Annotated in this window: 98 protein-coding genes (2 of these 98 cut by a window edge); 50 read left to right on the forward strand and 48 right to left on the reverse strand. The window is 29.1% G+C overall.

From position 1 onward, the window contains the following. Positions 1-20: the final stretch of a single-stranded DNA-binding protein gene (locus I1A51_RS15195; RefSeq protein ID WP_196895415.1), read on the forward strand. 316 nt of this gene lie to the left of the window's left edge; only the last 20 of its 336 coding nucleotides appear in the window; its start codon lies beyond the left edge, outside the window; it ends in the stop codon at positions 18-20. Positions 21-77: 57 nt separating this feature from the next. Here the strand turns inward: I1A51_RS15195 and I1A51_RS15200 are convergent, their stop codons facing one another. The 3 genes from I1A51_RS15200 to panC are packed head-to-tail and all read right to left on the reverse strand — an operon-like array spanning position 78 to position 2,296. Next, positions 78-1,067 carry a lysylphosphatidylglycerol synthase transmembrane domain-containing protein gene (locus tag I1A51_RS15200; RefSeq protein WP_196895417.1) on the reverse strand — a complete coding sequence of 330 codons (990 nt, stop codon included), beginning with the start codon at positions 1,065-1,067 and terminating at the stop codon, positions 78-80. A gap of 1 nt (position 1,068) precedes the next feature. After that, positions 1,069-1,419 (reverse strand): aspartate 1-decarboxylase, encoded by a 351-nt coding sequence (gene panD, locus I1A51_RS15205; protein ID WP_196895419.1) that lies wholly within the window; start codon positions 1,417-1,419, stop codon positions 1,069-1,071. Between the two features lie 34 nt (positions 1,420-1,453). Beyond that, positions 1,454-2,296, reverse strand: coding sequence for a pantoate--beta-alanine ligase (gene panC, locus I1A51_RS15210; RefSeq protein WP_196895421.1), 843 nt, complete (start codon positions 2,294-2,296; stop codon positions 1,454-1,456). A 110-nt stretch (positions 2,297-2,406) separates the two neighbouring features. Between panC and I1A51_RS15215 the strand changes: the two genes are divergently transcribed. From I1A51_RS15215 to glmS, 3 genes are all read left to right on the forward strand, one after another. Then, on the forward strand, positions 2,407-3,219 hold the full coding sequence (locus I1A51_RS15215) for a glycogen/starch synthase (protein WP_196895422.1): 813 nt from the start codon (positions 2,407-2,409) through the stop codon (positions 3,217-3,219). Between the two features lie 157 nt (positions 3,220-3,376). After that, complete coding sequence (locus tag I1A51_RS15220; protein ID WP_196895424.1) at positions 3,377-4,858, forward strand: DUF4270 domain-containing protein; 1,482 nt, start codon at positions 3,377-3,379, stop codon at positions 4,856-4,858. A 6-nt stretch (positions 4,859-4,864) separates the two neighbouring features. Then, complete coding sequence (gene glmS, locus I1A51_RS15225) at positions 4,865-6,721, forward strand: glutamine--fructose-6-phosphate transaminase (isomerizing) (protein WP_196895426.1); 1,857 nt, start codon at positions 4,865-4,867, stop codon at positions 6,719-6,721. Positions 6,722-6,772: 51 nt separating this feature from the next. Here the strand turns inward: glmS and mutS are convergent, their stop codons facing one another. Together mutS and I1A51_RS15235 are read right to left on the reverse strand one after the other, a co-directional pair. Then, the gene (gene mutS / locus I1A51_RS15230) at positions 6,773-9,349 is read right to left on the reverse strand and encodes a DNA mismatch repair protein MutS (RefSeq protein ID WP_196895651.1); all 2,577 of its coding nucleotides are present in this window, start codon (positions 9,347-9,349) and stop codon (positions 6,773-6,775) included. 345 nt (positions 9,350-9,694) lie between these two features. Continuing rightward, positions 9,695-10,690: an NAD(P)H-dependent glycerol-3-phosphate dehydrogenase gene (locus I1A51_RS15235; RefSeq protein WP_196895428.1), complete on the reverse strand. Its 996-nt coding sequence runs from the start codon at positions 10,688-10,690 to the stop codon at positions 9,695-9,697. Between the two features lie 132 nt (positions 10,691-10,822). Between I1A51_RS15235 and I1A51_RS15240 the strand changes: the two genes are divergently transcribed. The 3 genes from I1A51_RS15240 (at position 10,823) to I1A51_RS15250 (ending at position 13,263) form a co-directional block, all read left to right on the forward strand. Beyond that, positions 10,823-12,277, forward strand: a complete 1,455-nt coding sequence (locus I1A51_RS15240; protein WP_196895430.1) for an oligosaccharide flippase family protein — start codon at positions 10,823-10,825, stop codon at positions 12,275-12,277. A 3-nt stretch (positions 12,278-12,280) separates the two neighbouring features. Beyond that, positions 12,281-12,712 (forward strand): dUTP diphosphatase, encoded by a 432-nt coding sequence (dut, locus tag I1A51_RS15245; protein ID WP_196895432.1) that lies wholly within the window; start codon positions 12,281-12,283, stop codon positions 12,710-12,712. A gap of 104 nt (positions 12,713-12,816) precedes the next feature. Next, positions 12,817-13,263 carry a lipocalin-like domain-containing protein gene (locus tag I1A51_RS15250; protein WP_196895434.1) on the forward strand — a complete coding sequence of 149 codons (447 nt, stop codon included), beginning with the start codon at positions 12,817-12,819 and terminating at the stop codon, positions 13,261-13,263. Between the two features lie 59 nt (positions 13,264-13,322). Here I1A51_RS15250 and I1A51_RS15255 read toward each other — a convergent pair whose 3' ends face one another. Genes I1A51_RS15255 through I1A51_RS15265 form a run of 3 tightly spaced genes read right to left on the reverse strand, consistent with a single transcriptional unit; the run spans position 13,323 to position 17,324 of the window. Further along, complete coding sequence (locus tag I1A51_RS15255) at positions 13,323-15,854, reverse strand: FecR domain-containing protein (RefSeq protein WP_196895436.1); 2,532 nt, start codon at positions 15,852-15,854, stop codon at positions 13,323-13,325. A 3-nt stretch (positions 15,855-15,857) separates the two neighbouring features. Then, positions 15,858-16,763 carry a FecR family protein gene (locus I1A51_RS15260; protein ID WP_196895438.1) on the reverse strand — a complete coding sequence of 302 codons (906 nt, stop codon included), beginning with the start codon at positions 16,761-16,763 and terminating at the stop codon, positions 15,858-15,860. A gap of 42 nt (positions 16,764-16,805) precedes the next feature. Beyond that, a complete protein-coding gene (locus I1A51_RS15265) occupies positions 16,806-17,324 on the reverse strand; it encodes an RNA polymerase sigma factor (protein ID WP_196895440.1) in 519 nt (172 codons plus the stop codon). 141 nt (positions 17,325-17,465) lie between these two features. Here I1A51_RS15265 and I1A51_RS15270 point away from each other — a divergent pair, with 141 nt between their 5' ends. Beyond that, positions 17,466-18,638 carry a hypothetical protein gene (locus I1A51_RS15270; RefSeq protein ID WP_196895441.1) on the forward strand — a complete coding sequence of 391 codons (1,173 nt, stop codon included), beginning with the start codon at positions 17,466-17,468 and terminating at the stop codon, positions 18,636-18,638. Positions 18,639-18,695: 57 nt separating this feature from the next. On the opposite strand, the gene I1A51_RS15275 is transcribed toward I1A51_RS15270, so the two are convergent. From I1A51_RS15275 to I1A51_RS15295, 5 genes are all read right to left on the reverse strand, one after another. Continuing rightward, a complete protein-coding gene (locus tag I1A51_RS15275) occupies positions 18,696-23,612 on the reverse strand; it encodes a cobaltochelatase subunit CobN (protein WP_196895443.1) in 4,917 nt (1,638 codons plus the stop codon). 206 nt (positions 23,613-23,818) lie between these two features. Then, positions 23,819-24,142, reverse strand: a complete 324-nt coding sequence (locus I1A51_RS15280) for a DUF2149 domain-containing protein (protein ID WP_196895445.1) — start codon at positions 24,140-24,142, stop codon at positions 23,819-23,821. Between the two features lies 1 nt (position 24,143). Further along, positions 24,144-24,737, reverse strand: coding sequence for a MotA/TolQ/ExbB proton channel family protein (locus I1A51_RS15285; RefSeq protein ID WP_196895447.1), 594 nt, complete (start codon positions 24,735-24,737; stop codon positions 24,144-24,146). Positions 24,738-24,749: 12 nt separating this feature from the next. Then, positions 24,750-25,454 (reverse strand): hypothetical protein, encoded by a 705-nt coding sequence (locus tag I1A51_RS15290; protein WP_196895449.1) that lies wholly within the window; start codon positions 25,452-25,454, stop codon positions 24,750-24,752. A gap of 174 nt (positions 25,455-25,628) precedes the next feature. Continuing rightward, positions 25,629-26,618, reverse strand: coding sequence for an aspartate-semialdehyde dehydrogenase (locus tag I1A51_RS15295; RefSeq protein ID WP_196895457.1), 990 nt, complete (start codon positions 26,616-26,618; stop codon positions 25,629-25,631). A 280-nt stretch (positions 26,619-26,898) separates the two neighbouring features. Here I1A51_RS15295 and I1A51_RS15300 point away from each other — a divergent pair, with 280 nt between their 5' ends. Then, entirely contained in the window at positions 26,899-28,473 is a 1,575-nt protein-coding gene (locus I1A51_RS15300) for an FMN-binding glutamate synthase family protein (protein WP_196895459.1), read from the forward strand. A 113-nt stretch (positions 28,474-28,586) separates the two neighbouring features. After that, positions 28,587-30,269 carry a glutamine--tRNA ligase/YqeY domain fusion protein gene (locus I1A51_RS15305; RefSeq protein ID WP_196895461.1) on the forward strand — a complete coding sequence of 561 codons (1,683 nt, stop codon included), beginning with the start codon at positions 28,587-28,589 and terminating at the stop codon, positions 30,267-30,269. 120 nt (positions 30,270-30,389) lie between these two features. On the opposite strand, the gene tatA is transcribed toward I1A51_RS15305, so the two are convergent. The 3 genes from tatA to rnr form a co-directional block, all read right to left on the reverse strand. Beyond that, on the reverse strand, positions 30,390-30,599 hold the full coding sequence (tatA, locus tag I1A51_RS15310; RefSeq protein ID WP_196895463.1) for a twin-arginine translocase TatA/TatE family subunit: 210 nt from the start codon (positions 30,597-30,599) through the stop codon (positions 30,390-30,392). A 69-nt stretch (positions 30,600-30,668) separates the two neighbouring features. Then, on the reverse strand, positions 30,669-31,409 hold the full coding sequence (locus I1A51_RS15315) for a head GIN domain-containing protein (RefSeq protein ID WP_196895465.1): 741 nt from the start codon (positions 31,407-31,409) through the stop codon (positions 30,669-30,671). Positions 31,410-31,608: 199 nt separating this feature from the next. Then, entirely contained in the window at positions 31,609-33,759 is a 2,151-nt protein-coding gene (gene rnr / locus I1A51_RS15320; protein ID WP_196895467.1) for a ribonuclease R, read from the reverse strand. Positions 33,760-34,520: 761 nt separating this feature from the next. On the opposite strand from rnr, the gene rpiB reads away from it, so the two are divergent. From rpiB to I1A51_RS15375, 11 genes are all read left to right on the forward strand, one after another. Next, the gene (gene rpiB / locus I1A51_RS15325) at positions 34,521-34,952 is read left to right on the forward strand and encodes a ribose 5-phosphate isomerase B (RefSeq protein WP_196895468.1); all 432 of its coding nucleotides are present in this window, start codon (positions 34,521-34,523) and stop codon (positions 34,950-34,952) included. Then, positions 34,952-35,398 (forward strand): GNAT family N-acetyltransferase, encoded by a 447-nt coding sequence (locus I1A51_RS15330; RefSeq protein WP_196895469.1) that lies wholly within the window; start codon positions 34,952-34,954, stop codon positions 35,396-35,398. Before rpiB ends, I1A51_RS15330 begins: the two co-directional genes overlap by 1 nt. A 439-nt stretch (positions 35,399-35,837) precedes the next feature. Further along, the gene (locus tag I1A51_RS15335; RefSeq protein WP_196895470.1) at positions 35,838-36,854 is read left to right on the forward strand and encodes a sugar phosphate nucleotidyltransferase; all 1,017 of its coding nucleotides are present in this window, start codon (positions 35,838-35,840) and stop codon (positions 36,852-36,854) included. Between the two features lie 9 nt (positions 36,855-36,863). Beyond that, positions 36,864-37,784, forward strand: coding sequence for a tetratricopeptide repeat protein (locus I1A51_RS15340; RefSeq protein WP_196895471.1), 921 nt, complete (start codon positions 36,864-36,866; stop codon positions 37,782-37,784). A 15-nt stretch (positions 37,785-37,799) separates the two neighbouring features. Continuing rightward, positions 37,800-38,582 carry a DUF4292 domain-containing protein gene (locus tag I1A51_RS15345; RefSeq protein WP_231374053.1) on the forward strand — a complete coding sequence of 261 codons (783 nt, stop codon included), beginning with the start codon at positions 37,800-37,802 and terminating at the stop codon, positions 38,580-38,582. Continuing rightward, on the forward strand, positions 38,582-39,883 hold the full coding sequence (locus tag I1A51_RS15350; protein WP_196895472.1) for a murein hydrolase activator EnvC family protein: 1,302 nt from the start codon (positions 38,582-38,584) through the stop codon (positions 39,881-39,883). The genes I1A51_RS15345 and I1A51_RS15350 overlap by 1 nt, the downstream gene beginning before the upstream one ends. A 38-nt stretch (positions 39,884-39,921) precedes the next feature. Beyond that, positions 39,922-40,590, forward strand: coding sequence for a 16S rRNA (cytidine(1402)-2'-O)-methyltransferase (gene rsmI / locus I1A51_RS15355; protein ID WP_196895655.1), 669 nt, complete (start codon positions 39,922-39,924; stop codon positions 40,588-40,590). A 183-nt stretch (positions 40,591-40,773) separates the two neighbouring features. After that, a complete protein-coding gene (locus I1A51_RS15360) occupies positions 40,774-42,186 on the forward strand; it encodes a type III PLP-dependent enzyme domain-containing protein (RefSeq protein WP_196895474.1) in 1,413 nt (470 codons plus the stop codon). Beyond that, the gene (gene speB / locus I1A51_RS15365) at positions 42,183-43,037 is read left to right on the forward strand and encodes an agmatinase (RefSeq protein ID WP_196895476.1); all 855 of its coding nucleotides are present in this window, start codon (positions 42,183-42,185) and stop codon (positions 43,035-43,037) included. The genes I1A51_RS15360 and speB overlap by 4 nt, the downstream gene beginning before the upstream one ends. Further along, entirely contained in the window at positions 43,027-44,004 is a 978-nt protein-coding gene (locus I1A51_RS15370; RefSeq protein ID WP_196895477.1) for a deoxyhypusine synthase family protein, read from the forward strand. The genes speB and I1A51_RS15370 overlap by 11 nt, the downstream gene beginning before the upstream one ends. Before the next feature lie 190 nt (positions 44,005-44,194). Beyond that, positions 44,195-44,695: a YdeI/OmpD-associated family protein gene (locus tag I1A51_RS15375; RefSeq protein ID WP_196895478.1), complete on the forward strand. Its 501-nt coding sequence runs from the start codon at positions 44,195-44,197 to the stop codon at positions 44,693-44,695. A gap of 51 nt (positions 44,696-44,746) precedes the next feature. Here the strand turns inward: I1A51_RS15375 and I1A51_RS15380 are convergent, their stop codons facing one another. Further along, on the reverse strand, positions 44,747-45,592 hold the full coding sequence (locus tag I1A51_RS15380) for a hypothetical protein (RefSeq protein ID WP_196895479.1): 846 nt from the start codon (positions 45,590-45,592) through the stop codon (positions 44,747-44,749). Between the two features lie 196 nt (positions 45,593-45,788). On the opposite strand from I1A51_RS15380, the gene I1A51_RS15385 reads away from it, so the two are divergent. The 4 genes from I1A51_RS15385 (at position 45,789) to I1A51_RS15400 (ending at position 52,994) form a co-directional block, all read left to right on the forward strand. After that, a complete protein-coding gene (locus I1A51_RS15385) occupies positions 45,789-49,205 on the forward strand; it encodes a DUF4175 family protein (protein ID WP_196895480.1) in 3,417 nt (1,138 codons plus the stop codon). A 6-nt stretch (positions 49,206-49,211) separates the two neighbouring features. Beyond that, a complete protein-coding gene (gene ybeY, locus I1A51_RS15390) occupies positions 49,212-49,619 on the forward strand; it encodes an rRNA maturation RNase YbeY (RefSeq protein WP_196895482.1) in 408 nt (135 codons plus the stop codon). 98 nt (positions 49,620-49,717) lie between these two features. Beyond that, positions 49,718-51,595 (forward strand): tRNA uridine-5-carboxymethylaminomethyl(34) synthesis enzyme MnmG, encoded by a 1,878-nt coding sequence (mnmG, locus tag I1A51_RS15395; RefSeq protein ID WP_196895483.1) that lies wholly within the window; start codon positions 49,718-49,720, stop codon positions 51,593-51,595. Positions 51,596-52,091: 496 nt separating this feature from the next. Continuing rightward, positions 52,092-52,994 carry a class I SAM-dependent methyltransferase gene (locus tag I1A51_RS15400; protein WP_196895484.1) on the forward strand — a complete coding sequence of 301 codons (903 nt, stop codon included), beginning with the start codon at positions 52,092-52,094 and terminating at the stop codon, positions 52,992-52,994. A gap of 237 nt (positions 52,995-53,231) precedes the next feature. Here the strand turns inward: I1A51_RS15400 and I1A51_RS15405 are convergent, their stop codons facing one another. Both I1A51_RS15405 and I1A51_RS15410 read right to left on the reverse strand, forming a co-directional pair. After that, positions 53,232-53,630, reverse strand: coding sequence for a DoxX family membrane protein (locus tag I1A51_RS15405; RefSeq protein WP_196895486.1), 399 nt, complete (start codon positions 53,628-53,630; stop codon positions 53,232-53,234). 2 nt (positions 53,631-53,632) lie between these two features. Continuing rightward, complete coding sequence (locus I1A51_RS15410) at positions 53,633-54,772, reverse strand: DNA polymerase III subunit (RefSeq protein WP_196895488.1); 1,140 nt, start codon at positions 54,770-54,772, stop codon at positions 53,633-53,635. A gap of 82 nt (positions 54,773-54,854) precedes the next feature. On the opposite strand from I1A51_RS15410, the gene I1A51_RS15415 reads away from it, so the two are divergent. Then, the gene (locus I1A51_RS15415; protein ID WP_196895490.1) at positions 54,855-56,042 is read left to right on the forward strand and encodes a phosphoglycerate kinase; all 1,188 of its coding nucleotides are present in this window, start codon (positions 54,855-54,857) and stop codon (positions 56,040-56,042) included. 60 nt (positions 56,043-56,102) lie between these two features. Here the strand turns inward: I1A51_RS15415 and I1A51_RS15420 are convergent, their stop codons facing one another. After that, positions 56,103-56,270: a hypothetical protein gene (locus I1A51_RS15420; RefSeq protein WP_196895492.1), complete on the reverse strand. Its 168-nt coding sequence runs from the start codon at positions 56,268-56,270 to the stop codon at positions 56,103-56,105. 169 nt (positions 56,271-56,439) lie between these two features. Here I1A51_RS15420 and I1A51_RS15425 point away from each other — a divergent pair, with 169 nt between their 5' ends. Further along, a complete protein-coding gene (locus tag I1A51_RS15425; RefSeq protein WP_196895494.1) occupies positions 56,440-57,732 on the forward strand; it encodes an aminopeptidase P family protein in 1,293 nt (430 codons plus the stop codon). 90 nt (positions 57,733-57,822) lie between these two features. Then, positions 57,823-58,296: a regulatory protein RecX gene (locus I1A51_RS15430; protein ID WP_196895496.1), complete on the forward strand. Its 474-nt coding sequence runs from the start codon at positions 57,823-57,825 to the stop codon at positions 58,294-58,296. A gap of 22 nt (positions 58,297-58,318) precedes the next feature. On the opposite strand, the gene I1A51_RS15435 is transcribed toward I1A51_RS15430, so the two are convergent. From I1A51_RS15435 to I1A51_RS15475, 9 genes are all read right to left on the reverse strand, one after another. Then, entirely contained in the window at positions 58,319-58,747 is a 429-nt protein-coding gene (locus tag I1A51_RS15435) for an RrF2 family transcriptional regulator (RefSeq protein WP_196895498.1), read from the reverse strand. Positions 58,748-58,808: 61 nt separating this feature from the next. Beyond that, positions 58,809-59,930: a hypothetical protein gene (locus I1A51_RS15440; RefSeq protein ID WP_196895500.1), complete on the reverse strand. Its 1,122-nt coding sequence runs from the start codon at positions 59,928-59,930 to the stop codon at positions 58,809-58,811. 212 nt (positions 59,931-60,142) lie between these two features. Next, a complete protein-coding gene (gene ric / locus I1A51_RS15445; protein ID WP_196895502.1) occupies positions 60,143-60,865 on the reverse strand; it encodes an iron-sulfur cluster repair di-iron protein in 723 nt (240 codons plus the stop codon). Positions 60,866-60,984: 119 nt separating this feature from the next. Then, on the reverse strand, positions 60,985-64,125 hold the full coding sequence (locus I1A51_RS15450; RefSeq protein WP_196895510.1) for a thioester reductase domain-containing protein: 3,141 nt from the start codon (positions 64,123-64,125) through the stop codon (positions 60,985-60,987). A gap of 6 nt (positions 64,126-64,131) precedes the next feature. Then, positions 64,132-64,938: an SDR family NAD(P)-dependent oxidoreductase gene (locus I1A51_RS15455; protein WP_196895512.1), complete on the reverse strand. Its 807-nt coding sequence runs from the start codon at positions 64,936-64,938 to the stop codon at positions 64,132-64,134. Further along, positions 64,935-66,299, reverse strand: coding sequence for an FAD-binding protein (locus tag I1A51_RS15460; RefSeq protein WP_196895514.1), 1,365 nt, complete (start codon positions 66,297-66,299; stop codon positions 64,935-64,937). Before I1A51_RS15460 ends, I1A51_RS15455 begins: the two co-directional genes overlap by 4 nt. Then, complete coding sequence (gene acpS / locus I1A51_RS15465) at positions 66,292-66,687, reverse strand: holo-ACP synthase (protein WP_196895516.1); 396 nt, start codon at positions 66,685-66,687, stop codon at positions 66,292-66,294. Before acpS ends, I1A51_RS15460 begins: the two co-directional genes overlap by 8 nt. Positions 66,688-66,831: 144 nt before the next feature. After that, entirely contained in the window at positions 66,832-68,370 is a 1,539-nt protein-coding gene (locus I1A51_RS15470) for a peptide MFS transporter (RefSeq protein WP_196895518.1), read from the reverse strand. A 157-nt stretch (positions 68,371-68,527) separates the two neighbouring features. Further along, positions 68,528-69,640: a hypothetical protein gene (locus tag I1A51_RS15475; RefSeq protein ID WP_196895520.1), complete on the reverse strand. Its 1,113-nt coding sequence runs from the start codon at positions 69,638-69,640 to the stop codon at positions 68,528-68,530. A 116-nt stretch (positions 69,641-69,756) separates the two neighbouring features. Here I1A51_RS15475 and I1A51_RS15480 point away from each other — a divergent pair, with 116 nt between their 5' ends. The 9 genes from I1A51_RS15480 (at position 69,757) to trhA (ending at position 80,904) form a co-directional block, all read left to right on the forward strand. Further along, complete coding sequence (locus I1A51_RS15480) at positions 69,757-70,788, forward strand: aldo/keto reductase (protein ID WP_196895522.1); 1,032 nt, start codon at positions 69,757-69,759, stop codon at positions 70,786-70,788. 356 nt (positions 70,789-71,144) lie between these two features. Next, positions 71,145-72,152 (forward strand): AAA family ATPase, encoded by a 1,008-nt coding sequence (locus tag I1A51_RS15485; RefSeq protein WP_196895524.1) that lies wholly within the window; start codon positions 71,145-71,147, stop codon positions 72,150-72,152. 72 nt (positions 72,153-72,224) lie between these two features. Then, positions 72,225-73,094, forward strand: a complete 870-nt coding sequence (locus tag I1A51_RS15490) for a DUF58 domain-containing protein (RefSeq protein ID WP_196895526.1) — start codon at positions 72,225-72,227, stop codon at positions 73,092-73,094. Between the two features lie 1,612 nt (positions 73,095-74,706). Continuing rightward, positions 74,707-75,708 (forward strand): vWA domain-containing protein, encoded by a 1,002-nt coding sequence (locus I1A51_RS15495; protein ID WP_196895657.1) that lies wholly within the window; start codon positions 74,707-74,709, stop codon positions 75,706-75,708. Positions 75,709-75,710: 2 nt separating this feature from the next. Then, the gene (locus I1A51_RS15500; RefSeq protein WP_196895528.1) at positions 75,711-76,745 is read left to right on the forward strand and encodes a VWA domain-containing protein; all 1,035 of its coding nucleotides are present in this window, start codon (positions 75,711-75,713) and stop codon (positions 76,743-76,745) included. Further along, positions 76,735-77,601, forward strand: a complete 867-nt coding sequence (locus I1A51_RS15505; protein ID WP_196895530.1) for a tetratricopeptide repeat protein — start codon at positions 76,735-76,737, stop codon at positions 77,599-77,601. Before I1A51_RS15500 ends, I1A51_RS15505 begins: the two co-directional genes overlap by 11 nt. 5 nt (positions 77,602-77,606) lie before the next feature. Beyond that, on the forward strand, positions 77,607-79,370 hold the full coding sequence (locus I1A51_RS15510; protein WP_196895532.1) for a BatD family protein: 1,764 nt from the start codon (positions 77,607-77,609) through the stop codon (positions 79,368-79,370). A gap of 3 nt (positions 79,371-79,373) precedes the next feature. After that, a complete protein-coding gene (locus I1A51_RS15515; RefSeq protein WP_196895534.1) occupies positions 79,374-80,132 on the forward strand; it encodes a tetratricopeptide repeat protein in 759 nt (252 codons plus the stop codon). Positions 80,133-80,262: 130 nt separating this feature from the next. Continuing rightward, positions 80,263-80,904, forward strand: a complete 642-nt coding sequence (gene trhA / locus I1A51_RS15520) for a PAQR family membrane homeostasis protein TrhA (protein WP_196895536.1) — start codon at positions 80,263-80,265, stop codon at positions 80,902-80,904. Positions 80,905-81,003: 99 nt separating this feature from the next. Here the strand turns inward: trhA and dinB are convergent, their stop codons facing one another. Then, positions 81,004-82,089: a DNA polymerase IV gene (gene dinB, locus I1A51_RS15525; protein WP_196895544.1), complete on the reverse strand. Its 1,086-nt coding sequence runs from the start codon at positions 82,087-82,089 to the stop codon at positions 81,004-81,006. A 595-nt stretch (positions 82,090-82,684) separates the two neighbouring features. Between dinB and I1A51_RS15530 the strand changes: the two genes are divergently transcribed. From I1A51_RS15530 to I1A51_RS15545, 4 genes are all read left to right on the forward strand, one after another. Next, positions 82,685-83,380, forward strand: a complete 696-nt coding sequence (locus I1A51_RS15530; protein ID WP_196895546.1) for a hypothetical protein — start codon at positions 82,685-82,687, stop codon at positions 83,378-83,380. Positions 83,381-83,396: 16 nt separating this feature from the next. Then, positions 83,397-85,196: a chloride channel protein gene (locus tag I1A51_RS15535; protein WP_196895548.1), complete on the forward strand. Its 1,800-nt coding sequence runs from the start codon at positions 83,397-83,399 to the stop codon at positions 85,194-85,196. Between the two features lie 11 nt (positions 85,197-85,207). Beyond that, a complete protein-coding gene (locus I1A51_RS15540; RefSeq protein ID WP_196895550.1) occupies positions 85,208-85,471 on the forward strand; it encodes a hypothetical protein in 264 nt (87 codons plus the stop codon). A gap of 63 nt (positions 85,472-85,534) precedes the next feature. Beyond that, positions 85,535-85,729, forward strand: a complete 195-nt coding sequence (locus tag I1A51_RS15545) for a cold-shock protein (protein ID WP_196895552.1) — start codon at positions 85,535-85,537, stop codon at positions 85,727-85,729. Between the two features lie 136 nt (positions 85,730-85,865). On the opposite strand, the gene I1A51_RS15550 is transcribed toward I1A51_RS15545, so the two are convergent. The 6 genes from I1A51_RS15550 to I1A51_RS15575 all read right to left on the reverse strand — a co-directional run bounded on the left by I1A51_RS15550 (position 85,866) and on the right by I1A51_RS15575 (position 91,269). Beyond that, on the reverse strand, positions 85,866-86,606 hold the full coding sequence (locus I1A51_RS15550; RefSeq protein WP_196895554.1) for a succinate dehydrogenase/fumarate reductase iron-sulfur subunit: 741 nt from the start codon (positions 86,604-86,606) through the stop codon (positions 85,866-85,868). A gap of 7 nt (positions 86,607-86,613) precedes the next feature. Next, positions 86,614-88,620 (reverse strand): fumarate reductase/succinate dehydrogenase flavoprotein subunit, encoded by a 2,007-nt coding sequence (locus I1A51_RS15555; protein WP_196895556.1) that lies wholly within the window; start codon positions 88,618-88,620, stop codon positions 86,614-86,616. 12 nt (positions 88,621-88,632) lie between these two features. Continuing rightward, complete coding sequence (locus I1A51_RS15560; RefSeq protein WP_196895558.1) at positions 88,633-89,289, reverse strand: succinate dehydrogenase cytochrome b subunit; 657 nt, start codon at positions 89,287-89,289, stop codon at positions 88,633-88,635. A 229-nt stretch (positions 89,290-89,518) separates the two neighbouring features. Next, the gene (locus tag I1A51_RS15565) at positions 89,519-90,214 is read right to left on the reverse strand and encodes a hypothetical protein (protein WP_196895560.1); all 696 of its coding nucleotides are present in this window, start codon (positions 90,212-90,214) and stop codon (positions 89,519-89,521) included. A gap of 7 nt (positions 90,215-90,221) precedes the next feature. Then, positions 90,222-90,935 carry a hypothetical protein gene (locus I1A51_RS15570; RefSeq protein WP_196895562.1) on the reverse strand — a complete coding sequence of 238 codons (714 nt, stop codon included), beginning with the start codon at positions 90,933-90,935 and terminating at the stop codon, positions 90,222-90,224. 1 nt (position 90,936) lies between these two features. Continuing rightward, the gene (locus I1A51_RS15575) at positions 90,937-91,269 is read right to left on the reverse strand and encodes a PadR family transcriptional regulator (RefSeq protein WP_196895564.1); all 333 of its coding nucleotides are present in this window, start codon (positions 91,267-91,269) and stop codon (positions 90,937-90,939) included. 127 nt (positions 91,270-91,396) lie between these two features. Between I1A51_RS15575 and trpS the strand changes: the two genes are divergently transcribed. Then, the gene (gene trpS / locus I1A51_RS15580) at positions 91,397-92,365 is read left to right on the forward strand and encodes a tryptophan--tRNA ligase (RefSeq protein WP_196895566.1); all 969 of its coding nucleotides are present in this window, start codon (positions 91,397-91,399) and stop codon (positions 92,363-92,365) included. A 76-nt stretch (positions 92,366-92,441) separates the two neighbouring features. On the opposite strand, the gene I1A51_RS15585 is transcribed toward trpS, so the two are convergent. Genes I1A51_RS15585 through I1A51_RS15610 form a run of 6 tightly spaced genes read right to left on the reverse strand, consistent with a single transcriptional unit; the run spans position 92,442 to position 96,691 of the window. Further along, a complete protein-coding gene (locus I1A51_RS15585; RefSeq protein ID WP_196895568.1) occupies positions 92,442-92,894 on the reverse strand; it encodes a 6-pyruvoyl trahydropterin synthase family protein in 453 nt (150 codons plus the stop codon). A 2-nt stretch (positions 92,895-92,896) separates the two neighbouring features. Beyond that, a complete protein-coding gene (locus I1A51_RS15590) occupies positions 92,897-93,082 on the reverse strand; it encodes a hypothetical protein (RefSeq protein ID WP_196895570.1) in 186 nt (61 codons plus the stop codon). Between the two features lie 3 nt (positions 93,083-93,085). Next, complete coding sequence (locus I1A51_RS15595) at positions 93,086-93,841, reverse strand: enoyl-CoA hydratase/isomerase family protein (RefSeq protein ID WP_196895572.1); 756 nt, start codon at positions 93,839-93,841, stop codon at positions 93,086-93,088. Next, the gene (locus I1A51_RS15600; protein ID WP_196895574.1) at positions 93,838-95,184 is read right to left on the reverse strand and encodes an MATE family efflux transporter; all 1,347 of its coding nucleotides are present in this window, start codon (positions 95,182-95,184) and stop codon (positions 93,838-93,840) included. Before I1A51_RS15600 ends, I1A51_RS15595 begins: the two co-directional genes overlap by 4 nt. A gap of 23 nt (positions 95,185-95,207) precedes the next feature. Next, positions 95,208-95,666, reverse strand: a complete 459-nt coding sequence (locus I1A51_RS15605; RefSeq protein WP_196895576.1) for an HAD domain-containing protein — start codon at positions 95,664-95,666, stop codon at positions 95,208-95,210. 11 nt (positions 95,667-95,677) lie between these two features. Then, positions 95,678-96,691 carry an NAD-dependent epimerase/dehydratase family protein gene (locus tag I1A51_RS15610; RefSeq protein WP_196895579.1) on the reverse strand — a complete coding sequence of 338 codons (1,014 nt, stop codon included), beginning with the start codon at positions 96,689-96,691 and terminating at the stop codon, positions 95,678-95,680. 268 nt (positions 96,692-96,959) lie between these two features. On the opposite strand from I1A51_RS15610, the gene tyrS reads away from it, so the two are divergent. From tyrS to I1A51_RS15640, 6 genes are all read left to right on the forward strand, one after another. Next, entirely contained in the window at positions 96,960-98,252 is a 1,293-nt protein-coding gene (gene tyrS / locus I1A51_RS15615) for a tyrosine--tRNA ligase (protein WP_196895581.1), read from the forward strand. Between the two features lie 112 nt (positions 98,253-98,364). Next, a complete protein-coding gene (locus I1A51_RS15620) occupies positions 98,365-99,765 on the forward strand; it encodes an OmpA family protein (protein ID WP_196895583.1) in 1,401 nt (466 codons plus the stop codon). Between the two features lie 176 nt (positions 99,766-99,941). Continuing rightward, positions 99,942-100,595: a hypothetical protein gene (locus I1A51_RS15625; protein WP_196895585.1), complete on the forward strand. Its 654-nt coding sequence runs from the start codon at positions 99,942-99,944 to the stop codon at positions 100,593-100,595. A 123-nt stretch (positions 100,596-100,718) separates the two neighbouring features. Continuing rightward, complete coding sequence (locus tag I1A51_RS15630) at positions 100,719-102,407, forward strand: DUF6909 family protein (protein ID WP_196895587.1); 1,689 nt, start codon at positions 100,719-100,721, stop codon at positions 102,405-102,407. 139 nt (positions 102,408-102,546) lie between these two features. Next, entirely contained in the window at positions 102,547-103,275 is a 729-nt protein-coding gene (locus tag I1A51_RS15635) for a lysophospholipid acyltransferase family protein (protein ID WP_196895589.1), read from the forward strand. Positions 103,276-103,410: 135 nt separating this feature from the next. Next, a complete protein-coding gene (locus tag I1A51_RS15640; RefSeq protein ID WP_196895591.1) occupies positions 103,411-103,842 on the forward strand; it encodes a hypothetical protein in 432 nt (143 codons plus the stop codon). Positions 103,843-103,886: 44 nt separating this feature from the next. On the opposite strand, the gene I1A51_RS15645 is transcribed toward I1A51_RS15640, so the two are convergent. The 4 genes from I1A51_RS15645 to porZ form a co-directional block, all read right to left on the reverse strand. Continuing rightward, positions 103,887-104,801, reverse strand: a complete 915-nt coding sequence (locus I1A51_RS15645; protein WP_196895593.1) for a DUF6263 family protein — start codon at positions 104,799-104,801, stop codon at positions 103,887-103,889. 129 nt (positions 104,802-104,930) lie between these two features. After that, entirely contained in the window at positions 104,931-107,399 is a 2,469-nt protein-coding gene (locus I1A51_RS15650) for a TonB-dependent receptor plug domain-containing protein (RefSeq protein ID WP_196895595.1), read from the reverse strand. Further along, positions 107,396-108,112, reverse strand: coding sequence for a DNA repair protein RecO (gene recO / locus I1A51_RS15655; protein WP_196895597.1), 717 nt, complete (start codon positions 108,110-108,112; stop codon positions 107,396-107,398). The genes I1A51_RS15650 and recO overlap by 4 nt, the downstream gene beginning before the upstream one ends. Positions 108,113-108,116: 4 nt before the next feature. Continuing rightward, a complete protein-coding gene (gene porZ / locus I1A51_RS15660) occupies positions 108,117-110,399 on the reverse strand; it encodes a type IX secretion system anionic LPS delivery protein PorZ (protein WP_196895599.1) in 2,283 nt (760 codons plus the stop codon). Positions 110,400-110,486: 87 nt separating this feature from the next. Here porZ and I1A51_RS15665 point away from each other — a divergent pair, with 87 nt between their 5' ends. Further along, complete coding sequence (locus I1A51_RS15665) at positions 110,487-110,963, forward strand: CYTH domain-containing protein (RefSeq protein WP_196895601.1); 477 nt, start codon at positions 110,487-110,489, stop codon at positions 110,961-110,963. Positions 110,964-111,011: 48 nt separating this feature from the next. Here I1A51_RS15665 and I1A51_RS15670 read toward each other — a convergent pair whose 3' ends face one another. Then, positions 111,012-112,322 (reverse strand): MDR family MFS transporter, encoded by a 1,311-nt coding sequence (locus tag I1A51_RS15670; protein WP_231374055.1) that lies wholly within the window; start codon positions 112,320-112,322, stop codon positions 111,012-111,014. 554 nt (positions 112,323-112,876) lie between these two features. Between I1A51_RS15670 and I1A51_RS15675 the strand changes: the two genes are divergently transcribed. Continuing rightward, complete coding sequence (locus I1A51_RS15675; protein ID WP_196895603.1) at positions 112,877-113,812, forward strand: hypothetical protein; 936 nt, start codon at positions 112,877-112,879, stop codon at positions 113,810-113,812. An 82-nt stretch (positions 113,813-113,894) separates the two neighbouring features. On the opposite strand, the gene I1A51_RS15680 is transcribed toward I1A51_RS15675, so the two are convergent. After that, positions 113,895-115,343, reverse strand: partial view of a T9SS type A sorting domain-containing protein gene (locus tag I1A51_RS15680; RefSeq protein ID WP_196895605.1) — the 3' portion only. Its footprint extends 1,362 nt past the window's final position; only the last 1,449 of its 2,811 coding nucleotides appear in the window; its start codon lies beyond the right edge, outside the window — the gene reads right to left on this strand; it ends in the stop codon at positions 113,895-113,897.

Genomic DNA, 115,343 nt, shown 5'->3' on the forward strand with positions numbered 1-115,343 from the left:
TAATGCTAGGAAAAAAGTAAAAGAAAAAAGCACATTACTTCCCCAGTAATGTGCTTTTCATATTTAAATATATTTTTTTAAGCTTCAGAAACTTGTACTTCTTTATTTCGATTATAAATAGGTAAGAAAATAAAAGCTAAAGCTCCTAAAATAAGAATCATCACTGTTTGAGCCGTCCACATAATCCATCCGAAAGCAACTCCTGAAACTTCAGCAATTCCGTATAAAGCAAATGCCTTACTAACACCATAAGGATAAGTTCCAATTCCTCCATTAGTTATTGCAATACTAATTGCTCCGGCAACAAATCCTACGATAATTGTTCCTAAAGATAGATCAGATGTTTCTGGGATTGCAAAAGTTACAACATAAAACATTGCAACATACATCACCCAAATAAACACTGTATGAAAGATAAAAGCCCATTTTTTCTCCATTGAAAAAATACTTTTTACACCTTCTATTAAACCAGAAACAAAACCACGAATTTTTACAATTACCTTATTACTAGATTTTTTCAAGAATTTAAATCCAAAATAAGCAAATGCAATTATTGCTATAATAATACCTCCAAGTTGAATAGGATTTTTTGGAGCAGCTTTAGAAATTAAATTGAAAAAATAGTCATATTGTAATGCAAATGCGATAAAAATAATTAATAAAAGCATTAAAACATCTGCAACTCTTTCAGCTACAATTGTTCCAAATCCTTTTTCAAAAGGAACTCCTTCATATTTAGTTAAAGTTGTTGCTCTACCAATTTCACCAGACCTTGGAATTGCTAAATTTAGCAAATAAGTTACTGCAACTGCCATAAAACTATTCAAGAATTTTGGGCGATAACCAAGTGGATCTAAAAGAAATTGCCAACGATAAGCACGAGAAAGGTGGCTTAAAGCTCCAAAAACGATGGAAAGTAAAACCCACCAATAATTTGCATGTCGAAAACTATCTTTTACCTTTTCTAGTTCCGTCTCGTTTAGTCCAGAAAAAACATACCAGACCAAAAAAACTCCCAATAAAATTGGGAGTGATAATGTGATTATTTTTTTAAGTTTTGTGTTCAAATTATGTTAATGTATTATCGTTTTCATTCGGGAAAATTAATGTAGGCTTAAAGTTTTTAGCCTCTTCAAAATCCATTATTCCGTATGAAATAATGATAATAATATCTCCTTTTGCAACTTTTCTAGCCGCAGGTCCATTCAGTGTAATTTCTCCACTTTTTCTTGGTCCTGGGATTGCATAAGTTTCTAAACGTTCTCCATTATTGATATTTACGATCTGAACTTTTTCCCCTTCAATGATGTTTGAAGCGTCCATTAAGTCTTGATCAATTGTAATGCTACCGATATACTGTAAATCGGCACCTGTTACTTTTACTCTATGAATTTTCGATTTTACTACTTCTATTTGCATGGCGCAAAAATAATTATTTTGTTTGAAATAGCTTCTATGTCAAGCTAATATTATCTATTAATCTAATTTCTCCGGCGAAAACTGCGATAAACGCTCTATATTTAACGTTTTCATTTATAGTTTTCATTTCTTTTAAGTTTTCTTCATCAGCAATGATGAAATATTCTAACTCTAATTCTGGTTGATTTTCAAATTGTTCGGTAACCCATTTACAAATTCCATTCCCTTTTTCATTGATAAAAAGCGATTTAGCTTCTAATAAAACTTTATGAATAAATGGAGAGGCTTCTCTTTGTTCTTGCGTTAATCTCATGTTTCTAGAGCTCATTGCCAGACCGTCTGATTCTCTAAAAATCGAACAACCAATAACATTGACTGGTAAGTTATTTTTTACCACCATCTTCTTGATGATTTGTAGTTGTTGGAAGTCTTTTTCGCCAAAATAAGCATTTGTAGGACGAACGATTTCGAAAAGTTTTTTAACAACCGTTCCAACACCATCAAAATGTCCAGGTCTAAATTTTCCTTCCATCTCTTTTTCTAAACCATCAAATTCGAAATTCTCAGAATTTACATTTTCGTCATAAATTTCTTCAACTGAAGGAATAAAAACAACATCACAATTTGCTTCTTCAAGCATTTTTAAATCTGCGTCAATTGTCTTTGGATAATTTGTTAAATCGCTTGCATTATTAAATTGTGTAGGATTTACAAAAATACTAACTACCACAATTTCATTCTCTTGCTTTGCTTTTTTAACTAATGAAATATGCCCTTGGTGTAAAGCTCCCATTGTAGGCACGAACCCTATATTTTTCTTAGAAATAGCAGGTTGTAAATGTTCTTTTAATTCACTCTTTGTTTTGAACACTAACATAATACTTCTGTTAATTATGATTAAGCAAATGCAAACTTAATCTATTTAAAATCAATTTCTACATAAAATTTTGTAATTTTGCAGAATCTTTAATTATTTTAGTTCAATTTATGAAAGATAAAAGAGTTTTATTTGTTTCTTCGGAAGTTACACCTTATTTACCAGAAAATGAAATGTCATTAACCTCATTTGAAGCAGCAAAAGCTGTGCATCATAAAGGAGGTCAAACAAGAATTTTTATGCCTCGCTTTGGAGTAATCAATGAGCGCAGACATCAATTGCACGAAGTTATTCGTTTATCAGGGATGAACTTAGTGATCAATGACATGGATATGCCATTAATTATCAAAGTAGCATCAATTCCAAAGGAAAGAATGCAGGTATATTTTATTGATAATGATGAATATTTCAAGAGAAAAGCTACATTTACGGATGAAGACGGAAATTTATTTCCGGACAATGATGAAAGAGCCATCTTTTTCGCAAAAGGTGTAGTTGAAACAGTTAAAAAACTTAATTGGGCGCCAGACATTATTCATGTTCATGGTTGGATGGCTGCAATGTTACCTGTTTATTTGAAAGAGTATTATGCCAATGATCCTTTATTTGAAAACAGTAAGATTGTTACATCATTATATGATAACGCATTCGAAGGAACTTTAGACAATGAGTTCATCAATAAAGTGAAGTTTGATCAAATTTCTGATGAAAATGCAGCGATTTTAGAAACTCCTTCTTATGAGAATGTCATGAAAAACGCAATTAACAATTCAGATGCAGTTTTAATTGCAAATGAAAATGTTTCTCCAGATTTAAAAGATTTTGCTAAAAATTCTGATAAGCCAGTATTAGAATATAACGAAGAGCAAGATTTTAAAGAAACTTACTTATCATTTTATAACGAAAAGGTTTTAGACAATTAAAAGAAAGTTATTGATATCTTTTGATTTACATTATGTTAATATTCTTTTAAATTAGACACAGTGTACTAGATTACTAAAAAATAAGTTTATATACTTGTGACTAATAAATCGAAATTTATTATAACTATACATTATTTAATTAAAATAAGAAACATTAATGACTATTAGAGTTGCAAAATATATAAGCTTATTATTATTACTATCAGGAATAATAGTTTCATGTGATAAAGAATTAGAAAATTCAGGAGTTGATTTAGTTGATAACAACAAGTTTTCAACAAATTCTTATTTTTCTCAAATCAAAACAGAAACAGAAAATGTAGAAGCTGTCAGAACGGATAACGCTCCAAATTTTTTATTGGGACTTTATGAAGATAATACTGTTTTTGGTACTACAGAAGCATCTCTTATTTCACAATTAAGAATTCCTTTTGCAGGTTTAACTTTTGATGAAACTGCTAGAATTGATACAGTAATTATCGAATTACCATATTATTATACAAATGATGGAGTTTTTGATGATAATAAGCCTAAATTTACTTTAGATTCTATCTTTGGAAATAAAAATACTGCTTACAAACTTAAAGTTAATAGAGTTAATACATTTTTAAATAACTTAGACCCTGAAGATCCTTCTAAACAGTTAAAATATTATTCTGATAAAGATTATGAATTATCTGATTTGTTAGGTGAAGTTGATTTTGTGCCAAATGCAAATGATACAATGACAGTTGTGAAAAGAAAAGCAGCTGATGGTAGTATTTATGAAGAAGATGAAAGAAAAGATTCACCTGTTAGACCTACTCTTAAAATTCCTTTAGACACGGAATTTTTTACGCAAAATTTCTTAGGTGCTGCAAACGAATCTCATTTTGCAACTAACGATGATTTTATCGATTTCTTTAGAGGAGTTTTCATTGAAGCTCTTCCAATTAATGGTATAGTTGATGCTAATTTAATTCAAATGAATTTATTAACAGATGCAAAAATGACTGTTTATTATTCTGAAACAATCGATGGTGAAAATACCCCTAGCCAATATGTTTTCAGATTCAGTGGAATCATCGCTAATAAATTCGAAAATTCAACTGTTGTATATGATCCTCAATTTAATTATATCCAAGGAGCTGGTGGTTCTTTAACTACAATTTCTCTTTTTGGTGATGATAATGATGGAAATAATATTCCTGATGAATTAGAAGAATTAAGAAATAATGACTGGTTAGTAAATGAAGCTAACTTAGTTTTTTATGTAAATCAAGATCTTTCTTCAGATTTTACCCCTGATAGATTAATCTTATATAACTATGAAACAAATAGACAATTACCAGATGTGTTTGGATTAAATGGATTTGGAAGTATTGGTGGTTTTGTAGAAAAAGATGACAGTAATAAAGCCTTTAAATATAAATTTAGAATAACTGACTATGTATCGCAATTATTAGATCCTACTTCAGATACGGAACTTAATAAATTAGCAATCAAAGTTTTTAACTCTACTGATGCCCCTGTTAACAATCAAGACTTTTTTGTAAGGGAATACGGTTGGAACCCTAAACGCGTAGTTCTTTACGGAAGTGAATCTTCTTTAGAAGATAAAAAAGTTAAATTAGAAATTATTTACTCGGAATTAAACTAAAAAAATATGTGTGGAATCGCTGGATATATAGGACATAGACAGGCTTATCCTATCGTTGTAAATGGTCTAAAAAGACTAGAATACAGAGGATATGATAGTGCAGGTATTGTTCTTTATAATAATGATAAATTAGAAGTTAGCAAAACAAAAGGAAAAGTATCAGATTTAGAAAAAATTACAGATGAGACAAATAATCATATAGGAACTATTGGTTTTGGTCACACTAGATGGGCAACTCATGGTGTTCCTAATGATGTAAATTCTCACCCACACCTTTCTCAGTCAGGAGAATTAGCTATTGTGCATAATGGAATTATCGAAAATTATGACACAATCAAAAAAGAATTAATCTCAAGAGGATACATATTCAAAAGTGATACAGATACGGAAGTTTTAATTAACTTAATCGAAGAAGTTAAAAAACAAAACAATTGTAAACTTGGAAAAGCTGTTCAAATTGCTTTAAAACAAGTAATTGGTGCCTATGCAATTGCTGTTTTTGATGTTAAAAAACCAGATGAAATCATCGTTGCAAGATTAGGAAGCCCAATCGCAATTGGAATTGGTAAAGACAATGAAGAATTCTTCTTTGCTTCTGATGCATCTCCTTTCATCGAATTTACAAAAGAAGCTATCTATCTTGAAGATCAAGAATTAGCTATTGTAAAAATTGGAAGAGATATCAGAGTTCGTAAAGTAATGGACGATTCTATCGTTCCTGCTCCAGAAATTCAAGAACTTGAAATAAGCCTTGAACAAATAGAAAAAGGAGGTTATGATCATTTCATGTTAAAAGAAATTTATGAGCAACCTGATGCTATTGTTGATACTTACAGAGGTAGATTATTAGCCAATGAAGGAATCATTAAAATGGCTGGTGTTGATGATCATATGGAAAGATTCTTAAATGCAAATAGAATCATCATCGTTGCTTGTGGAACTTCTTGGCATGCTGGACTTGTTGCAGAATATATGTTTGAAGATTTTGCAAGAATTCCTGTAGAAGTAGAATATGCTTCTGAATTCAGATACAGAAACCCAGTTATCAACGAAAAAGACATTGTAATCGCAATTTCTCAATCTGGGGAAACTGCGGATACTTTAGCTGCAATTAAACTTGCAAAATCTAAAGGTGCTTTTGTTTTTGGAGTTTGTAATGTTGTTGGTTCTTCTATCGCAAGAGAAACGGATGCAGGAGCTTATACACATGCAGGTCCAGAAATTGGAGTTGCTTCTACAAAAGCTTTTACAACGCAAATCACTGTATTAGCGCTTATCGCATTAAAACTTGGAAAAGCAAATGGAGCTTTATCTAATGCTAATTACCATTCTTACTTACAAGAAATGGAACTTATTCCTAATAAAGTACAAGAATTATTAGTAATCAATGATCAAATTGAACAAATTGCAGAAGAGTATAAAGATGCTCCAAATTGTTTATATCTTGGTCGTGGATTCAATTTCCCTGTTGCTTTAGAAGGAGCTTTAAAACTAAAAGAAATTTCTTACATCCATGCAGAAGGTTATCCTGCTGCTGAAATGAAACATGGTCCAATTGCTTTAATTGATGAGCAAATGCCAGTAATCGTTATTGCAACGAAAAAAGGACATTATGAAAAGGTTGTAAGTAATATTCAAGAGATCAAATCTAGAAAAGGAAAGATTATCGCAATCGTTACTAAAGGTGATGAAACTGTAAAACTAATAGCCGACCACGTTATTGAGATTCCAGATTCTGAAGAAGCTTTTAGTCCTTTACTAACGACAATTCCAATGCAATTACTTTCTTATCATATTGCATTAATGAGAGGTTGTAATGTTGATCAACCACGAAACTTAGCAAAATCAGTTACTGTAGAATAAAACAAAAAAGAGGCTTTAAAAGCCTCTTTTTTTTATCTCTATTTTTTAGTTCTATTTCTTCACCAACATTTTCTTGATTTCATTTAACTTCATCAAGGCTTCTACTGGTGTTAATGTATCAATATTTGTATGTAAAATTTCTTCTTTTATATTTTCTAAAAGTGGATCATCCAATTGAAAGAAACTCAATTGCATGTCTGACTCTTCTTTTGCTTGTTTAAGCGATTCTTTTACATCTTCACTACTATGACTATTTTCTAAATGTTTAAGCATCTTAGAAGCTCTATGAATTACAGATTGCGGCATTCCTGCTAATTTCGCTACATGAATTCCAAAACTATGTTCACTTCCTCCTTTTACTAATTTACGCAAGAAAATCACAGTATCTTTCAATTCTTTTACAGAAACATTGTAATTTTTGATTCGTTCAAACTCTTCTTGCATATCATTTAATTCATGATAATGCGTTGCAAAAAGTGTCTTTCCTTTTGTCGGATGTTCATGTAAATATTCTGCAATTGCCCAAGCGATAGAAATTCCATCATACGTACTTGTTCCCCTTCCAATTTCATCTAAAAGAACCAAACTTCTATCGGAAATATTATTCAAAATACTCGCAGTTTCATTCATTTCTACCATGAAAGTTGATTCTCCCATCGAAATATTATCACTTGCACCAACACGAGTAAAAATCTTATCAATAATTCCAATTCTTGCATTTTCTGCTGGAACATAACTTCCCATTTGTGCTAGAAGAACAATCAATGCTGTTTGACGTAAAATAGCAGATTTACCACTCATATTTGGTCCAGTAATCATGATAATCTGTTGTTGTTCTCTATTTAAAACAACATCATTTGCAATATATTCTTCTCCAATTGGCAATTGCTTTTCAATCACAGGATGGCGACCATTTTTAATTTCTAAATCTGTCGAATCATCCATTAGTGGACGAACATAATTATTTTCTCTGGCAATCGAAGCAAATGAAGTCAAACAATCCAATTGTGCGATTAATTGCGCATTCAACTGAATTGGCTTGATATAATCCATCATAAAACTAATCAACTCTGCAAAAAGCTCTTGTTCTAATTGTCCGATTTTCTCTTCAGCTCCAAGAATTTTCGCTTCATATTCCTTTAATTCTTCCGTAATATATCGCTCTGCATTTACCAAAGTCTGCTTACGAATCCATTCTTCTGGAACTTTTGATTTATGCGTATTTCTAACTTCAATATAATATCCAAAGACATTATTAAAAGCAATTTTCAAAGAAGGAATTCCCGTTCTTTCAGATTCTCTCGCTAAAAGACCATCTAAATATTCTTTTCCTGAGTTGGAAATATTACGAAGTTCATCCAATTCTTTCGAAACTCCTTCTGCAATTGCATTTCCTTTTGCAATATTTACTGGAGCATCTTCTCGAAGTGTTTTGGTAATTTTTTCTCTTAAAGTTGTACAATCTTGTAATTGCTCTCCAATCGCTCTTAAAGCTTCATTTGTACTTAATAAAGCTGCTTCTTTAACAGGAATAATCGCATTTAAAGAATCTTTTAAAAGAACAACTTCTCTTGGACTAACTTTTCCTGTAGCAACTTTTGAAATCAAACGCTCTATATCACTGATTTGCTTTATTTGATAAGAAGAAACTTGATGAAATTCCTCATTTTCTAAAATATATTTTACAACTTCATGTCGTTTCTTAATTCGATTAATATCTTTCAAAGGAAGTGCCAACCAACGTTTCAACAATCTTCCTCCCATTGGAGAAATTGTTCGATCAATCACATCTAAAAGTGTAACAGCATCTACAGAACTTGAATTATATAATTCTAAATTTCGTACCGTAAATCTATCCATCCAAACATAATAGTCTTCTAAAATTCGCTGAATCGAAACAATATGTTGTAATTGATTATGCTGCGTTTCTCCCAAATAATACATAATCGCTCCAGAAGCAATTTGCCCTTCTTCCAAATCTTCAATTCCAAATCCTTTTAAAGATTTTACCTTAAAATGATTGTGTAAAGTTTCCAAAGCATAATCAATTTGGAAAATCCAATCTTCTAAATAAAAAGAATAAAAATTATCTCCAAAAGTGTCAATAAACTTCGATTTATGCTGTTTTTGAACTAAAACTTCATTTGGTTTAAAGTTTTGAAGCAATTTATCAATGTATTCTTCATTTCCTTGTGCAACCAAAAATTCTCCTGTTGAAACATCTAAAAAAGAAATTCCCAATTGTTTTTTCCCAAAATGAATTGCAGCTAAAAAATTATTCGATTTCGAATGTAAAACTTCATCATTCAAGGAAACTCCAGGTGTTACTAGTTCTGTAACTCCTCTTTTCACAATTTTCTTGGTCATTTTCGGATCTTCCAACTGATCACAAATCGCCACACGCATTCCTGCTTTTACTAATTTTGGTAAATACGTATTCAAAGAATGATGTGGAAATCCAGCTAACGCAGTTTCACTATCACTTCCAGCTCCACGTTTTGTCAACGTAATTCCAAGAACTTGCGCCGCTTTTTTTGCGTCTTCTCCAAAAGTTTCATAAAAATCACCTACTCTAAAAAGTAACATAGCATCCGGATATTTCGCCTTGATACTATTGTATTGTTTCATCAACGGAGTTTCTTTCTTTGCTTTAGCCAATTGTTTGAAGTTTTTTAATTTTTGAATTGCGAAATTACTAAAATCTAACACAGAAATTTAACACTAAAGATAAAAATTCTAGAATATTAAATTTGGAGCTTTCCCTTCGGGTCGGGCTTTTCGTTTCAAGTTTTGAAGTTTTAAAAAAGAATTCTAAAAGTCAAAAAAGCTTCTTCAGAGTCGCTTCTTTTCCTTAAGAAATTCTAATTTTAAAATTCTTCAAAAGCTTTTCACTTCAATCCCTAAGCCATCGAAAATAAAAAAGATTGCCATTTTCAGACAATCTTTCGCATATTTTCAAAAAGTATTTTAATTCTAATCTAATAAATCCGTCAACTTTTTAAATTGCTTTTTCGGATCTTTTCCTTCATAAATAATATTGTAAACACAATTGATAATTGGTGCTTTCGCTTTCAATTCTTTATTGATTTTATAAGCAGATTTTACAGCATAATATCCTTCAGCAATCATACTCATTTCCAACATTGCAGACTTAACAGTATATCCTTTACCAATCATATTTCCGAAAGTTCTATTTCTACTAAAAACAGAATATCCTGTCACTAATAAATCTCCTAAATAAGCAGAATTATTAATATTTCGTTTCATTTTATGAATTTTTCGAATATAGCGTTTCATCTCACGAATCGAATTCGACATTAAAACAGCTTGAAAATTATCTCCATAACCTAAACCATGAGCAATTCCGGCAGCAATTGCATAAATATTTTTCAACATCGCTGCATATTCTGTTCCAATAATATCATCTGAAATTTTAACTTTGATATAATCTCCTTCAATAAATTTACTTAATTCAATAGCTTTTTCTTCATCCTGACAAGCGATTGTCAAATAAGATAAACGTTCCATCGCAACTTCTTCCGCATGACAAGGACCAGTGATTACACCGATATTTTCAAATGGAATATTATGCATTTTATGAAAATGTTCTCCAACAATTAAACCTGTTTCAGGAACAATTCCTTTAATTGCTGAGAAAATTATTTTATCGTCTAATGGAACCGTAATTTTTTCTAATTCTGTTTTTAAAAAAGCAGAAGGAATCGCAAAAATCAGAATTTCTGCATATTCTACTAATTCATTAATGTCAGAACTTAAATATAATTGCTTGGTGTCAAATTCAGCTGAGCTCAAATAATTTGGGTTATGCTCGTTTTTTTCAATGTAATCAATTGCATTTTGATTTCGCATATACCAACCTACTGTTTCAAGGTTTTCACACAACATTTTCACGATAGCCGTAGCCCAACTTCCTCCGCCAAAAACGGCAATTCTCGGTATAAAATCCATGTAAATAATTATTTTATATATGCAAAAATAACGCTTTTTCACGGAGACTTAAAAATTTAATATGCTAGAATCCTTTTATTTTATTCAGAAAAAGCACATTTGTTTATCTTTGTTTTTACTTAAACAAATAAATTGAGCACACTTAAACGATTTTTGAAAAACACTGTAATTTATGGAATTGCAGCAGTATTACCGAAAGCTATCAATGTGGCTTTGGTAAAATTACATACTTCGAATTTATCAAACGAACAATTTAGTAATAATACACATTTTTATGTGTGGATTGCTTATTTAAATGTTCTATTAGCATACGGAATGGAAACAACTTTCTTCCGCTATTTCAATAAAGAAAAGGAAAAAAGAAAAGTAGTTTCGACTTCTTTTTTAAGTATTTTTTCAACTTCGATTATTGCGCTTTTAGCTTTACTCTTATTCAAAACAGAAATTGCTAATTTTATAGGTTTCTCAAAACCAATTTATTTCGAACTTTTAGTTTGGATAAGTATTTTAGATGCATTGGTTGTAATTCCTTTCGCATACTTACGTGTGACAAATCGTCCTATTCGTTATACTCTTATTCGAATTTTAAACATTACTGTTTTTGCTTTTTTTAATCTTTTATTCTTATGGTATATTCCATTGGCATTGAAAAAAGGCTATTTTTTACCTGAATTTGTTTCTTCAAATTTTAATTTTCATTTTAAAGAAGGATATATTTTTATTGCAAATTTAATTGCAAGTGTTGTTACTTTTTTCGTGCTTTTACCTGTAATTTTTAAGTTTAAAATCACTTTTGACAAAAGAATAATTAAAGATATGCTTGGTTATAGTTGGCCAATTTTGATTGCAGGTTTAGCTTATATCACCAATGAAAATTTAGACAAATTAGTTATTAAAGATGTAATGGGCGATTATGAAATGGGAGCTTATGCTGCTGCTTATAAAATTGGAGTAATTATGTCTTTGTTTATTTATGCTTTTAAATTAGGAGCAGAACCGTTTTTCTTTAATTATGCTTCTAAAGACAATGCAAAAGAAGCCTATGCAATTATTATGAAATGGTTTACAATTGCAGGAAGTTTGTTAATGCTTTTTGTGATGCTTTATATCGATATAATCGCACCACTTTTATTGGGAAGTTCCTCTTTCTTTGAATTACTTCATATTGTTCCAATAATTCTTGTTGCTCTGTTATTATTTGGAATTTATAACAATTTATCTATTTGGTATAAATTAACAGATAAAACAAAATACGGAATGTATTTTTCTGTTTTTGGAGCGTTAATAACTGTTGCTTTTTTATATTTATTAGTTCCAAAAATTGGTTCTATTGGTGCAGCTTGGGCAACTTTAGCAGCATATGGAAGTATGACAGTAATTTCTTATATATTTAGTAGAAAACATTATTTAATTCCATATAATATAAAAGACATTTTCTTTTATTTAATCTTTTCTGTAATCTTATTTTTAATCTATGATTATTACATTTCAGATAATTTATGGATTGCAACAGCTTTTTTCTTATTCTATCTAATCGTATTATTTTTAAAAGAGAAAAAAGAATTACAAAAAATCTTAAAACGTTAAAAAATGCAAGTAGAAATAATAAATAAATCAAAACACGAAACGCCAAGCTACGAAACAGCAAATTCTGCTGGAATGGATTTAAGAGCAAACATTGAAGAACCAATTACTTTAAAACCTTTAGAAAGAACTATTGTAAAAACTGGACTTTTTATCGCTTTAGAAGAAGGTACAGAAGCACAAGTTCGCCCTAGAAGTGGATTGGCAGCAAAACACGGAATTACTGTTTTAAACGCTCCTGGAACAATTGATGCAGATTATAGAGGAGAAGTTGGTGTTATTTTGGTTAATCTTTCTAATGAAGAATTTACAATCAATGATGGAGATCGAATTGCACAAATGGTTATTGCTAAATACGAACACATTCAATGGAAAGAAGTTTCTGAATTAAGTACTACGGAAAGAGGAAGTGGAGGATTTGGAAGTACAGGAATCTAAATGTTAAAATTCATTTAAATTACTGATTTTAAGAATTTTAAATATTTAATTCATAATTTTATTAATTATATTTGAGTATAGTTAATTATTTAAATGATTTTATTATGAAGAAAATACTTTTGTTTTTTGTGGTTGCGACAATGGCATTAGTTTCGTGTAGCGATGACGATGATAATAATTATGTAGATCCAATTATCGGTAATTGGAAATTAGAAAAAATTATTCAAGTAACTCCTGACGGAACTGAGGTTGAAGTTGGAGATGATTGTGTAATTCAATCTACTATTAACTTCCAAGCAAATGGTGATTTATCATCAAATTGGTATGACCAAGAAGAAGGTGGTCCTTGTGAAGAAACGATGTATACTGGTGACTGGTCTAAGAGAAATGACGGAGGTTACAATATTGCAGCGCAATCTACTCCAGGAGGAGCTTTTGAACTTGACATTATTTATCCTGAATTTAGAGATAATTACGCTAAAATGAGAGTACCTTTCACTCCAGAAGAAGTATCTGTAAATCAACATTATTTAGTATTTGTTAGACAATAAATAATTGTTGAAACAACATAAAAAAACCACTTAATTAGTTTTAAGTGGTTTTTTTATGTTTAAAACATTACTCTGAATAAAATATTTGGTGTAAAAAGTAAACCTTTTCTATCAATTACAACCAATTCATTCACTAAAGTACTATTTACTTTATATTCTCGATTGATATAATTCTTTGTATTTAAAATATTTAAAAAAGAAATTCCAATTTTACTTTTTATCTTTTTTGTAAAATTAAATTGATAAGTTGATGAAAAATCAACTCTAGAATAATTTGGTAATCTTTTATTGTTTATTTCTTCATAAAATATTTCTGGAGCTCCTTTTTGTGATGTGTTTGCGTTATAAACTTCTGTATAAGGTTTTCCTGTATGCCAAGTCCATAAAAGTGCAAATTGAAACTTTTTCCATTGGTAAATTCCAGACCATTTAATCGCATGTTTAATGTCTGTATTTGCGAAAAAATCTTTGTTATCATTTAAATTTTGAAAGAAAGTTTTATTTTTTAAATAAGAATAACTAAGTGAAGTTTTAAAATCTGAAATCGTTTTTTGTGCAAAGAAATCAATTCCATTTATCGTACTATTTCCTGTATGATATTCATTATCATAAGGATTTAAAAAACCTAAAGTTTTTGTAGTTATTCCTTTTACTCTTTTATGGTAAAATTCCACATTAAAATACCAATTATCCTTGAAATAAGTCAAACTTCCAGTGTTTTGTGTACTTTTTATCAAAGGAAATTTATCCTCACTAGATAAAGTCCAAAGTTGATTTTCTAACACAAAATTATTAAAAGCTGTTTCTCGAATTTGACTAATCACTTGATGTTTAATCTCTGTAGAAACAGAAAATTTCCAGAATTTCCCAAATGGCTTTGTAATTACAATTCTTGGTTCAATTTTATTTTCTTTTAAAATGCTAAAATAATTTGTTCTTAAGCCAATATTTAAATAAAATATATTTGGGTTTTTAAAAGAATATTCCACAAAAGAAGCATAAGTTTTATTTTCTTCTTTGCTCGCATCTAAGTTTAAAACATAATTGACACTTTCTCCTTTAAAATCATACCCAACATTTTTATAATCTACTTCTGCTCCAAATTGAATTCTATTATATTTTGCAAAATCATAATTTGTCAAAACTTTTACTCCAAAATCTGAAATACTATTACGCTTAGCATAATTTTCTTTCATATTTTCCTTAGAACCTTCATAAATTCCGTAGTTATAAATCAACTTATATCTCGATAAAAATGCTGTAGTTTCTGTACTAAATTTGTCTGTCCATCTATTTTTAGCTCGAAAACTATAACCATAATTTCTTGTAAATAAATAATCTTGAAAAATTTCATTTTCTGTAGAAGTATTCAGGTAATCTAATTCATTATTTAAATGAATATAACTAAAATTAAAACGATGTTTTGGACTTAAATTCCAAATTAATTTCACATTATAATCATTAAATTTAAATGTTTCAAAATCTTCATCTGTATAATGGATTCGTGTATTTTCAAATGTTTTTTTAGCAATATTTTTTAAAGTTATCGACTGATAAAAATCTGCAATAGAAGAACGTGTCGCTAAAATAATTCCTAATTTATTTTTGATAATCGGAATCTTAATAGAAGCATCCACATTGATCATATTTATACCAACTTCACCACTTATTTTAGTAGGAACTCTCGTATCTGATTCCATTAAAATCGTACTTGAAATTCGCTCACCATATTGCGCAGAAGTTCCTTTATTCATAAAAGTAACTTTCTTTGTGATATATGGATTAAAAGCAGAAACCATCCCAAACAAATGTCCTGTATGAAACATCTGAATTCCATCCCATAAAATTAAATTCTGGTCTGGAGTTCCGCCACGAACATAAAGTTTTGTAGCAGATTCATTTGGACTTTTTACACTTGGAAGAAGTTGTAAACTTTGTAAAATATCAGGTTCTGTTAAACCTGGAATAATTCCTAATTTCCCTGGTCGAATCACAAAAGAATTATTTGTTTTTTTAATTCCTTTCGTCAAGAAATTTGAAATAAAAATACTTGGAAGAATATTGATTTTATCTTCTAAAACAAACGTATGAATTTCTTTATTTTCTATTTTTTCAAATGAAATAATTTTAGATTCATAAGAAAGATGTTTCAATCTTAAATCAGCTTCAGGAATATGACTGATTTCAAAATAACCTTTTGTATTTGTGATTGTATTTTTTTTTCCAATACTAATAATTGCTCCAGAAATTGGTTTTTTATAGTTCGAAAAAACATAACCTTTTATCAAACTTTTCTGTGTTTTTCTCTGAATAACAATATATTTATTGGATAAGATTTTAAAATCAAGAATTGTTTTTTCTTCAAGAATAGATATAATTTCTTCTAATTTTTTATCTTTTTCTTGTAGTGAAATTTGCACATTTTCAATAAGTTTCGATTCATAAGAAAATCGAATTTCAAAGTGTTTTTCTAGGTCTGAAAGTGCGTTTTGAAGTGAAGCATTTTGAAAATTACAAGTATAAGTATTCTCTTTCTGTGCATAAACAGAAATAGTTATACATAAAAAAAGAATACTTAAAAAAACTCTCATTATTTACTTCGTTATCGTAATATTTTTCTCTGAAACTTCATATTTTAATTGCAACGCCGTAGTTAACGTTTGCAAAGCGAGTTCGAGATTTGTATTACTTAACGTTCCAGTAAATAATTTATTGGAGTTAACTGAATTATCTATGTTAATATCATATTGTTTCTCTAATTCTTCAATAACAATTTTCAATGGAGTTTTCTCAAAAGTACTTTCTCCATTTACCCAAGAAGGCGCTTCTAAATTAGAATTCCATTTCTCAATTTTGTTGTCACTATTTTGATAAGCATTGGATTGTGTTAAAATAGTTTCTTTTTCTGCTTGTTTTACAGAAACTTTTCCTTCGTAACAAACAACTTTAAAATAATTATCTAAACTATTTACATCAAATTGAGTTCCAAGTACTGTAACAGTTCCATTTTCTGTTTCTACAGTAAATTTACTTCCTTTTTTAACTTTAAAATAAGCTTCACCTTCTAGTTTTAGCTTTCTTTCAAATTTCCACATGCTTGGTTGATATGTTAATTTCGATTTTGCATTCAAAATAACTTCCGAGCTGTCAACAAGCATTGCTAGTCTTTGTTCTCCAATTCCTGTTTGAATTGTTGTAGGAGAAGTTTTTAATAAAAAGAAAGAAATCATTATTACTACAGATGCTGCTGCTGCATACATCCAAAGCGGAATCACTTTTGATTTCTTTTTTGGCGTGTCAATTTGATTTTTGATTGCCTCAAAATTCTGATTCATTTCAAATTTTGGTGCTTCCAAAAATTCTGACTGTTTTTTTATTTCTGAAAAGACAGCAAAATCTTCTTCCGAAACTAATTTTTTCAGTTCCAAATCAGAAATTTCGCCAGCAATCCATTGTGCTAAAAAAACATCTTTATTTTCTATGTTATCTTCTGTTTTCATGGTTTTATACTACTATAACAACATTATTAAATAATACCCTACCTATATTTTTCCAATTTTTTCTCTTAATACAGATAAAGCTTTGTGCATACGTTTTTCTACTGCTTTTACTGAAATCCCGAGCATTTCAGCAATTTCTGCATACGTTTTTTTGTCAATTCTGCTCAATAAAAAAACTTCTCGTTGCTTTTCAGATAAAGAAGCAATTGCATCATTTAATTTTTGTTGAAATTCTTTTTGTCTTAATAAGTTTTCTGGTGTGTCATTATCTCTACTTTCGCTCACATTTTGTGATTCTCTGTACTTTAAAACAACTTTTTCATGTTTTTTTTCGTTAAGAAACAAATTAGAAGCAACAGTAAACAGAAAAGACTTCGCTTTTTCATAAGAAACTTTTTCGCAATTCTTCCAAAGTCTTACGAAAGCTTCCTGAAGCAAATCTTCTGCGTTGTCTTTAGAGCCTGTTTTATAATACATAAAATGATAAACATCTTTTGAGTATTTAGTATAAAGCTCTTGAAAAGTAGATGGTTTACAAACCGATTTTTTATCTTTAGTCATTTAATAATGATATTAAAAGGGGTTGTAAAATTATTATTTTCGAGAAAAGAATAAAAGTTTTGAAATAATTTATTTTATTTGACGCTGAGTAGGGTAATTATAAAAAGTATTGTTCTATTCAAACAGAATAGCGAATTAATCATGAAAAATTTACGTAACCAAATTCTTATTATCTTTTTGGTAGGATTTATTTTCAACTCTTGTGAAAATGATGATTCTATTGGGGAAAATTCGATAGATGATAAGATAATCGAGCCAAGTGAATCTTTGAATTCTTATATAGACACTTTTCGCTTTTATCTGGAAAATGAGGAAGAAAACTTAGAAGACTTTCTTTGTTTTGAATTTGTTTATCCAGTAAATATTAAAATCGACAATCAAGTGACAATGACTGTTGAGAATTTAGAAGGAATGAAAAATGTTGTTGAGTATCAAATTGATTCAGGTACAGATTATGGAATTGCATTTCCTTTTCAAATCAAATTTCCACATATCGATGTGCAAAAAAATATTGCAAATGAACAGAGTTTTAATGAAACTGTGCAAAATTGTAATTACCAACCAGCACAAGATTGCTTTGATTTCCAATATCCAATTCAACTTTTAGTCAATAATGAAGCACATACAGTCTATAGTCCTGTTCAATATATTCAAACATTAGATGAATATAATGGTCTTGAAATTGATATTGCTTATCCTTTTGTTGTTCGTTTGGAAAATGGATCTTTACAATTTATTGATAATGCAGCAGAATTTAGTGAATTACTTGAATCGTGTAATGATAATCAAGAAGATTTACCTTGTTACACATTAGATTTTCCTGTTTCTATGATTTATAACCAAAGTGAAATTGAAGTTGATAATTATGAAGAATTCATGAATATTTTTAATCAATATGAATCTCAAAACGTCGATATTGAATTTGATTTTCCTTATACCGTTGTAAATCCAAATGAATTGGACGAACAATATACTATTCATGATCCTGCGCTTTTAAGTTTTTATTTATCAGATTGTGAAAAGTTATTTTTTGATTTCGATTTCGATTTTCAATTTGAAGAATGTATCACAGGAATTGTGTATCCAGTTCAAATGAATGTAGATGGAGAAGTTATAACATTCAATAATTTACAAGAACATCAAAATTATTTCTCAGATATGGCAAATGGATATTACGATAATATCGAATATGTATATCCTTTCAATTTTTATTTACCAAACCAACAACAATATGTAGTCGATAGTTTACATAGCTACTTAATTGCATTATATATTACAGATTGTGAGGAATTTTACACACAAGATGATGATTAAAAAAAGCTACTTCCAAATTTGGAAGTAGCTTTCACAAAACTGAGCATGTCAATATAATTACTCTCTCTCTTTTCTTCGCTTAATAATTCCGAAAGTAATTGCTCCTCCAAGTAATAATACAATCCAAAGAATTGTAGATAAATTGTCTTTTAATAATTCCTGCACAGAAGATTTCTGAATTTCTTCTTTTTCTAAAACCATTCCTTCTGCTTGTTCTGACTTTTTCCCTGAACGAACTTCTTCGATTTGTTGCGTATAACTTTCTTTTAAATCTTTATCTAAAAGTCCAGAAATCATTTCTTTTAATTTCGAATTATCACAAACAAATTCACTACATCCAGCTGTATTTTCTTTGACCAATTCTGCATGTAATTTGGCAATTTCTTTCTTGATATTTTCACTTGGTTTCCAATATCCTTTTCGAACTGTTTCTAACATTACAGCTGTCATTTCTTGCAAAGCATACGGATTTGTATTTTTAAAGAATTCAATCGTTCCTAAATTCTGCTTGTCTTTTACATAAATGTCATAATATCCTTCCCAAATCTCTTTATCAATCGCATCTGGTTTCATTACGTTCCAACCATATGTATCACGGAAATTCTCTGCAAAACCTTCTGCCGCAGATTCTCCTTCTTTCATTTGTCCTTTGATATATTTTGGATTGAAAAGATTTGTTCTTGTTTCTGTCCAAATTGCTTCTTTCAGACCTTGAACTTTCGGATTGTATTTATTTCTATTATCATTAAAATATCCATCAGGATCTTTCCCAGTTGTCACACGAATACTCGCTGTGATTCCTCCCATAAATTCATAAACATGATCCAGAGAAATTGGTCCAGTTTCATTTGAAGATCTTGGATGCACAACAACCTCTGCATTTTCCATCATGGTTTCCAATAATCCTTCTTTGAAAGTTGTCCAATCTCCTTCCTGATAAATTGCTCCCATATTTTTGATATATGTTTCTGCAATTTCATCTTCCGTTTCCCAAGCATCTCCTTTTTCTACCATTCCCATAATTCCTGTTCCATAATGCCCATTAGCACCACCAAAAACTCTGGTTGTAGCATATTTTTGTGCTTCTTCTGGAGAAAATCCTTTTGCTTTTAAAGATTTTTCTGCTTGTAATGTTCCAGCTTTTACAAAGTTTTCTTCTTTACCTTCTTCTTTTGCATTTGCAGCCAATTCTACAGCTTTATTTATTAAATTAATACGAGAAGCTGCCAAATCTCTAAACTGTCCTGAAGTTTGTACTAAAACATCAATTCTAGGTCTTTTTAAATCTTCTAAAGGAATCAGACGAACATCGTAAACTCTACCATAAGTATTTCGAACTGGTTCTACTCCTAACATGTAAAAAATCTGTCCGATATTCATTCCTTGGTTACGAATAAATTCTCCTCCCCAAAGTGAATACGTTATTTTCTTCGGATATTTTCCATGTTTATCTAAATGCTTTTTTAGAATCTGTTTTGCCAATTCTTGACCAGTTTCATAAGCTTCTTTTGTTGGCGTAACTTCTGCATTAATCGCATATAAATTCTTTCCTGTTGGTGTTGCTAAAGGATTCGAAACTGGATCTCCTCCAGAAGATGGCGAAATATATCCTCCATTCAATCCGTTTAACATCGCTTGCATTTCAAAATTCGGCGATTCTTGTAAATTCACTCGATAATCTTGAACATTATATAAAGCTTCTTTTAACTGAATTAAAGCTTCTAAAATTCTTTTTTCTTTCGTTTCAATTCTTAAAAGTCTACTTTCAATTGCTTTTTCTTTTGCTAAAAGCGAAGTAAACCCTTTTTCACTTTTTAAAATTCCTTGTAAAGCTTTGAAATTTGATGAATCTGAATTTTCTACTACATTTAAAACTTCTTTATTTTTTATATAGAAAGAAATAATTTTCTCTTGTTTTTCAACAGTTGATTTTTCTTCTTTTTTCAAATATTTCTCATAAGCTACAGGAGATTCTTTATAAATTTTAAAGAATTCATTCAGTTTCGATTTCTCAATCGCTTTGTTATAAATTCCTTTCTCTACCATTCCACGATATTTCATTGCTCTATCTACAACAGAAGCTTCTTTTATATTATCGAAAAATGACTGTTGTTGCGTAGAATCTTTCAAGAACTTCACTACTTTTTGGAAATATTTATTTTCCATTGCAGTAACTTTCCAAGCATTTGAATCATCCAATCGTAAAGCATTTTTATACTGCTTTAAACTTTTCTCATTCAATAACCCTAAGAATTCTTGAAGTCCTTCTTTCGTTTTTAAATAATCTAAAGCTTGCTCATTTTTTCTATCTGAAAATAAATGTATATAAGTACTTGTCGCTTTCTTTAAATCTACTTTTTCTGGTTCTGCACTAGGTTTTGGAACCATCTTATGTGTTTTAGGATCATAAACCATCTCTTGTTTTGATTTATCTCCTTTAATTCCATGTTTTGTAATACTAGATTTTGGAACCATTTTATGCGTTTTAGAATCATAAACCATTTCTTGTTTAGCTCCTTTATTTTCATTTAAAATAATTCCTTTTCTTTTTTGCTTTGCATAATTTCCTCCGTAATACGAAGAAATATTTCCTTTATCTTCTAAACCATAAGCAGCAAATAATTCTTGTAAACGAGCTTCTCTTTTTATTCCAAAAACATCCTGTGGATTTTTATTTTCTTTTAAAATCGCATCTATAATACTTAAAGCTTGTCCATGAAAATCATCATGTCCATGTCTATTTTTATTTTTTTCATGAGAATGATGATGACTGTGCTTTCCATGATTATGACTATGTTCATCATGATGATGTTTTGATTCTAATGAATTTAAATAATTCAAACTTTGTGAAATCGGATCTACCGACATCATTCGTACAGTTTGATATGTTTCTTCTTCTGTTTGCTTTTCTCCTAAAACATGTAAACCAATAATAATTTTCTCTTTTTCTATTTCATGAAGATAGGTATGAATTGTTTTTGCTGTTTCATCATCTAAAGCAGCAATTTCTTCTTTTGTTAATTCTAAATCTTTATCAATATGAAGTGTATCTATAACTGTTTGAATATTTTTCTTATACGTTTCTTTTAATTTTCCTTCTTCTAACTCAGGATATTTATGCAATAATTTCGCAATATCTTTAAAAGAACCATACAATTCTGAATCTGTATAAGGAGGTGTTAAATGAGAAAGCATCGTTGCATAGGTTCTACGTTTTGCCATCATTGCTTCTCCAATATTGTCAATTGAATAGAAATATAAATGTGGAACTGGCGCAACCAATACTTCTGGCCAATCTTTTTGAGAAAGTAATAATTGTTTCCAAGGTGTAAATTCTACACTTCCATGCGCTCCAAAATGCGCAACCACATCTGTATCGAATCCTTTTCTAGCCCAAAGATAAGAAGCAATATAAGCGTGTGGCGGAGGCTTTGGAAGACCGTGTTGTAATTTGAATTCATTTTCTCCTAAAGCAGCTTGTAAAACTGGCATTAATACAACATTTCCAAATTGCACTCTCGGAATTGCTAAATACTTTTCATTTTCAATTGTTGTAGTATAATATTTTCCAGGAGCTTCTCCATACGTTTTCTCTACATTCTGCACACTTTCTGGATGCAATTCTTCTTGAATCCATTTTTTATATTCTGTTGCAGAAACTAAAGCTGGTTTTCCTTCTTTGATAAATTTATCTAAAGTTCCTTTCGCATAATCTCCTAAAATTGGTCCTTCCGTATGAATTCTTTCCATGAACTTATCAAAGTTTCCTGAAAAATCTCCAACATTATAACCATCTTTTTCTAAAGTTTGAAGCATCGCAAAAAGAGATTTTCCTACTTCTAAACCTCCAGCGCTTAAAGCATTTTTTCCGTTTCCTTTGTAGTAATAAACAACAAACTTTTTGTCTTTGTTTTCTTTATCTTTTAAAGAAAGCCAACGCGTTGCAGTTTCTGAGAAATTTTCAACTCTTCCTGGAATTGGTTTATATGTATGAAATCCGTTTTCTGTAATATATTCTGCCGCAATTGCAAAAGGATGAATTCCTCCATCTAATTCTGGAACCACGATATTTTGTCCCATCAATCCACCAGAAATTCCTTGCTGATCTGTTTCCCATTCTTTTTGTGAATTAAAAACTAATTGTGGTGTTAGATAAAGAATATTTTCTTCCTGAAGATATTTTACAAAAGAATCATTTCTACCAATTCTTCCATGTGGGAAATTAATCACCATCGAAGGTTTTGCAGCTTTAATATTATCTAAAACTTTTTTGAATCCTTCAATTGCAACCACATTATGACCTCTTTTTTCTAGTTCCAAAATCATCGCATCCATATATTCTCGATACTGCGATTGCGAACCATTATTAGAACTCATTAATACGATAGTTTTCGCATTTTCTTTATAAAGATTTTGTTCTTTATAATACTTCCAATAATCTTCAATATTTTCGAAATAATCTGTTGTTCCTATTCTATAAAAAACATCTTTTGGAATCACAACTGGTTTTTCAATTTCTGAAGTAAAAAGTGATTTTTTATCAAATTTCTTTCTAGAATAATTCAAGAAATTCTGTATATTTTTCACACTTTCATTTTCGAAACATTTTGTGATATATTCCAAATCTTCTCCAGTGATATTACTAAAATTATTCTCTTTACTTGTCGCCATTAAAACGTGTACAGTACTTCCGTTTTCCATAGCTTTTTTCAAGTTTTCTTTTTGTGTTTCAGACAACATACTGATATGGAAAAGATAAATCACAGGATATTTTTCAATTCCTGAAAAATCATTTTCTTTTAAATCAATTTGTTCTACTTCAATAAAAGGATTCTCATTCGCTTTAACAATTTCTGCCATTTGCGAATCACGATAATTTACTAAAGCGATTTTGGTAAATTGTGCTTTATAAGCAAAAAACACAAGCACCAAAATTATAAGAGTACTTATGATAATTAGTATTTTACGTTTCATTTTAGATGATTTATTTTTGCATTAAGGATTGAAGTGGCATCCTTTTTTACTTCTCTTCATTATATTGCTTTAAGTAAAAAAGATATAGCGGAAAGCCTGACCCGTTAGGGAAATGCCCTTATTATTATTTTAAAGTCAATTAAATATTTCTTTAAATGAACACGAGTTTCAAACTCGCGCCAGTAAAATGTTTTATTTTATTAAGTTTATTCTTCAGGAACGTAAATAATTTCTCCGTTTTCAAGCTGATATGCAGTTCCAACTTTCTTTCCTTTTCCTTCCGAACTTCCTTTAGAACCCTTGTATTTTTCAATGGTTTTTCCTTTCTTTTGGATAATTTCCATGTTTGTTTTTCCAGGATTTTTTACAATTGTAAAATCATCTTTAGTCAACATTTCTGTCATTTGAAATCTAGAAACCAAAGCAACCATCAGAGCAACTGCAAAAACCATTGCGATATCAAATAAATTGGTCATTCCAGACATCGGATCATCATCTCCAGCTTGTAACAATCGTTTTTTTCTTCGCATCTTAGTTTTTGTTTTTTAAAGTATTTGCTAAAAATTCTAAATTGTTCAAATCTGAAATAAACCAGCGTTGTTTCACTAATTGCGTTACATAACCAATTGCTCCAGCGAAAATCCCGACAACTGTTGTAGAAAAGGCAACTTGCATGTTTTGCGCCATCGAAGCAATATCTCCATTTGCCAAACCAACTAGAGCAGGACCAAGAGGAATCAAAGTTCCCATCAGACCAACCATTGGACCTAATTTTGCCAAAGATTTCGAACTACTCAATTCTTTTTCAGAAGCGATTTCAAAGTCAGATAAAATCTTTTCGATATGATTTTCATTTGATTTGTATTTTACGATATCTAAAAGGTGGTTTTTGAATAATTTATTTCCAGTAATTTTCTCTTGAATATCGTTTTCAGTGATTTTATTTTCCGAGAATTGTTTTAGAAAATCTTGGATATGGCTTTCATATTTTAATCGATTGATATACATTCCGAAAAATCCTCCTAACAACATCAATGCGCGTACAAAACCGAAAAGTAATAATGCAATTACAGGAATTAATAATCCTGTAGAAACCCAATAAAGTATATTTGTAATACTATCCATAATCTGTGTAATTTATTTGTGGAAAAACTTCTTGAAGAAATTTATTTGAATATTCTTTTGATAAAAAAAGTAGCCTAGAACAGCGAAAATTCCGATGATTCCGAAAGTGAAAGTAATCGGAAACCATTCGATTGTTAATTGTGTAAATGGAATTTTTGTTCCTTTCACAATCAGCGGTAAAAACATAGCTAATAACAATTGAAAAAGCCCAATCAGGATTTTTATTTCTGCTCTTGTTCCCCAATCTTTAATCATGATTTTGCTTAAAAAACTTCCTAAAAACAGTGTAATTCCAGTTCCTAGTGCAAAAATTAAAGACAAATAGAAATAATTAATATTGTGTATTTCTAGAAAAAAAAGAGTTTGAATGAAAAAAATTCCGATGATAAATAAAAAAGAAGGAAAAACTGGAATCCAATTTGTCAGTTGTTTTTTCTTGGTAAGAAAATGTCCTTTTAATTGAATTAAAGAAAAGATAATTTGAATAAAAACTTCAAAAATCTGAAAAATTGCAACCAAAGAAACTACTCCAGCAAGATTTAAAATCTCTGTAACGGTTTGGCTATTCTGTTTTGCAGAAAAAGAATAAATTCCAACAACAAAAATTATTGGAATTGCGATAGAAACTAATTGAATCCATCTATTTTCTGCTAAAGAAATATGCACAAAAGTGTATAAAATTGCAGTGATAAAAAACAATAATAAGAATATGGACATGAGAATCTAATTTACCTTATTTTTATTTATTCTAAATAAAAACAAAAGTACTTAGTTTTTTAGAACCACAAAACATTTTCTTTAAAATTATTCTAAATAAGAAAAAGAGCACAAAAAAAGAGTGAACTTAAAGTCCACTCTTTTTGATTTTTATATGAAAAACTAGATTGTAAACTACACTAAATTATTTGCAACTAAATATTCTGCAATTTGCACAGCATTTGTCGCTGCTCCTTTTCTTAAATTATCAGAAACAATCCACATATTTACAGTGTTCTCTTGTGAATAATCACGACGAATTCTACCTACAAAAACATCATTTTTTCCTTCAGCATAAATTGGCATTGGATATGTATTTGTATCTGTATTATCTTGAACAACAATTCCATCTGTATCGTTTAAAGCTCTACGAATATCCGATTCAGAAAAATCGTTTTCAAACTCGATATTTACACTTTCACTATGTCCACCAACCACAGGAATTCTCACAGCAGTTGCTGTAATTTTTAAATTATCATCTCCTAAAATCTTTTTAGGTTCTCTAGTTAATTTTAATTCCTCTTTTGTATAACCATTATCTTCAAAAACATCACAATGTGGAATAGCATTTTTGTGAATTGGATAATGATAAGCCATTTCGCCTTGTTTATTTTCATATTCATTTTCCAATTGCTGAACTGCTTTTACACCAGTTCCAGTAATCGATTGATATGTAGAAACAATAACTCTTTTTATTGTATATTTTTTATGCAAAGGAGCTAAAGTTAAAACAAGTTGAATTGTAGAACAATTTGGATTTGCAATGATTTTATCTTCTTTTGTCAGTTCTGAAGCATTAATTTCAGGCACAACTAATTTATGATCTGGATGCATTCGCCAAGCAGAAGAATTGTCAATAACTGTAATACCAGCTTCAGCAAATTTTGGTGCCCATTCTAAAGAAGTTCCACCTCCAGCAGAAAAAATTGCTATTTCAGGTTTTAAAGCTATAGCTTGTTGCATTCCAACAATTTTATATGATTTTCCTTTAAAATCAATTTCTTTTCCGATTGATTTTTCAGAAGCAACAGGGATTAATTCTGTAACAGGAAAATTTCTTTCCTCTAAAATTTTTAACATCACGCCACCTACCATTCCAGTAGCGCCAACTACAGCTATTTTCATTTTAATTCAAAGATTATATTTTAAATTTTTTGCAAATTTTCGGAATTAAATAATTAATTCCTAATCGTCTATCGCAAATGTACAAAAAAGTACAGTTTGTCTTTAAATTTATGTAATCAATACATTAAATTTATTTATTTAACTAATTGTTATAATAATAACATTTATTTTCAACATTAAATCCAAGAAATTTTATCAAAACATTAATTACTTTTTAACAAAACGACTAAAAAGTTCAAGTAAAATATTGCTTAATTTAAATTATTTAAAACTTAAAGTGATGGCTTACAAGAAAATATATTTACGAATTTGCTATTCTGTTACAGCTTTAATTGTAATAATTAGCTTTTTTTGGATTCATGTTTTGTGGTTCTTTTTATTTTTTGGACCAATTTTCTTACTTGGATTCTTTGATATGATACAGAAAAAGCATGCCATACTTAAAAATTATCCTGTTATTGGACATTTACGATACATTTTTGAAGAAATTCGTCCAGAAATCATGCAATATTTTGTAGAAACAAATACAGAAGGAAGGCCGATTAATAGGATTTATCGTTCTCTTGTATATGAAAGAGCAAAAGGAATAAATGATACAACACCATTTGGAACACAAATGGAAATTTATAAAGCAGGTTATGAATGGATTGATCATTCGATGTATGCAAAAAATAAAAAAATAGAAAGACCATTTCCAAGAGTTATTATTGGAGGAAAAGATTGTAAACAACCTTATTCAGCAAGTTTATTAAATATTTCAGCGATGAGTTTTGGTGCTTTGAGTGATAATGCTGTTTTAGCTTTAAATAAAGGAGCAAAAGAAGGAAAATTTGCACATAATACTGGAGAAGGAGGGTTAAGTAAATATCATTTAGAACCAGGAGGAGATATTATTTGGCAAATAGGAACTGCTTATTTTGGTTGTAGAACAGAAGATGGAAATTTTGATGAAAAATTATTTCAAGAAAAATCGAATTATCCACAAGTAAAAATGATTGAAATTAAACTTTCACAAGGTGCAAAACCTGGACATGGAGGAATTCTTCCTGCGATAAAAAACACTCCAGAAATTGCAAAAATTAGAAATATAAAACCACATATTGATGTACATTCTCCACCTTCACACACAGCATTTTCTAATCCGATAGAATTTGTGCATTTTATTAAAAAATTGCGTGATTTATCAGGAGGAAAGCCAGTAGGATTCAAGCTTTGTGTTGGGAAGAAGCAAGAATTTATTGATGTTTGTAAAGCAATGGTGAAGACAGGAATTAAGCCAGATTTTATCACAGTAGATGGTGGAGAAGGAGGAACAGGAGCAGCTCCAGTTGAATTTTCAAATTCGGTTGGTTTTCCACTTCGAGATGGTTTAGTTTTCGTGACAGATACATTAACTGGATTTGATTTAAAAAAGGATATAAAAGTGATTGCTTCAGGAAAAATATTGAGTAGTTTTCATATTGCAAGAGTTTTAGCTTTAGGAGCAGATTTGTGTAATAGCGCCAGAGGAATGATGCTTTCTTTAGGATGTATTCAATCTTTAAAATGCAATAAAAATACGTGTCCGACTGGAGTTGCAACACAAAATCAGACTTTAGTAAAAGGATTAGATGTAGAGAAAAAAGCAAAACTTGTAGAAAAATTTCATAGTAACACTGTTTTTAGTTTGTTAGAATTAATTGCTGCAACAGGAGTTGATTCACATACAGAAATTGAAAGAAAACATGTGATGCGAAGAATTAATATGAATAATGTGATGAGTTTTGCTGAAGTATTTCCAGAATTAGAACCAGGATGTTTTATAAATGAAAAAAATATTCCGCATCGATTTGCTCAATTTTTTGTGTCAGATTAAGTAAAAAATAAAAACATAAGTTATACAACTTCAAAACATTCCATTAGAATTAAAATAAAACTATAATTTTCTGTAATTTTGCAGCTTTATTTAACATTAATAGTTGAAAAGAAATGACAGAAGAATCAAAATCGCTTAATTTTATTGAGCAAATTATTGAAGATGATCTGACTAATGGATTATCAAAAGATAAGTTACGTTTTAGATTCCCCCCAGAACCAAATGGATTTTTACATATTGGTCATGCTAAAGCAATTTGTTTAAACTTCGGGTTAGGGCAGCAATACGATGCGCCTGTAAACTTACGCTTTGATGACACAAATCCAGAAAAAGAAGAGCAAGCATACGTAGATGCCATCAAAAAAGATGTGGAGTGGCTTGGTTTTCAATGGGACAAGGAATGTTATACTTCTGATTATTTCCAGCAACTTTATGATTGGGCAGTTCAATTAATTAAAGAAGGAAAAGCATATATTGATACGCAAAATTCTGAGGAAATTGCTTCACAAAAAGGTACACCAACAACTCCAGGAACAAATAGTCCACACAGAGAAAGACCAGTGGAACAAAGCTTAGAGATGTTTGAAAAAATGAAAAATGGAGAATATTCAGAAGGTCATTGTGTATTACGTGCAAAAATTGATATGGCTTCTCCAAATATGCATATGCGTGATCCGATTATGTATAGAATTATGCATAAAGACCACCATAGAACAGGAAGTGATTGGAAAATGTATCCTATGTATGATTGGGCACATGGGCAATCGGATTATTTAGAGCAAATTAGTCATTCACTTTGTTCTTTAGAATTTGAAGTTCATCGTCCTTTATACGATTGGTATTTAGATCAAATTTACGATTCAGAAACAGTTCGAAATAAGCAAAGAGAATTTGCTCGTTTAAACTTAAACTATACTGTAATGAGTAAAAGAAAACTTTTACAGTTAGTTGAGGAAGGAATTGTAAATGGATGGGATGATCCACGTATGCCTACGATTTCAGGTTTAAGAAGAAGAGGATATACGCCAACATCTATTCGAAATTTTGCAAATACTGTTGGAGTTGCAAAGCGTGAAAACATTATTGATGTTGCTTTATTAGAATTTAATATTCGTGAGGATTTAAACAAAATAGCTACACGAGTAATGGGAGTTTTAGATCCAATTAAACTTATAATCACAAATTATCCAGAAGGAAAAGAAGAGTGGTTAACAGCAATTAACAATCCAGAAGATGAAAATACAGGAACACATGAAGTTCCATTTTCAAGAGAATTATTTATCGAAAGAGAAGACTTTAAAGAAGAAGCAAATAAGAAATTCTTCCGTCTTACATTAGGTAAAGAAGTTCGTTTAAAGAATGCATACATCATCAAAGGAGAAGATGTTGTTAAAGATGAAGAAGGAAATATTACAGAAATTCATTGTACATATGATCCTGAATCAAAAAGTGGAAGTGGAACAGAAGCTAGTAAACGTAGAGTAAAAGGAACACTTCATTGGGTTTCTGAAAAACATGCTGTTCCTGCGGAAGTTAGATTATATGATCGTTTATTTACTGATGAAGCTCCTGATGGACATAAAGAACAAAGTTTTAAAGATTTTGTAAATCCAGATTCTTTAGAAGTTATTACTGCTTATGTAGAACCTTATTTAAAGGAAGCTAAAATTGGAGATAGATTCCAGTTCCAGAGAAAAGGATATTTCTGTGTAGATAATGATAGTTCAAAGGAAAAATTAGTTTTCAACAGAACAGTTACATTGAAAGATTCTTGGGCTAAAAAGCAAAAGAAATAAAACAAATAATAAAGAAAAAAGAGCCTATTAAATAGGTTCTTTTTTACACGAAAAATCCTGATTAATAATTAAATAAATTAATAATCAGGATTTTTTTATATCAATATTAAAGATAATTACTTATTCTTTATCTTCTTTTTTCTTATCGATAGCTTTCTTTTCTTCATCGTCATCTGATTTAGAAGCATCTTTAAATTCTTTAATTCCGCTTCCAAGACCACGCATTAATTCTGGAATTTTTCTACCTCCAAATAATAATAGAACTACTACTGCTATCAGAACCCACTGATAAGGTCCCATGATTCCTAAAAATATATTTAGTGTATTCATCTTCTTGATATTTATGTTGCAAAGATACTAATTAATTATTTATACAAAGTACTAATAGCAAATAAAATACTATTGTACATTTTCTATCTTACCTCCTAAGATTTTATCTTTATTAATTGCTGATGGAGTTCCTTTATAATAAATTTCTCCTCCAATTTTTACCTTAGCATTTAAAACATCTTGAACAGTTACATGTCCTATTCCACCTGTTGCAGCAGAAATAGTTGTTTGATTTGATTTTAAACCATAACCATTGTAAACTCCACCTAAAGAAAGCGTAATATTTTGATTTTCTGTAAAACCAGTCGTTTCAATTCTTGAACCAGAAACAGATTTTACATTTAAATAACGTAAATCAACATCTAATTCAATCATCGAACCTTCTTGTGCTCTTAATTCTAAAGCGCTTTGTTTTATAACGTGATCAGCTGTAATTTTTGCACCTTCATTTACATCAATAACATTGATTGGTCCAGCGTAATAAATTTGAATTGCCACGTCTTTTGAATTAAAAATTCCTGAGATTTCAACAGAAATTTTCAACATTTGATTTTTTAATTTAACTTTAATTTTTTCTGCATTTTTTCCAGAAACAACAACTTTTTGTTCATTAGATTTTATCAATTCTACATCTAAAGAGTTAAAAACTTTCAAAGAATTAAACTCTCCAACCTTAGTTGTTACTTTCTCTTGTGCATAAGTATTAAAAGAAAATAAAGTTATAAATAGAGTTATTAACAATGTTGTTAATAACTTCGATTTTTGTTTATAAATATAGTGTAAATCGTATGTTTGCATAATTTTATTCATTAATGTTATACCTTTAAAACAATAACTATACCTAAAAGAATACTTTTTAGTTCAATTGTTACACTTTTGATTGTTTATTCAAGGATATAAAATTAAATATTTAGAATAAAATAACTATTAAATACTTAATATTTTATTTAATTTTCAACATAAATAGTAAAAAATAGAATTTTATAAAAAAATTCTATTCTTCTAAACTTTATAATTTTTCGATCAAATCAAAATCTAAATGCTTCCTTTCCAAGTCAGTATCCTTCACTTTGATGATTACAGAGTCTCCTAATTGATATAAATTATGGGAAGATTGTCCAACCAAAGCATATTGTTCTTCATCAAAAATATAATAATCATCTTTAATATCTCGAGTTCGAACCATTCCTTCACATTTATTGGATTTAATTTCCACATAAATTCCCCATTCAGTTACTCCAGAAATGACACCTTCAAACTCTTCATCTTTATGATCTTCCATATATTTCACTTGCATATATTTGATAGAATCCCTTTCAGCTCTTGCTGCTAATTGTTCTCTATCCGAACTATGCTTCGTTTTTTCTTCATACACTTCAGCATTTGGAGATTTTCCGCCATCTAAGTAGTGTTGTAACAACCTATGTGTCATTACGTCAGGATAACGACGAATTGGTGAAGTAAAATGACTATAATAATCAAATGCTAAACCATAATGTCCGATATTATCTGTCGTATACAAAGCTTTACTCATAGATCGAATTGCTAAAGTTTCTACCATATTAGCTTCTCCTTTTCCTGCAACATCTTTTAAAAGCTTATTTAATGAGTTTGTTGTTGCTTTTCTTGAATGTGTATCAATCTTATAACCGAACTTATTAACAATGTTCTGTAAAGATGTTAATTTCTCACCATCTGGTTCATCATGCACACGATAAACAAAGGTCTTATTTGTTGGACGTCCTTTGGTAAATCCAATGAATTCGGCTACTTTCTTATTCGCAAGTAGCATAAATTCTTCAATTAGTTTGTTAGAATCTTTTGATTCTTTAAAATAAACTCCAGTTGGATTTGCCTTTTCATCTAAATGAAACTTCACTTCAATCTTATTATCAAAGGTAATTGCACCAGCTTCCATTCTTTTTCCGCGTAAAATCTTGGCAAGCTTGTCTAAAGTTGTGATTTCTTCTGCAAATTTTCCTTCTCCAGATTCAATAATTTCCTGAGCTTGTTCATACGTAAATCGATGATCAGAATAAGTTACAGTTCTTCCAAACCACTTATTCACAATTTCCGCTTTATCATTCATTTCAAAAACAGCTGAGAAAGTTAATTTTTCTTCATTAGGACGAAGTGAACAAACATTATTTGAAAGTACTTCTGGAAGCATAGGAACAACTCTATCCACTAAATATACAGAAGTTGCTCTAGAATATGCTTCATCGTCTAAAATCGTATCAGGTTGCACATAATGAGAAACATCTGCGATATGAATTCCAATTTCGATATTTCCATTTTCTAATTTTTCAAAAGAAAGAGCATCATCAAAATCTTTTGCATCTTTTGGATCAATTGTAAAAGTCGTCACAGAACGCATATCTCTACGTTTAGCTATTTCTTCTTCAGTAATCTCAATTGGAAGCTCAGAAGCTTCTTTTTCAACTTCTGGAGGGAAATTATAAGGCAATCCGTATTCTAACAAAATAGAATGAATTTCTGTATCATGTTCACCTGGTTTTCCAAGAACTGTTGTAATTTTTCCAAAAGGATTTTTAGAATTTTCAGGCCAATCTGTAATTTTTGCAACTACTTTATCACCATCTTCTGCTTCTCCAACTTTATTTTTTGCAATAAATATATCTGCATACATTTTTGGATTATCAGGAACTACAAAACCAAAGTTTTTACTCATTTGTAACACTCCTACAAACTCTTTTTTGGCTCTGTTAACAATTTCTACAACTTCTCCTTCAAGCTTCTTATTTCGTCTTCTTTTATAAACATAAACTTTTACAGTGTCATCTTGTAAAGCGTGATTTAAGTTAATAGAAGGAATGAACACATCATCTTCAAATTCTTCACAAATGAAATAAGCATTTCCTGAAGAAGTCAAATCGACTGTTCCTGTATAATAATCTTTTGCAAGGTTAATTTTATATTTTCCTCTTCCTGTTTCTTCAACTTTTTTTTGCGCCTTCAATTCTTCAAGCTTCTTGATTACTTGTGCCTTTCCACCTGCGTTTATCACACCCATTTTTGCACAAATTTGTTTATAATTGAAGGATTTATTAGGTTCTGCGTTTAAGATTTTCAACACTTTTCTAGTTAAATCTTTAATAACATTTCCTTTTTTCTTAAATAATCTTTTTTTTCTACTCATTATACTATAGTATTTCACATCATAACAAGAGTTATTAACAATTGTTACTTTCTTTTTTTAATAAAACTAAATCTTTGGGCGAAATTATCTAATTAATTACACAAAAGTGGACTTTAAATAATACTAGGCAGTAAAACTATTACAAAGGTAGTTTATTTTTTCAATCTAGATAAAGAATCTAAATACTTAATTATTCCATAACATGAAAAAAGAAGAAAACGATACTTGTTATCAACATATATTAACATATATACTATTAAAAGAAATTTTAAAAAAAAATAAAATGTCTCTTATTATATAGTGTTAATAAGTACAATAAGTTGTTAATTAAAAATTTGTTTATTTGAAATAGACATACCTATCAACAGATATTAACAATCATTGTTAAAATTAAACCCTTGAAAACCTTAGTAGTTTTATACTTTATAAACATTGTGTTGATAAGTCAGTGTTTAATTTTTGAAGATAAAAAAACAGTGAATAAATGTTAATAAGTGGTTTAATAACTGTGAAAAAACTTTCAAAAAGATTCTATAAAAAAAGTTGCAAAACAAATTTCGATTCTTGTATGTACAAGTTTTGTTAAAATCCAAATTATCTTATTTTTTTTAGTTCTCATTTTATTCACATTGGTTGTTAATTCTAAACCCTTGAAAATCAGCACATGTATTGATTTAATTAACAATGTTATTTTAAGGGTGTTAATAACGTAGTTTTCGTACTTTTGTACCTATATTATTATTAACAATAACACACAACTTATGACAATTGCCATCGGAAATGACCATGCTGGAACAGCATACAAGTTTGAAATTGTAGAATATTTAGAAACAAAAGGAATTAAAGTACTTAACTTCGGTACAAATGATGAACAAAGTATGGATTATCCAGATGCTGTTCACCCAGTTGCAGATGCTGTTGAAAAAAAGGAAGCAGATTTGGGAATTATCATTTGTGGAAGTGGAAATGGTGCTGCAATGACAGCAAATCATCATAAAGGAATTCGTGCTGCATTGTGTTGGAACAAGGAAATTGTTTCTTTAGCAAGACAACATAATGATGCAAATATCTTAAGTATTCCTGCAAGATTTGTATCTCAAGAAGATGCAATTCATTTTGTAGATACTTTTTTAAATACTGAATTTGAAGGTGGTAGACATCAAAATAGAGTTGACAAAATTCCAGTTAAATAATGAATTGGATTTTAAAAACTTTTGATGAGTTAACAAAAGAAGAACTTTATCAACTATTAAAAATACGCTCCGAAGTTTTTGTTGTAGAACAAGATTGTGCTTATTTAGATATAGACGATTTAGACCAAAAAGCACATCACCTTTATATATATAATGAAGAGAAAACGAAAATTGTTGCTTATGCACGACTTTTCAACAAAGGTGTATATTATGAACAAGCAGCAATTGGAAGATTTTTAGTTCATGAAGCATATAGAAAGTTTGGATATGGACATCAATTAATGAAGAAATCAAAAGAGATTGTTCATAACCTGTTTAAAACTTCAGAAATTAAGATTGGAGCACAATTATATTTAAAGAAATTTTATGAATCTCATGGTTTTCAACAATTAGGAGAATCTTATATTGAAGATGGAATTCCACATATTCACATGATTTTAAAATAGCTAATATTTTTATTATCATATAGTTAAGTTGTTTAAATCTTAAAAAACACTTAAAAAATAAAATTTTACATTTAGGGTTATTAACAAGTTATTCACAATATTGTTGATATGTTAATAACTCAAATTATTGTTTTTAAATCTTATTCACATTGGTGATTTATAAAGAAAAATAAAGAAAAAGTGATTTGAAAATTTCTTGAACAATTCAAATCACTTTTTTATGTTTATAACATGTGAATAACTACAGATAATTGTGCATAAAAACATTTATTTAAACATATAAAAACAAACTTCCAATTTCATTTAAACAAATCATTATAGAATAGATATTATTTAATGCAAAATTTGAAAGGATGAATTGTAAATGAAAGATATATAGTTATTAATTGTATATTGCAAAAAAATTTTACAGGAAGGAATTTAATACCAAATTAAACTTATGAAGATTATAGTCCCTATGGCTGGTGTTGGATCAAGGTTGAGACCACATACTTTGACGACTCCTAAGCCATTAACATTAATTGCAGGAAAACCAATTGTGCAAAGATTGGTAGAGGATATTACGAAAGTTGTAAAAGAGGATGTTGATGAGATTGCCTTCATTATTGGTCCTGCAACAAAAGGATTTAAAGAAGAAACAAAAGAAGACTTAATAAATATAGCAGAAAGTTTAGGAGCGAAAGGACATGTTTTTGTTCAAGAAACTGCCCTAGGAACTGCACATGCTATTAACTGTGCAAAAGATGTTTTAGATGGACCATGTGTTGTAGCATTTGCGGATACATTATTTAAAGCAGAATTTACTTTAGATACAGAAGCAGATGGAGCAATTTGGGTAAAACAAGTAGAAGATCCAAGTGCTTTTGGTGTTGTAAAATTAAAAGACGGAATTATTACAGATTTTGTGGAAAAACCAAAGGAATTTGTAACTGATTTAGCAATCATCGGAATTTATTACTTTAAAGATGGAGCAAAATTACAGTCTGAATTACAATATTTAATTGATAATAACATTATGGATAGAGGAGAGTATCAATTAACAGATGCTCTTGAAAATATGAAGCAACAAGGAATGAAATTTGTTCCTGGTAAAGTAGACGAATGGATGGATTGTGGTAAAAAAGATCCAACTGTAGATACGAATACAAAGATTTTAGGTTTTGCTCATAAAGATGGAGAAAAATTAATTGCTGATTCTATTTCTTTAGAAAATGCAACGATTATTGAACCATGTTTTATAGGTGAAAATGTTGTAATTAAAAATGCAATTGTTGGACCAAATGTATCTTTAGGAGAGAATAGCGTTGTAGAAAATGCAACGATTAAAAATTCTTTAATCCAGAAAAATGTGCAAATTACAAATGCAAATTTAGATAATGCAATGGTTGGAAATCATGCAAAATTTGATGGTAATTTTACCTCAATAAGTATTGGAGATTACACAGAATTAATTTAACTTTTTAATATGAAAAAAAGGAATGCACATATAACTTTATGGATAGGAATCATATGTATTCCTTTTTTTATCTACGCTCAAAAAAATGAAAAGGAAGAAAATTATTTAAAATTTCAAGAACATTTTTTTGAAGCTTTAAAATTAAAAGCTAATGAAAGCTATGATAAATCTGTTTTAGAACTGGAAAGTTGCTACACAATAGATTCATTAAATACAGCTGTTCATTTTCAGTTGGCGGATAATTATTTTCGTCAAAAACAATATTTTGAAGCAGATCTTTTTATTAAAAAAGCCCTTGCTTTAGAAGAAGATAATTATTGGTTTCAAGAACTAGCATCAAAAATTTTTGAAGAACAACAAGATTATGAAAATGCAATCAAAGTTGTGGAAAAAATGGTAGTTCAAAAGCCACAAAAATCGAATGATTTAATCATGCTTTATCTTAAAAATAGACAAATGGAAAAAGCAAGAGATTTGATTAAAGAATTAGATGAAAAAGGAATGCTTTCTTCAAAGTTTGATTATTATAAAGAATCCGTTCGTAGAAGAGCAGACCAAAACCAAAAAACTACAAAATCAGACAAAAGTTCTATTAAAAGTCTGGTAAATGAATTTAATTCTACGCGAAAATTTGAAGTTTTAAAACAACTTTTAATTCTTGTAGAAAAAGAAAATGATTTTCAAAAACTATTAAAATACAGCGAAATAGGAATTGAATTATATCCAACCCAAGCTTTTTTATATTTGCAAAATGCAACAGCATTAAATCAGTTGAAAAAATACGATGATGCTTTGGATATTTTAGAAATGGGAATGGAATATGTTTTTGAAAATAAAAGACTACAAAAACTATTTTATAAGCAATTTGCAGCTTCTTATAAAGGATTAAATAAAGAAGATAAAGCAAAGGAATATTTAAAAAAGCTTTAAAATATTATATCAGAAATGAAATCTTTATTAAAATTTACTCTATTAGTTTTCGTACTAATTTTTAGCTCTTGTAAAACCACAAAAACGCTTACAAATGATGTTACTGAGGTTAAGGAATTAAGCTCAAAAAAAATTATTAAAAGACATTATAAAAATGAACTTCCACAGAAGACTGTTTTGGCAAAAATGAAAGTTCGTTTCCAAGATGCTAATCAAACACAAAATGTTTCGGTGAAACTTCGTATGGAAGTTGATAAAAAGATTTGGATTAGTGCAGGAATGTTAGGAATTACAGGTGCAAAAATGTTAATAACTCCAGAAAAAGTTAGTTTTTATAATGCTTTGGATAATACTTATTTTGATGGAGATTTTACGATTTTAAGTAAATTTTTAGGTACAGATTTAGATTTTGAAAAAGTACAAAATTTACTTTTAGGTCAAGCAATTTACGATTTAAAAGATGATAGATATGCTTCAGATATTGAAGGGAAAAACTATTTATTAACTCCAAGAAAACAACAAGAATTATTTGATTTATTTTTCTGGATTAATCCTTCTAATTTTAAAGTTGCAAAACAACATATTAAACAAGAAGAAAAAGAGCAAGAATTAATTATTGATTATCAAACTTATCAACAAAAAAACGGAATTATCTTTCCGAAAGACATCGAAATACAAGCGATTACTAAAGATGAATTAACAAAAATAAACATTGATTATAAGACTGTTGAACTAGATAGAAAATTGAGTTTTCCATTTAAAATACCAAAAGGTTATAAAGAAATCAGTTTAGATTAATGAAACGTATTGTACAATATTCCATCGTATTTCTCACTTTTTTTCTTTGCGTAAATGTTGCATTTTCACAATCGACAAAACGAAAAGAATTAGAAAAGAAAAGAGAACAATTACAAGAAGAAATTAAAACAATTCAGAATTTATTTTTTAAAACGCAGAAAAAAGGAAAAAATCTGTTGGTGAAAGTTAATGATCATCAACAAAAAATCGAGCGTAGAAATTATTTAATTCAAACTATTGAAGAAGAAATTGATGAACTTTCTCTAGAAATTGAATCGTATCAAGTTGTGGTAGATACACTTGAGAATAAGCTTTCTAAACTTAAGAAAGAATACGGAGAAATGGTTTATCGTTCTTATAAAAGTAAATCACAAAATAGTCGATTGATGTTTATTCTTTCTTCTAAAGATTTTTATCAAGCTTACAAGCGAATTCAATATATGAAGCAATATTCTCAGTTTCGTAAGAGACAAGGAGAAGCAATTGTAATTCAAAAATTAGAAATCGAAAAATTTACCGACTCTTTATCCAACCGAAAAAACTTAAAAGAAGCTTTAATTACAGAACAATTAGGTGAGCAATCTTTAATTGAAGAGGAAAAAGAGAACATGGAAAAGATTATCAAGCAAATCAAGCGAAAAGAGCGAAAATATAAGAATGAAATTAAGCGTAAAATCGCTGCGGAAGCAAAGATTGATAAAGAAATTGATAAGTTGATTAAAGAAGATATTGCTAGAGCAAATAGAAAAGCAAAAGCAGAAGCTGCTAGAAAACGTGCTGCTGCAAAAAAGAAAGCTTCTAAAACTAAAAAAACTACTGCTCCAAAAGTAACAACAACGACTTCAGAAACGAAATATATTCTTACAAAAGAAGCTAAATTTTTGGCTGTAAAATTTGAATCCAATAGAGGAAAATTACCTTGGCCTGTAGAACGTGGTTTGGTTGTTCGAAAATTTGGTCCTCAACCACATCCTACGTTTAAAGGAATTACAATTGTCGGAACAGGAATTCATATTGCAACAGAAAAAGGTGCAAAAGCACGTTGTATTTTTGATGGAGAAGTTTTCGCAATTCAAGTTTTAAAAGGTGGGAAAAAAGCAGTTTATATTCGTCATGGAAATTATATTACAATTTATAATAACTTAATGAATGTAACTGTAAATAAAGGGGATAAAGTGGAAACAAAACAAGAAATAGGAACCATTTTTACAGATAAAATTACAGACAAAACAATTCTTTCTTTTGTACTTTCAAAAGATACAAAACGTTTGGATCCAATTCGCTGGATTCATAGGATGTAAAATGTAATTTTCCCTACCTTTGTCCAATATTAAAAATCATCATGAAATTATATTTAGTTCCAACGCCAATCGGTAATTTAGAAGACATGACTTTTAGAAGTGTCAAAGTGTTGAATGAAGTAGATGTTATTCTTGCGGAAGATACACGAACTTCTGGAAAACTTTTAAAACACTATGAAATTTCTACACACATGCAAAGTTATCATATGCACAATGAACATAAAATTGTGGATAAGTTAGTAGAAAGAATGAAAGCAGGAGAAACGATGGCTTTGATTACAGATGCAGGAACTCCAGCGATTTCTGATCCTGGATTTTTGTTGACAAGAGCTTGTGTGGAAGGTGAAGTTGAAATTGAATGTTTACCTGGAGCGACAGCTTTTGTTCCAGCTTTGGTTAATTCTGGTTTGCCAAATGATAAGTTTGTTTTTGAAGGTTTTTTACCTATTAAAAAAGGAAGACAAACACGTTTTAAAAGTTTAGCAGAAGAAACTAGAACGATGATTTTCTATGAATCTCCACATAAATTATTGAAAACATTACAGCATTTTAAGGAATATTTTGGTGCAGAAAGAAAAATGTCTGCTTCTAGAGAATTAACTAAAATGTATGAAGAAACGATTCGTGGAACGGTGGAAGAATTAATTCAACATTTTGAAAAGAAAGCTCCAAAAGGTGAATTTGTTTTGATTGTTCAAGGAAAATAAATTTATAAAAAATAGAATTAAAAAGCATTAAATCTAAATTTAGGTTTGATGCTTTTTTGTTTTTAATCTATTTAAAATCAAAAAATTAACTAAATTTAAGATAACACATGTAGAATTAATAATCTTAATAAATTATAAATTCTTTCTGTTCAAAAAAGTGATGTTGTTTTAAAAAAGATGTGAATGAAGAACACTTATTTTGATTTAATAGAACAAAGTTATTATTTCCCTCAAGAAGGATTTGATTTACGAAATGGTTATTTGACATTTCATGGTGTTTCTTTAAAATATTTAATTGAAAAATATGGAACACCTTTTCGATTTATTTACCTTCCAAAAATCGGTGATCAAATAAAAAAAACACGAAATTTATTTAAAAGAGCTATTAAAAATCATAATTATAAAGGACGATATCATTTCTGTTACTGTACAAAATGTAATCACTTTTATCATGTGATAAATGAAGCTTTAAAACACCAAGTGAATTTAGAAACGTCGTCTGAATTTGATATTGATTTGATTTTAAATTTAGCTGAAAAAGAAAAAATTGATAAACAAAGAATAATAATTCATAATGGATATAAAACTGAAGAATATTTACATAAAATAGTCAAACTTCAAGAAGCTGGTTTTGAAAATTCAATCATTATTTTAGATAGTATTTCTGAATTTAAAAGATTAAAAGCAATTCGAACAGAACAAGTATTGAAAATTGGAATTCGAATGGCGATAAATGAAGAAGCACAGTCTGCTTATTACACTTCTCGACTTGGTATTCCTGCCAATGAAGTTTTAGAATTTTTTCAAAAAAACATCCAAAAAAATAAAAATTATCAACTGAAAATGTTGCATTTTTTTGTGGATTCTGGGATTAAAGATACTTTATATTATTGGGGAGAATTTCAGAAAGCGTTGGAATTATATATCGAATTAAAAAAGAGAAGTAAAACATTAGATTCTTTTAACCTTGGAGGTGGTTTTCCTATTCGAAATCATCTTGGTTTTTCATACGATTATGAATATATGATTAATGAAATTATTAAAAATATTAAAGAAGCTTGTCAAAAAGAAGAAATTTCTGAGCCAGATATTTTTACGGAATTTGGAAAATATACTGTCGGAGAATCTGGCGCAATAATTTTTAAAGTTTTAGAAAAAAAACAACAGAATGATGCCGAAACTTGGTATATCATAAACAATAGTTTGATGAATACAATTCCGGATGCTTGGGGAATTCATGAAAAATTTATTTTACTTCCTGTTAATAAATGGAATAAAGAATATGGAAGAGTAAATATTGGCGGAATTAGTTGTGATCATTCTGATTATTATAATTCTGAAGATTTAAATCAAGAAATTCTTTTACCAAAAATTGAAGAAACAGAAAATGAACCTTTGTATTTAGGTTTTTTTCATACTGGAGCTTATCAAGATTCAATTAGTGGTTATGGAGGAATAAAACATTGTTTAATTCCCTCTCCAAAACACGTAATTATTGATAGAGATGAAAAGGGAAATTTTGTGGATTATGTCTATCGTGAAGAGCAATCTGCTGGGGATATGTTTAAAATTTTAGGTTACAATAAAGATTTATGAGAACATTTGCTGGAATTGACGAAAAATATGCATCGTTTGAAAATGCACAGGTTTTATTACAATCAATCCCATATGATGAAACAAGTACATGGAGAAAAGGTGCAAATAAAGGATTTGAAGCATTTTTAGAAGCTTCTGAGAATATGGAATTATATGATATAGAAACCGATTCTGAAGCTTTTAAACAAGGAATTCATATACTTCCATCAATTTTGGAAAAAAGTTCTCCTGAACGAATGTTTCAAAAAGTTTATGAAAACACAAAAAAACTTTTAGAAATAGATAAATTCTTAACTTTTTTTGGAGGAGAACATTCTATTAGTATTGGAATTATCAAAGCTTTTTATGAAAAACATCCTGATATTACAATTGTTCAATTAGATGCGCATGCAGATTTAAGAGAAAGTTATTTAGGAAGTAAATTTAATCATGCTTGTGCACTTCATGAAGCAAGTTTACATACGAATTTAATTCAAGTTGGAATTCGAAGTATGGATGTTTCTGAAAAGCAATTTTTACATAAAGAAAAATGTTATTTTGCTAAAGATATTGTTGGAAAAACAGATTGGATACAAAATGCAATTTCTCAAATGGGAACGAAAGTTTATATCACAATTGATTTGGATGTTTTAGACCCTGCAATTATGTCAGCAACAGGAACTCCAGAACCTGGAGGATTAGAATGGTATCCAACATTAACTTTTTTACATAAAATTTTTGAACAAAAAATAGTTTTAGGATTTGATATCGTTGAACTTGCTCCTATTGAAAATTTTCATGCGCCACAATTTTTAGTTGCTAAACTTTATTATAAACTTCTTTCTTATCGATTGTTGAAAAATGAAACATAAAGGATCAATTTCAAATTTTTTAATAGAACATTTTAAGCATTTTAATGCTGCTGCTTTAGTAGATGCTGCACAAGGTTTTGAAGCACAATTAGAAAGTGGAAATAAAATGATGATTACTCTTGCAGGAGCGATGAGTACAGCAGAAATAGGAAAATCTTTAGCTGAAATGATTCGACAAGATAAAGTACATATTATTTCTTGTACAGGAGCAAATCTTGAAGAAGATATAATGAATTTAGTTGCACATTCTTGTTATAAAAGAGTTCCAAATTATCGTGATTTAACTCCTTGTCAAGAAAGAGATTTGTTAGAATTAGGTTTAAATCGTGTGACAGATACTTGTATTCCAGAGGAAGAAGCTTTTCGAAGATTACAAGAGCATATTTTTGCAATTTGGAAAAAAGCAGATCAAAATAATAAACGTTTTTTTCCACATGAATTTATGTATGAAATGTTACTCTCTGGAGTTTTAGAACCATATTTTGAAATCGATCCAAAAGTTAGTTGGATGTTAGAAGCTGCGAAAAAAAAATTACCAATTGTGGTTCCAGGTTGGGAAGATTCTACAATGGGAAATATTTTTGCTTCTTATTGCATGAAAGGAGATTTAAAACCGAATATTATGAAATCTGGAATTGAATATATGACTTGGTTAGCAGATTGGTACATTGAAAATACAGAAGAAAATGGTATTGGATTTTTTCAAATTGGTGGAGGAATTGCTGGAGATTTTCCAATTTGTGTCGTACCGATGTTATATCAAGATTTAGAAAAAATTGATACACCTTTTTGGAGTTATTTTTGTCAAATTTCGGATTCAACAACAAGTTATGGTTCTTATTCTGGCGCAGTTCCAAATGAGAAAATAACTTGGGGAAAAATTGATGTGGATACGCCAAAATTTATCATTGAATCGGATGCTACAATCGTTGTTCCATTGATTTTTGCTTATTTGTTAGATTGGTAATTTCTTCTTTTTATTTTTTGATTAAGTTATAAACAGAATTGTTAATAACTTGTTGATAAGTGTGAATAATCAAAACCAAATTTTAAGAAATATTAACGAATCAAAAATGACTGTTGATAAATGGTCTTTTTTGTTTATAAACTAAAAGTGAATTTTTTATTTTTGGTTAAAACTTAAGATAGAATATACGATGAAAAAAGAAAAATGGTTACTAGAAAAAGAATATATATTAGAGAAATTTACTGGAAAAGCAGCTTGGACTTATATTGAAATTCCTGAAATAAAACCAAATAAGAATATGCCTTTTGGTTGGGTAATTGTTAATGGATTTATAGATGATTTTGAATTGGAAAAAATCAAATTAATGCCAAAAGGAAATGGTAATTTATTTCTTGCCGTAAATGCGAAGATTCGAAAAAATATCAAAAAAGAATCTGGAGATTCTGTTATTTTGAAGTTAAATGTAGCAAATGCACCTACAGAAATTCCTAAAGAAATTATGGAATGTTTTGCAAACGAACCGAAGAAAGTTTATACAAATTTTTTAAAGCTAAAAAAAGAGCAGCAACAAACCTTTTTGAATTGGATTTACACTGCAAAAAATGAAGATAAAAAAGCTGAAATTATCATTGATATGATGGATAAATTGTCAAGAGGAGAGCATTTTTTTACTAGAAAAGAAAAATCATAAAATAAAAAAAGCTGCCCGAAAGCAGCTTTTAAAAGTGTTTGATTTGTTTATTTAAAATTTAGTATAAATTCCAAAACTTAAAGCACTTCTCTTTGCAACTAAGTTTCCAGAGAAAGCACTATTTGTTCCAATTACAGCTCCGAATTTTGGTGTAATTTCACCTAAAACTTTAAAACCATAAGCAACAAATTCTTGGTTATTTAAATATAAACCAGTTTGTAAATTTTGTTGTGGAAGAATCACTTCGCCATCTTCGAAAGATTCTAAAACATGAATTCCTCCGATTACCCAAATTCTTTGTAAGAATTTAATTCCACCTTCTAAATTAGCAACAATACTATTGCTATAATCATTTGTTTTTAAATTAACTCCGAAATTTCCTTGTAAATAAAATTTATCCCAACCTTTTCCTACGTTGATTGTTGGAATAATTTCCCATGCGTCATAACCAGTTCTTAAACCAGTTTCCTCATCAAAACTAGAAGAATTAATTCCAAGATTTAATTGTCCAGAAACTACCACACCTTTATTGATAAAATTATGTTGAACTCCAACATAAATATTTCCTAAATTTGAAAAAGTTCCATCTGCAATTGTAGGAGCGTGTGTAGGATTTTCAGATAAATCTCCAGTTTTTAAAATTTTATATGGAACATCCACAAGAACCGTTGTCTTATCCGTTATTCCATATTTTGCATAAATTTGTAAAGTATTATCCGTGATTTTTCTAGAAGTATTATAAGTGTTATCATTTGCACCAAAAAGCCCAGAATAATCGTTAATACTAGAGAAGCCAGCTTGTACATACCATTCATTTTTTTTCTGAGTCCAAGCGCTTTGTGCATAAATACCTATAGAAATAAAAAATGCACACAGAATCAAATACGTATTTTTCATAATTGTTTTAACTTTACGTTTTACTAACTATTTAAATTAATTGTCTGTTTTGCAATCGATTCATTACATAAAAGATAAGCTAAAATTCTTTATTAAAAAATATTATAGAAACGAATTACTAAAAGGAAGTATATTATTTTTTAGTTTTGGATTGCTGTATTTTATTGGTACTCTGTTTGTTGAACACTTTTTTTGGTTGAAATCTTCTTACCGAGCTATCTTATTTTGGCTGTTTATTTTTGTTGAATTTATTTTATTAATTCGCTTTATTTTTCTTCCAATTTTTAAATTAATTGGATTACAAAAAGGAATTTCAGACGAAGAAGCTTCAAAAATAATCGGAAATCACTTCCCAGAAGTAGGAGATAAGCTTTTAAATGTTCTTCAACTTGGAGCCTCAGACGCAAAATCAGAATTATTAATAGCTAGTATTGAACAAAAAAGTAAAGAATTACAACCAATTCCTTTTAAAAAGGCAATTAATTTCAAAACCAATGTAAAATATCTTCGTTATGCAGCTTTTCCACTTGGAATTATTTTTATCACTTTATTGACTGGTGATGTGAAGATATTTAACGATAGTCTGGATCGAGTTGTGCAATACAAAAAAGAATTTGAGCCTCCAGCACCTTTTAAATTTCATCTTTTACATGAGAATTTAAGTGCTGTAGAAGGAAGTTCTTTACCAATTACTCTTGAAATTATTGGTGACGTACAACCTGAAAATGTAGAAATTCATTTTGATGGTGAAAATTATCTTTTAGCTAAAAATGATTTAGGAGCTTTTCAATTTACTTTTCAAAATATTCAAAAACCTGTTGATTTTTATTTTGAAGCAAATAGATTTTCTTCTAAAAATTATAAAATAAATCTTGTAAATGCTCCAGTAATTACTGATTTTGAAATGTTATTAAGTTATCCAGCTTATACAAACAAGAAAAAAGAAACGATTAAAAATACTGGAAATATTGTAGTTCCTGAAGGAACAAATGTTAAGTGGATTGTAAAAACTAATAATACAGAAAATGTAGCATTTAATTCAGAGGAAATAGAAAAGTTTTCAAAATCTGAAGAAAACAACACAGAATATTTTTTTCAAAAAAGAATTTTCAAACCAATTAATTATACAATTTCTTCTTCTAATAAAGCTTTAAAAGATTATGAAGTTTTACAGTTTTCAATTGAAACAATTTCTGATGCTTCACCAAAAATTGATGTAATTACAAATATCGATTCCATTTCTCGTGGACCAGCATTTTTTAAAGGACAAGTCTCAGATGATTATGGAATTTCAAAATTACAATTGGTTTATTTTGATGAGAAAAATCCAGAAAATCAAAAAACTTATCGTTTTCCAATAAATACAGAAAGTTATCAGCAGTTTCAATATGTTTTTCCACAACATTTAGAAATTGAGGAAGGAATTTCTTATGCTTTTTATTTTGAAGTTTTTGATAATGATATTTTACATGGAAATAAATCGGCTAAAACACAAACTTTTAGTTATTATAAAAAGACGCAAAAAGAAGTTCAAGACGAATTAATTAAAGAACAAAAAGAATCGATTGATAAGCTTCAAGATGCTTTAGAAAACACAAAAGAAAATTCAAAAGAATTAAAATCATTTGAAGATAATTTGCAAAAGTCGGAGAAAATGCAATGGTCTGATAAGAAGAAATTAGAACAATTTTTGAAAAGACATGAGCAATACAATGAAATGTTAGAAAAGCAAGCAGAGACTTTAAAACAGAATTTTCAAGAGCAAAAATCGAATGATTTAGAAGATCGATTAAAAGAAGATCAAGAAGCGATTGAAGAGCGTTTAAAAGAAGCAGAAGATCTTGAAAAACAAAAGAAACTTTTAGAAGAATTAAAGAAGCTTTCAGAGAAATTAAATAAAGAAGATTTAGTTGAAAAATTAAAGCAATTAGCAAAACAACAAGAAGCGCAAGAGCAAAGTTTAGAGCGAGTTTTAGAATTGACAAAACGTTTTTATGTGGAACAAAAAGCAAATGATATTGCAAATAAATTAGAAGAATTAGCTAAAAAACAAGAGGAACTTGCCGAGAATAAAGAGGATAAATCTTTAGAAGAACAAAAAAAGGCGCAAGATGAATTAGCGAAAGAATTTGAAAAGCAAAAAAAAGCATTGGATGAATTACGAAAAGATAATGAAGATTTAAAGCAACCAATGCAATTACCAGATACGAAATTTGAGGAAAATCAAGTTTCTAAAGAATTAGATAAAATCGAAAAGAAACAAGAAGAGCAATTAAAAAATCAAGAAAATTCTAATTCAGAAAAGAAAGATTCTCAAGAAGGAGAACAACAAAATGGAGAAAAAGAAGAATCAGAAAAGCAAAATTCTGATAAGCAAAAAAGTCAAGAATCTCCACAAAATCAAAACCAACAAAATCAACAATCTCCTAAAAAGAATCAGAAAAAAGCTAGTCAACAAATGCAAAATATCAGCATGCAAATGATGCAAGCGATGATGCAACAATCTGGAGAAATGATTGAAGAAAATATTGAAACACTTCGTTTAATTGTTGAAAACTTATTGACTTTTTCTTTTGAACAAGAAGATTTGATGGAACGTTTCCAAAATGCTTCGACAAAACATCCTTCTTTTGCTTCAAATATTAAATTACAGCAAAAATTAAAACAACATTTCGAGCATATTGATGATAGCTTATATGTTTTATCGTTACGAACTCCAAAATTGTCTAATAGAGTTTTAGAGGATGTTTCAAATATTCATTATTACATTGAAAATTCTTTTGAACATTTCACAGAAAATCAATATCAAACAGGATTATCTGATCAACAATTTATCATTACAGGAGCAAATAATTTAGCTTTACTTTTAAGTGAACTTTTAAATAACATGCAAATGCCTCCTCCATTTCCAGGGCAAGGTAAAGGAAATTCAAAAGGACAAGGGAAATCTTTTAGTTTACCTGATATCATTAAACAACATGACGAAATGATGCAGCAAATGCAGCAAGGTAAAAAAGGAAAAGAAGGACAAAAACCTGGTGAACAACAAGGTGATGGACAAAAAGGAGGAAAAGGCAAACAAGGTCAACAACAAGGAGGAAAACAACAAGGAAAATCTGGACAAAAAGGTGGGCAATCTTCTGGACAAAATGGACAAGGAAATCAGAATGGCGAGGATGGAAATAGCGAAGCTGAAAGTGAACGATTATATGAAATCTATAAACAGCAAGCTAAATTGCGCCAAGCTTTAGAAGATTATATAGCTAAAAATGGAAAGAAAGGAAAAGGAGGGAATGGTTCTAAAGCTGTTACGAAAATGAAACAATTAGAAAAACAATTGTTAGATAAAGGAGTAACTGAATCTTATAAAAAACAAATGCAATTATTAAAACATGAGCTTTTAAAATTGCAAAAAGCTGAGAAAGAACAAGGGAAAGATTCCAAAAGAGAATCGAATACGAATAAAACAGAGTATGATTTTTACCAAATTGATTCATTAAATTTACCTGAGAATTTCTATAATAAAGATGAAATTTTACAAAGGCAATCTTTACCTTTACAATCTATTTATAAAAAGAAAGTTCAAGAATATTTTCAACAACAATTAAAATAAACAACCATGGTACTTTTCAATTACGAGTTAGATTTTGAATTAGATGATGAAGCAAGAATAACAGAGTGGATTGCTGCTTGTTTTGAAGAAACAGATTTTACAGAAGGAGAGATAAATTATATCTTTTGTGATGATGAATATTTACATAGTTTGAATGTAAAATATTTAGATCATGATACATTAACAGATGTAATTAGCTTTGATTATACAATGGGAAAATTAATCAGTGGTGATATTTTTATATCTGTTGAAAGAGTTCGTGAAAATGCTATTGATTTAGGTTATACTTTTGAAGAAGAATTACGTAGAGTTATGATTCATGGCGTTTTACATTATATGGGATATAAAGATAAAACTCCTGAAGAAAAGAAAATTATGCGTGAAAAAGAAGACGAATGTCTTAACTTATTCTAAATCTATTATTTAGGAAAACTCTAGTATTCGATTTAAAATCCTTTTTGTACTTTTGCAAAAAATTTTAAATCAATGTTCCACGTGGAACTTTTTTAAATATGAGTTTATTTACAACAACATATGACGTAATTGTCGTTGGTGGTGGACACGCAGGAAGTGAAGCTGCTGCAGCTAGTGCAAACTTAGGTGCAAAAACATTGCTTATCACTATGAGTTTACAGAACATCGCTCAGATGAGCTGTAATCCAGCAATGGGTGGAATTGCCAAAGGACAAATTGTTCGAGAAATTGATGCACTTGGAGGATATAGTGGAATCGTAACAGACAAAACGGCTATTCAATTTAAAATGTTGAACAAGTCTAAAGGTCCTGCTATGTGGAGTCCAAGAGCACAAAGTGATCGTATGCGATTTGCTGAAGAATGGAGAGTGATGTTAGAACATACTGACAACCTTGATATGTATCAGGAAATGGTAACGGGACTTATCATTGAAGAAAATGAAATTAAAGGAGTAATTACTGCTTTAGGAATTGAAATAAAAGCAAAAACTGTAATCATTACAGCTGGAACTTTCTTAAATGGATTAATTCATATTGGTGAAAAAACATTTGGAGGAGGAAGAGCTGGAGAATCTGCTGCAAGAGGAATTACAGAAGACCTAGTAAAAGTTGGTTTTGAAGCTGGAAGAATGAAAACAGGGACGCCTCCAAGAGTGGATGCAAGATCATTAGATTATTCTAAAATGATTCCGCAGCCAGGAGATGAAAATCCAGAGAAATTTTCTTATTTACCAACATCTAAAAAATTGGAAACACAAAAAGATTGTTACATGACATATACTTCTCAAGAAGTTCATGATTTGTTACGTTCTGGATTTGATCGTTCTCCAATGTTTAATGGTAGAATTCAAAGTACTGGTCCAAGATATTGTCCATCTATTGAGGATAAAATTGATCGTTTTGCTTCGAAAGATAGACATCAAATTTTTGTGGAACCAGAAGGTTGGAATACGATTGAAATGTATGTAAATGGTTTTTCAACTTCTTTACCAGAAGATGTTCAAGATAAAGCTTTACGTAAAGTTGCCGGTTTTGAAAATGTAAAAGTGTTGCGTTATGGATATGCAATTGAATATGATTATTTCCCACCAACACAATTGAATCATACTTTAGAAACAAAGTTGGTTTCAAATCTTTTCTTTGCAGGACAAATTAATGGAACAACTGGATATGAAGAAGCGGCAGCTCAAGGATTAATGGCAGGAATTAATGCTGCATTAAAAATCCAAGAAAAAGAGCCATTTATTTTACAAAGAAATGAAGCTTATATTGGAGTTTTAATTGATGATTTAATTACGAAAGGAACAGAAGAACCTTATCGTATGTTTACGTCTAGAGCAGAATATCGTACACTTTTAAGACAAGATAATGCTGATTTACGTTTGACAAAAAAAGCTTACGATTTAGGTTTGGCTTCGCAAGAAAGAATGGATTTAGTGGTGGATAAAGAAATTAAAACGCAAATGTTTGTGGATTTCTTAAAAGAAACTTCCGTGCGTCCTGAAGAGATTAACCCTATTTTAGAAGAAAAGAAAACAACTCCGATTCCACAATCGATGAAGATGTTTAAAATTCTTGCTCGTCCGCAATTAGACTTTAACGATTTTAAAAAGTTAGAGAAAGTTGCTGCATTTATTGAAGAGCATAAATTGACACATGATATCATTGAACAAACGGAAGTTCATGTTAAATATTCAGGATATATTGCAAAGGAAAAAAACAATGCAGATAAACTGAATCGTTTAGAAAATATTAAAATTCGTGATGATTTTGATTTTACAAAAGTGAAATCTTTATCGCATGAAGCAAGAGAGAAATTGATGAAAATTCGTCCGAAAACAATTTCGCAAGCGAGTAGAATTAGTGGAGTTTCTCCAAGTGATATTTCGGTATTATTGGTGTATATGGGAAGATAGCTTCGGCTTCGCTCAGCTACCGAACTTCGGCTTCGCTCAGTTGCCGAGTTTTGATTTAGCTTAACGGTCAATTTACTTTATTTAAAATATTAAAAAATCCTTTTTCAAATTGTGAAGAAGGATTTTTTATTGGGTTGTTCCACGTGGAACGATTTTGTTTTTTATGAAAATTTTGATTTGTAATTTTTAAAATTAGAATTCGACTTTAGAGAATGAAAATTAATTTTAAATGATTGTTTGAAAAGAAAATTTATTCGAGTTGAGAAAAGCTGTTATATTTGTTTTCGAAAATTTTTGAAAGATTTTCTTTTTGAAAAACGGATGCGTTAGGGATTGCAGCGGCATCCTTTTGTTGCTTGCAGATTTGCAGCAAAAGATATAGCGGAAAGCCCGACCTGAATTCTGAAATTTATGGAAGAAGAAGGAAACGCCCAAAATAAAATGAAAAAGAAAATTTGAGAAGAGAAAACTAATCCCCAAATAAGAAACAATTACGATGCAAGATACTTTTGAAATTATCGATAAATCTCCTATTACAAATTCCGAATTAGTTGAATTTATAAAGAGTAAAGATTATACAGTTTCAAAAGAAACATTTCAGATAATGATAGATGAAGAATCGGAACTTTTGATTACTTCGCCTAGACCAAAAGAAGAATTTTTAGGATCCTATTATGAAAGTGAAGAATATATTTCACATACAGATTCGAATACTTCTTTTGTAGACAAAATTTACCAACGTGTGAAAAAACATACGTTGAAAAAGAAATTACAATTATTAAATTCTTTTCAAACAGAAACAAAGAAAATGTTAGATGTTGGAGCTGGAACAGGAGAATTTTTGAAAGTGTGTCAAGAAGGAAACTGGGAAGTTTTTGGTGTAGAGCCAAACAAAGGTGCAAGAGATTTAGCAAATGAAAAATTAGAAAAGAAATCAGTTAAAAGAAAAATTGAAGCTTATAAAAAAGAGAAATTTGATGTTATTACGATGTGGCATGTTTTAGAACATGTTCCGGATTTGAATTATTATATTAAGCAATTAAAAAAGATGTTGAAAAAAGATGGAGTATTAATTGTGGCTGTTCCAAATTATAAATCTTATGATGCAGATTATTATAAAAGTTTTTGGGCAGCTTATGATGTTCCGCGTCATCTTTGGCATTTTTCTAAGAAATCAATTTCGATGTTATTTGTAAAAGTACATATGGAAGTAGAAAAAGTTTTGCCGATGTATTTTGATTCTTTTTATGTTTCTCTTTTAAGTGAAAAATACAAAACAGGAAATTCAAATTTGATAACAGCTTTTTGGATTGGATTTATTTCAAATGTAAAAGCAATTTCTACAAAAGAATATTCTTCTCACATTTATATTTTAAAAAATAAGAATTCTAAAAAATAATCTCTTTTTAAGGTGTAAATACTTGAAATAAGCTTGTTTTAGAAAGAATTAGCTTAATAAGAATATACGAAGACCTAAAAAATCAAAAAATGCTTTAAAAAGCGTTATTTTGAGTTAATTTCAATAAACAAAAGTTATTTATTTTACTTTAAGCATAGTTAAAAATAATAATAGAGAAAATTAATTTAAATATTATATTATTATTAATTTTCTCTATTATGAATATTTTCTAAAATATTAGTGACTAAGAAGATAGATTGCCATCATGTTTAAAATAAAATAAACAGTAAGTGACATTGCACCTGCATAATCTTTTGCTAAACGTTGTCCGATTAAAAGGAAAATTAGAGTGACAGCAGAAAGAATGGCTCCATATAAAGCAATTTCTTTTGCACCTGAAGTTGCAAGTTGATAAATTCCGATAACCATTAAAACTCCTGCAATTGCTTCAATAATCATTACGATTGCTAAAAGAAGAGGAACCATATTTTTAAGTGGAGAAAGTTTAAAATGATCTGTTATAAAAGAAACATTTCCTTTCCAATCCATAATTTTATCGATTCCAGATTGTAAAAAAGTAATAATTAAAAAAATAAGAATTAAAATTTCTGTAATGTAGTCTTTGATTAAATCCATCGTTATTGTTCTTTTTGGTGTAAAAATCTAGTTAGTTTAATTGATAAATCTAACAAAATTATTTTAGCATTTCCATTTCTTTCAATATGATAAATTGCATCATCTAATTCTTTTGAAATTGCATGAATATTTTGGCTATGAATATAAGGAGCAAAGTTTTCCAATTTAAAATTTGAAGTTTTAGGTTTCATAAAAACTAAATCTTTTGCACCATAATTATAAAGTAAAGCTTGACGGAAAAATTGAGAACAATAGTTTAAAAATTGTTTTTGAGTTTCTCTTCCAGAAGCTGCAATTGTATCACTCCATTCAATTAATTGTTGAATTACAGAAGCATTTCCTTTTGCTCTAAAAGCTGCACGAATCCAAGTAATAAACCATTGTTCGAATTCGATTTCTTTCGAATTATCAGAAAGAATTTTTAAAGCTTTATTATAATTTCCATTAGCTTGCATTGCAATACTATTTGCTTCTTCATTAGAAACATTTTTTTGTGAAATTAACGTTTCAGCGATTTGATTTACACTTAAAGGAGGAAAATGAATAATTTGACAACGAGAACGAATCGTATTAATAATTTGTTCTTCATCTTCAGAAACCAAAAGAAAAACAGTGTTTTTTGGAGGTTCTTCAATTAATTTTAAAAGTTTATTTGCCGCAGAAACATGCATTTTTTCAGGCATCCAAATAAGCATAACTTTTGCTCCACCTTCAAAAGATTTTAGTTGTAAAGTTTTTACGATTTGTTCTGCTTCATCAACACTTAATTGACCTTGTTTGTTATCAACTCCGATGTATTGATACCAATCGTAAAGATTTGCATAACTATTTTCTTTTAAAAAATTTCGCCATTCGTTTAAAAATAAATTACTGATAGCATGTTTTTTAACTTGATCATTTGTTGCTACAGGAAAAGCAAAATGTAAATCAGGATGTGTTAGTTTTTCACATTTTAGTTCACAAACATTTTTATCCTTACTATCCTTACATAATAACATTTGCGCATAAGCCAACGCCATTGCCAAAGTTCCACTTCCTTCTTTTCCAACAAACAATTGAGCATGCGCAATGCGATTGTTTTCGATTGTTTGAAGTAAATGGTTTTTAATATGTTCCTGTCCAATTATTTCTGAAAAATGCATAAGCAAATATAACTAGTATATCTAAAAATACAGCACTTTTCTGAGTTTTTAAAGTATATTTGTAACAAAACAACAAAACCTAATGAAAACAATACAACAAGTTAATTTTGAAAATAAAAAGGCATTAATCAGAGTTGATTTTAATGTTCCTTTAGATGATAATTTCCAAGTAACAGATACTACTAGAATTGAAGCTGCAAAACCAACGATAATCAAGGTGTTAGAAGACGGAGGTTCCGTAATATTAATGTCACATTTAGGAAGACCAAAAGGAGTTGAAGAGAAATTTTCTTTAAAACATATTGTAGGTAAAGTTACAGAAATATTAGGTGTACAAGTTAAGTTTGTATCGGATTGTATTGGAGAAGAAGTTGAAGAAGCTGCAAAATCTTTAGCAAATGGAGAAGTTTTATTATTAGAAAATTTACGTTTTCATCCAGAGGAGAAAAAAGGAGATGTAGCTTTTGCTGAAAAATTGGCAAGTTTAGGAGATGTTTACATTAATGATGCATTTGGAACTGCACATAGAGCGCATGCTTCTACTGCAATTATTGCACAATTTTTTCCAAATGATAAATATTTTGGATTCTTATTAGCGAAAGAAATTGAAAGTATGGATAAAGTTTTAAATAATAGTGAAAAACCTGTTACAGCAATTTTAGGTGGAGCAAAAGTTTCTTCAAAAATTGGAGTAATTGAGAATATTTTAGATAAAGTAGACCACATTATTATTGGTGGAGGAATGACTTTTACATTTGTGAAAGCTTTAGGAGGAAAAATTGGAAATTCTCTTTGTGAAGATGATAAATTACAATTAGCTCTTGATATTTTAGAAAAAGCAAAAGCAAAAAATGTACAAATTCATTTACCTGTAGATGCGGTGATTGCAGATGCTTTTTCAAATGATGCAAATACACAAGAAGTAGATACAAATGAAATTCCTGATGGATGGATGGGATTAGATGTTGGAGAGAAAACATCTGAATTATTTGCTGAAGTTATTGCACAATCAAAGACAATTCTTTGGAATGGTCCTGTTGGAGTTTTTGAATTAGATAATTTTGCAAAAGGAACAATTGCTTTAGGAAATATTATTGCAGAAGCAACCAAAAACGGTGCTTTCTCTTTAGTTGGAGGAGGAGATTCAGTTGCAGCTGTAAAGAAATTTGGTTTCCAAAATAAAGTAAGTTATGTAAGTACTGGAGGTGGAGCAATGTTAGAAATGCTAGAAGGAAGAACTTTGCCAGGAATTCAAGCAATTTTAGACTAGAAAATCATTTAAATAAAATAGAAAAGCTTCTAAATTTAATTTTGGAAGCTTTTTTTATATTTATTCTGTACTTCTTTTAATCGTTATATAAACGAAAAATAGAACCATAATTCCTAGTAATCCAAATTGCAAATAGAGAAATTTATCTTCTTTGTCAAAAATTTGAATAAGAACTAAAATTATTACAGGAATTAAACCATAAAGTTGTTTTAATGTTTTTCTTTTCATAAGCTATAATTTTCCGCAATATAATTAAAAAAATAAGTTTTTTTGATTAAAAAATGTCCTGAAAATATTCACTTTTTTTAATTAAAATAAAACCTTTAAAAAATAAAAAGAATCCTTTCCAAATTCTTATTTTTGTTACATTCAATAATTTTTAGAACTGATAATAATTATGAAATACCATCCAATAGATAAATCACTTTTTATAAAAAATAGAGCAAAGTTTACAGCAGAAATGAAACCTAAATCAATTGCTGTTTTCAATTCAAATGATATTTATCCTGTGAGTGCTGATAGCACATTGCCATTTGCACAACATAGAGATATTTTTTATTTAAGTGGCGTGGATCAAGAAGAAAGTATTTTACTTCTTTTTCCAGATGCAATGGATCCAAAACATAGAGAAATTCTTTTTGTTAGAGAAACAAATGAGCATATTGCAATTTGGGAAGGAGAGAAGCTTTCTAAAGAGTCAGCTTATGAAACTTCAGGAATTAAAACTGTGTATTGGTTAAGCGATTTCGATAAAGTTTTTTATGGTTTAATGATTGAAGCAGAGAAAATTTATTTCAACACAAATGAGCATTATCGTCAGGCTGTTGAAACAGAAACTCGTGAAGATCGTTTTATCAAAAAATGTAAGCAAGATTTCCCTGCACATTCTTGGGAAAGAAGTAATCCAATTTTACAAAAAATCAGAGGTGTTAAAGAGCAAGAAGAGTTGGATTTAATGCAACACGCTTGTAATTTAACAAACAAAGGTTTTAGAAGAATTTTAGAATTTGTAAAACCAGGTGTAATGGAGTATGAAATTGAAGCAGAATTTTTACATGAATTTGTAAGAAATCGTTCGAAAGGATTTGCTTACACACCAATTATTGCTTCTGGATATAACGCTTGTGTTTTACATTATATTGAGAATAATCAACAGTGTAAAGACGGAGATTTATTATTGTTAGATGTTGGAGCTGAATATGCAAATTATGCTTCAGATATGACAAGAACAATTCCGGTAAATGGACGTTTTACAGATAGACAAAAAGCAGTTTATAATGCTGTTTTAAGAGTGAAAAATGAAGCTACAAAATTATTAGTTCCAGGAACACTTTGGGCAGAATATCATAAAGAAGTAGGAAATATTATGACTTCTGAACTTTTAGGTTTAGGATTAATTGATAAAGCAGATGTTCAAAATGAAAATCCAGATTGGCCAGCATACAAGAAATATTTTATGCATGGAACTTCACATCATATTGGATTAGATACACATGATTATGGAGCTTTAAAAACTCCGATGGTGGAAAATATGGCATTTACTGTAGAACCAGGAATTTATATTCCAGAGGAAAATATGGGAATTCGTTTAGAGGATGATGTGATTATTCAAGCAAATGGAGAACCATTTAACTTAATGAGAGATATTCCAATTGAAGTTGAAGAAATTGAAGAATTAATGAATAAATAATTCTTTGTTTTAAGCAAAATTCAATATAATTTTAATGAAAATGAGTGAAAATTTAATGTTTTTGCTCATTTTTGTTTTTAAAAGAGAAAAATGTCAGATAAATTTTATTCCGTAGAAGAAGCAAAAAGAGTTTTAGAAAGATATTGTGCATATCAAGATAGATGTCATAAAGAAGTGGAGGAGAAGCTTCGTAAAATGCGAATGATTCCAGAAGCTATTGAAGTAATTTTACTACATTTAATGGAACATAATTTTCTTAATGAAGAAAGATTTGCACAAAGTTTTGCAAGAGGAAAATTTAGAATAAAAAAATGGGGGAAACAGCGTATAACAAGAGAACTAAAAATGCGTGATATTTCTGCATATAATATAAAAACAGCTTTAAAAGAAATTGAAGAAAAAGAGTATATAAAAACCGTTTATGAAATTGCAGAAAAAAAGAATGAAAGTATTAAAGACACTGATATTTATAAGGTAAAACAGAAATTATTTTCTTATTTACAATATAGAGGTTATGAAATTGATTTGATTTATCAGGTAATAAATGATGTGACTTCTGAATAAAAATCACATCATTTTTCAATGTTTATAAATAACGTATTCCTTTTATATCAATATTCTCAGCAAATTCTTCGATAGTTTTGTCTTGAAATTTCTTTAAAAGTCCTTTTTTGAAGGCTCTAAAGTTCTCATGAACTGGACAAGGCTCTTCATCATTACACTTTGAAAGACCAAGAAAACAATTTTCAAATTTACTAGTTCCATCAATGCATTCTACGATATCATAAACTGTATTTTGCTTATTTTCATCACTTAAGAAGAATCCACCTTTTGGTCCTTTTGTAGAAGAAACCAGATTTTTTCTTGTAAGTTGTTGTAATAATTTAGATAAAAATGGTTGTGGACAATCTAATTCTTCAGAAATAGTTTTCACACCATATTTTCTATTATCCTTAGCATTCAGAGCTAAGAATAAAACGGCACGGATAGCATATTTACAGGCGTTTGATAGCATAGGAAATTCTTTAATGCAAAAATACGAGAATTCTTGCTAATTTGTATAATGAAAATGGCATCTAATGCCTTAAATTACGAATAAATATGATACCAGTAGCCAATAAAAACACACAACTTGCTAAAAATAAATACAAAAAGTAGGAAGAAAAGAGGTTTCCACCAATTTGTAAAATTAATCCTTTGTAGAACAAAAGAGCTTCTGTAAGAATAAAAGCTAAAAGAAAAATATAGGTTTCCAATTGCTTTAGTTTAATCATTTTAAAATATTGAAGGAAAAATAACAGACCAAAAGTTCCGATTCCAAGAAAATTCCAATGTAAATATCCGATTACAATTTCACGATCTAGAGCCATAGAATTAGCAAAATTTGGAAAAGAACCTAGAAGTTGCATGATAATTTTTGCAAGAAAAATAAATCCTAAAATGAATAAAAGTTGTTTTTGAAATTTGCTAAAACTCTTTTTAAGATGTTTCCAACTTATCTGAGTAAACTTTAAAAGAATTCCGAATGCTATAATTTGTAGAATACTTCCTCCAACTGCTAAACCATAGATAAAACTAGTAGGTTTCATCCATAAAACAGAAATAAAAAAAGTAAAAATGATACTTATATGTAGAAAAACAGAGAATTTTTTAAATAGATTTTTGCTTAAACTAATATTTGATTTTTCTAATAAATAAAGAAAACAAGCTAGAATTATAACTGTAATCCAACCATTGTATTGAAAATGTAAATAAAAATAAATCGCATTTTTATACCAAGGAGAACTTGCTCCTAATTTCGTCATGATAATTCCAAGTGACCAAGGTCCAACACTGGAAAGAATTAAATAATATAAACCTGTTTTAGCTAATTTATAAGAATTAGAATTTTTAAGTTTTATATCTGTTTTTCTAATAAAAAAATAAGCAAACCAATAGGAACAAAGTAAAAATAAAGTTGAAAAAATAATCGAAAATAACGCATAACCTTGTATTGGAAAGGTGATAAACATTCCAATAATTGTTATTTGTGTTGCGATAAAAATTTTACAAAATTTCTTCCGATTTCTATATTTTTTTCGAATAAAAAGTTGGTATAATAAAACAACTATCGCAGAATACACCCATCCAAGCAAAGCAATATGTGAATGTGTATGAAGAATATTCTTGTAAGAAAAACCAACAGGATTTACGAACATTAAGCGTAATAAAACACCTAATATTGCAATACAGAAAAGATAAAAAATACTAATCCTGTTGTATATTTTTAAGGGGAGTTCCATATGATAAATTAAAGTTGCCTAAACTTTTATTATTTACAAAAATACTATTTCTAGTAAAGTATTACTAAAATAAACTAACTAACATAATATAGTTTAGGCAACTCATTCGCATATCTCTATCATGTATTTCAACCCAAAACTTCCGTTTCTAAGGCAATAGCTTTTGGGTGTAAAATATTATTCTCTAAATGAATGTGTGTATGTAAATCGTTTTCAAACTCTTGCAATAAAGCATAAAGAGCTTTGAAAGTGTTACAAGCTTCCGCAGGAGGTGTGTAATTATTGGTAAGTTTTGCGATTTCTTTAAAAACATCTCCAGCATTTTCATGTTCATGTTCCATCATTCGAACAGGATTATTTACAGTTCCAAAATGCGGAAATTCAATTGATTGTTTTTGTCTTTGTGCTGTTAAAAGTTTTTTAACGAATGGAAATAAAACTAATTCTTCTTTCTTCAAATGCATCGCTAATTCTCCTGAAACTTCATCAAATAATTCTTTAATTTTAATCACTTCAGAATAATGATGACCATGAACTTCTGCAACTCGATTTGCATAAGCTTTAACCACAGGAATATTTTCTTCTACATATGAATGATGTGTATCTACGATATAATCTAGTAAAGTATCAAGTTCCCAATTATTAAAGTCTTTTTCCTCTGTTATTGGGGAATTAACTTTCTCTAAAGCTTCTAAAACTTCCGAAAGTTCTACATTTTTCTTTGCACAAGCTCTTTCAATTGAGATTCCTCCTCCACAACAAAAATCGATTCCATATCTCTTGAAAACATGTGCATTTGCAATATTCTCATTTACATAAGATGCTACTGTTTTTTCTTTTGTAAACTCCATATTTTTTGATTTTTAATTATATAAAAGATTAAAAGGTCTTTTATTTTACAAATGTAAAAAAATAATTCTATTTGGTAATGTTAAATAGAATTATTTTTAAAAATATGGCAAAAATTAAATTACAGGTAGTTCACTTCTCTACAATAATTGAAATAGGTTTTAAATAAATCTGTGGATGGTGCTTCACAATTAATTTCATAAAAAGAAAGAAGAGAAGACGTTTTTGAAGCGTCTACATATGTTTTCGTTTCTGTTTCCATGACTTCTGGTTTTAATTTTAATAAATCTAAAGTCATCGAACTGTATTCTTTTCCACTTTCATCTTTAAAATCATTTTGCAAAACTTTTTGCATATATTCTTCTTGTTTCAAAACTGAAAAATCAAAACCAATAGATTTAATAAGTGCTAAAACATCATTATATTTTGTGATATTTCCATTTTTTAGATGATAAGTTCCATAAACAAAAGGATATTTAAATAACAGAAATAAAATACTATTACTCACAAAATCTACAGGTGTAATATCAAAATAACGACTACTTTCCATCGCTTTTTTTGTTTCCACAACTGTTCTTAAAATATCATAATAAATTCCTGTTACAGTTGTTTGATAAAGCGGATAAGCTCCAGTTTTTGAATCTCCATAAATATCTCCTGGACGAACAATGGACCATTTTAATCCTTTTCTAGAAGAAGCTCTCACTAAAATTTCTGCTTCAAATTTGGATTGCTGATATCCCATGTTTTCAAATTTTTGTCCAATATCAAACAATTCCTCTGTTAATGGATTTTCTTGTGTATAAATTGCATCACCATAAATACTATAAGTCGAAACATGAATCATTCGTTTTGTACGCGTTTTTAAAGCGAATTCAATACAATTTTTCGTTCCTAAAACATTAATATCATATAATTCTTCATAAATTCCATGAAGTGAAACTTTTGCTGCACTATGAATCGTTGCATCAATAATTTCACATAAATGATCATATTCAATGGAATTTAAGCCAAAATTTTCCGTAGAAACATCTCCTAAAATAATATGTATTCGATGTTTTACAGCTTCAAATTCTTCTTTATCAATTTGATAAACTTCTAATAAAGAAGAAATTCGCTCTAAAGCTTTTTCTTTTTTCTTTTCTCTGGATAAACAATAAACAATTGCATTTGTATTTTTAAGCAGATTTAACATCACATGTCCACCTAAAACTCCTGTTGCTCCTGTAATAAAAATATTTTTTAATACAGGTGTTTTATAAGGAATTTGCTTTTCTGCATTTTTTCTCCAACGGATTCCTTTAAAAGTAAATATCTCTTTTTGTTCTTCTATTTTTTTAAGCTTAAATGTTGGTTTTCCTTGTTGAATACTTTCTGAAAGCTCTTTTACTGTTGGATTTGCATAAATCCATTCTGCTCTGATTTGCTCAGGAAATTTCTCTTTCAATAAATTATAGAATTGAATACTCATCAATGAATCCAAACCAAACTCACTTAAATGTTTGTGTTCCCATATTCCTTCTTCATAATTCAATTTGCATAAATATTCTAATAATTGCACGATTTCTGTAGTTACAACATCTAAATTTTCTTTTTTAGAAGTTGTAATTTCTTGTGAAATATCTTTTGAGTTTATACTTTGTAAAATTTGTTCTGCAAGTTTTTTTCTTTTTACCTTTAAAATACTTGTTCTTGGTATTAAAGAAGTGTAAAACAATTCTTTTACTCGTAATCTATGTGGTAAAGTTTCGTTTCGTTTTAGAATTTCTTTTTCAATAATTTTCTTTTGTTTTTCTGTTTTTTCTTCTTCATTTAAAACAATTGCCAAATAAACAACATCTCCTTCATCATCATTTTTAGAAATTCCTACAGCAGCAAAATCTTCTACAAAAGGCAAACTTTTAAACTGAATTTCTATTTCATCTGGACTTGTTTTTTTTCCTGTTGCAGAAACAATTAATTCCTTTGCTCGACCATTTAAATACAAAAAGTGATTTTTATGTACACTTCCAATATCTCCTGTATAAAGCCAGCCATTTTTAATTGTTTGATTTGTCAATTCTTCATCTCTAAAATAGCCATCCATCACAATTTTTCCTTTCACCATTACTTCTCCTTCTTGAAAAGAATCTGGATTACTAATTTTTAATTCTACTCCATGAATTGGCGTTCCAACAGCTCCAATTCTTCGACAATCTGCTGGTGAATAAGTAATTGGTCCTGTAGTTTCAGACATTCCATAACCAATATGAATTTCGATTCCACAACCTTCATAAAATCGTGTAAGTTTTCTTCCAATTGGAGCTCCACCACAAATTACTTTTATAATTTCTCCTCCAAAAACATTGATTACTTCTTTAAAAAAAACGCGTCCAATTTTCCATTTTAAACTCTTTGAGAAATTAAAAGAAAGTTCATTTAATAAATGAATTAGTCGTTTTTTAAAAGGTGAAAGATGTTCTAACTTTTCTTGAACTTTTAAATAAATTGCTTCCAATAATCTTGGTGTACTAATGATTAATTTTGGTGACTGATCTTTGAAAGCTTTTGTAATTGCTTCTAAACTTAATGTATCAATTAAAACAATTCTCGCATGTGAATAAGGACCAAGAAAAACCAAAGCAACTAAAGGAAAAACATGGAAAAAAGGCAAAACAGAAAACACTGGAGTTTTAATATCTGGAAGAAAATCAACTGAAGTCAATTGATGGATAATTGCTTCATGTGAAATCACTACTCCTTTTGAATTTCCAGAAGTTCCAGAAGTTAAAATTACAATAGCTTCCGAAATTTTTCCATCAGATATTCTCGGTTGTACCACATAATTTGGACGTGCAAATTCTTCAATAAATTCATATTCTTGTTCGTCAACAACAAGCATTGCAATTTCATTTGGTAATTTTCCTTTGTATTTTTCAAAAGTTTTCGAATCGCAAATTATTAAGCTTAAATCCATCTTTCGAATTTGCTGTGAAACTTCGTCTGAGGTTCCCATTTCATTTAATAAAACTGCAATAGCATTTAATTTTAAAACACTATAACATGATTGCATCCAATCTGGTGAGGATTTCATTAAAATTCCGATTCGCATTGTTGGTTCTACACCAATTTTCTTTAGAAAAACAGAAAGTTTTTCCACATTTTGAATCATTTGCGCATACGAAATATCTTTCCATTCTCCATCTTTAAGATAAGAAGTCATAATTCCATCATAATGACTTAATCTTTGCGCAATCACTGAATATACATTTTGATTTTTCATGCGAATCTATTTTTTGAAATCATACATTGGTTCATACAAACCGAACATTTTGAAAATCCTAATTAAAAAATTAGGAGCTAATTTGTAGCATGACAGAAAAAAATTTAATCGAAAAGGAAATATGTTCTCCTTTCGATTTTTTTGTAATGTTTTATAAATTTTTTCTGCTGCTTTTTGTGTCGAAATTTCAGGAAACCATTTAGAAGCTTTTGGATACCAAGAAAAATCAGCATGATTGTTTTGTAAATAAGCTGAATTTACTTTTCCAAAAACGACAAGATTTACTTTTATATCATCTTTTTTTAGTTCTTCTCTCAAAGCAAATGAAGCTGCTTTTATTCCATATCTACTTGCTGTATAACTAATCATATAAGGCAATGGAAAATAGGAAACTGGACTTGTAATAAATAAAATTCGTCCGTTTTGATTCTTTTTCATTTGTTTTACACAATAATAGGAACACAAAATTGCAGCTTGAAAAGGAACTTTTATAGGCTCAATAATTTCTTCAGAAGTCATTTTATCAATTGGTTGAAAAGTTCCAACTCCTGCATTATTTATTAAAACTGTTGGTGTTCCAATTTCTGTAAAAATCTGTTTGAAAACTTGTTCTATTTCCGAAGGATTTTTTAAATCTATTTTATAAAAATCACAAAGTTGTTTTTTGTCAATTATTTCTTTTTGAATTGTTTTAAGTTTTTCTTCATTTCTAGCAAGTAAAATGACATGAGCCCCCTTTTCAGCTAAATAAAATGCTGTTGCTTCACCAATTCCTGAAGATGCTCCTGTGATAATTACTTTTTCATTTTTCATAAATCTGGGCTAAATAATTCTCTGAAATAATTGTTTAAAAATCGTTCTTCTGGATCCATTTCTTTTCGCAATTTCCAGAAGTCTTTTATTTTTAATCCGAAAGCTTTATGAACTAAATCTCTATTTAACCATTTGGATTGATTAAACATTGGAATTCCTTTTCTTTGAATACAAAATTCATTGTATGCTTTTAAAAATTCATCCCAACCTTTTTCACCAGTAGAAACAGGATCAGCTGTCATTACAGTTTCTTCATAAGAATAAGAAAACAACGGATTTTGATCTTTTGCAATTCGATAGCCTACATTTAATAAATCTGTTTTATAGCCTGTTTCTTTATAGTGTTTTTTACAGAAATCGAAGTAATCTCTTAAAATCTCAGGGAAAATTTTCTCAGGAAAAGCCCAAATACTAAAAGTATATTTGCTTACACCTTTTTTCTCTGGATAACGAATCATTTGGTCTGGAGCAATTGTACAATTTGAAACAATTACATTGCAAAGTAAAAAGCGTAAAAGGCTGTTGAAACTATTATAAAGAAAGGTTTGTAAATTAGGAAAAGGAATGTATTTCGTTACAAAATAACCATAAGCTGGCGCAATTTTTTTCCAAAATAAATTACGCATTTTCCATTTTCTTTTGCTTACAGATTTATTAGGTTTTTTGTCTGAATAACTTCTAAATTCAATTGTAATTTTATCTTGAAAGGGAAACAAATAATACATAATGGATTCCTTTGCTTTTAATAATTCTGGGTGAATTTCTACAAATTGTTCTAAAGTGTATGTTTTATGAAAAACTCGTAAACATTGAATATTTTTAATTCGAAAAGTAGCTTCATACACGATTCCAAATAAACCATAAGAAGAGCGTAAACTTTGCATTTTTGGATGATTTTCATCAAAAATTTCTATTTCTCCTTTCGCATTTATAAGTTTTGCTTCTATTAAATAAGAACCTAATTGTCCAAATTCTCCATCAAAAGAAGCATCTTTTGTTCCACAAGTTGCAGCACTTCCAATAGTAATATTTCCAATTTCTACATTTACAAAAAACTGTTTTCCTTTTTCTTCTAATATTTTTGCGGCATCGATTAATAAACATCCACCTTCAATTGTAACGGTATCTTCCGTAATTTTTTTGACTTTATTGAAATTTCGCATATCAACAAAAGTTCCTTCATCTGCAACTCCACATTTTGTAGTAGAATGACGAGATCCAGAAGCTCGAACTGGTGAAGGATTTTCTTTGTTCTTTACAATTTCCATCAATTCTTCCACAGAAGTTGGTTTGAAGTATTTTCCTGCTTTTAAATCAATACTTTCTTCCCAATTTAAAATATGTAGTTTTGAATTAGACATTGGCTTCAAGATTAGGTTTTTGAATAACTACAAAAGCGATTGCAGAAGTTTTAGAATGAGAAATGGAAAGATGAATTGTTGCTGCATTTTTTTTCTCTGCAAGAATTTTTGCCTTCCGATGTAGTTTTATCAGCGGTTTTCCAAGATCATCTTGAATTACTTCCACATCTGTAAACTTCATTCCGTAACCAATTCCAGTTCCAAGTGCTTTAAAAAATGCTTCTTTTGCTGCAAATCGACCTGCATAATGTGTTTCAGGAAATGCCATAGATTCACAATATTTGATTTCATCATTGGTGAAAATTTCATCAATAAAAAAATCAGATTGACTTTTATATTTAGCAATTTGTTGGGTATTTACTAAATCTGTTCCTATTCCTAATAGCATAATCTTCCCGTTTTAAATTTCTGTAAATCAAGGAGTTAATAATAAATTTACTAAAAAATAGGAGTTTTTAAAAGCAATTTTTTTAAAAGAAAAGAGAAAGCTTATAAACTAAATAATTATTACTCAGTTTATAAGCTTTTTTTATTAAACCATTAATTTTTTAATCCAAGGAGAAACACAAAATGCTATAACTCCGATGCACATTGATAATAAACCAAAGCCAGCAAAAGTAGAAACATAACCATAAAGTTGTTGAAAGTTTTCATTGATAAAATTTGAACTAGAAATTCCTGTGAAAAATTCTATAACAGAATTGAAAAATGAATTTTCTGAAGAAGTTTCGACGCTAGTTGTTAATTGTGCAATTTTTCCAGCAAAAAAATGTCCGAAAAAAGAAGCAGAATACCAGATTCCGATGATGAAAGCAACCATTTTTGCTGGAGATAAAGCTTCCATTTTTGAAAGCCCTATTGGAGAAAGAAATAATTCACCAACAGTTAAAACAAAATAACCTATGAATAAGAAAATCATTGGAGTTTTTGCAAAAGAATCCGCAAAATGTCCTGACATTCCAAAAATTAAAAATCCTAAACCAAGTAAAAACATTCCGATTCCGAATTTTATAGCAGCATTTGGATTTATTTTTTTTCTATCTAAATATGTCCAAAGCCAAGAAAAAGGAATTGCAAGAAGCATGATAAATCCTGAGTTTATACTATTTGTTTGTGCAGCGTTAATTCCGATTAAATTTACATTTCTGCTTGCAAAAAGTGTTACAGAACTTCCTGCTTGTTCAAAAATTGCCCAGAATAAACTTCCTAATAAAACAAAATAAACAACTGCCCAAAGTCGTCTTTTTTCATCTTTTGAAATTTTTCTTGAAATAAGATATAAAGTAATTGCAATTAAAAGAAAAACCAAACCAACAAGATAATGTTCATATTCATGAAAAACGATTAAAACAGCAAAAATAGGAACAATTAAAAATGATAAAATATTGATTAATTGCCCTTGTTTTATTCCAAATTTCTTTTGATTATAAATTTCCATTTTTGGAACTTTTCCTTTTTCACCAAAAACACCAACTTTCATACCTCTATAAAACATAAAAAGTCCGAAAAGCATTCCGATTCCAGCCATTGCAAAACCAAAATGCCAGCCATAAGAAATTGCCAGCCAAGAGCAAATTAAAGGCGCAATTGCACCTCCAACATTTACTCCAAGATAAAAAATTGTAAATCCAGAATCACGTCTTTTATCACCGACTGGATATAATAATCCAACAAAAGAAGAAATATTAGGTTTAAAAAATCCATTTCCAACAATGATAATTGCGAGAGAAGTATAGAAGAAAATTGGAGTTTCAAAACTTAAAAGAAAATGTCCGATTGCCATTAAAATTCCCCCTAGCATAATTGCTTTTCGATATCCAATTATTTTATCTGCAATCATTCCTCCAAAAAGGGGAGTTACATAAACTAAAGACATATAAGCAGCGAAAATTCCAAATGCATTATGATCTGTGAAGATTAATTTTTGTGTCATATAGAGAATCAAAAGTGCTTTCATTCCGTAGAAAGAAAAACGTTCCCAGAGTTCTGCAAAAAATAGATAAAATAAACCTTTAGGATGTCCTAAATAGGTTTCCTCCATTTCATTTTGTGTTGTAATTGTTGTTTCCATGTATTTATATTTTGAATTAAACATTGGCAAATTCAAAACACATAGAATTTATCACTAGAGAAATACTAAATAATACTAACAAATAGTTTTTTGTGGTTATTTGTGATTAGTTACAATTAATTACAATTTCTATGTAAGTATTGATTTTATGGACTTTTTATTCCTTTTGAAATTCATTTTTTAAAGCTTCATCAATTTTGATGTGTTCAGGTAAAACACGTAAACGATAGGTTCCTTCTCCTAAAAAAGTGAATAAATCTTTTCTTTCCAAAGCGTTATTTTTTTCCAGATTTAAAATAGAATTGATGTTTTCAATGATTCTTGAAAGATAAGTTTGACTTTTGATTTTCCCATCAGAGCCAACAAGAATTCCTTGTTTAGTTGCATCCAAATTTTGACGATAAATGGCAAAAAGTAGAAAGTTTTTGAATTGTGTTGTTTTTGAACCAAAATCGATTATTTCATCGTAAATATCTTTAGAAGGAATAGTGATTTTTACCAAAGACCAATCGATAAAATGAAGTGTAACTTCTTTAGAAGTCGGAGTTTGTGCAAGTTCAATTACCCAACTTGTTGCTAAAACCAAACAAACACTAATTAATGATGTTTTTGCAACAATTTTAATCAAATTAAATACAAAAATTGTATTTGGAATTTTGATGATATCTGGAAGTTGAGAAATCAACATCATTAGTAAAGAAAGAAAAGCGATGATGCCGATTAGTTTAAGATTTCTGTGTGTAAAAGTTCTATAGAAAGTAATGATTAACCAATAAGTAATCAAAATAGAAATAAGAAAATCAGGAATTGCATTTAATTTTAAATTATTAAAAATATAAAAATCATCACCAAAAATAAACGTAGAAAGTATTGTAATAAAAGCTAAACCTAAGATGACAAAAGAAATAATTGTTCGAATTTTAGATTTTTGAAAAAGATATTTTGGTGCATATTTAAAATAAAACAAAGCAAAAAAGAAGCAGATATTATTTAAAGCAGAAAAAATAGAAACACCAACGGTGAATTTTTGTGCATCAATGGAGTTAAAATTCATAAAAATTAAATTCCAAAGACCAGAAATTACCCAGACAAACATCGCAAGAGAAAGATAAAAAAGACCTTTATCTAATCTAGGTTGTTGTTCGTCTTCGATGAGTTTTGCTTTAAATTGTTTTTGAATGTGATACCAAATTGCAAGAAGTAAGCTTCCTCCGATAAAAGAAATAAAAATGTGTGCAAAAAGGTGAAAAAGTTCTACAGATAGATTCATAACATGCGTTCTTCTTTTACAAGTATAAGGTTTTTAAATAGAAAATTTCAAAAGAAAATATTCGTACTTTTAGTTTTTTTGAAAAATATTCGAGGGAAAATTAATATTGACAAGACATGCTATATACGAAATTACCAAATACAGAAATTGAAGTAAGTGAAATTTGTTTAGGAACGATGACTTTTGGAGAACAAAACACTTTGGAAGAAGCACATGAACAATTGAATTTTGCTTTAGATAATGGAGTAAATTTTATTGATACAGCTGAAGTTTATGCAGTTCCAACAAAATCAGAAACATATGGAGAGACGGAGCGAATTTTAGGAACTTGGTTAAAAGAAAATCGCTCAAAAGTTGTGTTAGCTTCTAAAATTGCTGGACCGAATAGAAGTTTGGATTATATTCGACCAGATTTACGTTTTTCCAAAGAAAACTTAAAAGAAGCTCTAGAAAATAGTTTAAAAAGATTGCAAACAGATTATTTAGATATATACCAATTACATTGGCCAGAGAGAAAGACAAATTTCTTTGGAAAAAGAGGGTTTATACAAGATAATTCGGATGTTTGGCAAGATAATTTTTCAGAAATTATAGAAACTTTAGAAGGATTTAAAAAAGAAGGAAAAATTAGACATTTTGGAGTTTCCAATGAAACACCTTGGGGATTGATGCGTTTTTGTGAAGAAGCAAGAAAAAATGATTGGGAAAAACCGATAACGATTCAGAATCCATATTCTTTAGTAAACAGAACATTTGAAACAGGATTAGCAGAAATTTCTTATCGAGAAAATATTGGACTTTTGGCTTATTCACCTTTAGCTTTTGGAATTTTAACAGGAAAATATTTACAAGAACAGCCAGAAAAAGCAAGATTAACACTTTATCCACAAATGAAAAGATATAGCAATCTAGAAGTTGTAAATGTGGTGAAGAAATATTCAGATTTAGCGAATGATTTTGGAATTTCATTAACACAAATGTCTTTAGCTTTTATCAGACAACAGCCTTTTGTAACAAGTACGATTATTGGAGCTACAAAAATGTTACAATTGAAAGAAAATATCGAAAGTGTTGATGTAAAATTGAGTGTAGAGCTGTTAAATGAGATAGAAAAAATTCATACTTCACAACCAAATCCGGCACCATAATTATTAATAATAAATTGATTTACAGAGTGTTTAACAAATAAAATGGATTTTAGGTAGCAATATTACTTTTGTAAAGTACTTATCTAAAGATTGATAGAATTGAATTAAATGGTTAAAATTATTGAATAAAAACCAAAAAAAACGAAAATTTTAAATTGAAAATATAATTTTATTATTGTTTATTTTTTATAGTTTTACTAGGTAAATAGTTAAAAAAAAGAGATAATGTTAATTTAGGTGTAATTTTAGTTCATAAATTTTAACCGTTCTTTAACAAGAAAAATATTTTTTTTTGTGCTATTTGCAATCATAAATAAAGCAATGTAAATTCACGCAATAAATAATCGAAAAAAATAATGGAAGAAAACACTACTGCATCTGTTGATATTAAGGCAATTAACGAAAAAATAGAAAAGGAAAGTGCATTTGTTGACATGCTAATGATGGAAATGAATAAGGTGATTGTTGGTCAAAAACACATGGTGGAACGATTACTTATTGGTTTGTTAGGAAATGGACATATATTATTAGAAGGAGTTCCTGGACTTGCAAAAACATTAGCAATTAATACACTTTCAAAAGCAGTACACGGTTCTTTTAGCAGAGTTCAGTTTACACCTGATTTATTACCTGCTGATGTTGTTGGTACGATGATTTATAATATGAAAGAGAATGATTTCTCTATCAAAAAAGGACCAATTTTTGCAAATTTTGTATTAGCAGATGAGATAAACCGTGCGCCAGCGAAAGTACAATCAGCACTTTTAGAAGCGATGCAGGAGCGTCAGATTACAATTGGTGATGAAACGTTTAAATTAGACGAACCATTTTTAGTAATGGCAACACAAAACCCAGTGGAGCAAGAAGGAACTTATCCTTTACCAGAAGCGCAAGTTGACCGTTTTATGTTGAAAACAGTTATTGATTATCCAAAGTTAGATGAAGAGCAATTAATTATGAGAAATAATTTAAATGGTTCTTTTGGAAAAGTAAATCCTGTAGTTTCTTTGGATCAAATTAATAATGCAAGAAAAGCAATTAAAGAAGTATATATGGATGAAAAAATCGAGAAATATATACTTGATATCATATTTGCAACTCGTTATCCAGAAAAATATAATTTAGGAGATTTAACTTCTTTAATCAGTTTTGGAGCTTCACCTCGTGGTAGTATTAGTTTAGCAACTGCTGCAAAATGTTATGCATTTATTAAAAGAAGAGGATATGTAATTCCTGAAGATGTTCGTGCTGTAGTAATTGATGTATTACGTCACAGAATCGGAATTACTTATGAAGCCGAAGCAGAAAATGTTACTTCAGTAGATATTATTAATAAAATTATCAACGAAGTAGAAGTACCATAGAATTTGGTTTAATGTAAAAAAAATATCTTGGAGAATTTCTGATTCTCCTTTCTTTACTTAAAACCTAAAAAAATGGATACGAAAGAAATACTTAAGAAAGTACGAAAGATTGAAATAAAAACACGTCGTTTATCAGATCATATTTTTTCTGGAGAATATCATAGTTCATTCAAAGGAAGAGGTATGACTTTTAGTGAAGTTAGAAAATATCAATTTGGAGATGATGTAAGAGCAATTGATTGGAATGTGACTGCGCGTTACAATGAACCTTATATCAAAGTTTTTGAAGAAGAGCGTGAACTTACCATGATGTTAATGGTTGATGTCAGTGGTTCAGAATTATTTGGAACAACCAAGCAATTTAAGAAAGATACAATTACAGAAATTGCAGCTACTTTAGCTTTTTCTGCAACACAAAATAATGATAAAGTTGGGTTAATTCTTTTTTCGGATGAAATAGAGCTTTTTATTCCACCAAAAAAAGGAAAAACACATGTTTTACGTATTATTCGTGAGTTGATTGAATTTCATCCAAAAAGTAAAAAAACAGATGTTTCAGGAGCTTTAAAATATTTATCAAATGTGATTAAGAAAAAAGCAATTGTATTTGTTTTATCTGATTTTATGGATGAAGGATATGATCAAACATTGAAAATTGTTGGAAAGAAACACGATGTTACTGGAATTCGAATTTATGATAAAAAAGAAATGGAAATTCCAAATTTAGGTATTGTTCCAATGGTAGATGCAGAAACTGGAGAAACAATGCTTGTAAATACATCATCTAAACGAGTTCGAACGCAATACAAAGCAAATTACTTACGAATGATTGATTATTACGATAAATCTTTTAGTAGAAGTGGCGCAGGTACAATAAGTACACGTATTGATGGAAGTTACGTAAAGAAATTATTAGGTTATTTTAAACAAAAAGGAGCATAATATTTTGAAAAAATATTTACTACATATTGCTTTATTCTTAGTATGTTTTGTTGGATTTGCACAACAAAACTATGAGATTGAAACAAAAACAGATACTACAAATATTCGTATTGGAGAGCAATTTCACTATGAAGTTTCTGTAAAAGCATCTGATAAAGCAGATTTTCCTGCTACTTTAGAAAATTTAGATAAAGTAGAGGTTATAGAGTCTTTTGATGTGGATACAATTAATGATAGATTAATTAAAAAATATCTATTAACAAGTTTTGATAGTGGAAGATATGTGATTCCTAGACAAAAAATTCTGATTAATAATAAACCATTTTATACAGATTCTCTTTCTATTGATGTTGCAACTGTTGCTGTAGATACAACAAAGCAAAAATTATATCCAAGTAAAGGAATTTTCTTCCAAGAAGATGTTAGTATTCCGAATAATGCTTATTTATGGTGGATTATTGGAGCGATGGTTGTCATTGCAATTGTTTTATTAATTGTTTCAACTAGAAAAAGAAGAAAAGAAAAACACTCAGAAATTGTATTGCCTCCTTTAGAAGAAGCAATTGAAAAATTAAAAATTCTGGATGTTTCTAAAGTAAATACACAAGAAGAAGCGAAAGAATACTATAGTATGCTTACAGAAATTGTAAGAAATTATATTGGTAGAGATGTGAAAATTCCTACTTTGGAAGTAACTTCTGATGAGTTAATAACTTTACTTTCTTTACATAATAAATCAGAAAACCTTGGAATTCCGAAGGAAACTATTGAAGGTTTACGTAAATTTTTGCAAGATGCCGATTTAGTAAAATTTGCTAAATCTAGACCATTACAAGAAGAAATGGCATCTGATAAGAATATTGCGGAAAATGTAGTAAGAAAAATTCAATCTATTGTTAATAAACCAAAACTTGACGAACAAGGAAACGTAGTTGTTGAGCAAACACCTGAAATGATTGCAAAGAAAAAAGGAAATCGTAGAATGGCAATTGCTGTTACAACTACGGTTGCTGCAATTATTATCTTAGTTGTTGGTTCTATGGTTTATTTTGGACCAAGATATGTTTTGGATACAGTTTCTAGAAATGAAAGTTTAAAATATACAGAAGGAAATTGGTATCGTTCTTCTTATGGTTATCCAGCAGTTTCAATCGAATCTCCTGTTGTTTTAAAAGCTGAAGATGTTGAATTACCACCACAAGTAAGACAGCAAATGGATATTGCAATTTTCTCAAATGTTTCTTCAAGTGGATTTGAAATTGCTGTTACAACAACAAATTTCAAACAAGATTTACCAGAAGGTTTCACTTTAGAACAAGCGGAGAAAACAGCAATTGAAAGATTGGAAAAAGAAGGAGCTAATTTCTTGAAAGTCGATAGTGATAAAAAGACAATTAACGGAAATGAAGCGATTATAGTAAAAGGTCATTTTACTTATACAAATCCAGAAACGGAAGAAGAACATCATAGATATTTAGACATGGCAATTTTAGGAGGTAAAAAATCTGTAGAATTTGTTCAAGTTACTTATTTAGCTTCTGATATTTATGGAGAAGATATTGCAGACAGAATTATAAACTCTATTCAATTAGAAAAGACGAAGAATAAAATTATGTTTGAAAATTTTGAGTTTATGAATCCATCCTATTTGTGGTTATTAGTGATAATTCCACTTTTATTAGTATGGAAAATTTTTACAAGAAAAAAAGAAAGAGCAACCTTGAAAATGGGATCTTTAAAAGGATTTCAATTAGAATCTTCTTGGTTGACTAAATTATATCCGATTTTATTTCTTTTACGTGTTCTTGCAATTGCACTTTTGATTGTTGCTTTAGCAAGACCAAGAAGTGTTGATGTTAGCACAAAAAGAAAAGTAAATAAAGGAATTGATATTGTAATGGCAATTGATGTTTCTGCAAGTATGTTAGCAAAAGATTTAAAGCCAAATCGATTAGAAGCATTAAAAAAAGTTGCAACAAATTTCGTCAATGAACGTCCGAATGACAGAATTGGAATTGTTGTTTATGCAGGAGAAAGTTATACACAAACACCAATTACTAGTGATAAAGGAATTGTTAATAATTCTATTCAAAGTATTGATTGGGGACAATTAGACGATGGAACTGCAATTGGAATGGGATTAGGTTCCGCAGTGAATCGTTTAAAAGATAGTAAAGCAAAAAGTAAAGTAATTATTCTTCTAACAGATGGAGTGAATAATTCAGGATTTGTTGATCCGAAAACTGCGACAGAATTAGCAAAAAATCATGGAATAAAAGTTTATACAATTGGAATTGGAACAAACGGAATGGCGCCATTTCCATATGCAAGAGATGCAAGAGGAAAACTTTTATTTAGAAATGCTCCTGTAGAAATTGATGAAGCTTTATTGAAATTTATCGCAAAAGAAACAGATGGAGCTTATTTTAGAGCAACAAATAATAGCAAATTACAAGCTATTTACGATGAAATTAATAAACTTGAAAAAACAGAAATAGAAGAATTCAAGTATTATAATTATGATGAAAAATATCGTTTCCTAGTGATTTTAGCAGGAATTTTGATATTCTTTGAGATGTTGTTACGATTTACTGTTTATAAAAGTTTTATTTAGAAATGTATCAATTAGAAGAACCAAAATATTTTATAGCATTAATAGTAATACCAATACTAATTGTAGCCTTTTTAGGAATGTATTGGTGGAAGAAAAGAACGCAAAAAAAGTTTGCAGATTCTTTTTTAATTAAAAAATTAAGTCCAGAAAAATCTACATTTAAATCGCTTTTGAAAATTGTAGTACTTTCTCTTGGACTGGCATTTTTGGTAATTGCTTTGGTAAATCCAAAAATGGGAACAAAATTAGAAACAGTAAAAAGACAAGGAGTTGATATTGTTTTTGCTTTAGATATTTCGAAAAGTATGTTGGCAGAAGATATTGCACCAAGTAGATTACAAAAAGCAAAACAAATCATTGATAAAGTTATTAATAAACTTGGAAGTGATAGAATAGGAATTATAGTATATGCAGGAAATGCATATCCACTTTTACCGATTACAACAGATCATGGAGCTGCGAAAATGTTTTTACAAAATGCAGAACCAAATTTAGTTTCATCACAAGGAACATCAATTAATGATGCTTTAGAATTAGCAGAAACTTATTATAATAACGACGAACAAACAAATAAGTTTTTATTCTTAATTTCTGATGGAGAAGATCACCAAGGAGTAGACAATGCAATCGTTGCAAATGCAGCAAAAGAAGGAATAAAACTTTATACAATAAGTGTTGGAACAGAAAAAGGTGGACCAATTCCTTTAAAAAGAAATGGAAAACTTATAGGATATAAAAAAGACAGACAAGGAACTGTTGTAAATACAGTGATGGATCCTAAAATGTTAATGCAAATTGCAGAAGAAGGAAATGGGAAGTATTTGAATGGAAATAATACAAATAGTACCGTTTCTGCAATTGAAGATATTTTAATTAAAGCAGAGAAAAACGAATTTGAAACAAAGCAATTTTCAGATTATAAAGATCAATTTCAATGGTTTTTAGGAATTGGATTATTCCTTTTAATGATTGATGTTTTATTATTAGAAAAGAAAACGAAGTGGATTCAAAAATTAAATTTATTCAATGAAAAATAAGATATTTTTATACATATTCTGTTTGATTTCTAGCTTTGTTTTTTCGCAAGAAGATATAGAAAAATTAAAGTTAGAATCAGATGCTTTTGTGAAAGAAGGAAATGATTTATTCGAAGAAAAAAAATATGCAGATGCTGAGGTAATGTATAAAAAAGCTTTGGTAAAAAATCCAGGAAATAAGAAAGCAATTTATAATCTTGGAGATGCAATTTTTGGACAAGGAAGAACAAAAGAAGCAATTGCAAAGTTTAATTCTTTCAATAAATTAACTGATAATAAATTAGAGAAAGCAGCTTCTTTTCATAATATTGGAAATGCTTTTATGGCTGAAAAAGATTATCAAAAAGCTGTGGAAGCTTACAAGAATTCTTTACGAAATAACCCAAATGATGAAGAAACGAGATATAATCTTGCATTAGCTCAAAAATTCTTAAAAGAAAACCCTCCTCAAAATCAAAATAAAGATCAGGATCAAAACCAGAATCAAGATCAAAACAACGAGAATAAACAAGATCAAGACGAAAATAAGAAAAACGAGGATAATAAGGACGAGAATAAGAAAGATAACGAGGATAATAAAGATAAGAAAGACGAAAACGAAAACAAGAATAAAGACGAAAAGGACGATAAAGGCGATAACGAAGAAAAAGACGAGAATAAAGACAATAAAGATCAAGAGAATAAAAACGATAATAAAGAAAATCAAGGAGAACAACAACCACAAAAAGGTCAACTTTCTCCACAACAAATGAAGCAGCTTTTGGATGCGATGAATAATGAGGAAAATAAAACTCAGAAGAAAATCAATGCGAAAAAAGCGAAAGGACAGAAAACAAATCAAGAAAAAGATTGGTAAACAAAATGAATTCAAAAACGAATAAACTATTTATATTTTTCTTTTTTGCAGTACAAATTATTCTTGCACAAGCTACTTTTAGAACAAATGTTAGTAAAAGTAAGCTTGGAGTTAATCAAAGATTTCGAATAGAATTTGAAATAAATGCACAAGGTGGAGATAATTTTACACCACCAAATTTTTCCAATTTTACAGTTGTTGGTGGACCAAGCCAATCTGTAAATCAATCATGGATTAATGGAAAATCGAGTTTCTCTCAGAAATATGTTTATATTCTTCAACCAAAAAAACTAGGAACATTTACAATTGGAAGTGCAACAATTGAATATGATGGAAATGTTTTAAAATCAAATCCAGTAAAAATTTCCGTTTCTAAAGCTGTGGAAACTCCAGCAAATCCGAATGATCCAAGATATATAGCTGAGCAAAATATTCATATTGTTGCTGAGGTTTCTAATACTAAACCTTACGTTGGAGAAGCAATTACTGTTGTTTATAAACTTTATGTAAGTGATAAAATAAGCGTTAGTGATTGGAGAATCAATAATGCAATTCAATTTAATGGATTTTGGCATCAAAATTTAGATAGTAAAAATCAACAAGTTCAAAGAGGAAAATATAATGGAGAAGATTATCGATATGTGATTTTCAAAAAAGATCTTTTAATTCCTCAAAAATCTGGTAAACTTTTTATCGATCCAATTGAAATGGATGTTTCTGTCGGCGTTCCTACAGGAAGAGGAGATTTCTTTGGAAATATGATTACCAGAAATGTGGTACAACAAATTAAAACTCCAAAAAGAACCATTAATGTAAAAGAATTACCAATTGCAGATAAACCAGAGAATTTTACTGGAGCAGTTGGAGATTTTACATATAAAATGACTACAAATAAAAGAGTTTTAAAAGCAAATGAATCTGCGGAAATTAAAGTAGAAGTTTCTGGAAAAGGAAATTTAAAATTATTTGAATTACCAAAAATTACTACTTCTGATGAATTAGAAGTTTATACGCCAACACACGATGAAAAAGTAAGAACAACTACAACTGGATTGACAGGGAAAGTTTCTGACACATATGTTGTAGTTCCTGAATTTAAAGGAAAATATAAGATTCCTGAGACTTCTTTTACATATTTTAATCCAAAAGATAAAAAATACCATACAATTACTACAGAACCAATTTTCATCGAATCTCTTGGCGGATATGCAAATTCTGTTGCTCAAAATCCGATTGAATCTAAGAAAGAAGATTTAGCATCAAATGAAAATAATTTCAGATATATTGGAACAAAAGCAACTTTTCACAAAGAAAATGCATCTGATTTTTATGGTTCAAAATGGTATTATATTCTAGTAATAATTCCTCTTTTAGCAATTCCAATTGGAATTATCATTGGAAATAGAAAACAAGCTCGAGCTTTAGATGTAGAAGGAAATAGATTAAGAAAAGCAGACAGATTAGCTAAAAAATATTTATCTGAAGCTAAAAAGCAATTAGGAAAAAAAGAAGAATTTTATATCGCGCTTGAAAAAGCATTACATAATTTCTTAAAAGCAAAACTTCAAGTGGAAACAACGGATATTAGTAAAGAAAAAATCGCTGAAATCTTAAAGTCTAAAAATGTGGAAACAGAAGTTATCAAAGATTTTATTTCTGTATTAGATGATTGCGATTTTGCAAGATATACGCCAACTACAGATGTGATGATGCAACAAGAATTTGAGAAAGCAAAAGCGATAATTATTAAACTTGATAAAGTGTTGTAAGAGATGAAAAGAGTAATTTTATATTTGTTTATAAGTGTTATTTCTTTTGTAAATGCACAAAACCAAAATCCTGAAACACTTTTTGAACAGGCAAATTCTTTATATAAAGCTGACAAATTCAATGAAGCTGTAAAGAAATATAAAGAGATTGAAAAAGAAGGTTACATTTCGGATGTTTTGTATTATAATTTAGGAAATAGTTATTATAAATTAAACCAAATTGGACCTTCAATTTTTTATTATGAGAAAGCTTTAAAAGTGAATCCAAACAATAAAGACGCAAAAAATAATTTGATTTTTGCAAATCGTCTTGCTTTGGATAAAATTGAAGAAGTTCCAAATTCTGTCCTTGAAAATATTTCTGATAATTTCATCATGAAGTTATCGTATAATCAATGGGCCGTATTAGCTGTTGTAATGGCTTTTGTAGGAGCTTTATTCTTTCTGATATATTATTTCTCATTTACTTCTAAAAAGAAGCTTATTTTCTTTAATATTTCAATTATTAGTCTTGTGATTTTTGGAATTAGCTTCTTCTTTGCAATTAAAAATCACGATTTGATTACAAGTGATGTGGAAGCAATTGTTTTTACAGAAAAAGTTCCTGTTAAAGAAGCTCCAAAAATGAATAGTGAAACGCTTTATGACTTACATGAAGGAACAAAAGTAAAAGTTTTAGAAATTGATGGAGAATGGAGCAAAGTCAAAATTGCAAACGGAAATGAAGGTTGGATTCAATCAGAATCGTATAGAGAATTTTAAACAAAATTAAATATAAATACCACAAACTCTTATGGATAATTTCATAAGAGTTTTTTTATTTAAGGAATCTTTTATTTGCTTTTAGTTTTATTTTAAGTATTTGAAAATCAATTATTTGTATTTTTAATATATGGAAGTAGATAAAACACTTTACAATAGGAAAGAAGAGCAAGTAAATGTTATTACACATGCAATTGGAATCGTTTTAAGTTTGTTTGCAATCTATTTTCTATACCAAAAAGCAAAACTTCATCCTGAACCAAAGTATGTCATCGCTTCGTTGATTTATGGATTTAGTTTATTGATTCTTTACATTGCTTCCACTTCCTTTCACGCTGCTAAAAATCGTGCGCTGAAACTTAAACTTAATATTTTTGATCATTCTGCAATTTTTGTAATTATTGCCGGAACTTATACGCCTTATTGTTTATTAAGTCTAGAAAAATCCGATGGAATTTGGATGCTAATTTTTATTTGGATTGTAGCTGTTCTTGGAATTTATTTCAAAATTGCTGTCAAAAAAAGACATGGAACTTTGTCAACTCTAATCTACATTGTTGCTGGTTGGTTTTTTCTTGTCGAGTTCAATGCGCTTGTCAATTCTATTCACAAATGGGGATTATTTTGGCTAATTCTAGGAGGAGTTTTTTATACTATTGGCGCAGTTTTTTATTCACTTCGAAAACTTCCATATAATCACGGAGTTTTCCATGTTTTTGTGCTTTTTGGAAGCGCAAGTCATTTTATCAGTATTTATGATTATGTTTTATGATTTTTGGGCGCGCCTAAAGTCGGGCTTTCCGCTATATCTTTTGCTGCAAATCTGCAAGCAGCAAAAGGATGCCGCTGCAATCCCTCGCGCATTTCAACTTTAAAAATCAAATCGCAATTGTCGATTTTTTGGCGGCTCTTTTTTTTCAGTGTTTAAATTTGATAAACTAATTCCAAGCAAACGAACAGAATTTTGAATTTTATCTTGATACAAAAGTTGCTTTGTCAATTCTAAAATTTCTTCTTTTGACTCTAAAAATGTTTCTAATGTTCGACTTCGAGTTTGGACAGAAAAATCGCTGTATTTTATTTTCAATGTAATTGTTTTTCCTCTTGTTTTTGATTTTTCAATTCGACGAAATAATTCTTCAGCAATCTGTTCTAACTTTTCCATCATAAAAACTTCAGAAGTTAAGTTTTCTGTGTATGTATATTCCACAGCAATCGACTTTCGAATTCGATTTGGTTTCACTTCACTTTTTTGAATTCCACGAACAATTTGAAAATAGTGTTTCCCAGAATTTTTAAAATGTTGCTCTAAAAATTCTAAAGACTTTCCTTTTAAATCTTTTCCTGTGAAAATTCCTAAACTATACATTTTTTTAGCAGTAACTTTTCCAATTCCAAAAAACTTTTCAATTGGAAGTTCTTCTAAAAAATCATTCACTTCTTCTGGTGGAATTGTTTTTTGTCCATTTGGTTTGTTAATATCCGAAGCAATTTTTGCTAAAAATTTATTGATTGAAATTCCTGCGGATGCATTTAAACCTGTTTTTTCTTTAATTTCTTCTCGAATTTGTGTTGCGATTTTACTAGCAGATTTGATTCCTTTTTTGTTTTCAGTTACATCTAAAAAAGCTTCATCCAAAGACAGAGGTTCTACCAAATCAGTGTATTCATGAAATATTTTTCGAATTTGTTGTGAAATCTCACGATAACGAGGAAAACGATGTTTTACAAAAATCAAATCAGGACAAAGTTCTTTAGCTAGAGCTCCAGAAATAGCAGAACGAACACCAAATTTTCGTGCTTCGTAACTTGCAGCAGCAACAACTCCACGAATTCCTCCACCACCAACAGCAATAGGTTTTCCACGTAATTCAGGAAAATCTAATTGTTCTACAGAAGCATAAAAAGCATCCATATCAATGTGAATAATTTTTTTTATGTGTTTTTCTGTTTCCAAATTTTTCTTTTGTTTTTCAAAGGTATTTTAGATTCTGGAAATAAACAAAAATCCATTTTTTTATAGTAGTAGTTCAAAATAATTTCTAGAAAATAAAATTTCAAAATCATATTTAGTTAATTGTTATCGATACTTTATTGAAGAACTTATCCAAAGTTTAGTTGACCTATTTTTTTAATTGTAAAAATCAAGAAATTTGAAAAAAAATAGACGAGAAACTGTTTGAGCGATAGCGAGTTTTTTGAGCCTTTTTCAAATTTTGTAGATTTTAGATTAAAAAAATAAAGTCTTGATTTTTTTGGTTCGTTTTTTTATCAAGAAAAAAATGAATAATCTGAAATTTTAAAATGAAAATTATTTAGATGCATAAAAACACTTTGTTATGTAAAGATTAAATCTTGAAAAATTTATAAAGAATTATCATTTTATTTTCAAGTTTGGTTTTTATTTCTAGTTACTTTTGTACTGTAAATTGCGTTAGGGATTGCAGCGGCATCCTTTTGTGGAAGAATGGAACAAAAGATATAGCGGAAAGCCCGACCTAATTCCTGAGTGAAATCGAAGGAATAGGAAACGCCCAAATAAACTAGAAAAAATGAAAGAAATTTTAAGTAAATATGGAATTCATTCGTACGAGAATGTGATTTTTGAATATAATCCAGTGAAATTGGATTGGTGGGGAGTTGAGGAAGAAATCATTTTTGAAGTGCAAATTTCGAAGAATGAAAGTGGATTGGAAGTTGCAATTTATTTCTTGTTTGAAAATGAAGAAGAATATGAAAGAGTTGTGGTTTTTATTTCGCAAATAGATGAAAATTTTGAGAATGTAATTGGAGCGAATTTAGTTGCAAAAATTGTCAAAGAGAAAATCTTAAATGAGGTAAATAATTTACAATTTATTCCAGAACAAGAAGCTTATTTAATTCCAGATTTAGCTACTTCTATAAAAGTTTTTGATGCAATTATGAGTCAATTAGCAGATGTAAATCCAACCATTGCAGAAAACGGATTAGATTTAGATGATGAAGAAGATGAAGGATTATTCTTTGAAATGTTAGCATTATATGCTTCTGAAAATGACACTTTTGATATTTCAATTTACGAAACTATGTTGCGTGCGCAATTTGAAGAAGCAGGAGAAGAGTTTATGAAATATTTGAAAATGGAAGTTTCTGTGATTGAAGAAAATAAACTTTGGGATGCATTTTTAAAAGAAACACCTTTTGCACAACAATTGAATTTAAAAGAAGAAGATTTAATAAAAATTGCGTATCTTATAAATAGTATATAATGATGTGTGATTTACAATGCCAGGACAGAAAAAAAATATTCTTACACGCTTTTTAATTTGGCGATATAAAAATATTTCGCAAAGAAATTTTGTCTATGCATTGAGTCTTATCATCGGATTTCTTTCTGGAATTGCTGCGGTAATTATTAAGAATTTAACGCATTTAATTAAATATATTTTAGAAGGAAATCTGGTGGTTTATTATCATCATGTTTTTTACTTTGTCTTTCCTTTAATTGGTATTTTACTGACGATTCTTGTGGTAAAATATATTTTTAAAAAGGATGTAGGATTTGGAATTCCTACTGTTCTTTATGCGATTTCTAAAAGAAAATCGATTCTTCCCAAGAAATATATGTTTTCCAATTTAATAACTGCACCATTGACAGTTGGTTTTGGTGGATCAGCTGGATTAGAAGGCCCAACTATTTTAACTGGAGCTTCTGTCGGAACACGATTGTCGAAATTATTACACATGGGACAATCGACAAGAATGTTATTGATTGGTTGTGCAGCAGCAGGAGCAATGTCTTCTATTTATAAAGCGCCAATTACAGCGATTATTTTTGCAGTAGAAGTATTTAGTTTAGATTTAACTTTAGTTTCTTTAGTTCCGCTTTTATTGGCTTCTTCGGCTGCAGTAATTACTTCTCATTTCTTTTTTGGATCTACAGTTTTATTGCATTTTCAATTAAAAGATATTTTTACGCTTAGAGATATACCATATTTTATTTTACTTGGATTTATTACATCGTTGACTTGTATCTATTTTACAAGGATTCATTTCTTTTTGCATTCGCTTTTTGATAAAATGAAAACACAAGTCAAAAGATTGTTGATTGGAGGAATTTCTATTGGAATTTTGGTTTTTATTATTCCACCACTTTATGGAGAAGGGTTTCAGATTATCAATAGTTTGTTGGAAGAAGATTATATGCAAGCTTTAGGTTCAAATTTATTCGATACATATTTGGATAATATTTGGGTAGTGATTAGTCTTTTAGTTGGATTGGTAATTTTTAAAGCAATTGCTACTTCTTTAACTACTGTTTCTGGTGGAGTTGGAGGAATATTTTCTCCTGTTTTATTCGTTGGAAGTGCTATTGGACAAGCTTTTTCTTTGGCTTTAAATAATATTCCATTTTTGAATATTCAAACTTCTACAAGTAATTTTTCTTTAGTTGGAATGGCAGGAGTGATGGCAGGAATGTTACATGCACCATTAACAGCGATTTTCTTGATTGCAGAAATCACAGGAGGATACAAACTTTTTATTCCATTAATGATTACAGCAACAATCTCTTATATCTGTACAAAATATTTTATTCCACATTCAATTTACACAATGCAGTTGGCCAAAAGAGGTGAATTAATGACACATGATAAAGATAAAAATGTGTTGATGATGATGGAGATTGAAGAATTGATTGAAAATGATTTTGTACCAGTTAATCCAGAAATGAGTTTAGGAAAAATGCTTCATGAAGCAGTGGTAAATTGTAGTCGAAATATTTTTCCAGTAATAGATGAAGAAGAAAATTTTTTAGGTGTCGTTCTTTTAGACGATATTCGCAGTATAATGTTTGAGTCAGAAATGTATGAAACTGTATTTGTTTCAGAAGTGATGCGAAATGCTCCGACAGTGATAGATTTTGAAGAAGATTCGATGGAGAAAATTATGCAGAAATTTCAAAATACAAGTGCTTGGAATTTACCAGTTGTAAGACAAAATAAATACATGGGATTCATTTCTAAATCAAAATTATTAACTGTTTATCGTCGAAAATTAATAGAAGTAACATCAATTAAAAATTAAAACCTCAAAGAATGAAGTCGATTATTTGGATTTTAACCTTACTATTTGCCATAGGTTTAGCGGTTGGGTTTGCAATGCAACATTATGGAATAGAAAAAAGTGATGTAGTTATTGGAATTTCTATGCTAGGAATTGCATTTATTTTGATACCTTTATTCCTTTATTATAGATACCAAGGAAAAGATTTAACTAAGTACAGTTTTAGACATAACCCCAATCCGGAAGATTTAGATAAAAAAGAAGAAGGAAATTCTTCATCAAAGGAAAATGAATAACAATAATTTGATATTTATGTAAATAAGTATTAAATTGACTATTAATAATTTATAAATTTTAAAATGACAGGTACAGTTAAATTTTTTAATGAGTCTAAAGGATTTGGATTTATTACTTCTGACACAACGGGAAAAGACATTTTCGTTCACATTACAGGTTTAAAAAGAGGTACTTCTTTAGAAGGAGGCGAAAAAGTAAGTTACGATGAAAGCGAAGGACGCAAAGGAGTGGTAGCAGTTAATGTTGCTATCATCTAACCATATATATTTAAACAGTAATGAAAGCTCTTAGATTATTCTAGGAGCTTTTTTTATGAATTTATATTAATAAAAAAAGCCTGATTTCAAGTGAAAATCAGGCTTTTTAGTATTTTAAAAATCAATTAATAAGTGATTAAACACTAGCTTTAATTAATTCTCTATTCATCCTTGCAATGTTTTCTAAAGAAATTCCTTTAGGACACTCTACTTCACAAGCACCTGTGTTTGTACAGTTTCCAAATCCTTCTTCATCCATTTGTTTTACCATGTTTTGAACACGTTCAGAAGCTTCAATTTGTCCTTGTGGTAATAAAGCATATTGAGATACTTTAGCACCTACAAATAGCATTGCAGAAGCATTTTTACATGTTGCAACACAAGCTCCACATCCGATACAAGTTGCAGCATCCATAGATAAATCTGCATCTTCTTTAGAAATTAAAGTTGCATTAGCATCTTGTGTGTTTCCTGATGTATTTACTGAAATATATCCTCCAGCTTGTTGAATTCTTTCAAAAGCAGTACGATCTACAACTAAATCTTTGATTACAGGGAAAGCTTTAGCTCTGAAAGGTTCGATATAAATAGTATCTCCATCGTTAAACATTCTCATGTGTAACTGACAAGTTGTAACTCCTCTATCTGGACCATGAGCTTCACCATTAATAAACATAGAACACATTCCACAAATACCTTCACGACAATCGTGATCAAATGCAACAGGTTCTTCTCCTTTATTAACTAATTGCTCGTTTAATACATCCATCATTTCTAGGAATGACATATGTTCCGAAATATCAGTCACTTTATATTCTACCATTTGACCCTCAGCTTGAGAGTTTTTTTGGCGCCATATTTTTAGTGTAAGATTCATAATAATACTATTTATATGAACGAGTTTTTAATTCAATATCTTTAAATTCTAATTGCTCTTTGTGAAGAACAGCTTCGCTTGGTTGTCCAGTGAATTCCCATGCAGAAACATAAGCAAAGTTTACATCATCACGTTTTGCTTCTCCATCTTCAGTTACATATTCTTCACGGAAATGACCTCCACAAGATTCTTTACGTTCGTAAGCATCACGAGCAAATAATTCTCCTAATTCTAAGAAGTCAGCAACTCTTCCTGCCTTTTCTAATTCAGGATTCATTTCATGACCATCACCAGGAACTTTTACGTTTTTCCAGAAATCTTCTCTTAATTCTTTGATTTCTTTCATCGCTTCATCTAAACCTTTAGCGTTACGTGCCATTCCTACTTTATCCCACATGATTTTTCCTAATTTCTTGTGGTAATAATCAACTGAATGTGCTCCATCATTGTTTAAGAAGAAATCGATTCTATCACGAACAGCTTTTTCAGCTTCTTCGAATTCTCTTGTTTGTGTAGAAATTTCACCTGTACGAATATCATCAGATAAATAATCTCCGATTGTATAAGGAAGTACAAAATAACCATCTGCTAAACCTTGCATTAAGGCAGAAGCTCCAAGTCTGTTTGCTCCGTGATCAGAGAAGTTTGCTTCTCCAATTGCGTATAATCCTTCTACAGTTGTCATTAAGTTATAATCAACCCAAAGTCCTCCCATTGTATAGTGAGTTGCAGGGTAAATCATCATTGGAGTTTCATATGGGTTGTCATCAACAATTTTCTCATACATTTGGAATAAGTTACCGTATTTTTCTTCTACGATTTTCTTTCCTAATTCAACGATTTTTGCATGAGATGGATTGTGAATTCCATGGATATTAGCTTGCTCTTTTCCATAACGTACAATTGCAGATTGGAAATCTAAATAAACAGCTTCACCAGTTTTATTTACTCCATAACCAGCATCACATCGCTCTTTTGCTGCTCTTGAGGCAACATCACGAGGTACTAAGTTTCCGAATGCTGGATATCTTCTTTCTAAGTAATAATCTCTATCTTCTTCTGCAATTTCAGTAGGTTTTAACCTTTTTTCACGAATTGCATGAACATCTTCCATTTTCTTTGGTACCCAAATTCTACCATCATTACGTAATGACTCAGACATTAACGTCAATTTTGATTGGTAATCTCCTGATCTAGGAATACAAGTTGGGTGAATTTGTGTAAAACATGGGTTTGCAAAGTAAGCTCCTTTTTTGTGAGCTTTCCAAGCTGCTGTAGCATTAGAACCCATTGCATTTGTAGATAAGAAATAAACATTTCCATATCCTCCAGATGCAATAACAACTGCGTGAGCAGAATGTCTTTCGATTTCTCCAGTTACAAGGTTTCTTGCAATAATTCCACGAGCTTTTCCATCAACAAGAACAACATCTAACATTTCATGTCTGTTGTGCATCTCGATTTTACCACGAGCAATTTGACGGTTCATTGCAGAATATGCACCTAATAAAAGCTGTTGTCCAGTTTGTCCTTTTGCGTAGAAAGTTCTTGATACTAATACTCCTCCGAAAGATCTGTTATCTAATAATCCTCCATAATCACGAGCAAATGGTACACCTTGAGCTACACATTGGTCAATAATATTTGCAGAAACTTCTGCTAAACGATATACGTTAGCTTCACGAGAACGGTAATCTCCTCCTTTTACAGTATCATAAAATAATCTGTAGCTAGAATCACCATCTCCTTGATAGTTTTTTGCTGCGTTGATTCCCCCTTGTGCTGCAATAGAGTGCGCTCTACGAGGTGAATCTTGGTAAGCAAATGCTTTTACATTGTATCCTAATTCAGCTAAAGTTGCAGAAGCAGAACCTCCAGCTAAACCTGTTCCAATTACAATAACATCAATATTTCTTTTATTGGCAGGGTTTACCAAATCGATCTTATCTTTATGATGTATCCACTTATCCTTCAATGGTACACCAGTAGGTACTTTTGAATTTAACTTTGTCATAATACCTTATCGTTATAGAGAATTAATATAATGAAAAACTGCAATAAACATGTATCCTACAGGAACTGCAATTGCATAAATATTTCCAAGTTTTTTAATAGCTGGTGTATATTTTCTATTGTTAAAACCAACTGACTGGAATGCTGATTGGAATCCGTGTAATAAATGTAATGCTAAGAAAACAAAAGCAACTACATAAATTAAAACATACACAGGATTAGCGAATTTAGCAACAACCATTTCGTATGAATCTAAATGCTCATGCGTGATATAGTGTGCTTTGATTGTTGGAAAAAAGAAGTCAACCATGTGTAAACAGATGAATAATAAAATCATAACACCTGTAATAATCATATTTCTTGACATCCATGAAGCATTAGCTGCTGCGTTGTTTTTTGCATACTTTACACTTCTAGCTCCTTTATTTTTTGCATCTAAGTACATTCCCATGATTAAATGGTAAATGATACCAAAGAAAAGTACAGGTTGCAATGCGTATTGTACAAACGGATTTGTTCCCATGAAATCTGAAGCATCATTGAAAGCTTGTTTGTTGAATACAGATAAAAAGTTAATTAAGAAATGTTGTAGTAAGAAAAACAACAGAAAAAAACCAGAAAGTGCCATAAACACTTTTCGTCCTACTGAAGAAGAATAAAATCTGCTCATTTTTGTTTATTATGTTTTTACAAGAAACAAAGATAAGACATCTACTTTGCTATTTATAGCAATTTTTATATTTTACACTTATTTAGAATGATTATAAAAAAGAAAATTTACTTCCAATTTAATAACTATAATTCCCAAATAGTAAATCTTTTATGTCAAAATCTAAAACTTATTAAGAATTTGACATTTTTAATTCTTTCTGATTTTAATTCTATTTTTGAACTGTTTTTTAAGAGATAATATTTAAATATCTTTCTTTCAGTAATTTATTAGAGTGTTTTGGAATTTCTCTGAAAATAATATCAAATAAAATAAATGAAATTGTATAAATCAATGAAACAATAAATACTTGAAAAAGATTCTTAAATTCACTAACTTCTGTGAAAATTGTAAACATATAAATCATATTCAATGTAAATGAAGTATATTGATTATTTCCTTTTAAAACTTCTTTTAACAACCATTTTTTAGATTTTTGAAATTGAAATTTATCTCTAATAATTTTAATTAAAAACATCACTCCAAAAAATACCAAGAAAACTATATTAATCATTTGTAAGTCAAAAGTTTCTTTAAAATGAAACAATAAACTGAAAATGAAAACAAAAATAAACAGTGATTTCATGATTCTTGGAAAGGTAAAATATTTTAAAAACCATTTCCATAACAGTTTACCATATTCTTTTTGTAATCTTCTTTGATTTTCATCAATCAATTTTTGAAATCCTGAAAGTCCAAACTTCTTAAATGCATTTCTGAAAGCTTTATTAAAATCCATATTTTCATCTTCTTCTAATTGCATTTCAATGTCATTTGCTAAATGATCTACAATTTCAATTTGCACATCAAAATATGGTACTTTTCCTTGTTTTTCCACAAATTCATACAACACATCAATTTGTTCTTTTGTCAATTCTTTTTTCATAGTTTTTTTATTTTATTAATCGATAATATGGATATTTTTTCTTTAAAATTTCATCTTCTTTTTTTGGAATTTCAAAACTCAAAATATACTTAATTAGAACAAAAAGAAAAGTAAAAACTGTAAAACCAATGGTAAGATAAATATTAGAAGAAGTATGATTCAGTTTAGCCAAACCTTCTGAATCTAAAAAGATTTGTACCATCGGAATAGTTCCTAAAACTCCAGTTTCAAAGAACTTTAATCTGAAAATAATCTCTTGAAAAAGTAATTTTTTCTTTCCTTTCTTTTTAAAACGATTATACTTAAAAATTTGAAGAATCGTATAGATTGCATAAACAAAATAAATAATTGCAAAAGCCCGAAAAATTATTGAAAATGAAATGTTTTGAAAGGTTAAAAACAAACAACTCAATAGAAATAGGGATTGGAAAATTTTTGGAAATTTAAAATGATTAAAAAATACTTTTGAAGCAATTTTAAAATATTCTTTAAACATAAATTTTCGTCTTTGTTCTACAATTTCTGAAAATCCTAAAACTCCAAACTTTTTAAATGCTTTTTCTCTTGCTTCATCAAAAGTTAATTTCGGATTTTCCTCCAAAATTTGCTCAATATCATTTGCCATATGATCTACTAATTCCAGTTGTAAATCGTAATATTCGACATAATGTTTTTCTGTAAATTCAAATAAATTTTCAATCTCTTTTTCTGTCAATTTCATATTAAGTCAATTTTGTTTTTAATAAGATTTCCATATTTTGAATAAAAGAAGCTAAATCACTCAATCGATTTACTGTTTCTTTCGTTCCTTTTTCTGTCAATTTATAGTATTTTCTTGGTCTGTTCCCAATCATTTGCACTTCAGATTCCAATAATTCTTCAGATTCTAATTTGTGTAAAGCTGGATATAATGCTCCTTCTGTAATTTTTAAATCTCCTTGCGTAATTTCCTTTACTTTTTGTGTGATTTCATAACCATACATTTTTCCTTCACTTTCTAAGAGTTTCAAAATAATGGTTTGTAAAGAGCCTTTATATAATTTTTGATTTGACATGGTTTTTCTTTTGTTCAAATATACATAATTTTCTTATACATAAAAATCTTATGTATATGAATTTAAAAATTCACTTGAAAAATTGAAAACTTATTATGTATTTTTGTTTTTATTAAAATAATAAGAAATGTCAAGAATATTAACAGGAGTTCAGAGTACAGGAACGCCACATTTAGGTAACATTTTAGGAGCAATTATGCCAGCAATTGAAATGGCAAATGATCCAAAAAATGAATCTTTTTTGTTTATTGCAGATATGCACTCTTTAACACAAATCAAAGATGGAGAAACTTTACGTCAAAACACTTATAGCACTGCTGCTACTTGGCTTGCTTTTGGTTTAGACACAGAAAAAACAGTTTTCTATCGTCAGAGTGATATCCCAGAAACGACTGAACTTACTTGGTATTTAAGCTGTTTCTTTCCATATCAAAGATTAACTTTAGCACATTCTTTCAAAGATAAAGCAGATAGATTGGAAGATGTAAATGCAGGACTTTTTACTTATCCAATGTTAATGGCTGCGGATATTCTTTTATACGATGCTGAAATTGTTCCAGTAGGAAAGGATCAATTACAACATTTAGAAATGACACGTGATGTTGCTTCTCGTTTTAATCATAAAATGGGAGAAACATTTGTACTTCCTGAAGCAAAAATTCAAGAAAGTACAATGTATGTTCCAGGAACAGATGGTGGAAAAATGAGTAAATCTAAAGGAAACATCATTGATATTTTCTTACCAGAAAAGAAACTGCGTAAACAAATTATGAAAATTGAAACAGATAGTACTCCTTTAGAAGATCCTAAAAATCCTGATACTTGTAATCTTTTTGCTCTTTATAAATTAGTTGCTTCTGAAGAACAAATTGCAGAAATGAGAGGAAATTATGAAGGAGGAAATTACGGTTTTGGTCATGCAAAACAAGCTTTCTACGAATTGATTTTAGAAAAATTTGAAGAGCCTCGTAAGAAGTATAATTACTTCATGGAAAATCTTGAAGAATTAGATAAAGTTCTTGCTGTTGGAGCTGAAAAAGCAAAAGAAGTTGCTTCGGAAGTTTTAAAAAGAACTAGAACAAAAGTAGGATATTAGAAAAATCCATATAAATATTAAAAACCCAATTCTGTTATTTTAGAATTGGGTTTTTTTATTGTTTATTTCAATATTTTTATTCTTGATCTGAAGCAAACCACTCTGCATGAGAAGTTCCAGTTTCTTGTAATTTTAAAGAATGAAGTTTGATGTTTTCTGGTAATTTTGATTTAATTTTCTCTGCAAAATCAATCAACATCATTTCACTTGTTGGTTGATAATCTACCAAACGAACATCATGTCCTCTTGCTTTTAATTCATTTGCAAGTTCAATATGTGGGGTATTTTTATTAAAAACAGTTGCATGATCGAATTTGTCAACAATTTCTTGTTTCACGATTTTTTTCAAATCTCCAAAATCGATTACCATTCCACATTTTACATTATCCATATCTGTAATTGGCTTTCCAATTACTGTAACAGATAATTTATAGCTATGTCCATGTACATTCTTACATTTTCCATCATAACCAAATAAAGCATGCCCTGCTTCAAAATCAAACTGCTTTGTAATTCGAATTGTACTCATAATTATTTATCTAGGTCTTTTCTTTTCTTCATTAAATAATAAATGACGTATGCAAAGATAATCAATATTACATAAGGAATATAAGCACCAATTGTAACTCCAATTTCATATCTTGAATCTGGAGCGTTTTTTATTTTCTCTTCAATTTTTGGAACTTCTTGTAGTAAAGTGATGATTGTTGCTAACATGTTTTATTTTTTAAATTTTGAAAGTGCTTCTTTCGTGAAATTAGAAAGGACTAATTTACCACTTATTTCGGCTCTTTCCGCTAATAAACTATCCCAATTTTCTGTATTTTTCCAAAGTACTTTTTTCAAATCTGCTAATGCTTCTGGATTATAATTTGTAAATCGTTCTGCAAATTTTTGTACAGAAATATCCATTGTTTCAATCGATTCAAAAACTTCTTGAAATAATCCTTTTTCTGCTGCCCATTTTGCATTCCTCCAATTTGATGCATCTAAAGAAAGCTCTGAAGTTGCTGCTAATCCGATTTTTCTTTCTACAGCTGGCTCAATTACAAAAGGTCCAATTCCAATTGTGATTTCTGAAAGTTTAATTGAAGCAGCATCTGTTGCAAAAGCATAATCACAAGCAGCAGCCAATCCAACTCCACCACCTACAGTTTTTCCTTGAATTCTTCCAATAATAATTTTAGAACATTTACGCATTGCATTAATTACATTCGCAAATCCCATGAAGAATTTTCCTCCATCTTCTAAATTATCAATTGCTAAAAGCTCATCAAAAGATGCTCCTGCACAAAAAGCTTTTTCTTTTGCACTTTTTAAAACAATTACATTGATTTCTTCATTTTTATCTAATTGATTAAATGTTTCCGCCAATTCTGCAAGTAAATAACTTGGAAAAGAATTACTCGCTGGGTGAAAAAATGTAACTGCTGCTATTTTATTTTCAATTATTGTTTCAATCGTACCTTGATTCATTCGTTGGTTATATTTTGGGTTAAAATTTTTGTTTTGAATTTCCAGATTAAAATTCCTGCTCTAAACAACATCCAAACCGTGAAAGCTAACCAAATTCCATACAATTCATATTGGAAATAATCTCCTAATAAAAGTGTCGGAACAAATCCAATAAATGTTGCAATTATTAAAGTATTTCTTAAAGTTGTAGCATCCGCCATTCCTTTAAAAATTCCATCAAAAACAAAAGCAATTGCATTTAATGGTTGCATTAAAATTACAATCCAAAAAACATCATAAAACAATTTTAAGACATCTTTTTCATCAGTAAACATTTCACCAATTGGTTTGTAAAGAGCGAAAAATAGAACTGCTAAAATAATAGAAATTACAATAGCATATTTACTTATAATTCTACTTAATTCTGCCAATCCATTAAAATTTCCTTGACCTAGTAATTTTCCAGAAACAATATTTCCAACACTGGAATAGCCATCAATAAAAAAGGCGAAAAATAACCAAATCTGAAAAGCAATTGTTTGTGCTGCAATATGCGCTTCTCCATAACTTGTTGCATAAGCATTTGCCATGTAAAGTGCAACATTTAAAGACAAAGCTCTTAAGAATAAATTGATAGTGATGATTACAATTTGTTTTACTTCTTTGTGTAAAGGAAAAATTAATTTTAATCGAAATGGTGTTTTCCAAAGCATGAAAAAGAAAGCTAAAATAGACATTGTAATTTGAGCAATTACACTTGCAATTGCAGCTCCTTCAATGTGCATTGGTTCAATAAATCCTTCTACACCAAAAACCAATAAATAATCTAAACCAACATTTAAAACAGCTCCAATAATACTGATAACCATTGGCCAAAAGGTGTTTTGTAACCCTCTGAAAACTCCGAAAATAGAGAAAGTTAAAAGTGTAAAAGGTAAACCAATTGCTCGAATATTATAATATTGAATAGTATAATTTAAAAGTAATCCTTCTGCATTATACATTCGAAAAATAGATTCTGCAAAAGTGATGGAAATGACATAAACGATTAAACTTAAAATCAGATTTATCGATAAAACTTGTGCAGGAAGAATATGAATTTCTTCTAATTTTTCTGCACCATAATATCTTGCAATCGTTGCTGAAATTGCTGAACGAGATTGTGCTAAAATCCAAATTAAAGCAGAAATCAACGAACCTGCAATTCCGACAGCAGCTAAAGATTCGGTCGAATTTATTTTGATATTTCCAACAATTGCTGTGTCTGTAATAGATAAAAGAGGTTCTACAATTCCAGCGATAATTGCAGGAATTGCCAATGCATTTATTTGTTTAAATGTGATAACAGGTTTTTTTGTTGTCATGGAATGACTTTTTGAAAAGAGAATTAATCATTCAAAATTTCTAGACTTTCTCCTAACTTTTCTTTATTAAAACCCAATGTAAGTTCAGTTAAAACTAAATGATTTTTGAAATTAGAGTTTAAAGAATGTAAAGATTTATCATCATCAAGGATTAAAAAATTCTCTATATTATTTTCTTTAATAAATTGTTCGATTTCTTCTTTTCGAGATTTACAATTTGGATATTCAGGAACAAAACCTTGAATTGTTTGGACAATATTTCTATGTGCAAAAATTGTATTAAATTCTTCTAAAGTTTTTACAGTTCTTCTAGTAGAACTTAACCAAATTTCAAAAGGATACTGTTGTAAAAGTTGATTTAAATTTTGGACACATTTAGAATTAAATCTAGAATAATTATCTGAATCCATTTCATCTTGTTTCCATGGAGGAGTTGTAATCAAAACTCCATCCAAATCTAAAATCAAAATTTTACACTCCATTAATTCTTGAATTATTTATCTCGATTAAAATCTATGCAAATTTCGGAAATTGTTGTTGAAATTGGCTCAAAATCAAAGGATAATTCTTGTTTTATTTTATCAGAGCTATAATAAGTCTTAGAATGTGCAGATTTTACAGATTGTTCTGTTAAAAGAGGTTTTCCGTTTGTAAGTAAACAGCGAATTTTATCAAAAATAGCCATAAATTTCATGCTGCTCTCAGAAACATTTTTATATGGTTTTTTCTTTTTAAAGTTTTCTGCGATAGAAAAGAACAAGTCTTTGAAAGAAATATTTTCAGAAACTAAAACGAATCTTTCATTTTTTATATCTGATTTCATCAACTGAATCATTGCTTTTACGGTGTCTTTCACTCCAACAAATCCAGTGATTCCTTCTGTGTAATATGGAAATCCTTTATAAACTTTGGAAAAAATATCTCCTGTTCCAGTTTTCCAAAAACCAGATCCAAGAATAACTCCTGGATTTACAATTACAGCATTTAATCCTTCTTGTGTTCCCCGCCAAACTTCCATTTCAGCACCATATTTGGAAATTGCATAACCATAATTTTTTTCTTCAGGATTCCAATCGCAGGATTCATCTAAGAAATCTTGATTTACTTTTTTACTCAAAGTCGCTACAGAACTGACATAACAAAGTTTTTTTACATGAAAATCGATACAGAAATTTACAATATTCATGGTTCCTTGAATATTTGCTTGACGCATTTTTTTATAATCTTTTGGATTGAAAGAAACCAATGCAGCAGCGTGATAAACTTCTGTCATTTTGTGTTTTTGGAAAAGTTCTTCTAAAGAAATGGTATCTTCAATATCTGCTTTTTCCCAAATGATTTTTTTGAAAAGTGAATTTGTATTTTCAGTATAGTAAGAAAAAACATTTTCTACAGCTTTTAATTTTGATTCATTTCTATAAATCGCAATTATTTGTTCGTTTTCAAGCGCTAGATGATATAATAAATGCGCTCCAACCATTCCTGTGCCTCCTGTAACTAAAATCATGCAACGAAAGTAAAGAATTATTCTAGAATGATACTTAAATATAAATGGATTTTTATCTTTGCTATACAATTTAAGAAATCTATTTGAATTTTATTTCTATTTCATTGAAATGAATGCGTTAGGGATTGCAGCGGCATCCTTTTGCTGCTTGCAGATTTGCAGCAAAAGATATAGCGGAAAGCCCGACCTGATTCCTGAGGAAACCGAAGGAGAAGGAAACGCCCAAATATAGATTCTACTAATTTTTGAATTTAATTTTTATATAAATATGAATACTAACTTTGTTGAAGAATTACGTTGGAGGGGAATGTTGCACGACATCATGCCTGATACGGAAGAGCTTCTAACTAAAGGAGTAACTACAGGTTATATTGGTTTTGATCCTACTGCGGAATCATTGCATATCGGAAGTTTAATTCCGATTATCATTTTGATGCATTTCCAGAAGGCAGGACATAAACCTTTAGCTTTAGTTGGAGGAGCGACTGGGATGATTGGTGACCCTTCAGGGAAGTCTAATGAGAGAAATTTATTAGACGAAGAAACATTAAATCGTAATGTTGCAGGTTTAAAGAGAACTTTAGAGCGCTTTTTAGATTTTAATAGTGATGCAGAAAATGCTGCGGAACTTGTAAACAATTATGATTGGATGAAAGATATTTCACTTATTGATTTTGTTAGAGATATCGGAAAACATTTAACTGTAAATTATATGATGGCGAAAGATTCGGTAAAGAAACGATTAGGTTCTGAGTCGAATGTAGGAATGTCATTTACAGAATTTACTTATCAATTATTCCAAGGTTACGACTTCTATTATTTATATAAAGAGAAAAATTGTTTGCTTCAAATGGGAGGTTCTGATCAGTGGGGAAATATCACTACTGGAACAGAATTAATCCGTAGAAAAGCACAAGGAAAAGCATATGCATTAACTTGTCCTTTGATTACAAAAGCAGACGGAACAAAGTTCGGAAAATCAGAAGGAGGAAACGTTTGGTTAGATAAAGAATTAACTTCACCTTATAAATTCTACCAATTCTGGTTAAATGCTTCTGATGAAGATGCAGAAAATTATATCAAGAAATTTACTTTCTTAGATAGAGAAACAATTGAAAAATTAATTGAAGAGCATAAGGAAGCTCCACATTTAAGAATTTTACAAAAGAAAATCGGAGAGGAAGTAACTTGTATGGTGCATTCTAGAGAAGATTATGAAAATGCTTTAAAAGCTTCAGGAATCTTATTTGGAAAAGCAACTTCAGAAGAGTTAAATTCACTTGGAGAGCAAACATTCTTAGATGTATTTAGTGGAGTTCCTCAAGCAGAAGTTTCAAAAGAAGCTATCGAATCTGGAATTGATATTGTTGCAGCATTTGCAGAAAACGGATTTTTAAAATCGAATAAAGAAGTTCGTAGAGCTTTAAAAGAGAATTCAATTTCAGTTAATAAAGAAAAGGTAGGTGAAGATTTTGTTATTGAAACAAAAGATTTAATTGCTGATAAATATGTGCTTTTACAAAGAGGTAGAAGAAATTATTTCTTATTAAAAGTAGTTTAATATTTTCTTTTATAAAACATTAAAAACAGCTAATAGATTTATTAGCTGTTTTTTTATGTCTGTTTGTGAACATTTTTTATAGATTTGAGGAAAATTTCAAAAGAGTAAAAAAATGAAAAAGAACAAATGGGTTTTAAAAGCTTTAATAGCTTTTACATTTTTGCTATGTATAAAAGAGGTATCTGCTCAAAATTCAAAATACAGATGGTATTTATCAGCAGGTTATAATGCGATTGATTTTAATTCTGCGGGTTCTACAGGAAATGGTAGATTTAATCAGTTTTTTAACACAAAACATTACAATTTTCATCCTACATCTTTTCGAGTGAATTTATCATATTATTTAAAATATGGAATTATTCCAGAAGTTGATATGTCATTAAATTCGATAGATAGATTTGGTTCTGAAAAAGTTCAAGGACAAGATGTTCCTTATTTATCATTTACTGGAGGAGCGAAATATGGATTAAGTCATATTTTTGGAAAAGAGGGATTTTTTGGAAAAAATGGTTGGTTTGATCCTTATTTAGGATTAAAAATCGGTATGGCAGGAATGGATAATAAGACAAGTTTCTTATATGATGGTGAAGCAGGATTTAATATTTGGATTTTTGAACAATACGGATTAAATATTCAGACAGAATATAAACGTACAGCAAATCAAGATAAAGTTTTAAGACACTTTCAACATAGTATAGGAATTGCATATCGTTTTGGTCCTTCTGATAAAGATAAAGATGGAGTAAAAGATAAAGACGATAAATGTCCATTAATTAAAGGAGAAAAAAGATTTAATGGGTGTCCAGATTCAGATGGTGATGGAGTTCCAGATAGAAATGATGGTTGTCCTTTAGAAAAAGGAGATAAGAGAAATGGAGGATGTCCAGATTCGGATGGAGATGGAGTTGTAGACAAGAAAGATAAATGTCCAAAATTAAAAGGAGATAAAAAAGCAAAAGGATGCCCAGATAAAGATAACGATGGAGTTTTAGATGCAGAAGATGGTTGTCCAGAAAAAGCTGGTTCAAAAGAAAACGGAGGATGTCCGTTTGTAGATTCAGATGGTGATGGAGTTCAAGATAAAGATGATAAATGTCCAAATAAAGCTGGAGTTGCAGAAGAAGGAGGATGTCCAAAAGAAATTATTTCGCAAGAAGCTTTAAATAAACTTCAATTGGCTGCAAAATCGATTAAGTTTGATTTAGATAAAGATCAATTTATTCCAAGAAAATCAAAAGAATTAGATGAAATTATAACATGGATGAAGCATTATAAAGAAGCAAGATTTCTAATTCAAGGAAATACGGATAATTTAGGTTCGGCTTCTTACAACATGAAATTATCTTTAAATAGAGCAGAAGGAGTAAAACAATTTTTGGTAGAAAATGGTATTGAAGAAAGTAGATTAGAAGTAAAAGGATTTGGAGAAACAAAGCCAATTGCACCAAATACTACAAGAAAAGGAAGAGCTGAAAATAGAAGAGTAGAATTTATTATTTTGAATTTAGAATAATAAAAAAACATAATTTTAAAAAGCCATAGAGTTGAATACTTTATGGCTTTTTTTGTTTTTATTACTTTAATTCTTATGATAAATTAAATAAAACTCTATCATAATATTAACGGAAATCACTAATAGAATTAAGTAATTTTAAAAGATGAATTTTAATTATTAATGATTTAAAGATGATGATGAGAGGGATAATTACAATTTTTTTAGCATTCATTTCAGTGATTTCATATTCACAAAATGCGATAACGACAGATGGGAAACAAGTATTTTTAAAAAGTGATGGAACTTGGGAATATGTGAATAATTCTTCTAATGGAATTAATTATACTAATTTGAATGATGAAGAATTTTATGTTGCTGAAGATGCAACTTTTTTAGTGAAAAGTATAAAGAATCCAGAATTAGGTTTTTATATTAATCCAAAGATTTGGGCTTTTGAAATTAATGATAATCCAGATCAAATTTCAGAATATATATGGAAAACAAAGATTAATAACACAGATGTTTTCGGAACTTTTTTAGCAACAGAAGATGGCCTTTCTTTAGAAGAATTGAAGAAAAATGTTTTAGAAGAAATTCGAGTTGTAGATAATGAAGCTGAGGTTGTGATAGAGGAACATCGAGTGGTGAATGGAAATAAAGTTTTATATATGAAAGTAAATGGTGATTTGATGGATATTCATTTTGCTGTTTATGTATATTTATTTTCGAATGGAAAAGATAATTTTATTGCAGAAATTCATACTTCAAAGAATTTTAATGATTACAAAGCAACAGATAAAATTATCGATATGCTTAATAATGTAACTTATGTGAATTATAAAAATTGATGGTATTTTTCATTGTAAAATTGCTTACATAAAATTATCTTTTTTATAAGTTATATATAAAGTAGTTATGCTAATCAAAATTGTATATTTGTACCAATTTAAACTACTAAAATGAGGAAGCCAATGGATAAGAAGAAAATAAAAGAAAGAACAAGAGCGCAAGAATCATCAGGAGCAATTGAACGTATTTATATTACAATGCGTCACCTGTTCAATAGAGGATTTTATAAGCCAATGGGAGTTTCTGGAGAAACATTAAGACAATCATTATTAATGTTGAGACCAGAAATTTATGGTTCTATTGCTGAAGAAAAAGTGGAATTAGACGGTCTTATTTATGTTATTGAAAGGCTTCCAGAAGGAATTGAAGAGTGTAGATATATCAATTTAACAGCAGATGAAGGATATTCTAAATCACACTTTAAAACAATTATTCCACCAAAAAGAAGAAGAAATTGTTACAGAATTGATGTTGATCAGATGAATATTGAAGTGACAAGAGGACGTTCTGAGATTTATGATATCTTGACACACTTGACATTTTTATTTATTGAATCACACAAAATTTGTAATAGAGTAATCATTGATAATGGTGAAAAAACAACTCGTGAGTGGCAGAAATTAGAGAATATTGTTTTAAATAATATTCAAATTAGCCAAAAAGAAAGAGAAGTTATTTTAGCATTATTAGGAATTATTTTAGGTAGAACTTTTGAAGAAACTTTAAAAATTCATTCAGCTTTAGCAACAGAAGATAATCCAGATAGATTTTTCCATTTAATTTATTGGTTAGGATATTTAGGAATTAGAGAAGTTGTGCACAATGAGAAGAGAGCAATTTCTTTTAGTCCTGTGATGCGTGAGCGAATTGGACATCATATTTACGGTGAAATTTGGGCAGATAATATCAAAGAAACTTTAAAAGACAATGATTTATTAGAAAGACCAATTCACATTATCAGTGCAAATATGCATAGTGTAATGAATTGTTTATATGCAAAAAGTGTTTTAACAAAAGAAGCAAAGCAAAACGAAGGAATTAAATTATTCGAATTGTTAAGCTTAAAAGAAAGTGAGCATCTTTCTAAAAAAGTGAAAGAATATGCAGCTAAAAAAGGATTGATTTATTTGAAAGATAGTTCTGGAACAAATATTAATGTTCAAATTATCGACACTTCAAAAATCGATTTTAAAAACACAGATTTCAAGTTGAAAAACTCATTAAAAGAAGGAGAAAATCCAGTTATTATTGTAATGGATTATGCTTTTGGTGAGCAAGCTTACGAAACAATGGACGAATTATTGAAGCCTTATTATTGTGAAAATGAAAACATCCATTATTTAGATGTAAAATCAGTTTCAATTATGGGGAAAGCTGGAATTTTAGTTGGAGGAAAAGGAGATATTATGATTCCTTCTTCACATATTTTCGAAGGAACAGCTGATAATTATCCATTTGAAAATGAATTAAAGAAAGAAGATTTAGAAGGATTTGGATTAGGAGTTTATGATGGAGCGATGGTTTCTGTTTTAGGAACTTCTCTTCAGAATAAAGATATTTTAGAATTTTTCTTTAAATCAACTTGGAAAGTGATTGGATTAGAAATGGAAGGAGCACATTATCAAAAAGCGATTCAAGCAGCTTCTAAAATCCGTCATACAATTTCTAAAGATGTAAAAGTAAGATACGCTTATTATGCTTCGGATAATCCATTAGAGACAGGAAGCACTTTAGCTTCTGGAGGATTAGGAACAACTGGAGTGACACCAACTTATGCAATTACTCAGAAAATTTTAGAACAGATTTTATAATTTTATTTTAAAATAAAGAAAGAATCCTAAGCAGTTTTAATCCAAAAATTGTTTAGGATTTTTTGATTTAAACAGAACTGAAAAGTTGTAAAAGCTAAAAATCCGTATATCTTTGAAATAAATATGAAATAAAAAGGGAATGAAATTATTTAAAAACATTTTAATCATCATTTGGAGAATTTGGTTTTATACTATTTTTATTGTGACAATTTTAGTTGCATTACCAATTCTTTTAATAACGACTTCGAAAGAATCGTTGTATCCTTCTTTTTTCAAAATTGCTAAATATTGGGCGAAAACCATTATACTGTTGATGGGATTCCATGTAGAAGCAAATCATAAATTGTTATTAGAAAAAGATCAAAGTTATATTTTTATTGCAAATCATACTTCGATAATTGACATCATGATTATGTTGAGTATTGTTCCAAATCCGTTTGTTTTTATTGGAAAAGCAGAGTTAGCAAAGTTTCCTATTTTCGGATACTTTTATAAAAGAACAAATATTCTGGTTGATCGTTCGGATATGAAAAGTAGAAAAAAAGCTTTTGAAGACGCACAGAAAAAAATTGAAATGGGAAGAAGTATTTGTATTTTTCCTGAAGGAATGGTTCCTGATGATGAAAGTATTGTACTTGCACCATTTAAAAAAGGAGCTTTTAATATTGCTATCGATCATAAAATTCCAATTGTTCCAATGGTTTTTTTTGATTGTAAAAAGAGATTTTCTTATACCTTCTGTAGTGGAAAACCAGGTAAATTAAGAGTGAAAATTTTGCCATTTATTGAAACGAACAATTTAGACAGTGAAGACAAGAAAATGTTGAAGAATCAGGCTTATGATATCATTTACAATGAATTAAAATAATCTGATTTTTTTATTAAAATTTTATCATAAAATTATTTTCAATTCTGTAATTTCCATTTAAAATAATTAATACAAAAAAAGCGTTACCAAAAAATACATGATAGTAAATTTGATAGCGACGAAAATTAGAATTTTATGAAGAAAGTACTTATTTTATTTGCTTTCCTTTTTTCAGCTACTGTTTTTTCACAAACAGCTTATAATGGAGGAGGAGATCAAAAAATTTCCGCAGGAGTTAACCCTTTAGGAAATAGAAATTCTTTAAAACTTACTTATGATTACGGTTTAAGTGAACCTTTTTCAATTGGAGGAGGATTGTCTTTAATTACGGGAGGGAAATATAAAGAAGATTTTTATATCTACGCTCGTGGAGATTTTCACTTTGCAAGTTATTTAGAAATTCCTAGACAATGGGATTTATACACTGGAGTAGAATTAGGAGCAATTGGATCAGAAACATTTAATATCGGATTCCATATTGCTGCTAGATATGCTGTAACAAATACAATTGCCGTATTTACCGAATTAGGCTCAAATGGAGCAATTGGTGTTTCTTTTAATTTATAACACCAAAAAAAAGAGTCATTTTTATAAAAATGACTCTTTTTTTATTATTCAGTTACTTTAGAATTTGTTGTCGTTGTAATTGGAATTTTCATCACAATTTCACCGTCTTTTGTATATTTTACATCTGTTTCTCCACTTAATTTTTGTACTGCTGTCATTTCACTTACCCAACCAGTTTTTGCATCTAATTTGATTGTTGCTTCGTAAGTTCCAGCTAAATTAGGTCTAACAAATACTCCACTTGAAAGAATAAATTCATCGCTTTCAGCAGTTTTTAATTCTCCTTTTGCATCAATTGTATTTAATTCTTTAGTAATATTTGCTAATGTGTATGTGATATTTATATCAATATCAGAAGTTGTTTTTAAAACTTGGCTTTTTGACCAAGAATCTCCTTTTCTTGTTTTATTTTCTGGATAAATTCCTAAAGAAAGCTGTAAATTTCCTTTAATTTGATCTTTTCCAAAATTACTTTCTAAAGAAGATTTTAATGTGCTTTTTTCAATTTCTGTAAACTCTCCTTTTCCAAGAACTCTATCAATAATTCCTTCTAAATTGTTAACTGAAATAATTTTTCCTTTTTTACTAATTTGAATTTGGAAACTTTCTTTTTTTAATAAATTATAAAACTTAGAATTTGGATCGATAGGATTTTCAGTTTCCGAAGAAAAAGTAACATTTCCTTGAGGTGTTTTTATTTCTGATGATAAATTATCAAAACTACATTCAATGCTATAAATTCCTTTCGCTTCATCTATAACTTTATAAGCCATTTTTGTAGAAGCAATAACATCAATTTTGATTTCAGTTCCTTGAACATTTTGAGAAATATTCGTAGTTATTTCAGAATTTTGATAATACGTTTTACCTTTTTCTAGGTTTAATTCAAGATTTACTTTTTGAGCAAAAGTTGAAAGAGAAATTAGGAAAATTCCTAATAAAAATAGGACTTTTTTCATATTCATATTTTCGTTAAAAATTAATAATTACTTTAATTATGCAAACCAAAGTTATGCTTTTTAAAATAAAAAAAGCTATTTCTTTTAGAGGAAATAGCTTCATAAATTTTTATGTGAAAATCTTTCTTTTTAAATATTTAAATGTGCGCTAAAAACAAAGTTTCGACCAGGTGAACTCACACCAGAAGCAAATTCTTTATAATGTACATCGAAGATATTTTCGATATTAAATTGTAAATCTAAATTTTTAGTCAATTTATATTTTGAGTAAAAATTAAATGTTGTCCAACTTGGAGCACCATAATATTTATCAATATCATCTTCTGCATCCGCATTAACGATTGGAGTTTGTTCTACATTGTCAATTCCTTCAATTAAATTATAATCTGAAATTTCTTTTTTAGCATTAAATCTGCAATTTAAAGAAGTATCTAATTTTCCATTATTATAACCAAAACCAATATTTCCGAAAAGCGGTGGAATGGAAGATAAAGGCGTGTCTGTATCGTATGTTTTTCCTTTTGTATAAGTTAAAGAAGCATTTGTGTTCCAGTTTCCTTTAACAATTCCTTCTAAAGTGATGGTTCCACCTGTGATGAAAGCAGTTCCTTTATTCACATTTGCATAAGTTACAACGTCCTCATCATCATATAAAATAGTAGGAGTTCCATTAATTGAAAAATCTTCTCTAGTGATGTAATCATCTAACAAAGTATAATAAACATTTGCTCCAAGAGTGATAGATTTCTTTTTTAAATGTGTTAATAAACCTACTTCTCCAGTATAAGCATATTCTGGTTTTAAATTCACATTTGGAACACTTACACGACCTGATTTTTCTCTAATTTTTCCAACATCATCTACATTTGGAGATCTAAATCCAGAAGAAACTCTACTATTGATTTGCAAGTTTTCTTTAGGTTTATAAACATATCCAACAGTTGCAGTTAGAGCACCATTTTTAAGTGTGATATCATTATCTGGTAATTGGATATAAGTTTCATCATCCCATTTTGCAGTTAAACGAGTTCCTGTGTAGCGAACACCAGTGTTTAATGTAGATTTTTGATTAAAATCTTTTCTATAATCTAAATATAAAGCTGCTGTAGAATATGAACTTCCACCATCAGGATATCTAGATTGTACAACAAAATTATCACCAAACCCAATAATTGAGTTTCCTAAAACTTCTAATGTTTTTCCGTAAGAATCTGAATCTACATCATTATAAGTTAATTCAAATCCATAAGCTAAATTTTGTTCTTTTGAATTAAAAAGAGGAATGAAAAAATCTCCATTTAAGCTAAAAACATCTACATTTTCATCTCTATAAGATCTTTTTAAACTCGTAAATTTTCTTTGAACTCTTGATTCTTGAATATTTTGATAAGCTAAAGTGATAATTCCACTTTTCATATATTCTTTTTCAGGTGTAATTTCAAATTGTAAAGCAGAAAGAAAACGTTTTTGAGGTCCGTAATACCATTCTGCAAATTTTAAATCTCCATCTTTATATTCCGTTAATTTATCGAAACGAGGAATATCAGAAGATTCAGAATACTGAATATTTAAGGTCACATTTGTTCTTTCAGAAAAAGGAACAAAGACTTTTTGAAGAAAATCAGTTTGAGAATATCCTGTGTTTTTTTGCACATTTGGATCGGAATTAATTGCAGCATTTGAGTTATAAAAAGAATCCGTATTATCAGAATATTCAAATACTTTTCCCCAATCATCAAATCCATGATTTCTTTGTTTTCCCATTTTTAAATCTCCAAATTTACTATGTGTAAAACTTGTGAAAGTGGCAAAATTCTTTTGTCGAAATTCGAAATTTGCATGATTTGTAAATTCATCATTTACGGAACCATATCTAGAAAAAACACCTAGATTAAATTTTGGAGTTGTTGATGTTTTCGGTTTTTTCGTGTAATAATGAACAACACCACCTAAAGCATCAGATCCGTAAAGTACGGAAGAAGGACCGAATAAAATTTCTGTTCTTTCTAAAACAGAAGGAGCAACAGTGATTGAATTCTGTAAATGTCCAGTTCTATAAATTGCATTGTTTAAACGAACACCATCAACAACAAGTAAAACTCTATTAGCTTCTAACCCACGAATTACAGGGCTTCCTCCACCAAATTGTGATTTTTGAACTTTTACACCAGGTAATTTATCTAATAAATCCGCAGTAGATTGTGGTGTTAATCTCTCAATTTCATATTTTGTTGCAACAACAACTTGCTCGGCAACTTCATCTCTACTTAATTTTCCTCTAGAAGCAGATAAAATAATTTCATTTAATTGCTCTGATTTTTTATTTAGAAATATAGCTGGATTATGTAAGTTGATTTCCTTTTTTTGAATTTGAAAATCTTTAAAATTTAAATGGTTGAAATAAAGTGTATCCGTTTTTTTAAATTCACTAATATCTGCGTACCCTTTTTCATTTGTATACACATAAATAGTTCCATCAGTATTATAGATATCTACATGTTCAATTGGAGTTAATGTTCCTGACTCATAAACTCTTATTTTCTGAGCAAAAACAGATATTTGAATAAAAAATAAAATAAATAATAATCTTAATTTCATAGAAAAACAGATTTTAAAATATCTATAGATTTGGGTTTTCTAAAATTAGCAATATGAAACTCATAAAATTGAAGCAAAGTATCTAAAATCATTTGTCTTTCTTTATTTGAGAAAAATTGCATAGATTCTGCATCAAATTTTGTGCCTATAGTTTTTTTAAACAGTGTTAAATTTTCAGCTTCAATACATTCATTATCAAACTGGTTAACAAAAATTCCTTCTTTTAAATGAAAATAAGGTTTATCATTTTCTGTAAAATCAGGATAAAATCCTAAATATTTTGTCAAAGTTGCTAAAAAAACTAAATGAAAGTTGGTTGTTCTTTCTTGAGTATCAAACCATAGCAATGCATTTTTAATATAATCAAAAAGAGGTGAATTTTTCTCTTCTTCCTTTAAAGAATAAAGTAGTGTTTCTGCTAAAAAAATAGCAATAGATTGTTTTATAATTGTAGAATGAATTGAAGAATAATGATATACATTATTAATCTCTTTTATAAAATGAATATCTCCATTTTTAGAGTTTGTAGTTACAATATCAATTATGGAAAGTGGCTGAAAATATGCAGCTTTTAATTTTCCTTTTTTATTTCCTAAAACTCCTTTTAAAAGGTAAGTCTGATTACCAAAGTTCTCTGTATAACATTTGACAATCAGACTTGTTTCTTTATGCTTTATAGCTTGTAAAACTATCGCTTCCGTTTTTGTATTCATCAACTTAATTTACAATCGCAATTTTAGTTGTTTGAGTCTCACTTTTATCTTCAGTTGTTAACAATACAACATAAATTCCAGATGCAACTTTTCTTCCTGCTAAGTTTCTTTTATCCCAGATGATTTTTCCTCCATTTACAGATTCTCCTTCTTCTGCGTTTGCTTCGAAAACTAAATGTCCAGCCATATCAAGAATTTTCACATTTGTACCTTTTGGTAAATGTGTACCATATCTTCCGTCAATTGTAATAGTTTCATGATTTTTTGTTGCTGGATTAGGATAAGCATAAACTTCTCCTAAATGATCTGAATAAGGAACAACATTACTATTATAAGCAACAATTCCTCTATCTGTTAAGAAATAAACTTTTCCGTTTGATTGGTCAATCTTGATTTTTAAAATTGTATTTGAAGGTAAAGGAGAATTGTCTTTATTGAAAATATGTAAAGTTTCTTCACCAGATGAATTCGTATTTAAAGCACCTCCAGTTTTTGAACCAAACCATTTATTGTCAGAACCATCAATTGCAATTGTATTAATTACTTGATCTCCCATCAATTTTTTAGGAATACCTTCATCTAAAATAATAACAGGCTCTGCTTGATAGTTTGTAACATTTAAAATACCAGGAGTATTTCTATATACAACTAAACCAAGAGAAGTTCCAATCCAAATTGTATTATCAGAATCAATCGCAATTGTTCTTACGTTTGAATGAGGTAAATTACCTCTAGAGCTGCTCGTAGAAAAATTTCTGATAATTCCTTCATCTGCATTAAAAGCAGTTAAACCAACATTTCTTGATCCGACCCAAACAGTATTTGCTTCATCAACTAATAATTCATTTAATCCCATATTAGAATTTAAAACAGGAACTTCATAACTTGTCCATTCTCCATCAGTTGAATATTTATGGATATTTCTTACATTCCAAGAATTTGAAACCCATAAATTTCCTTGTTTATCAAAACTCTTTCCGTCTACTCTAATTTCTCTATAACTAGGTGTTAAACTTTCTAAACTTGAATTTGAATCGTTCCAAATTTGAATTGGTTCATCATTTTCTGTAACAAGAAGACCTTCTCCCCAAGAGCTATAATAAACAATATCAGAATTATTAGGGTCGATAGTGATATTTACTAAATCTCTCATACTTAGACTTGGATCATATGGTTTGTTAATCCAATTTTCTCCATTAAAATGACTATAACCTCTTTGTAATTCTCTAGGTGTAAAAATTTTATCATATCCTCCATAAACGCACCAAATTTCATTGTTTTGTGCTTCTAATGAGAAAATTTCATTTGAATTTGGTCCAGTAGGATGAATTTCTTGTATTTGACTTGTATTAATAACTGGAGCTTTTAAAATTCCATGATTAATAGTTGAGATATAAAAATTTTCATTAATTACTTCAGCATTATGAACATTAAAATAAACTTCATTTGATCCAGAATTTATTCCAGTAACATTAAATAAAAGAGAATTATAAATTATTACAGCAAAAGGAATAGAGACTACTAAGAATTGTTGATTAGAACTAATATCAACTATACCCGCAGGATTAGATAATCTAGAAACTAAATTTTCTCCTATTAATTCTAAAACTTCTGTCTCTTTAGAAAGGAAAATTCTATCTTGAAAATTTGTGATTCCATTAAAATTTCCGTTATCAAGCTTCTCCCAGTTATTAGAATCAATTAAGAAATTATTTGTTAAATCAGCTCTAAATAATCCATCAGAAGTTGCTGCATAAATCAAATTACCAACAATTTCTGTTTTATTCACTTTTACTTCTGTAGAATTTGTATTGATAAAGAAAGTAGAACCATATTCTAATTTTTCAAGATTGTATTCTACGATTCCAAAAGAAGTTGATAAATAAAGCTTGTTTCCAAATTGATTTATATGATTAATACTTTTTTCTCCAATAAAATTGAAGTTTAAAAGATCTTTAGCAATATGAATTCTTTTATCTTTTTCGATGATTTCTAATAAACCATTCTCATGACCAAGTACAATTCTATCTAAATTGATATCGTAATAAATCGATGAAATAAGATCTCCTGATAATCCATTTACAGAAGAAATTTTTTCATAAGTATCACCTAGTTCATCATAAATAAAAACAGCATTATCCGAAATAGCATAAATTTTGTGTTGTACTTTTACAAAATCTTTGACATTATTATAAGAATAAAATTCTTCCCACTCATCACTATAATCTACCTGAGCAAAGGAAGTATAAAATGTAGTGAATAAGAATAGTAATAAAAGTTTTTTCATTTTTAAGTGTATGGATTTTTGTCAAATATATCTATAATAAACGTAATGAAGAAAAGTATTATTTTTAGTCCTCTAAAATAAATTAAAATGCAAGAAATAGAACGTAAATTCTTAATAAAAAATGAGAGTTTTAAAGAAGAAGCTTACAAAAAGGAATATATTAAGCAAGCTTTTTTAAATTCAGATAAAAATAGAACGGTTCGAATTCGTTTAAAAGATGATTCCGCTTTTTTAACGATAAAAGGAATTTCGAATAAAGAAGGAACAACAAGATTTGAATGGGAAAAGGAAATTTCTGTGGAAGAAGCACAGTCTTTATTTTTAATTTGTGAAAAAGGAGAAATTGAAAAATTTAGATATTTAGTGAAAATGAATAATCATATTTATGAAGTAGATGAATTTTTAGGTGAAAATAAAGGATTAATTGTTGCAGAAATTGAATTAAATTCTGAAGAAGAAGCTTTTGAAAAACCAAATTGGCTAGGTGAAGAAGTAACAGGAGATATTAAATATTATAATTCTTGTTTGAGTAAAAATCCTTTTAAAAATTGGGAAAATCAATAATTTAAAATAAAAAACCGAAGTATTCCTAAAAATACTTCGGTATAAAAATTAGGCCACAGACTTTGCCAATTTATTTTTTTCAGTTATCACTTCCATTTTTGTTTGTTGTTCAATATCCAATTCTCTTTTTAAAATAAAACCAAGAAAAACAGAGATTAGAAGTAATAAAGACATTAAGTACCAATTTGCTTCAAAACCATAGTTTTCTACCATAAAACTTCCAAGTTTCCCACTGATAATATGTGCAGCAGAAAAAGCCATTGTGTACATTGCCATATATTTTCCTTCTTTTCCTTTAGTAGCTCTGTCCATCGCTATTTTATTTGTAAAAGGGAAAGAGAACATTTCTCCAAATGTGATTAAAATCATTGAGATTACTAAAATCATCAATGCGTGACCAAAGTTGAAGATTAAAAAACTAAAAAGCATCATTCCTAAACTTAAGATTGTCATTTTTACTTTTGAAATTAATTTTTTCTCGATATAATGGATTAATGGCATTTCTAATAAAAAGATTAACATTCCATTTAAAGACATAAACAATCCGATTTCCCATTCTTCTAATTGATAAGCATTTCTATAATACAAAGGAAGAATTGAAAAAAGTTGTAAAAATGTGATTGCCATTAAAAAGACAATTAATATTAATAGACCAAATAAAATGATATTTCTACGGTTTTCACTTTTTGTTTTTGGAATATATACTTCTGATTCAGCTGTTTCTTCTATACTATTTCTTCTTTTCTTTGGATTTAATTTTGTGAATAATAAAGACACAGCAAGAATACAAGTTATTCCATCTACCCAGAATAATCCATTATAATCTAAAGCTGCAATGATGATTCCTCCTAAAAAAGGACCAAAAGAAAATCCAAGATTAATTGCTAAACGAATTAAAGTTAAAGAACGAGTTTGGTTTTCTGGTTTGCTATAAGCCTTCATGGAAACAAACATTGCTGGACGGAAAGTATCCGCAATAACAATTGTTAGAAATATTCCTGTACAAAAGCCATAGAATGTATCTACATATTGGAGAAAAATGAACGAAATTCCTGTAAGAAATAAACTTCCGACCATTACTTTATAATAACCAATCCTGTCTGTAAGTTTCCCACCAATCCAGGAACCAACAAAGGATCCAATTCCAAAAAAGACCATGACTGTTCCCACTTGTGAAAGAGAAAACCTCAAATCTTCTTGTAAATAAAGTGTCAAGAACGGTAAAACCATTGTTCCTGCTCGGTTAATAAAAGTAATAAAAGCTAGCCACCAAATTTCTTTTGATAAGCCTTTGTACGTATTTAAATACATTTCTGATGCATTACGTACTTTTCCTGTTAAAGAATTCAATAATAACATTTTTCCATAGATTAAATTTAATTCAACAAAAAAAGCCCAGCATATACATATGCTGGGCTTATACCTTAAAAATTTTATAGAATATTTTTAATTTATATACACAGCGTGCCTATACAGTTGTCTCTTCTTTGAGACCTGTTTCGTAATGCACACGTATGTAATAAATAAATTCATTTGTTCTCGTTAGTTTGCCCTGCAAATATATTTTAAATATTTCAAAACCAAATAATTAATTGATGTAAATAATGTTTTTTTAACATTTAAAGCAATTTTAATTACTAGCAGAAGTAATTTTTATAAAAATTAAAGTTTGATTATCAATTATTTATTGTGCAAATCTACAGATAAATCTCTTTAGAAAATATAGTTTAATATTGAATAAAATTATACTTGAATAGGTCAATTTAATAGTGAAAAAAGAATAAAAGATGAAAATTTTGTTTAGTTTTCCTAAAGAATTATTAAATAATTTGCAATTAAATTCATAAAGGAATAATTAAGTCTATATTTATTTGGTATAAAATTTGAAAATACTTAGAAAAACAAATGAGATCATGAGAGCTATAAAATACTTTTTCGGATTATTTTTCATCTTAATAACAGCAAGTTCGTGTGTTGTAGATGATGATTTTTATAGAGATGGGCCAAACCCTGGAATTACTTTGGATGAACTTTTAAATACCTATTCTATTTGGTATGTAGATTACGATAGAACAGAAGGTCCTGATAATATTCCATTTCTTTCAAAAGCATTTACAATTTCATTTCAGAATGGAAGACTATATGCAAATAACAATTTAGTTGGAATTGGACAAACAGGAAATGGACTTGGAGTTCAAATAGGTTATTATGATGCTTATGGAGAAACTTTAGAAGTTTTTCATGATTTAGATGGAAGATATGATTTCTATGTAGATCAGTTGGCAAATAATAGAATTCGATTAGTTAGTAAAAATTATGATGTTTCTTATTATTTAATCGGATACCATAGAAGTGATTTTGATTACAATAGATTATTCTATGATAATATTGAATATTTTTTACAGGAATATAGAGCTTGGGAGAAGACATATACCTCACAATTAGGAGCTTTAAATGAATTTGATAATGAGAATTTCTTAAGGTTTACACCAGAAAATTTAACAACATTTTATTCTTCTCAAGATCCTGTTGGTACAGATATTGATTTAATACAATGGGATTACGAAGGTAATTATGAAGTTTTTGACGTTCAGGGATACGATGATTTAAAGATTTTACGTTTAGACTATGATTTCTTTAACGATAATGAAGAATTTGAACTTACAGTTATTAACGATAGTACAATTTCTCTTTATCATGTAGAATCAGGAACAACGTATCATTTCCAAGGAAGACAGTTTATTCCATTCTTGCGAGAAAATAATTCGAATGCAAGGGAAATTAAAAAGGAAAGAGAACGTTTTAAAGTAGAAAGAAAGATGAAAACTCGAAAGAGTTCTGAAAAATAAAGTTTGGTTAGTTGATTTTTGGTTGGTTATGTGAAGACATAACCGTTAAAACCGCCCTAAGAAATAGGGCGGTTTTTTCATTTTAAAGTTTTATGATTTTTTGCTCAAATTGAGTGTCAGAATCATTCAATTGAAGAATGTAAGTCCCTTTTTCTAAATTTTGGACTTTTACTTGAATATCTTTTCCAGAAATTTCTTGTTGTTCTAAAACTACTTTTCCTTGTAAATCAATTACTCTTAAAGAAGCTTTATTTAAAGAAATTAAAGAATGAATATTAAATACATCATTTACTGGGTTAGGATACACAGAAATATTCTTTTTAGAAATTTCATTTTCATCAATACCGATAATTACTGGATTTTCTGTTTTAAATTCACCAACAAATAATCCACTTCCATGTGTTGAAGCTAAAATTTTGTTATCAGATTCTCTTAAGTCTAAATCTACAACTTTTACTTCACTCATTCCATTATAAGAATGTGACCAAGTTGGATTTGGATCTAGGAAGTTTTCTGTTCTCCAAACTCCAAGTTCCGTTCCAATGATAACTTCATTTTCTAGTGTTCCTGTAGGAGTTGTAGTATCTTCTAAAGGATTTTGTAAAATACATTTTACAGGAATATCAGGTAAACCATTTCCTTCTTTATCTTCCCAAGTTTCCCCACCATTTGATGTATAGAAAATATTACTTACTCCATAATTGTGAATAGTAATTAAAATATGATCTTCTGATTTTCCAAATTCAATATCAGAAATACTTCCTAAGAAATCACCAATTTCATCAAACTGTTGATTGTTTTCATTAGCATTAAATATTTTTACAAGTTTTCCATTTTCTGTTCCAACAAATAATTTTGAACTTTCAGTTGTATAAGGAGAAACTTTAAAAGCAGTTGGATTTCCTGAAATAAGACTTGTATAAATACTTGATTTTACTGCGGAAGTAGTTCCTAAAATATATCGATTGATTAAATAAGAATATTCACCACTATCTACATTTAAGAAAGAAGCGTTTGAATAAAGAACATCTAAATTATGATCTAAAGCTGCATTGTTGATAAAATCTCCATCTTCTGTAGCTTCTAAATAATAATCTCCACCATTTTGTAAGTTTTTATACCTAAAAGAATTATAAGTATAAGAATCGATGTAATAATCTCCATCTTTTTGAATTACACAAAAAGCTCCATCTCCTCCACGAATAGCATCGGATTGCGTATTTCCACTATTTAATAGATGTGTTCCATTATCTTGTGTTCCACCAATTGTAAAATAATTACTACCAGATTGACTGATTGTACCATGATAGAATTGTGTAGTATTATATCCTTTATTTCTTGCAGAAATTGTAACAGAACTTTCTGCGTTTTCTAAATTTGCAGCATAATAAACTCCACCATCATTTCCGAAGATCGCTTTGTTTGGATTTGTTGGATGAAATACTATTGCATGTTGATCAGCATGAACAAGAGAACATGGTAAAGATTGTAGATTATTATTATTTGACCATTTAGAAATTTGTCTCCAAGA

It is taken from the genome of Aureivirga marina, from assembly GCF_015767265.1.
Lineage (GTDB): Bacteria > Bacteroidota > Bacteroidia > Flavobacteriales > Flavobacteriaceae > Aureivirga > Aureivirga marina.

Coding starts and splice junctions, on each gene's coding strand:
- panD (WP_196895419.1), bottom strand. CDS start 1,419: ATGCAAATAGAAGTAGTAAAATCGAAAATTCATAGAGTAAAAGTAACA.
- panC (WP_196895421.1), bottom strand. CDS start 2,296: ATGTTAGTGTTCAAAACAAAGAGTGAATTAAAAGAACATTTACAACCT.
- I1A51_RS15215 (WP_196895422.1), top strand. CDS start 2,407: ATGAAAGATAAAAGAGTTTTATTTGTTTCTTCGGAAGTTACACCTTAT.
- I1A51_RS15220 (WP_196895424.1), top strand. CDS start 3,377: ATGACTATTAGAGTTGCAAAATATATAAGCTTATTATTATTACTATCA.
- glmS (WP_196895426.1), top strand. CDS start 4,865: ATGTGTGGAATCGCTGGATATATAGGACATAGACAGGCTTATCCTATC.
- mutS (WP_196895651.1), bottom strand. CDS start 9,349: ATGAAACAATACAATAGTATCAAGGCGAAATATCCGGATGCTATGTTA.
- I1A51_RS15235 (WP_196895428.1), bottom strand. CDS start 10,690: ATGGATTTTATACCGAGAATTGCCGTTTTTGGCGGAGGAAGTTGGGCT.
- dut (WP_196895432.1), top strand. CDS start 12,281: ATGCAAGTAGAAATAATAAATAAATCAAAACACGAAACGCCAAGCTAC.
- I1A51_RS15250 (WP_196895434.1), top strand. CDS start 12,817: ATGAAGAAAATACTTTTGTTTTTTGTGGTTGCGACAATGGCATTAGTT.
- I1A51_RS15255 (WP_196895436.1), bottom strand. CDS start 15,854: ATGAGAGTTTTTTTAAGTATTCTTTTTTTATGTATAACTATTTCTGTT.
- I1A51_RS15260 (WP_196895438.1), bottom strand. CDS start 16,763: ATGAAAACAGAAGATAACATAGAAAATAAAGATGTTTTTTTAGCACAA.
- I1A51_RS15265 (WP_196895440.1), bottom strand. CDS start 17,324: ATGACTAAAGATAAAAAATCGGTTTGTAAACCATCTACTTTTCAAGAG.
- I1A51_RS15270 (WP_196895441.1), top strand. CDS start 17,466: ATGAAAAATTTACGTAACCAAATTCTTATTATCTTTTTGGTAGGATTT.
- I1A51_RS15275 (WP_196895443.1), bottom strand. CDS start 23,612: ATGAAACGTAAAATACTAATTATCATAAGTACTCTTATAATTTTGGTG.
- I1A51_RS15280 (WP_196895445.1), bottom strand. CDS start 24,142: ATGCGAAGAAAAAAACGATTGTTACAAGCTGGAGATGATGATCCGATG.
- I1A51_RS15285 (WP_196895447.1), bottom strand. CDS start 24,737: ATGGATAGTATTACAAATATACTTTATTGGGTTTCTACAGGATTATTA.
- I1A51_RS15290 (WP_196895449.1), bottom strand. CDS start 25,454: ATGTCCATATTCTTATTATTGTTTTTTATCACTGCAATTTTATACACT.
- I1A51_RS15295 (WP_196895457.1), bottom strand. CDS start 26,618: ATGAAAATAGCTGTAGTTGGCGCTACTGGAATGGTAGGTGGCGTGATG.
- I1A51_RS15300 (WP_196895459.1), top strand. CDS start 26,899: ATGGCTTACAAGAAAATATATTTACGAATTTGCTATTCTGTTACAGCT.
- I1A51_RS15305 (WP_196895461.1), top strand. CDS start 28,587: ATGACAGAAGAATCAAAATCGCTTAATTTTATTGAGCAAATTATTGAA.
- tatA (WP_196895463.1), bottom strand. CDS start 30,599: ATGAATACACTAAATATATTTTTAGGAATCATGGGACCTTATCAGTGG.
- I1A51_RS15315 (WP_196895465.1), bottom strand. CDS start 31,409: ATGAATAAAATTATGCAAACATACGATTTACACTATATTTATAAACAA.
- rnr (WP_196895467.1), bottom strand. CDS start 33,759: ATGAGTAGAAAAAAAAGATTATTTAAGAAAAAAGGAAATGTTATTAAA.
- rpiB (WP_196895468.1), top strand. CDS start 34,521: ATGACAATTGCCATCGGAAATGACCATGCTGGAACAGCATACAAGTTT.
- I1A51_RS15330 (WP_196895469.1), top strand. CDS start 34,952: ATGAATTGGATTTTAAAAACTTTTGATGAGTTAACAAAAGAAGAACTT.
- I1A51_RS15335 (WP_196895470.1), top strand. CDS start 35,838: ATGAAGATTATAGTCCCTATGGCTGGTGTTGGATCAAGGTTGAGACCA.
- I1A51_RS15340 (WP_196895471.1), top strand. CDS start 36,864: ATGAAAAAAAGGAATGCACATATAACTTTATGGATAGGAATCATATGT.
- I1A51_RS15345 (WP_231374053.1), top strand. CDS start 37,800: ATGAAATCTTTATTAAAATTTACTCTATTAGTTTTCGTACTAATTTTT.
- I1A51_RS15350 (WP_196895472.1), top strand. CDS start 38,582: ATGAAACGTATTGTACAATATTCCATCGTATTTCTCACTTTTTTTCTT.
- I1A51_RS15360 (WP_196895474.1), top strand. CDS start 40,774: ATGAAGAACACTTATTTTGATTTAATAGAACAAAGTTATTATTTCCCT.
- speB (WP_196895476.1), top strand. CDS start 42,183: ATGAGAACATTTGCTGGAATTGACGAAAAATATGCATCGTTTGAAAAT.
- I1A51_RS15370 (WP_196895477.1), top strand. CDS start 43,027: ATGAAACATAAAGGATCAATTTCAAATTTTTTAATAGAACATTTTAAG.
- I1A51_RS15375 (WP_196895478.1), top strand. CDS start 44,195: ATGAAAAAAGAAAAATGGTTACTAGAAAAAGAATATATATTAGAGAAA.
- I1A51_RS15380 (WP_196895479.1), bottom strand. CDS start 45,592: ATGAAAAATACGTATTTGATTCTGTGTGCATTTTTTATTTCTATAGGT.
- ybeY (WP_196895482.1), top strand. CDS start 49,212: ATGGTACTTTTCAATTACGAGTTAGATTTTGAATTAGATGATGAAGCA.
- mnmG (WP_196895483.1), top strand. CDS start 49,718: ATGAGTTTATTTACAACAACATATGACGTAATTGTCGTTGGTGGTGGA.
- I1A51_RS15400 (WP_196895484.1), top strand. CDS start 52,092: ATGCAAGATACTTTTGAAATTATCGATAAATCTCCTATTACAAATTCC.
- I1A51_RS15405 (WP_196895486.1), bottom strand. CDS start 53,630: ATGGATTTAATCAAAGACTACATTACAGAAATTTTAATTCTTATTTTT.
- I1A51_RS15410 (WP_196895488.1), bottom strand. CDS start 54,772: ATGCATTTTTCAGAAATAATTGGACAGGAACATATTAAAAACCATTTA.
- I1A51_RS15415 (WP_196895490.1), top strand. CDS start 54,855: ATGAAAACAATACAACAAGTTAATTTTGAAAATAAAAAGGCATTAATC.
- I1A51_RS15420 (WP_196895492.1), bottom strand. CDS start 56,270: ATGAAAAGAAAAACATTAAAACAACTTTATGGTTTAATTCCTGTAATA.
- I1A51_RS15425 (WP_196895494.1), top strand. CDS start 56,440: ATGAAATACCATCCAATAGATAAATCACTTTTTATAAAAAATAGAGCA.
- I1A51_RS15430 (WP_196895496.1), top strand. CDS start 57,823: ATGTCAGATAAATTTTATTCCGTAGAAGAAGCAAAAAGAGTTTTAGAA.
- I1A51_RS15435 (WP_196895498.1), bottom strand. CDS start 58,747: ATGCTATCAAACGCCTGTAAATATGCTATCCGTGCCGTTTTATTCTTA.
- I1A51_RS15440 (WP_196895500.1), bottom strand. CDS start 59,930: ATGTTCGTAAATCCTGTTGGTTTTTCTTACAAGAATATTCTTCATACA.
- ric (WP_196895502.1), bottom strand. CDS start 60,865: ATGGAGTTTACAAAAGAAAAAACAGTAGCATCTTATGTAAATGAGAAT.
- I1A51_RS15450 (WP_196895510.1), bottom strand. CDS start 64,125: ATGAAAAATCAAAATGTATATTCAGTGATTGCGCAAAGATTAAGTCAT.
- I1A51_RS15455 (WP_196895512.1), bottom strand. CDS start 64,938: ATGAAAAATGAAAAAGTAATTATCACAGGAGCATCTTCAGGAATTGGT.
- I1A51_RS15460 (WP_196895514.1), bottom strand. CDS start 66,299: ATGTCTAATTCAAAACTACATATTTTAAATTGGGAAGAAAGTATTGAT.
- acpS (WP_196895516.1), bottom strand. CDS start 66,687: ATGCTATTAGGAATAGGAACAGATTTAGTAAATACCCAACAAATTGCT.
- I1A51_RS15470 (WP_196895518.1), bottom strand. CDS start 68,370: ATGGAAACAACAATTACAACACAAAATGAAATGGAGGAAACCTATTTA.
- I1A51_RS15475 (WP_196895520.1), bottom strand. CDS start 69,640: ATGAATCTATCTGTAGAACTTTTTCACCTTTTTGCACACATTTTTATT.
- I1A51_RS15480 (WP_196895522.1), top strand. CDS start 69,757: ATGCTATATACGAAATTACCAAATACAGAAATTGAAGTAAGTGAAATT.
- I1A51_RS15485 (WP_196895524.1), top strand. CDS start 71,145: ATGGAAGAAAACACTACTGCATCTGTTGATATTAAGGCAATTAACGAA.
- I1A51_RS15490 (WP_196895526.1), top strand. CDS start 72,225: ATGGATACGAAAGAAATACTTAAGAAAGTACGAAAGATTGAAATAAAA.
- I1A51_RS15495 (WP_196895657.1), top strand. CDS start 74,707: ATGTTTGAAAATTTTGAGTTTATGAATCCATCCTATTTGTGGTTATTA.
- I1A51_RS15500 (WP_196895528.1), top strand. CDS start 75,711: ATGTATCAATTAGAAGAACCAAAATATTTTATAGCATTAATAGTAATA.
- I1A51_RS15505 (WP_196895530.1), top strand. CDS start 76,735: ATGAAAAATAAGATATTTTTATACATATTCTGTTTGATTTCTAGCTTT.
- I1A51_RS15510 (WP_196895532.1), top strand. CDS start 77,607: ATGAATTCAAAAACGAATAAACTATTTATATTTTTCTTTTTTGCAGTA.
- I1A51_RS15515 (WP_196895534.1), top strand. CDS start 79,374: ATGAAAAGAGTAATTTTATATTTGTTTATAAGTGTTATTTCTTTTGTA.
- trhA (WP_196895536.1), top strand. CDS start 80,263: ATGGAAGTAGATAAAACACTTTACAATAGGAAAGAAGAGCAAGTAAAT.
- I1A51_RS15530 (WP_196895546.1), top strand. CDS start 82,685: ATGAAAGAAATTTTAAGTAAATATGGAATTCATTCGTACGAGAATGTG.
- I1A51_RS15535 (WP_196895548.1), top strand. CDS start 83,397: ATGCCAGGACAGAAAAAAAATATTCTTACACGCTTTTTAATTTGGCGA.
- I1A51_RS15540 (WP_196895550.1), top strand. CDS start 85,208: ATGAAGTCGATTATTTGGATTTTAACCTTACTATTTGCCATAGGTTTA.
- I1A51_RS15545 (WP_196895552.1), top strand. CDS start 85,535: ATGACAGGTACAGTTAAATTTTTTAATGAGTCTAAAGGATTTGGATTT.
- I1A51_RS15550 (WP_196895554.1), bottom strand. CDS start 86,606: ATGAATCTTACACTAAAAATATGGCGCCAAAAAAACTCTCAAGCTGAG.
- I1A51_RS15555 (WP_196895556.1), bottom strand. CDS start 88,620: ATGACAAAGTTAAATTCAAAAGTACCTACTGGTGTACCATTGAAGGAT.
- I1A51_RS15560 (WP_196895558.1), bottom strand. CDS start 89,289: ATGAGCAGATTTTATTCTTCTTCAGTAGGACGAAAAGTGTTTATGGCA.
- I1A51_RS15565 (WP_196895560.1), bottom strand. CDS start 90,214: ATGAAAAAAGAATTGACAAAAGAACAAATTGATGTGTTGTATGAATTT.
- I1A51_RS15570 (WP_196895562.1), bottom strand. CDS start 90,935: ATGAAATTGACAGAAAAAGAGATTGAAAATTTATTTGAATTTACAGAA.
- I1A51_RS15575 (WP_196895564.1), bottom strand. CDS start 91,269: ATGTCAAATCAAAAATTATATAAAGGCTCTTTACAAACCATTATTTTG.
- trpS (WP_196895566.1), top strand. CDS start 91,397: ATGTCAAGAATATTAACAGGAGTTCAGAGTACAGGAACGCCACATTTA.
- I1A51_RS15585 (WP_196895568.1), bottom strand. CDS start 92,894: ATGAGTACAATTCGAATTACAAAGCAGTTTGATTTTGAAGCAGGGCAT.
- I1A51_RS15590 (WP_196895570.1), bottom strand. CDS start 93,082: ATGTTAGCAACAATCATCACTTTACTACAAGAAGTTCCAAAAATTGAA.
- I1A51_RS15595 (WP_196895572.1), bottom strand. CDS start 93,841: ATGAATCAAGGTACGATTGAAACAATAATTGAAAATAAAATAGCAGCA.
- I1A51_RS15600 (WP_196895574.1), bottom strand. CDS start 95,184: ATGACAACAAAAAAACCTGTTATCACATTTAAACAAATAAATGCATTG.
- I1A51_RS15605 (WP_196895576.1), bottom strand. CDS start 95,666: ATGGAGTGTAAAATTTTGATTTTAGATTTGGATGGAGTTTTGATTACA.
- I1A51_RS15610 (WP_196895579.1), bottom strand. CDS start 96,691: ATGATTTTAGTTACAGGAGGCACAGGAATGGTTGGAGCGCATTTATTA.
- tyrS (WP_196895581.1), top strand. CDS start 96,960: ATGAATACTAACTTTGTTGAAGAATTACGTTGGAGGGGAATGTTGCAC.
- I1A51_RS15620 (WP_196895583.1), top strand. CDS start 98,365: ATGAAAAAGAACAAATGGGTTTTAAAAGCTTTAATAGCTTTTACATTT.
- I1A51_RS15625 (WP_196895585.1), top strand. CDS start 99,942: ATGATGAGAGGGATAATTACAATTTTTTTAGCATTCATTTCAGTGATT.
- I1A51_RS15630 (WP_196895587.1), top strand. CDS start 100,719: ATGGATAAGAAGAAAATAAAAGAAAGAACAAGAGCGCAAGAATCATCA.
- I1A51_RS15635 (WP_196895589.1), top strand. CDS start 102,547: ATGAAATTATTTAAAAACATTTTAATCATCATTTGGAGAATTTGGTTT.
- I1A51_RS15640 (WP_196895591.1), top strand. CDS start 103,411: ATGAAGAAAGTACTTATTTTATTTGCTTTCCTTTTTTCAGCTACTGTT.
- I1A51_RS15645 (WP_196895593.1), bottom strand. CDS start 104,801: ATGAAAAAAGTCCTATTTTTATTAGGAATTTTCCTAATTTCTCTTTCA.
- I1A51_RS15650 (WP_196895595.1), bottom strand. CDS start 107,399: ATGAAATTAAGATTATTATTTATTTTATTTTTTATTCAAATATCTGTT.
- recO (WP_196895597.1), bottom strand. CDS start 108,112: ATGAATACAAAAACGGAAGCGATAGTTTTACAAGCTATAAAGCATAAA.
- porZ (WP_196895599.1), bottom strand. CDS start 110,399: ATGAAAAAACTTTTATTACTATTCTTATTCACTACATTTTATACTTCC.
- I1A51_RS15665 (WP_196895601.1), top strand. CDS start 110,487: ATGCAAGAAATAGAACGTAAATTCTTAATAAAAAATGAGAGTTTTAAA.
- I1A51_RS15670 (WP_231374055.1), bottom strand. CDS start 112,322: ATGTTATTATTGAATTCTTTAACAGGAAAAGTACGTAATGCATCAGAA.
- I1A51_RS15675 (WP_196895603.1), top strand. CDS start 112,877: ATGAGAGCTATAAAATACTTTTTCGGATTATTTTTCATCTTAATAACA.